Genomic DNA, 115343 nt, shown 5'->3' with positions numbered 1-115343 from the left:
TGCTTTATATCATCTTGACTGGCATCTTTATTTATTTTCAATACTTTATAATAATGCATCACAGTGCCCCCAAGAATTAACAATACTGTCACAAATGTTAAACTAGAAATGATAACAATATTAACTTCTTTCATAACTTTAATTTGTTCAATACCTTTCTAACTACATTATCAACATTAATGCCAAAATAGCTATATAATTTTTTATATGGAGCAGAGCAGCCAAAACTTTCCATGCCAACAAAAATTCCATCATAACCTATATATTTATGCCACCCTATGCTACTCCCTGCTTCAATGGCAACTTTTATGCTACTATTATCTAATATTTCTGATTTATATTCATTGCTTTGTTTATCAAAAAGCTGCCAACATGGCATGGATACTACCCTTGCCCCGATTCCTTTTTGCTGGAGCTTATTCTTTGCCTCTATAGCAATTTCAACTTCCGAACCTGTGGCAAATATAGTAACATCTAAATTACCTTCATATTCAGATAGAATATACCCGCCGCGTTCACAGAGATTTTCCTTTTGATATGGTCTATCTATGTAGTTTAAGTTCTGTCTTGATAGTACAAAAAGGGAAGGTGAATCTCTAGAGCTTAAAGCAATATCCAAACATTCTAAAGTCTCAAGTGCGTCAGCTGGCCGAAAAACAAAGAGATTTGGAATTGCTCTAAGTGATGCAAGATGTTCAATTGGTTGATGAGTTGGCCCATCTTCACCAAGGCCGATTGAATCATGCGTCATTACATATATCACTTGCTGCTTCATCAAAACTGACAGGCGAATTGCAGGGCGGCAGTAATCAGAAAATACTAAAAATGTTCCCCCGTATGGTAATATTCCACCATGAAGCGCCATTCCATTCATGCATGCTGCCATTGCGTGTTCTCGCACCCCAAAGTGAATATACGAACCATTAAAATTGTCCCGGCTTATAATTTGCATATGCGGATATTTTGTACAGTTTGAATCAGTCAAATCAGCAGAACCACCTATAAGCTCTGGCATAATTTTCGTTAATTCCTCCATCACTCTACCAAAGGAGCGCCTAGTTGCTTCATTTAGCTTTAAATTGAAGATCTGTTTTTTTAAGTTTTCCAACGTCTCTTTTACAGCAGAAGGTTTGCTGCCATCTATAATTCTTTTAAGTTCTGCATTAGAATTAAGCTTTTTATTGTATCCTGTGTAACCAGATCTAGCTCTTCCTATTGTCTCTTTCCACATATTTAATATATCTTGTGGTATAATAAATGGCTCATATTCCCAATTTAAATCCTGACGCATTTTAAGCACTGCACTTTCTTTAAATGGACCACTATGTGCGGAAGATTTACCGGCATATTCTACGACAAATTTACCAATAGTAGTTTTGCAGCGAATAAGAGAAGGTTTATCAGAGTTATGTGCATTTTTGATGGCATTTGAAATCTGAGCATAATTGTGGCCATCAATGCTTTCCACATTCCATCCGTATGAAAGAAAACGAGCAGTAATATCATCTGATAGTGCTAAATCTACACTACCGTCTATTGATATATTGTTGTCATCAAAAAGGGCAATGAGTTTGTTTAACCTTAAGTGGCCGGCAAGTGATGCAGCTTCAGAACTTACCCCTTCCATTAAGCAGCCATCACCTAGCATTACGTAAGTGTAGTGATTAACTGAATCACTACCAAAACGTTCTCTTAAAATAGCCTCAGCTATTGCCATACCAACTGAGCAAGCAAAACCTTGCCCTAGTGGACCTGTGGTTACTTCTACTCCTGGTGTCAACCCATGTTCTGGATGACCAGGAGTTTTAGAACCAAGTTGTCTAAAGTTTTTTATTTCATCAATTCCTATATAACCAGTTAAGTATAAAATTGAATACAGCAGCATTGAGCCGTGACCGTTTGATAAGATAAATCTATCTCTATTAAACCAATTTGGATCATCTGGGTTATGACGCAAAAACTCTGCAAATAAAACAGTTGCAACATCTGCCATGCCAAGTGGCATTCCTGGGTGCCCTGATGCAGCTTTCTGTACCGCATCAATGGACAAAAACCTTATGGCCTTTGCCATATCAAAATAATCATTTATCATTTTTTAGTATCATATTGAAATTAATAAATTTTAGAAAAGATGCATAAATCTTGCAAGTAAAGGGTTTTTCTTTGCAATAATTGCTACTCTTTACGCACACAATATTTCTGATATTATGATTTAAGTTTCTTGTAGAGATCAGATGACAGATCATGATTTAATTATTATAGGCAGTGGGCCTGGTGGCTATGTAGCGGCAATAAGAGCAGCACAGCTTGGCCTTAAAACCGCTTTAGTTGAAAAAGAGGAAAACTTAGGTGGTGTGTGTTTAAATTGGGGCTGCATTCCAACAAAGTCATTACTTAAGACTTCTGAGCTGTACCATTCAATAAAAAAAGCAAAAGATTTCGGCATAGAAGTTAAAGATATAAGTTTTAACATAGAAAATGTAGTGAAGCGTTCTAGAGATGTTGTGGCTAAACTAGCAAGTGGTATTAGTTATTTAATGAATAAATATAGCATCACTGTTCATAAAGGGTTTGGTAGGATAGCTAGTAAAAATACAGTAGATATCATAAGTGGTAAGGAAAAAGTTAGTATATCTGCAAAACACATTATTTTGGCAACTGGAGCAAGAGCGCGCAACCTTCCTGGTATAGAAGCAGATAATAACCTAATATGGAATGCGAAAAGCGCTATGGTGCCAAAAGTGTTACCGAAGTCTCTGCTTATAATAGGCTCTGGAGCAATTGGTATAGAATTTGCAAGTTTCTATAATACAATGGGCAGCAAAGTTCTTATTGTAGAAGCGCAAGATCGCATTTTACCACTTGAGGATCAAGATATTTCTAAGTTAGCACAAGATATATTTGTTAAACAAGGAATGGAGATATATACAAACAGTACTGCTAAAATTTTAAATAAAAAAAATGATTCTGTAGAACTAAGTATAATTGATAGTAAAGGCAAATCGGTTCAAACAGAAGTAGATAGGGTTCTTTTGGCTGTTGGAGTGCAACTTAACACTGAAGACATTGGCCTTGAAAATACTAAAGTCATAAAAGATAACTTAGGTTTTATAAAAACAAATCAGTGGTATGAAACAGCAGAGTCTGGAATTTATGCTATTGGTGATGTTGCTGGTAATCCGTGCCTAGCACACAAGGCAAGCCATGAAGGAGTAATATGTGCGGAAAAAATTGCAGGAAAAAGTCCTGTTTGTTTAAAAAAAGAAAATATACCTAGCTGCATATATTCTTATCCACAAATAGCAAGTGTTGGATTTACCGAAAAGCAGGCTATAGAAAATGGATATGAGATAAAAGTAGGTAAATTTTTTTCTAATTATAATGGAAAATCCATTGTAATAGGTGAAAATGAGGGAATGGTAAAAACCATTATCGATAAAAAAACAGGAGAATTACTCGGTGCTCACATGATTGGAGCAGAGGTTACTGAGATGATCAGCACTTACGTTATCAGCAGGCAACTTGAAGCAGTGGATCTTGATATAAAATCATCAATATTTCCTCATCCAACTCTCTCTGAGATGATACATGAGTCGGTGCTATGTGCAGATGATGAGTCATTAAATAGTTAATAGTAATTTAATGACTCCCAATTTATGAACTTATGTAAGTTGCCAACTCATATTACACTTCTATCGTTGACGTTTATTTGAAGGTTCTATTTCTTCCAGTTGAGTGAGTAATAACTCAGGTTTTACCTTATACCTTTTATAACAAGCTCTCGCATTGTTATTAGCCCTTTTACACACTAATCTAAGATTTAGTATATCTTTGTCACTGATGCCATGATCTTTTTCTTCTAGGCTATACTGTAATTTAATATCTTTTTTGTGTTTATCTAATATTACTTCTTCGATTATTCCAGTAAGAGCTCCAGTTTTAAATGCATCTTTCTTGTGTTTTGACAAATATTGCTTACTTAACCCTAAAGGTGTCAGACCACCATTACTTTTAGCATTAACATCTGCTCCCTTCTCTAAAAGCAACTTTATTATTTCTACCCTTATATTTTGACTGTCACCTATGTAACTGTAATATTTTACATTTTCCAATAATCTTAAAAGAGGTGTCAGACCATAATTATCTTTAGCATTAACATCTGCTCCACTCTTTAAAAACAACTCTACAATCTCTGTATAGCCATATTTGGCAGCATAGTGTAAAGGTGTCAAACCATTCTCACTTTTAACATCAACATTTGCTCCCTTCTCTAAAAGCAACTTTATTATTTCTACCCTTATATTTTGACTGTCACCCATGTAACTGTAATATTTTACATTTTCCAATAATCCTAAAAGAGGTGTCAAACCATTCTTACTTTTAACATCAACATCTGCTCCACTCTTTAAAAGCAACTCTACAATCTCTGTACAGTCATATTTGGCAGCATAGTGTAAAGGTGTCAGACCATCATTACTTTTAGCATTAACATCTGCTCCACTCTTTAAAAGCAACTCTACAATCTCTGTACAGTCATAGTTGGCAGCATAGTGTAAAGGTGTCAAACCATTCTTACTTTTAACATCAACATTTGCTCCCTTCTCTAAAAGCAACTTTATTATTTCTACCCTTATATTTTGACTTTCACCTCTGTGACGGTAATATTTTTCATTTTCCAATAATTCTAAAAGAGGTGTCAGACCATAATTATCTTTAGCATCAACATCTGCTCCATACTTTAAAAGCAACCTTGCCATATCTCTATTTCCAGACCAACCAAAAGTACAAGGATAACAAATAGCAGTATGTAGAGGTATCCTAGAACTATTACAAATTCCATTAATATTTGCACCATACCTTATAAGCAATTCTACTATATCTTCACGCAAAGATGAAGCAGCATGATGAATAGGTGTCCAAGTATCGCACTCAACATTAGGATCTTCTCCCTTATCCAATAAAGACTTTACCTCTTTTATATTTTTACTGTTAACAGCTTTAATTAATTCATTATCAAGTGACATAAATTCCCCCAAATTTATGATAATAATTAATATATCAACATGTTGATATATAATGCTATACTTGTCAACTTATAAAGTGATATTTCAAATCCTTATATTTAAATTTAATTTCTTCTGCTTAACTTGAATATAGCCTCTTCATCATTAGCTTGACCTTATGGGTTTTAACGTTTAAATTTAATCTTTAAATAGTTAAGGAAAATGGCTGATAATATCATCACAGTTTCAATAGAGAAAGAATTAGAAGAATCTTACCTCTCTTACGCTATGAGCGTAATTATGGGGCGTGCACTACCTGATATTCGTGATGGCTTAAAACCAGTACATAGAAGAATCTTATATGCAATGCATAAAGCTGGTTTTGATTACGGTAAGCCTTATCGCAAGTCAGCAAGAATTGTAGGTGATGTGATGGGTAAATACCATCCACATGGGGATGCAGCAATTTATGATGCTATGGCTAGAATGGCTCAAGACTTTTCTATTCTGCATCCTTTAGTTGATGGACAAGGTAACTGGGGCTCAATTGATGATGATCCTCCAGCAGCGATGAGATATACTGAAGCTCGTTTTCAAAAGATAACTCACTATTTAGTAAATGATATAAATGAAGATACAGTTGATTTTCGTCCTAATTATGATGGTAATGAATCTGAGCCTATAGTCCTGCCAGCTGAGTTTCCAAATTTACTTGTAAATGGTACAGAAGGTATTGCTGTTGGCATAGCAACCAATATTCCTACCCATAACTTAGGGGAGGTTATCGGTGCCTGCTTGCTATATATAGATAATCCTGAAATTACTGTTGAGAATATACTGGCTGTTATGCCAGGACCAGATTTCCCTACTGGTGGGGTTATTTTGGGCAAAACTGCTATAAGGTCAGCGTTCACCACTGGTAGGGGGATAATTACTGTACAGGGCAAAACTCATATTGAAGACTTGCCTCAGGAAAAACAGGCAATTGTTATCGATGAGATTCCTTATCAAGTAAATAAAGCAAAATTAGTTACGAAAATCGTTGAACTAGTAAAAGAAAAGAAAGTTGAAGATATTGTAGATATTAGAGATGAATCTGATAAATCAGGCATTAGAGTTGTAATAGAGCTAAAAAGAAATGCTTCTACTGAATTTATATTAAACCAAATATTTGTTCTAACTGACTTGCGTAGTAGATTTAGTATAAACATGAATGTACTTCATGGCAATGCACCAATACTGGCGTCAATAAAGGAAATGATAGCAGCTTTTATTGAATTTAGAAAAGAAGTATTGATTAGAAGAACTAAATTTAGACTAAAAAAAACAAGAGAAAAAGCTCATATTTTTATAGGACTTTACGTTGCAGTTTTAAATATCGATGAGGTTATATCAATAATCCGTTGTGCTAAAGATCCAGCAGAGGCGTGTCAGCTGCTGCTAAAAAAGAAATGGAATACCTCTGCTGAGATAAGAGAGATGATAAAACTTATTACTGATTCAGACCCTTTTCAAAAAGATTCATATTACCAATTAACTGAAGCTCAAGCTAAAGCTATTTTAGATATGAAGCTGCAACGTTTAACAGGGCTTGAAAAGGAAAAGCTGGAACATGAACTTAAGCTCATGCTTGATCTTATTAAAGAATATATTGCCTTTTTAGGTTCAGAAGAAAAGTTGATGGAGGCGATAAAATTAAATCTACAAGAGATTAAAACAAAATTTGCTCAGCCAAGAAGGACTGTAATAGAAGAAGGCAATGTTGAATATGAAGCTGAAGACTTAATACCACAAGAAGATATGGTAGTTACTGTTACAATGAACGGCTACATAAAACGAGTAAAGCTTTTACATTATAGAACTCAAAGGCGAGGTGGTAAGGGCAAATTAGGGCAAGCAGTTAAGGAAGAGGATGTCACTACAAAATTGTTTGTTGTGAACACCCATACTAGTGTTCTATTTTTTTCTAATATTGGTAGGGTATATAAGCTCAAGGTTTACAAACTACCATTGGCTGAGCCAACTGCACGTGGTAGATCTCTTGTGAATATATTCCCACTTTCTGAAGGTGAAACTATAACAAACGTTATGCCTTTGCCGCAAGAAACTGATAATCAAAATCTAAACATAATTTTTGCAACCGCTTATGGTAATATAAGACGCAATGCTTTATCTGATTTTGAGTACGTACAAAGTAATGGCAAAATAGCAATACTTTTATCTGAAGGTGATAAATTGATATCTGTAGAAGTGTGTAAAGAAGACGATCATGTTTTCTTATCCACTAAGACTGGTAAAAGTATTAGATTCTCTGCAAGCAATGTGCGTCAATTTAAAAGTAGAACATCTGATGGAGTAAGAGCAATAAAGCTACAACAGGAAGATAGCGTTATTTCAATGTCAGTGCTAAATGGTTATGCTGAAGTATCGGATATGAAAGATAGTAATGATATAGATTTAGGCATAGAAGATAATAGTGATATAGACTCAGATGCAGAAGGTGATATGCAAGATATTACAGAATCTTCAGATAAAGTAGGAATGACATCAGAGATAAGAAACATGTATCTAAAGGTGCCACTGACAAAACGCATAGAAGCAGCAAAAAATATGGAAGCTGCAGGTAGTACAAAAAAGTTAATAGATGAACTGGGTTTAAAACAAGAAACATTTATGAATATGGCAATAAATGAGCAGCTTATTTTAAGCGTAACTGAAAATGGCTTTGGTAAAAGAACTTCCTCTTATGAATATAGAGTTACAAGACGAGGTGGTGTTGGTATTACCAATATACTGACAACTAAAAGAAATGGTAAGGTAGTAGCTAGTTTTTCTGTAGAACATACAGATAATATAATGTTAATTACAGACCGAGGTAAATTAATCCGTATAGAAGTAAATGATATAAGAGTTGCAGGGCGCAGTACTCAGGGAGTTATCTTATTTAAAACTGAACCTAATGAAAAGGTAGTATCAGTTGCTAAGGTTGTTGATGCCGAATCTCCTTCAATTGAAGATTTAGAGTTAAATATTTAAATAAAAAAGAAATTTCAATATTTATAACCCAAAAATTTATTTCATCTCATACTCCTGTAATTAAAAAGAAAAATTTAAATATTAAGTAGAATTTTTACTGAGTTATTGTTTATTTTGGATATATTGTGTTGATTTTTTAATCGACCTATTGTTGATTTAGTGCCAATCTGGAGAAAAAGCACGTGTACAACATCAGAGAGAGGAGCGTTTTTAGCCCTTTTCACGGATTCCCACCATGAAAGGACTACCAATTGATAATTGGAAGCGCTATAGTCGTATGTTTTAAAGCATATGACCACAAAGGTATCAATCTTGTTTTAAGAAAAAATCTTAAAATAGCTAAAACTATTCAGTAGGTCGCCAAAGATCCTATTCAATATATTCAGATCTTCTTTTCCTATACATCTGCCACTTTAAAGGCCGCCTCTACAGCCTCAATCTCTCCAGATTGGCTCTCTCTTTATATCATATACATTTATTACCATGGAAGCAGAAAATTTGCAGAATTTTATTATTTTTTCAAAAATTTTTCAAAAACCACCCATATTTAAAACCTAATAAATTTAGAGGCTCTATACAAAATTTCCCAACTTAAACTCATGCAATATTCTTGCTTTGTACAGAAGCTGCTTCTGGCTGAGGTTCAGCTAATGCAGCACTTGGCACTTCATAAATATTTTTTAATTTGTTTAAAAACACATCTGCTTTTTTACTAAGAGCTAATAATACATTATCAAAATTTAATTCATTTAGATTCAAATATGATGATATTTCTTGTATTATTTCATTAGGTAGTTTTACACACTCATCTTTTGTTTTACCAGTTACTTTACTATCAACTAGTACTGCTTTGGTTACTTTAATACCATCTTTTGATTCTAACAATAGCTTTATAGCCTTTTTATTATTTGTATGAAATTTTAAAAATTTTAGAGTGATATACTCAATAAAACCTAACACACACTCAGGTATAAAAGATAATTGCTCATCAGAGCTATATTTTTCCTTAATTGTTTTGAACTCTTCAATTAATTCTTGTCCATTAGCTTTACTGTTTATGTAACTAGCAATAACTTTTGCATTTTCCTTCTTATCCTGATTTCTATATGTCTTTACCAATCTACTTAAATTAGGCATTGCTTCGATTTCTTCAAATGCTGCTAAACAACTTTTGAGATAGGGTTCTGTGTTTATTTGATTTCTATCACACTCAGATTCTTTATTTACATCAGCACCGAAAAGTAGAAGTAGGAAGAAACTTTCTAGAGGTTTTGTCCATATAGTATAAGATGATATAAGTGTGCTACCACAATTACCTATGGTATTAATATCTGATCCATGTTCTAAAAGCAGCCTTACTGTTTGTGGATCTGCATTAGGATACATTGCTCTATGCAAAGGAGTGTATTTGTGAATGTTTTGGATGTGAACATTCACTCCCTTATCTAAAAGTAATTTTACTAAATTTCCTAGCCCTTCACAAGCAGCAGCATGTAGAGGTGTTGATCCGTGCTGATCCTTAGCATGTATATTTGCACTCTTTTCTATAAGAAATATTGCAGCTTCCTCATGCTTGTTTTCAATAGCTCCATGTAAAGGTGTCGCGGTTGGTTTTCCTTTTTCACCACCATTATTAATATCTGCACCATGCTTTAGAAGTAGTTCTACGACTTCTTTCTTCCCTTGTTCAGCAGCCCAGAGCAAAACTGTTAGTTTATGGAACCAATTATCCACAGCGTTAGCACTTGCTCCTTTCTCTAGTAAAGAACGTACTTCCTCTATGTTTTTCTTGTATTCTTCACCATTTATACAGCATTTTTTAACTGCATTAATTAATTCATCATCAAGTGACATAAATCCCCCAAATTTATGATAGCAGTTAATATACAATGCTATGCTTATCAACTTATAAAGTGATATTTTATTTTCTTGTATTTAGATCTAATTTCTTTTGCTTAATTTGAAGATAGGCTATTCATCCTTAGCACTTTTAATGGTATAGATATTGTTTAATTTTTTGTATTTGTTTTTGCGCATTATCATGTATGTAGAAAAAGCAGACTCAATTTCTTTGTTAAGGGAAAGGAATAAGATCAAAATCCTATATTTTTTGATTATTTTGCTTACAATTTACTGCTTTAGCAGTTAGATGATTATCAAAAAATCTTTTAGTGGTTGTAAAAAGAAGTCGTTGACCATATTTATTGAATGTGTTATTAAGTTATTAACTTAAGAGATGGCGGGTGTAGCTCAGTTGGTAGAGCGTTAGTTTGTGGTACTAAATGTCGCCAGTTCAATCCTGGTCACTCGCCCGCATAGTAAAGAGACAAGTAAAAATTAGACTGTATGAATTGGTTATACTTATTAATTGCTGGAATTATCGAAATAATTTGGACTTTAGGGATAAGATATAGTGATGGGTTCACGCGTCTTTGGCCTACAGTTGGAGTAATGCTTACTACACCCGTTAGTTTGTATCTTCTTGCACTTGCTATGCGTTCTATTCCCCTAGGGACGTGTTATGCAGTTTGGACTGGTATTGGCTCCGTAGGTACAGCAATACTTGGAGTTGTATTGTTCAATGAGCCTAGCAATTTAGCACATGTTTTATGTATTTCCCTAATAATAATAGGGATCATAGGCTTAAAGTTGTTTGCGCATTAGGTAATATTGTAATTTGGGGGTATATGTTTAGAGTAGTTTATGAACAAAGAAGATGTAACTTATACACAAAAGAGCAAATTACGTGTTTTACATAAATATACTGCTATCGTTATTATTCTATTTTCACTTTCATTATTTTTTTCTAATTATCTAGGTAGAATAACTACCTATGTAAACTCTGTAGTTGCTAAGTGCAATAACAAATTATCTGATATATTGGTTAATTGGGGTTTGAGTATCAATACTATATCTTTACAAGGAAATCACTTTGTCAGTAAAGAAGAGGTCTTAGAATTTATAGATAAAAGCAAGCCCATTTTATTTATATCTTTACTAAAGATCAAGCGTAACATTGAATTGTCTAATAGGTGGATAAAGAATGTTGATGTTCAAAGAATATTACCAAACACTATAGCTATTAGTATAGAAGAATATAAGCCATTTGCTATTTGGCATCATGGCAATCAATTTTCGGTTATTGATTCTACAGGTTATGTGATTATTAATGATTATTATGTTGATGGGCTGGTTCTTATTTTTGGTAATAATGCTTTATCAGGATTAGATTTTGTAAAAGCAGTGGTAAACAGTAACACTGAACTTAGCCAACAAATAAGCTCTTTTAATTATATGCGAGATTGGAATATTATTTTTAATAACGGACTTGAAGTCAGATTATCACAAGATAACCCAAACGATGCATGGAATTGTTTAAACAAATTACACGGTGGATTAAACATAATGAAAAACAACTGGAAAGCGATTGACTTGCGTACTCAAAATAAAATTTTTATAAAAAAACAAAAAACATACCATCAGTTACAATCTATTAATTGTGATTTTCCTAAATAAATAATCACTTAGGTGTACAAGAAAAGAAATGATATAAATTTGAGAGGATTAATAGCAAAAGGGAAAAATTTGGAGATATTAATGCTATACAAATAATTATAGCAAATCCCATTAGCAACAGAACTATTAAAAGATACAGCTAAATTTATGAATAGGATAAAATTTTTCTAATTCTATGCTCTGTGAACAGCTATATAAGATAAAATATAAAACGTGAATTAATATGGACCGAATACATACAAGAGACAAAATAGGAACAAATTTTTGCATTCTTAAAAAGCAGGACAATAGTCCGATCTCACGCTTGGATATAACTGAAGATCAAGCCCCTAAAATTTACCCTAACATCAGGACAAAGGAACAAAATCTGATTAAAAATGGTTTCCACTGTATATGATATTTTGTAGCAAGTCTTAAAAACAAGAAATGCAAATTCCTCCAACAGGGAAGTGCAATGATTGTACAAGTAATTCAGAAAAATAAAAAATTTCAGCAGGATTTTTTGTAGATTTGATAAATGGTTTTTATGGGATTTTTGAATTTCATGGTTGTTCACAGAACCTAGTGGGTGGGCTATAAATTATGTGTACATCTTTTTTAAATTTTGATTTTTTCAAAGATTCACATATTGTAGAGCATAAAAGCTTTAGTTGTTATGGAGATGGTTTGTAGAACAAATGTTGAATTGCCTTTTTTTCTTGGAATACATCTATATTCTCAATATGATCCTTTATCAATATCAACTTCATGCATACACTATTAGAGTTTTGCTTATTATCTTAGCAAGTTTCTGCTTTTCCCAATACAGCTTTTAACCAATAGACTGCCAAATTGTATTTCATTTTTACTAGCTTTCCTGTTCCTACCAACATTTGTTTTGTTGCTTTAGTTTTACGCACTTTAGAATATATAAGTTCATTGCAAACGATATAAAAGCAAACACCTGATGCGCTGAGGCAAAAATTATCGGTACTTTTAGCAGCAGAGTTATTACTCCTAAAGTTGCTTGTACAACAAAGCATAGTAGTAGTATAAGCAAAGACTTCATTCTCCTATTTTTTACTGCTACAAATATAGCTATAATTATTATTATAAATGCTAAATTCCTATGTATAAATTGTACTGCCACACTATTTTGAAAAACATTAAGCCATTTTGGCTCCATAAAAAATAGGTCCCGTGGTATAATTTGATTGTCCATCAGTGGAAAAGTATTATAAATAAGCCCTGCATTAAGCCCAGCGACAAAAGCACCGTATATTATCTGTATAAAAGTTAAACTTAAGCTTAATATTAAAAGCACTATACTGCTGGTGCTAACTTCTACTTTATTTTTTTGACCCGTTATGTATCTTACAAATGCTAACCACAGCATAGAAAAAATAATAAGCGTTAAGGCCAAGTGCATAGCCAACCTGTAGTGGCTGACATGCGGCTGACTCACTAGCCCACTTTTTACCATGTACCACCCAGCGCAACCCTGTACAAGTCCTAATGTAAAGATTATGGATAATTTTATAATTAGTGCTTTAGGCAATTTTTTTTTTATAAAAAAATAGATAAACGGTATACAAAAAACAAGACCAGTAATTCTTGCAAGTAATCTATGTATGTATTCTATTAAATAAATTTTTTTAAAATCTTCTATATCAATATTATAATTAAAAATTTTATATTCAGGAGTTTTCTGATATTTTTCTTTTTCCAAAAGCCACTGATTTTCATTAAGTGGTGGCAATATTCCTGTTATTGGCTTCCATTCAGTGATTGATAAACCAGCTTTTGTAAGTCTTGTCACTCCACCAATAAATATCATTACAATGATCATTATGCAGCAAAAAAAAAGCCAAATGGCTACTGGCTCTTTTCTCATAAATGAAACCCATGTTTGGTTTTATTCCAATGCTGAGGAGATTTTATTAATTCCCAAAAAGCAATAACGCTAGCAATTGAATGTAGCAACCAATATATTGGAAAGATTATAGCTAACAAATAAAAGTTTGCTTTCATCTTTTTCTCTTTTATTACGGCAAAAAGAGTAACAGTATTTATGGTGTATGTAAAAATAAAGTAGTATAAAAACACTTGATTGAAGTATTGTATAGATATAAGAGATACGAGTAAAAATGGAGTGGTGAAGAAAGTAAAAGCTGTGCTTCCAACGAAAAAATTCAATAGTAAACTCCCTTTAGTCCAGTTACTTGATATAACTGTTTTAAATTTTTCATATGGACTATATAAGTTTTAATATAGCCCTTTATCCAACGAGCACGCTGTTTAATCCAAGCAAATATACTGATTGGTGATTCTTCCAAAGTTTCCGAGTCGATAACTTTAGTATAATATCCCATCGAAGCAAGTCTTAAACCAAGATCAGCATCCTCAGTAACGTTATATGCATCCCATGAGTGCACTTTTTTTAAAGCCTCCATCCTAAAATGATTACTACTACCGCCCAGGGGTATTGGTATATTAATTTTTTGCATACCAAATAATAGATAATGAAACCAGCTAGTATACTCTAAAGAAAAAAATTTTGTTAAAAGGTTATAATCACAGTTGTAATAACCAAGTCTTGCCTGCACGCATGCCAACTGACTATCTTCTTGCTTAAATTCAGCTAAAGCTTTTTTTAGCTGCAGATGATCTGGCATATCGTCGGCATCGTAGATAACAACGTATTCTCCTTTAGAGAAGCATAAGGCGTAATTACATGCCTTAGATTTTGTTTTAGGAAACGAATTTGGCACTATAATAGTTTTAAAATTTTCTGGTAAATTAAATTCCTTTAAGTTCTCTATAGTTTCTTTATCATCTTCCTCTACTATAAGTTTCACATCTAGTCTAGATTTTGGATAATCAATGTTACTTATGTTGTTAATTAACTGCTTAATAACTTTATTTTCATTCAAAATAGGTAAAAGTATTGTATATATTGGCAACTCATTATCATCTTCATACTTTGAGCTTGCTTTTTTATTGCAAAAACCAAGCAGAATTATTATATACCGAAATAATGTACTAGAAGAGGAAATAAATAATATAATTAGTAATGAAACTGCAGCAAAACCTTTTATTAAAGCCAAGGTAGAGATAAGAAGAGTGAATATTACGTAGATTATAGAACTAAGCTTTATATCTTTAGCTGAAAATCTATCATTTTTATAGTACAAATAGTTTATTGAAAATTCTGTATAGCCAAAGAAAGTGTTCAGGGAATCAATAATTTTATTATAATCTGATTTAAATAAAATGAAGTTATTGCTATATTTTTCTTTTAACCATTTTGTGGCTCGGTGATCAATATCACTTACTATAATAAAAGTAATATTGTTTAGCCTTTGCCAAGGCAATAAGCCAAATTTATAATAGTAAAGCTTATCATTAATACTCCAAATATCGTAATCTAACTTTATTTTGGATATATCAATTTCTCTGCACATTAATGCAATTTTTTACTTAAATTGCGTGATAAAGAAGAAATAACTTCACTATTATTGTTTTCGTCTCTTACATATTCTTGAATTAATTTTTCTGCTGTTTTTGCTGCAACTACTACTGAATCAGATATTAACTTTTGCACTGCTTCTGAAATTTTATTATCTATTTTAGAGATAATAAGATCTTGATAGCTATCAAGCATCTTTTCCATTTGTTTTTCCTTATTTTTTATAATCAAGTCTGCTTCATGGTTAGCATTTTTTATCATCCTTCTTATTTCTTCTTGAATATGCTTATTTTTTAGTAGTACAGAGTTTAGAAAAAATAATGACTCTTTTTCCACATTTAAAGAATCCTCTATTTTTGTATGAACACAGCTACGTTTTTTGCTTAAAAAATTACTGATAAACTTATAACCAGGTTTACATCCAAATATGCAAACCATAATAAATGCAAGAAGAATAATTGACGATGCAGACATTATAATGAACCTTCTTTAAATAACGAATTAGTAATAACTTTTAATTTGTCATAATCTTCAATATGAGAATTAACCAATTTTTCATAATAGATTGCAGCTACAGAAATTGCTATTTCTAAAAGCTGATTATGCACTTTTATCTTATAATTTTCTATTTCTTTATCAACCAAACCTAGCGTTTCAATAGCTTCAACATCTAATAAATTTTTCATGTTACACTCTAAAAGCTCAGCTTTTTTGACCGCATTACTTATAATTTTTGATGCTTCTAATTGTGTCTTTTGTAAGATTTGTGCTCGATTTTCTATCTTATACTCAGCAATAGCACAAAAGGAAGATGCATTACCTATTGCTTTATCAATTGTCTCATATCTTTTCCTTATTACAATTTCAATTTTTGGCAAAACAAGATGATTCAATACCAGATATAGTAAAAAAAAGAAGATAGTAAACCAAAATAATTGTGATAAATAAGTAGAGAAATCCAGTTGTGGCATTACTTAACTACAAATATTAACAATAATGCAATTATAAAAGCAAATAACCCCATTCCTTCAACTAAAGCTGCTCCGACATAAACATATGTTTTTAGCTTGCTTTCAGATTCAGGATTTCTTGCTATACCATTTAACATGGTAGAAAATATATTTGCAATACCAAGGCTAGCACCCAGCATTCCAAATACACTTAAGCCAATTGCTATATATTTTAAAGACTCCATACAAATTCCTTTAAATTAACTCAACTTTAATAAAAGTATATAATAACACACTTAAAGTCAATTAATGTTTGCTTACTGCATCTGAGAGATATACAGATGTAAGCGCCACAAATATATATGCTTGCAGAATGGCTATAAACACTTCAAAACCAATTAGCATCATAATAAACACAAATGGTAAAGGCACAAGAAATACATTTATTTGAGTAACAAAACTAGCTATTACTTTTATTATTGTATGACCTGTTACCATATTTGCTGCCAGACGAATTGCAAGACTTACAGGACGCGCAAGATAAGCAAACAGTTCGATAAAAATCATCACTGGAGCTAGCCATAAGGGAGTACCATGTGGTAGGAATATGCGTAAAAAACTTAGTCCCTGCTGCTTAAATCCAGTGATTGTTACATTAAAAAAAACTATCATTGCAAGAGCGAAAGTGATTATAATATGACTTGTTACAGTAAAACTCATAGGCAAAGGTAACATACCGACAATATTGCATGTTGCGATAAAAACAAATATTGTAAAAACTAGTGGTATATGCTTTAACCCTTCCTTTCCGCTACTACTCTCAAGAAGTGAAACAATAAACTCATAGACAAATTCCACTGCAGTTTGCCAATAATTAGGTATTATGGTAGCTTTTCTTATGCCAAATAAGAAAAAAGAAGCTGCAAGGATAACTGAAATTAACATGTATAGGGATGAATTTGTAAAATCTATATTATACCCAAACACAGTAGGTAATTTTATCACACTGAATATTTTAAACTGATCTAAAGGATTAATTGACAATTTAAATTTCTAAAAAATAAAGTTATTATATGTTAATATTTTGTCTGGCACTAGTCAATTCTCCAAGTAGCAAATTTTATATTTACAGAAGAAATTTAGTATCCATAAAACTTTTTTTTATTATAGAGGCCACCTGCAAGTAAATTTTTTATTTTTCGTGCTTTATTTAAAAACATATTTATTTTCATTAGTGTTCTTGTTATTATAGGAGATATGCAGCATTAAGAGCGTTATTTTCGGTCTGTAAAATCTCTGAAAATTTGCAGCATAAGTGATTAGTTTAGATTAAAAACATTACTATGGACAAGTTACAGGTTAAAAAAGTAATATTTCTCAGTATAATTTGCAATACTCTACTATGGTATGATTACATGCTTTTTGGTAGTTTAATTAGCATAATTAGCAACACTTTTTTTCCTAACAATGACTATTATGTTAGCCTAATTGCAGCCCTTGGTGTGTTTGCCGCTGGATTCTTGATGAGGCCTTTAGGCGCAATAATATTTGGTTATATTGGAGATAAATATGGAAGAAGGATAGCTTTGCTCTTTTCGATAATACTGATGTCAATATCCTCTATAACAATTGCTATAATACCAGGTTATCAAAAGGTAGGAATATTAGCTCCAATATTAGTAACTATACTACGCCTACTTCAAGGAATATCACTTGGAGGCGAAGCTGGCAATGCAACGTTCTTAATAGAACATGCATCTGGTGGAAAACGTGGATTTTTTGGTAGCATTGAAGTATTGAGCGCAATAATTGGCTCAGCTATGAGTTTAGCAGCTATACTTATATGTCAAAAAATATCTAATTTTGATTCTTGGGGTTGGAGATTGCCTTTTGCTTTTGGTTTGTTTATAGGCTTAGTCAGCATCTATCTTAGGTATATACTAAGTGAAAGTCCTGCATACAAGATTAGTAAAAAGCATGATAAATTATCTAAATCTCCCTTTATGGAACTTATCAAATGTTATAAAAAACCTGTTCTTATAGCTGTAGGAATTGACATTGTTGAAAATGCATCGCTCTATATGTTTTTGGTATTTTTTAAAATCTTTATAGAAGGAGTTGCTAAATTAAATAATAATTTTCTCTATACAATTGAAATTATGAGTCAGGTCTCATTAGCAATATTGACACTATTGTTTGCAATGCTGTCTGACGTGGTAGGTAGAAAAAAAGTAATGATTCCAGCGTTCATAACGTTTACTATTATCAGTATACCAACACTGTTTATGCTAAGTAGTAGTAATAACTTAATTGTTACAGTAGCATATTTTATCTTTATGGTACCAATAGCAGCATCTTTAGGGCCAGTGAGTGCTACTATGTGTGAATTATTTCCAACAAGGGTAAGATACTGCGGTATGAGTTTGTCACGCAATATAGCAGCTGGATTTTTCGGAGGATTGGGTCCATTTATATGCACATGGCTTATGAAACAAATAAAAATCGGCCCTAGTTTCTACATGATTTTTTGTGCCCTGATAGGACTTATAGCTATACTGCAAATTAAAGATAAAGATCTTAAGGTTGACTTTTAATTTTTATTACTAAAATGGTAATAATTATCATTAATTTCCCCTTATTTGGCTTTGTCCTAGCTACACTATCTGCCCCATCAGCGTTTCTCTGCTAATATTGTATATTTTTAATACTTGCTGTACTTTTTTACAGATTGTAGTCTCCTATCCTCTCATCTCCCCCTTTACTTCAGCCTTATATACTACAACCATTCCCTTATCGATTGCTTTTTGCTCATCCATCATTTTTAACTTTAAAAAGATTTTTTCTTCTTACTTCCTATTATCCCTTATTTCTCGTAAGACTTGATATTAAATGAAGGAACCTATATTTATAAATAAAAAGTAAAAAAAGCAATACAATATTGGAGTAAATTTTTACATATTTAATATAACTTTTTTGTATTTTAGTTAATTATCAAGCTTGAGCGCTTGTATGAACACATTTTGTGGAATATTAACATTACCAACGGCGTGTAATCTCCTTTTACCCTTCTTTTGTTTATCAAGTAATTTCATTTTTCTATCTTTCCCACTGATCTTACCACCTGTAACATCTTTTCTATACGGATTTATGGTCTCACGGGCAATGATCTTGCTGCCAATTGCTGCTTGAATTGCAATTTTGTACTGTTGTCTTGGTATTAAATCTTTAAGACGAGAGCATATTTCTCTTCCTCTTTGTTCTACTCTACTTTTGTGGATTATACAGGCTAGAGCATCAACTGATTCACCATTGACTAAAAAGTTTAGTTTTTCTATTTGACTTTCGCGGTATTCGCTAAACTCCCAATCAAGGCTTGCATAACCTTTTGAAATCGATTTTAGCTTATCATAAAAATCAAAAATAATTTCAGATAAGGGTAAATTATATTTTACCAGTGCTGTGTTACCTATGTAAGATAAATCTTCTTGTTCTCCTCTTCTCTCGTTACATAACGTCAAAATTGATCCTAAATGTTCATCTGGTACCATAATGGAAGCAATGATCCATGGCTCTTCAACTGATAGTACTTTATTTGGTTCTGGCATATCACTTGGGTTATGTATATCTAGATTTTGTCCACTTTTCATTTTTACCTTATAGATAACGCTTGGTGCTGTCGCTGTAAGATCCAAGTCAAATTCTCTTTCTAGTCTTTCTTGTATGACTTCTAAATGCAGCATCCCCAAAAAACCACAGCGAAACCCATAACCAAGTGCATTTGATGATTCTGTGTCAAAAGTAAAACTTGCATCATTCAAATGCAACTTATTTAGTGCATCACGCAGATATTCAAAATCATCAGATGAATTTGGAAATATACTGCAAAAAACTACAGGGGTCGTTTGTCTAAATCCTGGTAGGGCTTCAGCACATGGTCTTTTTTCTTCAGTAATTGTATCTCCCACCCTGCAGTCAGCAACTTCTTTAATTGATGCCGTAATAAAACCAATTTCTCCAGCTGATAATTTTTCTGTCATGACTTTTTCAGGTGTAAAAATGCCAATGTTATCTATTTGATATGTAGAATTATTTGACATCATAACTATTTTCATGCCTTTAGTAAGTGTACCATTTTTAACTCTAACGAGAATTATCACTCCCAAATAAGCATCATACCAACTGTCAACCAAGATCGCCTGCAAAGGAGCGCCTACGTCACCTTTTGGCAGTGGCAGCTTTTTTACTACTGCATTTAGTACATCTTTTATACCCAAACCAGTTTTAGCCGAAATTAAAACTGCATCACTTGCGTCGATACCAATTATTTCTTCAATTTGTGATTTTACCCTCTCAGGATCAGCAGCAGGTAGATCAATTTTATTGAGCACAACTATAATTTCATGGTTGTTATCAAGAGCTTTATATACATTTGCCAAAGTTTGTGCCTCAACTCCTTGGCTGGCATCAACAACAAGCAGTGAACCCTCACATGCTGCTAAACTTCTGCTTACTTCATAGGAAAAATCAACATGCCCTGGCGTATCCATAAGGTTAAGATAGTATGTATTACCATCATCTACTGCATATTTAAGTCTCACCGTTTGTGCCTTAATTGTAATCCCACGTTCGCGTTCTATATCCATAGAATCAAGGACTTGATCTACCATCTTTCTTGCCTCCAGGCCATTGCAATATTCTATTAAACGGTCAGCTAAAGTAGATTTGCCATGGTCTATATGAGCAATAATGGCAAAATTCCTAATGTTATTCATCTTACGTTATTTCCAATATTTTAAAGTCTTACATCATTATACTGCATAAGTCACTCAAGTTGTTTTATTCCCTCTTTTTATTAGATATAAGGTTATAATTTATACTATTTTAATTATAAATTTTTACTATTAGTTTATTTTTTTAATTAAATTCTTGACAAGAAATCATTAATATATTAATGCCTAAATTATAATAAATAACTCAAATCCTCAATATGTCAGATCATGAATACATTGAGAAAATCATGTTTAATAAGATAACTCCAGAACAACTAAGAGAGAATATAGATAATGGCCAATATGAAATTAAAAATTTGAGTTATGAGGAGATTAGTGAAGTAGATATAGCATTTAATTTCATGAATTTAGGTCATAGTCTAAACATTGCTATTATTGGTAATGATTTGGAGATTATAAAACTCATCCTCGAAAAAAGAGGCAAACCTTTAAATCAAAAAGATGTAAGAGAAAAACATTATTTCGATCTTGATAGCAGCACCATTAGTTTTACGCATACTCTCCATGCTGCTATAGCACGTCTTATACCAAACCAACATTATTGTAACACTGATCAAGAGAGAAAAAAAATATTGAAAAACATAAACTGTAAAATCATTGAATTATTGGTTAAAAACGGCGCTGAAGTTGTAAATGATCCTAAGTATAGTACCTTGCATTACGCAGTTGAAACAAAATGCACTGAACTTATTCAATTAGTTATTGGTTGTGGAGCTGAATATGTGGAGGGTAAGAGAAGGTCAATCCACTCTCCCAAGGAAAAAAGCACTGAAGAATTAGCTGAGGAAACTCAGTGTAAAGACATAATTGAGTTAATTTTTCAGCAAAAAGAAAAAATTGGATCAAAGTGTTCAAAACTTATTCAATCGTTTATTAAGAATGGCACTACATATCCGTTAGACAAGGGAAGGTGTACTAAAAATAAAGTTTTAAATAAATGTACTGTTGAATTAATCTCTGATCATCTGATCAGGTAAATAACAATCTTAAAATACATTAGTGAAATAGAAAAATTGTATCTTTAACTTGATTTTATTGTAATTTATGTTAATTTACTAATTAATTATTTTAGTAAAAGGTAGTAATGTGGGGGGAGGATTAAAAAATCATCTTAGAGAGGAAGGATATAAATATCTAAATGCAGGTCATAGTAAAGAGGGCTTAGGTCAGTACTTATCTAGATGTCGTAGTAATTATCAAAGTAATCAGCATCAACAGCAGAGTCCATCAAATGATGATCAAAACCAACCGCAAGCCTCAAGTAATACCAGTCAAGCTACATCTAATACACCTATAATACAACCAATTATTATTGAACAAAAGTCAGGATTTGATTTTTGGGACATTATGCTTTTATCTTGCCTTTGGGGGCGTGGTGGCAATACAACTAATATATATAATTACAACGTTCCTAATTCTAATCGTAAAAACAATGGATCTAACGATCGAGTGCTTGGATCATGCATTGCTGCTTTTTGTTTAATTTTTGCAGCAGTGATGTCTTACTTTTTACTATCATATGCTGTGTATAAAATAAAAAATGCTAAGCTAGAAAATAATAAGCATTCTGTGCCAGCTGCTATTGGTCTTGGGATATTTTCATTTAGTGTTTCTGCAACTTTAATACTTTTGCTTTCAGGCATGATTGTGCCAAATTTAGAGCGTGCTATGGGGATAAGTAGTGGAGCTTTCACAGGGTTCCAGGTGATAACTGGGTTAAATGCTGTAATATTTGGACTGGGCGCAGTTCTGTTTTTCTATTTAGCTATAAATAAAGCAAACAAAAAAGCACTAGTTGATAGGGAAGTTGATTTAATAATTAGTTGTGGTAGGTGTTCACCAAGTTATGGCACATCGGGTAGTCAGTATGGAGAGCAGCAACCTCCTCAAAATGAACAATATCAAATGGGGCATAATCAACAATATCCATCAGCTCCACCTTCTTATGAAGAATCGACTAGCAATGGTCAGTACTATGATCAACCAGGGACTAGTGGATATAGTCCATATCAAAATCAGCAGCCATATCTCAGTAATTCTGATTCTAAGCAACATAGCTCTAATAAAACTCATTTATTATAACGTTGCTGTAGCGTTTTACTTGCTCATTGTTACTGAAAGGTATATGTTAGTTATGTAAAATTTAAGAAATGAGGCATTATGACATTCAATTTACCAGACCTTCCATATGGTGAAAATGCTCTAGAGCCTTATATATCGGCTAAAACTATGAGTTTTCACTATGGGAAACACCATAAGGGCTATGTAGATAAGCTTAATTTGTTGCTAGAGGAAAGAAAAACGGAATATGAAGGGCGGTTTACGGGCAATGAAGAAGATTTAAAAATCTTAATAAAGGAAACGCATAATAATAGTTCTAAGGCACCTATATTTAATAATGCAGCTCAAGTTTGGAATCACACTTTCTATTGGCAATCGATGAAAAAAGGTGGTGGTTCCGCTCCACAAGATGGAAGTGCAATTGCAAGAAAGATAAGAGATGATTTAGGAGGAATGGATAAATTCACTGAAACTTTCGCTGAATATGGAGCTAATCAATTTGGTAGTGGTTGGGTGTGGTTGGTTTTAGAAAATAATAAATTAAAAATTGTTAAAACCTCAAATGCAGAACAACCGTCACCTGAGCAGGTTCCACTTTTAGTTATGGATGTTTGGGAGCATGCATATTACCTAGATTGCCAAAATCGTCGTGTTGATTATATATCGGTTTTCCTAAAACATTTAGTTAATTGGGATTTTGCTGATAAGAATTTAAGTATTTAATTAATATTTTTTAATAATTTTAGAAAAAGGCCTTGAAATGAAAATGGCTAATATGTATATTAGTCTTGTACTTCAAGTGAAGTAATGTTATTAAAAGTTTGTTAAGGGAGAAATTAGAATGTTGAAAATGTTAGATGATAATGTATTAATTCAACCTCTTGATGAAGAAGAAAAATCTAGTGGTATTGTATTACCAGACTCAGCAAAAAAGAAACCAACAAAGGGTGAAGTTAAAGCTGTTGGTCCTGGGGGGCGTAATGCACAAGGTGAGCGCATGGCTTTAACTGTCAAAGTTGGTGATAAGGTTTTTTATCGTCAATGGGCTGGAACGGAAGTTGAATTGCAGGATGACAAGTTAGTTGTTATGAAAGAGTCTGATGTACTTGCTATTGTAGAAGGGAAGTAATTTTCTTTCCGATATCTTAAAGATATTTATTTTGTTAATTTTTTTATATTAAGGAGTGATAAAGATGGCTAATATTGTAGTGTCGGGAGAACGTTTACAAAAAGCTATACGTGAAGTTGCATCAATTGTTGATACAACAGTTGGTATTACTGGTGGGCCAAAAGGACGTACGGTTGCAGTTGATAAACCATATGGTACACCAGAGATCACAAAAGATGGCTATAAAGTAATGAAAAATATCAAGCCTGAAGACAAAACACAGGCTGCTATCATGTCTATATTTAACCAAAGTTGTTCTCAGTGTAATGAGAAAGTAGGTGATGGTACAACAACATGTTCTATATTAACTGTATTTGCAGTAAAAGAAGCTACGAAATGCATAGTAGCTGGTGCTAATTCTGTTGGGTTAAAAGAAGGAATGCTAAAAGCGAAAGATGCAGTACTTGAAGTGCTAAAAGCTATGTCACGTAATATTTCTTCCTCAGAAAAAGAAATTGCTCAAGTAGCGACAATCTCTGCAAATGGAGATAAAAATATAGGTGATAAAATTGCTGATTGTGTAAAAAGAGTTGGTAAGGAAGGTGTTATTACTGTTGAAGAGAGTAAAGGGTCTGAAGCTTTGGAAATTGAAGAAACTAAGGGCATGCAATTTGATCGTGGATATATTTCTCCTCATTTTACTACAAATAAGGAAAAGATGATCGTTGAATTTGAAAATCCCTATATTTTAGTAGCAGATAAAAAGATAAGCTCAGCACAATCGCTACTACCTATTCTTAATGAAGTAGCACAATCTGGAAGGCCATTATTTATTATTGCAGAAGATGTTGAAGGAGAAGCGTTAAATATGCTTGCTCTTAATGTATATTTACAAAAAGTCAAAGTGGCTGCTATTAAGGCCCCTGGGTTTGGTGATAGAAGGAAAGAGATGCTTGAAGATATAAGAATCCTATCTGGTGCAAAACATGTCATTAGTGACGAGTTAGCAATAAAGATGGAAGATTTAAAATGTGATAATCTAGGAAGCGTTAAAAATATTAAAGTTACTAAAGATAATACTATAATTGTTAGTAAAAAAGATAAAGATGACAAGGATATAAAAGCACGTACTGAACAAATTAAAACACAAATTGCAGCATCTACTTCTGATTATGATAAGGAAAAGTTACAAGAGCGCCTAGCAAAACTTATAGGTGGTGTTGCAGTACTTAAGGTTGGTGGTGCAACTGAAGTAGAAGTAAAAGAGCGTAGAGATAGAGTAGAGGATGCATTGCATGCAACTAGGGCTGCTATTGAAGAAGGAATAGTTGCAGGTGGTGGTGTTGCTCTATTCTATGCTGCTAGTGCACTTGAAACTGTAAAAGGTAAAGATCATGATGAACAAACAGGTATTGAAGTTATAAAGAAGGCTTTAGCTGCTCCAATCAGACGCATAATTAAAAATTCTGGTGAGGAAGGTTCTATAATTTTAGATCACTTATCAAATCAAGGCGATCAAGATCTCATTTATAATGTTGAAACTATGAATTATGCAAATGCTTTCACATCTGGAGTTATTGATCCTGCTAAAGTAGTTAGAGTTGCGTTTGAAACCGCAATATCTGTTGCTAGTACACTCATTACTACACATGCATTTCTTGTTGATGTGCCAAGTAAAGATGAAAATAACAATATGGGTGCTGGCGCAGGTGGTATGGGTATGGACGGAGGGTTCTAAGTCACTGTATCCTAAAAAGAACAAGTACAGCTGTACTTGTTCTTTTTTTCATTTCTACTGATTTTAATTTTCGGTAGTCTTTTAGTAAAATTTGCTTATCAAAGAAAGTTAGCATTATAGAATAAAGTTTTTTATCTTGTACTCTTATTTGGATAATTATAACTTTAAGCTAGAATTTAATTAAACTGTTCTCTTTTTAAGTGAAATTAAAGATTTTTACTTTAAAATAAAGTATCTTTAAGTTTTACAAAAAATGACAATTATTCACAAGTTATCAGAATATATAAAAAGTTTATTTTCTAAAAAATCTAGTATAACTATAGAAATTAATGTACATAAGCTACTAAGCTCTCCTTCACACATTGGAAAGATAAATCATAAAAGTGAAACAGAATTCATAAAGCTACTTGAGGGTATAAGCAAGAATAAGTTTGATAGTTCTTATATAGCTCAAGATTTAGCAGAAATTTTGAATGTAAATAACTACTCTATAAATGTTGAGAAATTAATTAATCTCTTAAAAAGAGAGCATAGTCGAGAAGCTATTTTTAATTTATTAAGGATAGATAATGAATATATTACAACCGAAGAAGGATTTAAACGGCTCATATTAAAAAATATCAAGCAAAGTCCTGAAGTAATAGAAGATTTATTAAGTAACACTGAGGCAAGTAAATTACTCTTTAAGCACATTAATAGTGAACGCTTACTCAATTATGCAATAAAATGTAATGAGGACAAAATAGTAGAACTTTTAATAAAAAACGGCGCTCCTGTTGATATATCAACATTATATTATTCTATAAAATATGGGAAATTTGAAATATTTGATTCCTTGATAAAAGTTGTTAAAAATAAGCTCTTAATAGGTAAAAAGTATCATGAGCTCTTTGATTCTGCAGTAAAATGTAAAAGACATGATATAATTCATATAATGTTATGTGATATTGATATAAACTTAAAGCATAATAAAGATCAGACACTTCTTCATCACGCAGTTGAATTAGAAAATCTTGAAATAGTTAAGCGACTAATAAAAAAGGGTGCAAGATTAAACTGTGTTGATCAGAATGGTTGCACGCCACTAAATTTAGCAATAAAGTCTCGTAATGTTGACATTACTAACTCACTGTTGGATGTGTGCGCTGATATAAGATATACTTATTCTCCTAGTAAGGAAAATACTATACAAGTTTACACTGAAGAAGATTACAAATTTCTTATTCCACTGTTGAACAAGAGAAATGATCCATGGGTGATGCAAAAAAATCCTGATACTACTTTACAACAGGTAAGTAATACTAACTTATTTCAAAGAATATCAGTTGTATGATTCACAATTTTAATATTTATTGAATAAATCTAAATAATAAGTAACCTTTAAGAGTTAAGTATTTTTATAGGCTATGGTTGAAATAAGTGGTCCTGAATTCTGCTTAGATAAGTCAGCGGAAAATTTAGTAATTTTACTACATGGGTGGGGTGCAAGCGGTAACAATTTTATTGAAATTGGCAAAGCAATGAGTAAATTTTTGCCAAACTCTTTTTTTGTTGCACCAAATGCTCCATTTGAGCGTGAAGTTGGTGGCTATCAATGGTTCAGCTTAGAGGATAGAAGTGAGGTCGCTATACTTACTGGCATAAAAAAAGCAGCTGATATCTTAAATGATTTTATTGATATGAAGCTTAAGAGTTTTGGTTTTAGTGAAAAGCAATTATCTTTAGTTGGTTTTTCACAAGGAGCGATGCTTGCTCTTCATACATCTCTTCGTCGCTCTAATCCTTGCTCTTCAGTTGTTGCATATTCAGGAAGACTAGTAGCACCATCAAAACTGCCTAGAGAATTAAAGTCAAAGCCTAATATATGCATAATTCATAGCAGAGATGATGTGGTTGTTCCTTTTACTGCTTTTGAAGCAGCAGTAGAAGCTTTAACTAGCAATAATATAGAAATAGAAAGTCATCGTTTAGATGGGATAGGGCATACTATTGATAATAAAGGAATAAAGCTCGGAGCTGAATTTATTAAACAATACTTTTCAAATCAAACTTAGCACCTCACTTGATGTTGCGATATTATTTTTCAATATGATCTTATTTTCTGCAATCAGTTTTACAGAATGCGGGTAACATATATGCTCCACTTTTAAGATACGTTCAGATAGAATTGCTACATTATCGTTTTGTAACACTGGAACTGCTGCTTGAAAAATTATAGGTCCAGCATCTACTTCAGGAACAACATAATGTACAGTGCATCCAGTAATTTTAACACCTGCATCTAATGCTTGCCTTTGTGCATTTAAACCTTTAAATGCGGGAAGTAAAGAAGGATGAATGTTAATTACTTTACTTTTCCACTTCCTTAAGAAATCAGCACTAAGTAATCTCATAAAACCTGCAAGGCAGACTAAGTTAACATCATAACTATGTAATATTGTGTTAATTCTATATATATCTAAAGGATTATTTTCTACTTCAAAGGTTAAAATATTATGCTTTCTAGCGGACAACATTCCTTGTGCATCAGGGTTATTTGAAATAACGCATTCAACTTGAGCTGGAAAATTATCATCTAAGCAAGCATTTACCAGAGCTTGCATATTAGAACCTCTTCCAGAGATTAGTACCCCTAACTTAATTTTTTTTACGGGCATTTAATTTTCGTAATATTTTGCAACAAGCCTATTTAATAATCTAACACCAAAACCAGTTGCCCCTTTTGGACATATATATGTACCTTCCTTATTCCAAGCTGTACCTGCAATATCCAAGTGAGCCCAAGCAGTATTATATACAAAACGCTGTAAAAACTGAGCAGCTGTAATACTATCTGCACCAGAACCAACTGTGACAATGTTTTGCATATCAGCAACTGGAGAATCAATCATTTTATTATACTCTTCACTCAGAGGAAATTGCCATAGCTTTTCGCCTGATTCATTGCCAGCATTGAGTAAGTTATTTGCTAACTCTTCATTATTTGAAAACAGCCCTGCATACTGATTATTTCCCAAGGCAACTACTATGGCACCAGTTAAAGTTGCTAGATTAATCATAACCTGTGGTGCAAACATCTTTTGCGTATACCAAAGAGCATCTGCAAGTACCAATCTGCCTTCAGCATCGGTATTTAGCACTTCAATTGTTTGTCCAGACATTGAGGTTACTATATCACTCGGTCTTTGGGCATTACCACCTATTGCATTTTCTGCAAGGGCAACTACTCCTATAGCGTTGACCTTGGCTTTACGTCCTGCTAAAGTACGCATAATACCCACCACCGCTGCGGAACCTGCCATATCATATTTCATTTCCCACATTCCACGTGCAGGTTTTAGAGAAATCCCACCAGTATCAAACGTTATACCCTTACCAACAAGGGCAATAGGCTTTTGATTCTTAGGTCCTCCATCCCATTTTATTACTACCAACCTTGACTCTTTTTCACTACCCTGACCAACTCCAAGCAGCGCACCCATCCCTTTCTTGCGCATGTCACTTTCGTTTAAAATTTCAACGTCTAAGTCAAGCTTAGAAAGCTCTTTTTTAATCTCCTGGGCATATGATTCAGGATACAATGTGTTTGGTGGCTCACTAACAAGAGAACGCGCCAAAAAAATACCTTGACCCTCTTCAATTAAATCGTTGTACAAGTTTTGTACATCTTTTAGATGATTTTCACTGACTAAAAGTGTGATTTTTTCTGGATCTATTGTTTCTTCCTTCACTTTAGTAATATATTTATCAAATTTAAAGCTGCGTAAAGATGCCCCATACGCAATATTTGTACTCAAATTTGGTTCATTGCCATCAATAAGAATAGCAGCCTGTTTCAGTTGTAATTCTTTAAGCTTAGAGTATATTATACCTCCACTGCTTAATGCTTTATTTTCATCCCACTCATCCTTTTTACCAAAACCTATAACCAATATTAATTGATCATTGTTGTCTTTGTTTTGCAGCGTTATTGGTAAAAATTCTCCAAATTTTCCAGTAAAATTACCAAAATTTTTAATGTAAGAGAGGACTTGTTCCTCATGCTCTTTCAAGCTACCTATATCACTAAACCCTTCAAATAACCCAATAACAACCACAGCTGCTTTTAAAAAAGAACCAATATTATAAGCTGTAAATACTACTTCAAGCATGTCTTGAATAAATCAATAATAGCTTAAGGATACAATAAGCTAATGCTTAATACAACAAGTTTTATTCGCGATAAATTACTTGACACCACTTTTTCTTACAATAAGCTAAATTTTTTATAGGGTTAGTTTATTTATGTTTTACTCTAAAGCTTTTGCTGCAGAGAATGCGAGTTCTTCAAGTATGATTGCTGGTTTTGTTCCCCTAATTTTAATATTTATTGTGTTTTATTTCCTTATAATTAGGCCGCAACAAAAAAAACTAAAAGAACATAATAAGCTGCTTGATGCAATTAAACGTGGAGACAAAATTGTTACTTCTGGTGGCATTATGGGGGTGGTGAGCAAGATTGATACAGCAAATTCAACTTTTTCAGTTGAAATAGCTCCTAAGGTTGAGATAAAAGTACTAAAGACAGCTATATCAGAAATCCTAGGCAAAGAACCAAACACAAATAGAAATAAGAAGATAAATAAGCAAGATCAATCAAAATCTAATGAAAACAAATTAAAAGATAAAGAAGAAAAAGAAGATAGTGAAGAAAAAAGTATTTAACTAAATTTTTCTTAAAATCCATATTAAAAAATTTCTATAATGTACTATAATTGTTGACCTGAAGCATTAAAATAGTTCTACTTAATTTTAAGTAATCATGGGGGGTGCTTAAATGACGTTATACATTGGTAGTAAATCTTATAATAACTCAAACAACTTAAGTGATTTACTTAATGTCATAAAAAGTTTTCCTTTCCAAAAAGAAGATTATTATTTAGATGATAGTAAATTATGTGCTATATTTTCTCATGATGATATTATTAACCTTGATGATGAAGATAGCTTAATATCACTGCAAAGTGATATTTTTTTAATTGTTAAAAATTTAACACCTCAGAGAATCATTCGTGTCACAAGAGATACAACAAAAGATTTTATTTTAGAGTTTCTATCTGCTCAACAAAATAAAATAGAAGTAATTATAGTAGGGGATAGCTGTATTGAAAATCAGTTTCATTCTGATATGGATGACAATACGCTTAAAGTACTAGATGTTTTAACTAATTATCAACATGGCAATATAGTGATTAATAATTATATTGCTAATCGAAGAAAAAAAATTAAAGTAGATCCAGAATTATATAGCACAGTTAATCTAGATTACAACACTGATGAAGACCATGATGCTGTACAAGTTAACACTTTAATTCGACAACAAGGGCAAACAGATAGTAGAAAAACTACCAATGAAATCAAAAATTCCCTAAACAGAAAGCCATTTATTTGTGGAAGCAGTACGACGCTAGTATTTTTAGCAGTAGCTACAATGCTACATTTTTCTTCTTCTAACTTTATTGCACAAATGGTTGCTCTGGTTTTTACAGCGACATCAATTTTTGCGGGATTAATAGTAGGACTAGTGATGCACTACTGTATAAAGCCAAATCAAAAATTAGAAGATATGAAACTTTCTAAAAGCATTGAGGAAGAGCAAATTATTAAAAATTAAAAGCAACAGCTAACCATTATCTGCTTCATTTATATCTGAAAATCACGGTTATTTTACTTCCACCCACATTGATCTGCTATCATTATAGATTCATTTAAGTATTTATCAAGCTCTTGAAGAGGTAGATCACTCTGTTTATAATGATCCCAAGCTTTTAGTATTTGTGAAACCTCAACATCATCCCTTATAGGATATTCGTGATTCATTTCTGTATATAAATATTGCGCCTTTTTGCTTACTAAAAATTCTAATAGCCTAATAGCATTATCCTTATTTTTTGCATTTTTTATCACCGCACCACCACTTATATTAATCATAGCTCCGTTGCTGTTCTGATTGGGAAAGAAAACTTTTAATCTCTCAGATGCTTTTTTATCATATGCTTTATCAGAGGCAAGTACTCTAGCAAAGTAATAGCTGTTAACAATAGCAATTGCTCCTTCACCTGCTGCTGCTGCATAGATTTGATCTATATCGCCACCACTTGGCTTTCTTGCAAAATTATAAACTAATCCTTTGATCCACTCTTTTGTATACTCTAAGCCGTCAGTTGCAATCATAAATGCAATAAGTGATTGATTATATGGACTGCTAGAGGAACGCGTAAGTATTTTTCCTTTCCATTTTGGATTCGCTAGATCTTCGTAATTACTAAGATTTCCAGCATCAACAAGTTCCTTATTATAAACTAAAATTCTTGTTCTTTTTGTTAAACCAAACCAATAATTATCGCCATCTCTAAAACTCTCTGGAATCGCATCTACAAGTATCTTAGACTCTATTTTAGATAGTAGTCCCCTTCTTTTTGCTGAAATTAAATTTGTTACATCAGCAGTTAAAAATAAATCACCATTGTTCTCATTTTCTATCCTTATAAGCAATTGAGCATAATCATCGTTAATATAATTAATTTTTATACCTGTTTCTTTGGTAAACTCATCAAACAATGAGTGCATTAATTCTTCTTTCCGTGTAGAGTACACATTGACTACTTCATCACTGCTGTTTAGTCTTTGATTTTGAAAATATATTGAAGTCAGGGTAACTAATAGAATTACAGTAGCAATGAAAAATTTTCTCATGTCTTTCTTACAGCTAAATGTTATTATTAAGGATTAAAATAGTAACTGTCAAGCTGACATGACATAAAGATTAAATTTAAAAATATTGCAAATGTATAAATATTTCTATACCATATATTAAAAATACCCATTTGATAAGTTGAGAGGATATATGGCTGAGCTAGATGCAATGAATGAAAGTGTAAAAACTGAAGATTCTTCAGAATCAAATGAAAGTATAGAAAGTAGGGTAAAGGAGATTATATCAAACCAATTTAAAAAAGATATAAGCCAACTTAGTACCTCTTCAACATTTAATGACCTCGGAGCAGATAGTTTAGATACAGTTGAGGTTATTATGGCTGTTGAAGATGCATTCAGCATTAGCATATCAGACGATGATGCACAAAAAATGCAAAATTTAGGTGATATAGTAAAGTATATAGAAAACAAACTAAAAAGCAATTAACACTTATGAACAAGCGAGTAGTAATTACTGGCCTTGGTCTGGTAACTCCCTTGGCAGCAAATATTCAAAATACATGGAAGAGGTTAATTAACGGGGAATCTGGAATCAAACTTATCGATAGATTCTGCATAGAGGATCTTAGTTGTAAAATTGGTGGGCAAGTTCCTTTAAAATCTGAAAGCGGTCAATATGGCCTTGAGCTTACAGATTATATAAATGAAAAAGATATCAGAAAAATGGATGCTTTTATTCATTATGGTCTTGTTGCAGCACAACAAGCAGTTGAAGATGCCGGCCTTGTTTGCAACTCTCAGCTTATAGAAAGTGTTGATCCTGGACGTATTGGAGTTGTTGTAGGTTCTGGAATTGGTGGCTTGCCACGTATAGAAGAAACAGTTGTATGCTTAAGTGAGAAAGGTCCAAGAAGAGTCAGCCCTTTTTTTGTTCCTGCAAGTTTGATCAATTTAATTTCTGGTCATATCTCAATTAAATATGGTATTGAAGGTCCAAATGATTCAGCAGTTACAGCATGTGCAACAGGGGCTCATGCAATTGTAAGTGCTGCACGGATGATAAAATTAGGGGAAGTAGATATTGTAATTGCTGGCAGTGCAGAAGCTACTTTATGCAGGCTAGGAATTGCAGGGTTTGCAGCAGCTAAGGCGCTATCAACTAAATTTAATGACGAACCTGACAAAGCTTCAAGGCCGTGGGACAAAGAGCGTGATGGCTTTGTTATGGGTGAAGGAGCAGGTGTAGTAATACTTGAAGAATATGAATATGCAAAAAGGCGTAATGCTAAAATATATGCAGAATTTTTAGGTTATGGTCTTTCAGGGGATGCACATCATATCACTGCTCCAAGGGAAGATGGTGCTGGTGGAAAAAGAGCTATGCAACTTGCTTTAAGAAGTGCAAATATTGAACCGAATAAGATAGGGTATATAAATGCTCATGGTACCTCAACGCCACTTGGAGATTTGGCAGAAGTTAATGCTATCAAAAGTTTATTTGAGGATCATGCTTATAAAGTGCCAATTTCTTCAACAAAATCATCTATAGGACATTTGCTTGGGGCAGCAGGTAGTGTTGAAGCAATATTTTCTATTCTTGCACTAGAAGATGGCATAATACCACCAACTTTAAATTTATTCAATCCATCTGAAGGTTGTGACTTAAACTTTGTACCTTTTAAAGCACAAGAACATAAAATTGATTTTGTTCTATCAAATTCGTTTGGTTTTGGTGGTACTAATGCATCCTTAATTTTTGGTAAGGTGCGCTGATTACTGCTATAATAATTTATCAATATGTTTTAATTTATAAACAAATCAGTAATACGGTTGATTCTTTTCTAACCTAGCTACTATAGCTTCTTCCCAAATTTTACCGTTAGATAGCAATTTTTCTTTGTTGTACATTAGCTCCTCTCTTGTCTCAGTTGCAAATTCAAAATTTGGGCCTTCAACGATTGCATCAACAGGGCAAGCCTCTTGACAAAGACCACAATATATACATTTTGTCATATCAATATCGTAGCGTGTAGCACGCCTACTTCCGTCTTGACGTTCCTCTGCTTCGATAACAATTGCTTGTGCTGGACATATTACCTCACACAATTTGCATGCTATACAACGTTCCTCACCGTTTGGATATAGACGCAAGGCATGCTCCCCACGAAACCTTGCACTTAAGGGACCTTTTTCCATAGGGTATCTTATAGTCACCTTAGGCTTAAACATATACTTTAAAGTAATGTATAAACCTCTGATAAGTTCTATAAAAAACCAGTATTGAACTTTTTTTAACTTCATATATACCACAAATTACAATATGTATTCTTACAATGTATAATTAAAAAATTTATATCTTATGCAATATCCTATCTAATCTTAATTTTGGAGGTAACCAACTTTTAAAAGACAAAGCAACAATCTCAGCACGACCAACTAAATTTTCCATAGGAATGAACCCTATATATCTACTATCTTGTGAATTATCTCTGTTGTCTCCCAAAACAAAAAAATGATTTTGAGGTACAGTATACACCTGTGTATTATTTACATTATCATTAAAATGCTTATCTAATTTCAGTACTTCATACTTTCTGCCGTTATAGATAATTTCTTCATAACGAGAAACTACAGCTTTATTGTCATTTCGATCTATATCAACAAAATTGGTAGTTCTTTCATGCCTCATTTTCTTATTATTAATGTATAAGTCACCATTAATTAATTGTACCTTATCTTCTGGAAGGCCTATAATCCTTTTTATGTAATTAATGTTTTCTTTGCCTACTGGGCGAAAGACAACGACATCACCTGCCTGCGGTTTGCGATAAAAAACCCGACCTTTAAATATTTTAGGAGCAAAAGGAAAAGAATACCTACTATAACCATAAGCATATTTATTGACAAAAATGTAGTCACCAACAAGTAAAGTACTCTTCATTGAGCCAGATGGTATATGAAATGGTTCAAATAATAAACTACGAAATAAAATAGCAACAAATATTGCTAATAAGAATGGATATACTGTCTTTTTTTTAAGACACTTACAGAGGCTTTTCAATTGGCTAACCTTTTATAATTGTATAGTAAATGGATTAATTATTTTTAAGCCTAAGTATAACACGTTCTCTGCCAATTAAAAGTAAAAGCTTAGCTAAATTTGGACCTCTATCAAATCCGGTAAGAGCTAAACGTAGTTGCATAAACAGATCATTGCGCTTTATTTTAACTTGTGGCATAATTGAGTCTACCCACCTAGTCCAAGTGTTTTCGTCCCATTTTTCTTTTGGAAGCAAGCTAAGTGCCAGATTTATCAATTCCTTATCTGTAATAACAGTTTCAATATTTGCCCGGCATATTTTCCACCACTTTTCAATATCAGAAAATTTCTCTATATTACCCCTAATTGAATACCAAAAGTCTGAAGATTGTATTGAATTTAGGCGCTCTTTAACTAATTCAAAGGGCATACTGGAAAGCATTTTTGCATTTAGCCTATATACGTCAGATAGATCAAATTTTACCGATGCAGCGCTAAACTTTTGAATAGAGAATGATTCTACTAAAGATTTCATATTAGTTTGCGCTTTAATTACATCTGACGTACCAATTTTTGCCAGATAGCTATTAATTGCCATAGACTCAAGGCCATCCTCCTTTAAATATTTTATATTTAAACCACCTTTGCGTTTAGATATCTTGTCTTCACCTATATGCAGTAGAGAAAGATGAGCAAATTTTGGCACCTTAGCTTTAAGTACGTTCATAATATGTATCTGCACAGCAGTGTTAGTGATATGATCTTCTCCACGAATAATATGAGTGATATTATAATCAATATCATCAATTGCAGAAGGAAGCATATATGTATAGCTGCCATCAGTTCTTTTTATGATTGGATCACTTATGTTTTTTACTAAAAATTTTACTTCACCTCGTATCTCATCATTCCAAGAGATAATTGCATTTTCGTCTAACTTAAAGCGAAAATAAGGCTTCCTTTCATATTGCTCTTGCTGCTGAGACAATAGTGTTAAAGAGCTTCTACCATAGATTGGCGGCAATCCTTGCTTTAGTTGCATTTTGCGTTTGATGTCTAATTCCTCTTTGCTTTCATAGCAGGCGTAAATATGTCCTTCTTTCATTAGAGAAGAAAATACTTCATTATAACGATCAAATCTCTCAGATTGTTTAAAGCTTGAATCTATTTCGATACCAAGCCATTTTAAATCTTCTATGATGTTATCTATGTACGTAGCATTTGAGCGCTCAATATCAGTATCATCAAAGCGTAGTAGTAATTTGCCACCACAGCTGTATGCATAAAGGTAACAAACCAAAGCTGTGCGTATATTACCAACATGCAAATAACCAGTTGGGCTAGGTGCAAAACGAGTTAACATCTTTACTTCTCAATAAGTTATAATAACGTAATATAGCTTGTATTTAGATTCTTGTCATACTCTGCAAAGCAGAGAACCTAAGAAAATTTAGAAATGTCGTTTGATCTTTTTTTACTTCTTCCTGTTATCATAGATAATATTAATAAAACGGGGGATTAAATGTCTAATATAGAATTTATTGATGTTGCTGTTGATACATACAACATGGTACCAATTGTACCAATAGGCTGTAATAATATAGGTATTGCTGATCAACATGTCATTATAGGATACAAAAATCAAACATTAGAAATCACAGAATATGATGATCGTACAAATGATAACAATATAAAAGTACAAGCTAAGTTTGATGATGTTAATTTAAAATATTACAAGGAAGAACCAGGTGTTGCAGATACTATAGGGTTGATATTTTCACATGTAGGCAAAGATCAATTCGAACAGCTTCGCAATTCGTTATCTAACCCAGATATGTTTAATATTATAGGTGTTGAAAAAGATAATGAAGATATCAACCTTATAAATATAGATTATAGTCAATTTATCAGCTGTTCTTAATGAATTAAAGATTTTCTTATTTTTTAGTAGTTCACTGATTTTCAGTATAGTAAAGGTAGCATCTTTACTATACTCTGTTTTTGTTTTAGCCATCAATATTAAAGATTAAATTTAATATATAAAATAAGAAAATAAAATTACTAAGGTCAGAGTTTGCTAGTGCTCTTTTGTGGTTGCTGACAACATACTTGTGTTAGCTTGTTCTAGAATTGTATTAGGGATATGTTCCAGCCTATCTCTGTTGTGGTTATTTGAATGTATAGCTAAAGCTGTAGCTATAGCAAGAGATGCAATGCAGAAAGTAAAAAAATCTCTATTTTCTATTCTTTCAAGTGAATAAGTATTTACATTATCTATTACTCTTTTGCTTAAATTAGATATGTATTCCTCTCTTTCAGGTGGTGACATATCTTCTATTCTTGCTCTTTTACATGAACGAAAAATATATCTTTCTATTTCAAATGGTGAGAACTCTTCCCTTATTGCACCATGATTTTTAGCATACTTTTCCAATTCTATTAGTATGGGATTATTCAATCTACTCTGACCTTTACTATCAACTTCTATAATTAGATCTAAAATAGTTTTTCCACAACTATCTTCATTATTAATATGATCAGTTCCTAATTTATCAATATAGTTATATACTTTGCTTTTTAGGTACTGGATTTCATGCTGATCACTTGCTATACAAACCATAGATAAGTCTCTTTTTACTCTTTCTAAAATTTTCAGTACAATAGTACGACTTAGTCTTTTTTTATCCATAAATAACCTTCTATGTATTATAATAAATCACTTCCAAGGTTATATAGCTAATATGCTAATTATGCTATAAAAATTACTCAAAACATGAAATTAAGATTTGCCAATGTAATTGATAGCTTCAAATTAAAGCAAAAATTTGCTATTGCTGTCTCGGGGGGAATAGATAGCACGGTTCTACTCCATCTTGTAGCGCAGTGGGCAGCAGAAAAGCAAAAAGAAACACCGGTAGTACTGACTGTAAATCACAATTTACGTCCAGAAGCAAAGGAAGAAGCTCTGTTTGTTTCAAGGCATGCAGAGCAATTGGGTATTTCATGTCATATATTGAACTGGGAAACAAAGGAAACAGTCAAAAGCAATGTACAATCACGTGCAAGAAAAGCAAGGTACGAACTATTAACGCAGTGGTGCAAACAAAATCAAATAAAACACCTTCTGACTGCTCATAACCTTGATGATCAAGCCGAAACTTTTTTCATTAGACTGGAGCGTGGTAGTGGTATAGATGGTTTATCCACAATGAGCAAAAAGAGCTTTTTTAATGGTATTTACATACTTAGGCCACTACTTATGTTTAGTCGCAAAGTTTTAACAGAGTATGCATTAAGCCACAATATAAAATGGATGGAAGACCCAAGCAATCAGGATAACAAGTATAAGCGCACTATATACCGCAATTTCCTTAAAACTAGTGAAAATCCAGAGGTATTAATTAAGCGAATTTGCTTAACTAGTATGCATATGAGAAGAGCACTTACTGCGCTAATGCATTATACAAAAATTGCATTTGATCAATGCGTGACTGTATCTGCTTTAGGTTACATTGAAATAAAATTAGCTAAACTTTACCAATTACCAGAAGAAATAGCTACAAGAGTGCTTGTTTATTCTTTAATGGCAATAGGGGGCAAGTACTACAAACCACGTTATAGCGGTTTTGGCAATGTATTTAGTCAAATATGGCAAGGGCATTATGAAAAAAGTCATACACTACATGGCTGCACAATAACGAAAAACGAAGATAATATAATAATTATAAGAGAAGTTGCAAAAATTGTGGATAGAGAAATAGAACTGAAGCGAAATAAAACTATTGAATATAAATGGGATAACAGATTTTTATGTAAAATAAGAAATATTTCATGCAATCAGATTGTAACCATAACAACTCTAAAAACACATCCTCAATTACCAGAACATTTAAAAAAATATCATCACAAGATAATACGTTCTTTACCTATTCTTGTAAAAGGTGAAAAAATACTTGCCTACCCACATATAAATCATGACAATGTAGGTTTTTCAATTAGTAGTCATCTAGTTAAAGAAAATATAATGTGTTATATAAACAATATGGATGAGGAGATCTTTACATGAGAAAAATTTTTGAAGGTTTACTGATTTGGCTAGTTATCATCACTATTGTTGCGGTTGTATATTTTCAATTAAATGGGGGAATTCTAAGTAAAAGTAACATCAATTTACCTTTCTCTAGTTTTCTCAATAAGCTTGATGGCAATGAAATTGAAAGTGTCGCAATTAAACAAAACAGTATTGAGGGAAAGTTAAAAGATGGTTCAAGCTTTATCTCAAGTGGCATAATCTATAATGACTTGATAAAAATGCTCCATGATAAACAAGTAAACTTCAGTTTCTCAACTGGTGAATCCTTTTTAGGTTTGATTGGCAGCGTGCTAATATCATGGTTTCCTATGTTTTTACTTATCATAGTATGGTTTGTTTTTTTAAAGCAGATGCAAGCTGGTGGCAATAGGACTATTAGCTTTGGTAAGTCCAGAGCTCGGCTGATGACAGACAATAAAAAAAGAGTTACATTTGATGATGTTGCTGGTATAGATGAAGCAAAAGAGGAGTTAATAGAAATTGTTGACTTCTTAAAACATAGACAAAAGTTCCAATCACTTGGTGGTAAGATACCAAAGGGGTGTTTGCTGGTTGGCCCCCCAGGAACTGGTAAGACTTTGCTTGCACGAGCAATTGCAGGTGAAGCAAAAGTACCGTTTTTTAGTATTTCTGGTTCTGATTTTGTTGAAATGTTTGTTGGAGTTGGGGCTAGTCGTGTTCGTGATATGTTCGACCAAGGAAAAAAAAGTGCGCCTTGCATAATTTTTATTGATGAAATAGACGCAGTAGGTCGGCATCGTGGCATTGGGCTTGGTGGCGGGAATGATGAAAGAGAACAAACTTTAAACCAACTACTTGTTGAGATGGATGGTTTTGAATCTAACGATGGAGTGATAATTATTGCTGCTACTAACCGTCCAGATGTTTTAGATCCAGCACTGCTTAGGCCTGGACGTTTTGATAGACAAGTTACTATATCTGCACCAGATATTAACGGACGTGAGAAAATACTAAATGTACATGCCAAACATATACCTTTGGCACCAAATGTTAATATCAGAATAGTTGCAAGGGGCACTCCTGGATTTTGTGGGGCTGATCTGGCAAATTTAGTAAATGAAGCATCTCTTATAGCTGCCAGAAGAGATCAAAAAGTGGTAACTATGGCAGATTTTGAATATGCACGCGATAAAGTGATGATGGGAGCAGAAAGACGTTCTTTGATAATGACAGATGAAGAAAAACAGTTGACTGCTTACCATGAGGCAGGCCATGCAGTTGTAGCTTTTTATAGTCCAGCCTCTGATCCGATACATAAAGCAACTATTATTCCAAGAGGAAGAAGTTTAGGGCTCGTTATGCGTCTTCCAGAAACAGATAGAGTATCTCATACGAGAGAAAAGATGATCGCTGACATAACTGTTGCCATGGGGGGAAGAGTTGCGGAAGAGCTTATTTTTGGCCCAGATAAAGTTACCAGTGGTGCTTCATCAGATATCAAGCAAGCAACTGCTATATCGCGTGCTATGGTGATAAAATGGGGCATGAGTGATAAGGTTGGACCACTGGATCACAGTAGAGAAAATATCACCAGAGAAAGCAGCAGTGAGGTGATTTCTGATAGTACTGCAGAGCTTATAGATCAAGAAGTAAAAAACATTATCTCTATGTGCTATGATAAAGCTAAAAATATTCTTACGGAACATAAAGATAAGTTGGAACTAATTGCTTCTAATCTATTAAAATTTGAAACTTTAACTGGTGATGATATTAAGGATATCTTCGATGGCAAGGAGATTGTCATAAAAGATGAAGAAACAGGCGAAGAGATAAAAAGGTCTTCACTACCTTTAAAAGGCTGATATACTACTAATTTTGTAATGTTATTATGAGCGTTAATTGTGGTATAGTTGGCCTGCCAAATATAGGAAAATCAACTCTATTTAACGCCCTTACTCAAACTGTACTGGCTGAAGCTGCAAATTATCCATTTTGTACTATAGAGCCAAATGTGGGACGTGTGGCAATAAAAGATAAACGCTTAATAGAGCTTGCAAAAATTGCCGGATCTCAAAAAGTTATATATAATCAACTTGAAGTTGTAGATATTGCAGGCCTGGTTAAAGGTGCAAGTAAGGGTGAGGGCCTGGGCAATAAGTTTTTAAGTCATATTAGAGAAGTTGATGCAATTATTCACCTGCTGCGCTGCTTTGAAGATAGTGACGTTCCTCATGTTCATAATGACATAGATCCTATATCTGATGCTGAAACCATAGAAATGGAGTTAATTTTAGCGGATATTGACAACATAGAACGCAGGCTCCCACAGTTACAAAAAGGAATAAAATCTGGCAATAAAGAATCTAAAAAGACTTTAGATTTAATGCTGGAAATACTTGAAGTGCTCAAAAATGGTAAACCAGCAAGAAATTTAGGATATCTAAACGAAGGAGAAATAAAGCTGCTTCAGCTTTTGACAACTAAGCCCATTATGTATGTTTGCAATGTTGAAGATACTAATATCATTAGTGGAAATGAACTGTCTAGGAGTGTAAAAAAGATGGCAAATGAAACTGGCAGTAGTTACTGCTGCGTTTCAGCAAAGCTAGAAGCAGAAATCGCTAGTCTTGAAAGTGAAGAAGAAAAAGCAGGCTTTTTGTCTGAATTTGGTTTAAAAGAATCAGGTTTAGATTCCATAGTGAAAATTATGTATAACATGCTGAATATGATAACATTTTTTACTATTGGGCCAAAGGAAGCTCGAGCATGGCCAATACAAAATGGTATAATGGCAGAAAAAGCAGCAGGAGTGATTCATAGTGACTTTGAAAGGGGATTTATAAAAGCAGAGACGATCAGTTTTGAAGATTATCTGCAATATGGTGGCGAAGCAGGATGTAAAGATGCTGGAAAATCGAGATTTGAAGGCAAAGAATACATTGTCCAAGATGGAGATATAATACACTTTAGGTTTAATACGTAAAAAATCTTTACTGTAAATAAAGTATGAATAACTGATGTCTATGTTGCCAAAGTATTGACTAAAGTAAAAATATATACTAATATTTTAATTATATTGTAAAAACAGTTAGGGGATAGTTATGTTAGGTTTAGATGGTGGTGCAGAATTACTACAAGCTAGTCGAAATGGAGAGATAGAAAAAGTTCAGTCTCTTTTGAATCAAGGAGAAAATGTTAATGCTACAGATACGTATGGTGATAGTGATATACCTCTACACTATGCTGCTGCAAAGGGACACACGAATGTAATTACGCTTCTTCTTCAACACAAAGCAGATGTTCATGCTCAAAATAAATGTGGTCAGACACCTCTACACTGTGCTGCTGAAAAGGGACACACGAATGTAATTACGCTTCTTCTTCAACACAAAGCAGATGTTCATGCTCAAGATTATTGTGGTCAGACACCTCTATACTGGGCTGCTGAAAAAGGACATGAAGAAGTAGTTAAGCTTCTTATTGAAAAAGGGGCAGATGTTCATGCTCAAGATTATTATGGTGAAATACCTCTACACTATGCTGCTGAAGAAGGACATATAGAAGTAGCTCAGCTTCTTATTGAAAAAGGAGCAGGTGTTCATACTCAAGATAATTATGGTCGGACACCTCTACACTGGGCTGCTAAAGGAGGACATATAGAAGTAGCTCAGCTTCTTCTTAAAAATGGAGCAGATGTTAATACTAAAAGTAAAAATGGTAACACATCTCTACACCTGGCTGCTGAATATGGATATGTAAAAATCCTCTTCCTACTTCTGCTTTATGGCGCTGATATAAGTGCAGAAGATAGATGGGAAATAAATAGAAAACCTAAACTTACTAGCTGTTTAGCAGAATTTAAGCAAATAAAAGGGATGCCTCACTTTGGTAGACTGATAAAAGCACATAAAGATGGAAATATAAAAGAAGCCATTTTACCTTTAATAAATAATAAAGAAGCATTAATTAAGGATCTACAGGAAATTAAAGAACGTTGCAGTTCTAACGAACAATTATCTTTTATACCTAAATACTTGTACGATTTTGAGAAACATATAGCATCAAAGACTAAACAAGCATACAAAATAAAGGAATGTAAAACTGAAGCTGTAAGTAGCTTAATGAATATAGGATATAAAAATATTAAGCTTAGCCCTAAGTTAAGTACAATAAGAAAAATACTTCTATGGATAAAACAATGTTTCTATAAAATAATGCCATTTTTAACCAAAAATATAGATGATGCACTTCCAGAAAAACAATGTCACAACAATAATTTTCATGATGCAGCTGGAAACATAGCTCAATATTTAAGTGCTAAAGACTTACAAAATCTTGCTTTAGTCTGTAAGGATATTAATATTAGTGTTAATAATGAAAAAGAATGTAGCGAAAAAAGAATCAATAGGTCAATGGATAGGTTAATGACCGATATAAGGCAAGTTTTAGATGAATCAACTACAATTGGAATTTATGGTTCATTTATTAAACGCTAAATAAACATTATCTATAGATAGCCTACCATGTTATGCAAGAAGCATTAACCAAAGTAAGAAAGTATGTGAAATAAGTAGAATTACAATGATATCATATCAGAACTAAACAAACTTTCCATGCAATAAAATTGGAGCAGAGATAAATATTGGGGGATATGTACCTACTAGAATACCAAAAAATATAATAGAATTGAAATCTTTAACAGTTCCAGAACATATAAGTATTAGTGATACAGAAGCAAGCAAATCAAGATAAGAAAAAGAGAATTTGTCAATATGTTAAACTTCATTAAGTATCTGATAGATTTAATTTAAATTAATACAACTATACTAAAGTAATGTTATAATTTTTATTTTTATAGTGGATTTACTAGATTTAATAACTAAAAGGTACAGCGGACGTTCTTATGATGGAGCAAAAGTTGTTACTCAAGAGCAAATTGATATGCTAATTGAGGCAGCACGGTGGGCCCCATCATGCTATGGGGATGAACCTTGGAGATATGTAATTTGCAATAAACAAAAAAACCTGAACTCATGGAATGAGTTGTTTGATTGTTTGACCCAGCAAAATCAAAAGTGGGTAAAGGATTGTGCTTTGCTTATAATTTGCTGTAGTGCTAAGAATTTTCGCGACTTAAGTAGAGGAAGTAATAATTGGGGTAGCTATGATACTGGTTCTGCAACTTATGGGATGATGCTTGGAGCAACTAGTATGGGGCTTATGGCTCATCAGATGGCCGGATTTGATAGAGATAGGGTAACTGCAAAGTTTGATATATCGGAAGATTTTGATGTTATGTCTGTTATGGCAATTGGTTACGCAAAAGAAGGTGGGGAGCCATCAGAGAGGAAAAGAAGGCCGATAAAAGAAATATTTTTTTATGATAAATGGCATGAATCTTAGAAAATATGGAAACTAAAATACCATTTATCAAAATGCATGGTACTGGCAATGATTTTGTCATAATTGATGCTCGTTATAATAATTATCCCAATTTAGACTATAAAAAGATAGCTAACCGTAAGATAGGAATTGGTTGTGATCAAGCAATAATCATAAATCACTCAACTAAAGCTGATTGCATGATGAAAGTTTTTAATGCTGATGGCAGTAGTGCAGAAATGTGCGGCAACGCTGCTCGGTGTGTAGTAAAGCTTATAATATCAGAAAAAGATAGTAACTATGCAACTATTGAACTTGTAGGCCATAGAATCATAAGTGGAGAGCGCTTAAATAACGGTCAAGTAAGGGTTAATATGGGTAAGCCTTCGCTGGATTGGAATAAAATTCCACTTTCCACTCCATGTGATACTTTGAATTTACCTATAGAACTTGGCCCTCTTATAAAACCAGTGGGAGTTAGCATGGGCAATCCGCACGCTGTGTTCTTTGCTGATGATATATCAAGTATACCGTTTGAGGAATTAGCATCTAAACTTGAAAAACACAGTTTATTTCCAAATGGTGCAAATATTAGCATTGCCCAAATAACAAAAAAACAAATTAATATGAAGGTTTGGGAAAGAGGTGTTGGCATTACTGATTCATGTGGGAGTGCAGCATGCGCAGCTTTAGTTGCAGCAGTGCGTCGTGGATATATCGATGTTAATAAAGAGGTAATAATTAGATTACCAGGGGGAGATCTATTTGTAGAATTAAATGAAGATTATGAAGTGTTTATGAGTGGTGAGGTTGCTTATGTTTTTTATGGTGAATTAATTCTTAAATGAAGATTATTCAATACAGAGTTGAAATGAATGATATAGAACAAATAGTAGATAATTTAATAAAGGCTATACCTTTTGAAGGAGTGAGTGATAATACTCTGCTGAAAGTGTGCAATGATTTGCAACTGACTGCAAGTTTCTGTAAGTTTCAAAACGGAATATACAGTGCACTGGAGCATATATCAGATAATTTTAATAAAATGATGATAAAAAAACTAAGCAGTATTGATCTAAATGCTCTAAAGGTACGTGAAAAGATTAAACTTGCGATAAAAATATATCTAGAAAATTATGCAGAACTACAAAATTATAGGGAATTTATAAAGAATATTATATCATTCTCTTTGCAAAATCCATGGTTTGCTACAAAGCTGCTTTACAACAGAGTAGATAATACTTGGCGTGGAATCTGTGACACTTCAACTGATTTCAATTATTATACAAAGAGATTGACTTTATCATCAGTATATTTTAGTACAGTACTTTACTTTATTGACGATTATTCACAAGGTTTTGTTGATACTTTATCTTTTTTAGATAGACGCATAAACAATATAATAGCCTTTCACGAATTTAAGAAAAAAATTAAACTACCTATTTTAAAACCCTTTGATATCAAGTTGTAAGTTAAGGATACAAAAAATCGCATTAGATAACTTATACACATTTCTAAAAAAACCTTTTTTTAATACTTATCACATAAATACTTACACGTTAATTTAAAGTGTATTAAAAATTAAATTTTGTCACATAGGGCTGGTCTAGATAAATATTTATGCTAATATTGATCTGTCGTTTTTTCTACTTTAAATGAACATAATTTTATTATGGAGGGATACAAAATATGGTCTTTAATAATAAAGAAGTATTTAATGGACAGAAATATTTAAACCTAGAAGAGCCTAAAGGTAATACATTTATAAGATGCAATCAATACATGGTACAAACACAATTAGAAGCTGCAGTAGTGGGAATAAACAAACTATCTGTGTCAGTGTTTAGTAAAGATGGCAACATTAATCAGCTTACAATGAATGGCCGTACATTACTAGAAGAAGTTTTTATTCTTTGGTTCAATGGCATGTATGGTTTGATAAATAATCTCATTAATTTTATTGAGTATATCAACTTTTTGATTAATCAAAATGCTCGTTTTACTGATGAACTTAATATTCAAGTCCAACAAGATGTCTCTAAAGAGGTTAGTGATTTCGTTGAGCCAATAAATAGTGGCAAATACACTATAATAGCACATAAAAAAGAGAATGTTATTTTTACTAGTATCAGCAATGCTAGGTTGAAAATGGGTAAACTTTTGGAAAGTGATTTTTGTCGTGATAATTGTTTATTTAATAGTCATTTTAATATTAATGGTAACAAAGGATACGCTCAAAAAAATTGTAACACTGGCATGAGAAATTACGTGGTTTATCGTGGTTGTATAGCTATGAGAATAAGTTGGAGTGTCGTGTCATTTGATAAAAATAGCTCTCAAATTGTAAAAAAGGAGAATATAAATATCTATATAAAGGATAATGGAACTGTACATGTAAATGAACAAGATGAGTCAAGGTATAAAAATAGAGAAATAAATTTTGATGGGTGCTGCGTATTAATAGGTGATATTCCATTAAAAGATGCTTTAAACAAAGGACGTTGGCTGTATTCTAATAATCAAACTTTCTGTGATAGTGGGTATTGTGAAACAAGTTCTGAAGGAAAAACCTCTATATTTAATTCAAATAATGATTTAGTAAATTTAGATACTTGCAAAGTTAATCAAGAAAACAATGAAAACTTATTGATGAAAGATACAGATATAGAGCAAAACCAACTACTTGATTCAGAAAGTGATTCATTAACATATATGAGTGAATCAAGTAAAATTGATGTTGCAATAAATGAAATACTTCAAGATTTACAATCAATAGATCTAGATGAAAATAATGTTGCAAAGATAGAAGAGAAAAATAGAAAAGTAGAAGAAGAAAATAAAATATATTTTAGAGAGTTAAATTCTAATAAACTCTATGCACAATTCAGTAAAGAAAAAAGATGTACTCATCAGCAGCAAATGACAATAGCCTGTGGTATAAGTGTTGATAACAGTCAAACAAGTTTTGAACACAGCGATCAAAATAATAATGTAACTGCAAGTAATACAGGTAGTTTTATAGATGATCAATATTACGAGAAGATGAACATAAATAGCAGAGATTTTACTATCTGCGGTACTCCCAATGCTAAAGAGAAAGTTGCTGTATGGTTGGACAATCCGCAGAATGGACATAATCTTACGGGGAGTTTGTGCAATAATAATTCTCATTCAGGAAAAGGTTCATTCAATTCTGCTGTATCTAACACAACATCAAGCCCTAACGAGCCAGATAGAAGTAGTACAAACGATTTAAGTTGGGATAACAACACATTAGATTTAAATGATACAGAATTAGATTGCGGCCCTCCACGTAGGACTCGGTCTTTTAATAGCGAACGCAGAAGTAGTAGTGTTCCTACAAGATTAGGTACATTACGTGAGCTTCTAGATAATAGTCAAAACTGTAATTTTAATGAATCTTTTGCAAGACCTACAATTAGAGTAACATCCCCAAAGGCAGAACGTGATATCTCTTCAGAGTTAGATACACTATGTGAGGTTCCAAACAATAATCCAAGCTATAACCTTAATGAATTCTGCATTTATTCTATAGTACAAGATCCAAATAAAAAGATTACTAAGTTTGGAGTGTTCTTTGATATGAGAAGTTAATGTTAACAACAAGTTGACAATTTTTAAATGCATAAGAAAACTAAAATTGTCTTATATTTTACTACATGAAAATAACACCTTTTAAAATTAAGGAGTTTTTAAAAAATCCAGGTTTAGCTCAAGGAGTTTTAATCCATGGTAATGACCCAGGACAAATAGATTTTTATAGTAGAAACATTATAGATACATTCAATAAAAGTGAGGAGTTTACTATCTATAAAATGGAGTTTTGTGACGTTAATAAATCTCCAGGGCTATTATTTACAGAACTTGTAAATATAACAATATTTAACAAGAAAAAGCTTGTCTTACTTATAAATGTTACTGATAAAATATCTGAAGAGCTAAAGAAAATATTGAATAATCATATTGGAAATAACTATGTTCTAATGATAGCAAAGGCAACGTTAGCTCAACGCAGTTATTTTGAAAATGCCAAAAATCTTGCTGTAATTGGTTGCTATAAAAACAATGATAATAACTCACATGATATAATTTTAGCTTATCTGAAGCAAAATAACATAAGCTATACAGACGAAGCAATAGCTCAGCTACAACGCTATTTAAGCAATAGCTTCTCTTTTTATTTAGAACTTGAAAAATTAACAACATACTTAGGCGATAAAAAACATATTGAGCTAAGTGATGTTGAGAAATGTTTAGGTTCTAAAACTTACGATGTGGCTATAGACGATCTGTGCTCTGCAATAGTTGAAAAAAATATCAATGATTTTATAAAGTATTCTAACATATTTATGGCTTATGGTAATTTTTCATCTATTGCTCTTTTAAGAATTATATCAAGATATTTTATGCGCCTTAGCACTGTACTTAACGCCATAAAAAGTGGCATAAATGAGCAAGAAGCAATTAAGATGCTTGATCCACCTTTGTTTTTTAAGCAGCTACCAGTCTTTAAAAAACATGTGCAAAATATAGATCATTTAAGGGTTAAGACAATACTACAAGGGTTGTTGGAGTTGGAAATAATGTTTAAACAAACTAATGTGGATAGCAAATTAATCTTTCAACATAATATAATGTCAATGTTGCTTGCTTAAAGTTAAAATGGTAACATAACTACGATGTATAGGTTTTGAAGGTTATGACTGATCAGCATTTTACAAAAATCAAGCGCAATGCTATAGCAAGTATTCTAAGAGTTCTAGGAGAAGCCACCGAAACAGTACGCTCATGGGTAGGAAGTATCAACGAAGATTTAACAGGTAATAAGGATATTGAAGCGTTAAAAATGAAAATGAAAGAATGCTTAAATCCTAAAGGTGGGGAAATAACTGCAAGAAGGAATACAGTTTCACTTGGCAACTTATATTTAAATTTATCAGAGACAGGCAAAGTAAGGTTCTTAAAGATATTAGTAGAAGAGTTTAGCGCAAATAAGGAAGAAATTAACGATAAAATAACTGCATACCAAGCAAATTCAGATCCCAAACCTAGTTATAAATTAAAGCAAGAACTTATAACTGCACTTGAATCTCCACGTCTGAAGATATTAAAGCAATTTATTTCTTTAGAAAATGGATTGAAATTCATTGTTGATATGAGGTCTGATACACTTAAATTTAAAAATGAACATAAGATGCTTTCTACACTTGAAAAAGATTTAAAAAACATACTATCTTCTTGGTTTGATGTAGAATTACTTGATTTTTGCCAAATAACCTGGGATTCTCCTGCCTCACTACTTGAGAAATTAATAAAATATGAAGCGGTACATAAAATTACTTCTTGGGATGATTTAAAAAATAGGTTAGGTCTTTGTTTTGCATTCTTTCATTATAAAATACCAAATGAACCGTTAATATTTGTTGAGATTGCTTTAACTGATGAGATTGCAAATAATATTCAGTCTTTACTGGATGAGTCGATACCTGCAACTGATCCTAAAAGTATGAGCACTGCAATGTTTTACTCTATTTCTAATACACAAGCTGGACTATCTGGAATAAATCTTGGAAATTTTTTGATTAAAAGAGTGGTAGAAAGATTATCACAAGAATTTAAAAACATTGAAATGTATGCTACACTATCACCGATACCAAGTTTTACTAAGTGGCTCAGTAATGTACATAAACCTGAGCAGTTAGCTCAAAAGTTAAAAATAGATAAGCCTATATCTGAGGTATTAGAATACATTAATTTACCTCAAATTCAAAATTGCCCAGATGATATAAAACAAATTATACTTAAGTTATGTGCATACTACCTTTTAAAGGTTAAAAATGAAAAGAGTAATAGTGCTTTTGATCCTGTAGCACACTTTCATTTAAGTAATGGTGCGGCTATAAAAAGATTAAATTGGCTAGCAGATACTTCAGAGAAGGGTATAAATCAATCATTTGGCATTATGGTTAATTATCTATATGAATTGTCAAAAATAGACCATAATCATGAAAACTATATGATTAATAAAATTATATCATCCGCAAAAGATGTATCGAGTTTGTTAAGTAAATAATTCAGATTATATTTTTTGTGACTCAAATTATCAATATGAATATATATTCTGTTTCTAAAAACCTTTCCCTTTTCTACCAATCCTACATCTACCTTATTTCCCTATAAAATCTCCTTTAGAAGAAATATAGCAGGGAGATTTTAAGTAAGCTGTAATAGCATTTAAATTATAAAAAACAGGGTTCCGTTAGAGTATTACAAAACACACTCCATTCGCTGGTAATAATTTATCAGTCTACCGCTGATATTTTGTGGTCGTTTCAATATGTGACATTATATTTTGATAGCCCACACCACTTGCTCAGGATCTTTTTTTCGAGTTCAGGATGTAGATTTTTTGCTTGGGGGTTTTCATTTCTGTCTCTTAAGCTCAAATGACCCCAGAATCTGTATTACCATTTCTACGGTTATTTTCTTCTTCTTCAGATAATAAATGATTTTACCTTCTAGCAGCTAAGTGCTCTATTTTTGCCGGTTAGACTTCTCTTATCGGTGATAAAATTCTAACTCTTTATAATCTACTAACCCAACTTCTTTGCCGGTTTGACACAGTTTATTGAATACTTGCTAATTACTGTTAAATAAAATTGCTCTCTCAAATATGTAAAGATGATAGACTTATATTCTTGCTAGATAAATCTAAGAGTGTTTCTAAAGTTTTGAGCTAACGTGCTCATTCATTTGCCTCAAGAGAATGTCTATCACTTCTTTTACAGGCTTTTCTTTATCCACCATACCAACGCTTTGCCCAGCCATAAGAGAACCACTTTCAGTATCTCCATCAATTACAGCCTTTTTTAAAGCCCCAGCCCAGAATTTTTCGATTTCTAATTGCCCATCTTCCTTTGATATTCTGCCTTTTTGATATTGATCAACTACTTCTTTTTGCAGCCTTATAAATTCTTTACTAGCCTTATTGGCAATTGCTCTAACTGGAATTACAGGAAAATCAGAACTTAGTTGTACAGAAGAAACAGCATCTCTTGATGATGCTTTTATAAGCACCTCTTTGAAATTTTTATGTGCTATCGATTCATTGGTACATGCAAACAAAGTGCCTATTTGACAGCCACTTGCTCCCATTTTAAGATAACTAATTATTGCTTCTCCTCTACCTATTCCTCCAGCAATAAATATTGGTATTTTTTCATTTTTAAAATGTGGCAATATCTCTTGCGCAAGAACGGAAGTACTAACCGGACCAACATGCCCTCCAGCCTCCATTCCTTCGATTACGAGTGCATCTGCTCCAATTCTCACTAGCCTTTTAGCAATAATTAAAGCAGGAGCAAAACAGATAACTTTAATATTCTTACTTTTTATTGCCTTTATGCTTTGCTCATTTGGCAAGCCACCTGCTAAAACTATATAATTTACTTTTCTTTCAATGCAAACTTCTATTAATTCATTCAGCTTTGGATGTATTGTGATTAAATTAACACCAAATGGTTTACTAGTTAACTTTTGCGTTGCCTCAATTTCTGAACTTAATTGCTCTGCATTCATGGCCCCACATGCAATAACACCGAACCCTCCTGCATTTGAAATTGCCGAAACTAGATTCCTTTCTGAAACCCAGCTCATCGCTCCGCCCATTATGGCAAATTCACTCCCCAAAAATTCCGTACCCTTCTTCCATAAAGAATCTAACATAATTATACTATGCGCCTTAATATATTCTGTTTGTCTATGATTAAGTGTTTTATGGTGCCAAGAAGATGTAGTGCTATAAAACCTATAAGTAAACATGCTGATATAAAATGTAGTTGACTGCTAAGCTCAGCTATCATTTTGTTTTCTGCAATTACAAGCGGAACATTAAAATTAAAAAAATATTTTATACCCCTGCCTGAGGCTGATGACATGATATAACCAGATGAAGGGATCAATATCATAAGAACATATAAAGCAAAGTGTACTGTTTTTGTTATAAGAACAGTTACTTGAGAAAAATTTTGAGGTAAAGGCGGCACATGTAGGAATAAACGTAAAATAATACGTAGTATTACCAATATAAAAACGCTAACTCCAGTTGCCTTATGGATACCATAGATGGAAAATTTTATTGGATTGTCTACTGGTAGGCTTTTCATATAAAAACCAGAGATAAGCATGGTTAAAATTATAACTGCCATGAGCCAATGCACTACCCTTAAAATCAAATGATACTTTTCATTTTTCATATTATAATAAATTTAGTTTAAACTAAGCTTATATACTTAGAGAACATTTTTCAATTTAAATTAATTCAATAATTTTATGCTACATTTATGTACAGGTATATTTAACTTAAGAAGTTTGGTAATATTTGAAAAAGTGGATTATATATAACTACTTTAAATTGTATATTAGCCTTAATGCATAAGGCATTGAAGATATAATTCAAAAAAGTTAGTACCTATATTTTATTAAAGGGGTGATTAGCTCAGTTGGTTAGAGTGTTTGCTTGACGTGCAAGAGGTCACTGGTTCGAGCCCAGTATCACCCACCATATAAACGTAACGAACTTCTCTCTGCTCAACTTCATGTCATTCTAAAAATCGCAACAATAGCTAATCTTATCCAGCATACATGTCTACCTTTATATCAAATTATACCTCAGATAACTCCCTATTTCATTTTCCATAAGTCACATTATTAACCATTTTTCTCCAAAACATAGGGACTTTTCACAGTTTTGGGAGAGTAAAGTGAAAGTCAATATTTGAATTTTGGTTGGTGCTAATTTCATGTTCCATTTTCATAAATTTGTTAATGTGAAACGCTACCTATCCCATATCATAAGATATGGCTCTTTTAAAAAACATCAGAACATTTTTTAGGAGTAAAGCTTACCCCAAAGCCAAAAAAAGTAATAATGATGATAAGAAATCATTATTAAACAAAACAGAAAACGTTTCACCAGCAAATAAAGAAATTAAAACAAAGAAAAAATCTTATACTTTACAAGCCACCCAACCTTTTTCTGAAAAACAAGAAGTTTCTGTTGGGGAATCTGTTTATTCTGAAGATAAAACTCAACAAAAAAATTCTGCAAACCTTATCAATCTTGGAATTGAAATTAAAGAAAGCAAAAAGATTGTAAGTGAAGTATCAGAAGAAAGAAAAGAAGAGATACGAAAGAAAATTCAAGAAAGAATGATAAAGCAAGGAGGAAAGGCTTCCGTCAAAGGAAACTGTTAGATAAATGGAAGTATGCAGCTAGAGAATTTGGCAAAGCTAGTACAAAATCAAATGATATAATTGCTAAAGAACAGCAAGTTTCTATAGACTTAGATAACAAAATATTATTCAATCATCAAAGTAATAGACTTATCAAAAATCCACCTATAAATGAAACCCCTGCTTATATTAGGGAAGTTGGCACTAAAGAAAGGAAAGGATATAAAGACTTTGGATATGAAACTATTGCAAAACGCTTTTCTCCTGAAGAACAAGAAGAGCATACTAGAATTCCAAAATTAGATTCCAAAATTAGATAGTGGTAAATTTAGACTGTATGATCAAAGTGGTAAGTTGTATGATACAAGCAATGAAGAAAGCAAAGGTATAAAAGGATTAGTAGCATATGCTGTAACGCTTAGTGGTGATTTAGTGACTTCTCCGCATATTCAGCCAGGTAAAGGGATTGATTTTGGTTATTATCATTCAACCTTGCTTGGAGGGAAACCTGGTTTATGTTTTGGTATGGTGGAAGTTAGAGATGGTGAAATTACTTACATTGATAATAATAGTGGACATTATAAACCAACTCAGGAAAATTTATATAATGCTGTTAAAAAATTACGTAACTTATTTGCAACTGATGCTATAGTATCTTCATATTCACTACATACCCCTTATGTAAACACAGAAGAAATTAGATATTCTAAAGATACAGAAAAAATAGAACATTTTTGACTATCATTGAATTTTCAATTATAATGTATAGAGGATTATTTTTACATATAGAGATATATGCTTAATAACAATGAAATAGCAAAAGGACCTATATACCGAAAAAGGAAAAATTATGATGTAAAATATGTTGCTTGTTGTTCAATAATGCTACTAGGCACTACATTAGTCATAGGACTTTTTACAACTGGTGTAATTAAGCCTAAGGTGCCATATATAATCTACGCAATAGGTGTAGTACCAATAGTTACAGTAGTAGTTTTTATAGCTATACGTAGGCTCTTAAAACCAAGTAATAAGGTAGAGATAAAAACACATCAAGTTGACGTTAATGATAGCTATATGGGTGAGTTGAAAGGAAGGTTTAATGATATAAACTTTAAATATCTTAAAAAAAGTAAAGGTATGTACGTCACTAATCATAAGAATAGAAGTACATGGAATGATGGAAGAATTTTTATATAGACACAGTGCAAAAGAACATTAAGAAGTCTGCTCAGTCCACTAGTACAACAAACTGTAAAGAAGAAATTATCCTATTTTTCTCAAGAAGAAGATAAAGATATAGGTAAAATTTATAAATTTGACAAAATTCAAAGTTTACAATCAGAAGAAGTATATGCTATTCAAAATATAGGTCATGCAACTTTGTTAATTCAAACTCCTGGTTTTAATATTTTAACAGATCCAGTATTCCATGAATTAAATAAATTACTCTATCCAGCAAAAACAAAATCTCACATAAGCATTCAGAAACTACCCAAAATTGATGTTATCGTAATTTCACATAATCATCGTGATCATATGGATAAAGGTTCATTACAAGAAATATTAAGGTATCATCAAAAAGAAGGTTGGCCTGAACCAAAGGTATTTGTACCTATGGGAGATAAGAAATCACTTGAGAGCTTTGGATTTAGTCAAGTAACAAAAGTAGAATGGTATACGAAAATTTCTGTTACCAATGAAGCAAAAAAAACAGTAAACTTTATCAGTATTCCAGCAGATCACCGTTCTGGTAGATTTGGAATTGATCACCATAAATCTTTGGTTATTGGCTGGATAATAAATCCTCAGCAAGAAGACGTAATATTCAAATTTTCAGGAGATACAAGACCTTTAACTGATAAAAACCAAAAAGCAACTGATGCAGTGTTATGGAATGAAGTAGAGAATAAAAAAACTAATAGTAAAAAAAGCAATAAAGATGTAAAATTACCAGATATTATTTGCTTTGAACCAAGTGGTCCAAACTATACGCGTTGCGATATGGACATCACTCATCAATCTACTTCATATAGTGCTCTTTTGAAGTTTACAGAAGCTAAAAATCTTAGTGAATTTAGTGAGAAGCACCATAGCGAGTTTTTAGAGAAGATGCAAACAGTAATGATTCATCACAACAAATTTGAACTTGGACCTGATAGATTGAATGAAGGTCTATTTGTATTGAAAAAATTACTTAAATATTTGGACCTAAATAAAGAAGAGTTAGATGAAGAACTTGTAAAACAGAAAAGAAAGTTAGAACAGGATCTTGATAAGGAAAAATTGAAGGAAGGTACTTCTTTTGCATTAAGACCTATTATTGCTATTTTATGTAAACAAACATCACTATTAATTCATGCAAAAGACTTTATAATTAACGAAATCAAAAAAGTAACTGAAAAACTGGAAAGCATAGATAAAGAACAAGTTAAAGAGTGTATAATAAAGAATACCATATTTCCCAAAATTGGAGAAAGGTTAAATGATAAACAAGTTATACATTCAACATTCAACGTAGAAAATGTACAAAAGTATAATGGCAAAAATAAGCCATCTACTCATGATGTACAAAACAATATTCAGTTGTAATTTATTTTAATACACTCTCTTTTCGGGAGGAAAATAATCAACCTCATCACTTAAAGTTTTTCCAGATACTTCTTTGTAATCGATCTTTATATTATAATTATCATCAATCCAAGCTAGGCTATGCTTCATCCAATCTTTGTCGTTACGCTCTGGAAAATCCTCACGTGCATGAGCACCTCTACTTTCTTTGCGGTTTGCTGCACATTCCATAGTGATAACTGCTTGTGGTATCATATTAGCTAATTCTATTGCTTCAACTAAATCACTATTCCAAATCATACTACGATCACTTATGGTTACATCAGACATAGCAGTTGCAACTTCTCCTATTTTCTTTTTGCCTTCCTCTAAAGACTCAGCTATGCGAAAAACTGATGCATACTCTTGCATAGTTTCTTGCATTTTGCTGCGAATGCTAGATACACGGGTTTTGCCACTGGCAAAACGCATCTTATCAAATCTATCTATAATCTGTTCTTCACTTTCTTGATTTAAGGGTTTATGTGCACTGCTAGATTTTAGTAATTCTTTTGCTCTCATTGCTGCACTGCGACCAAACACAACCAAATCAAGTAGTGAATTAGAACCAAGCCTGTTAGCACCATGAACTGAAACACATGCAGCTTCACCAATTGCAAACAAACCAGGTACAACTGTGGTCTTGCCTTTTTTCACCGTTAACACTTCACCATGATAGTTAGTTGGAACTCCACCCATGTTATAATGTACTGTTGGAAGAACTGGTATTGGATCACGTGTTACATCAACACCAGCAAAAGTTTTTGCAGTTTCACTGATTCCAGGCAATCTAAGATTTATCACTTCAGGATTAAGGTGTGCTATAGTTAAATATATATGATCTTTTTTGGGCCCAACGCCTCTACCTTCCCTTATCTCCATTGTCATAGCTCTGCTTACAACGTCACGCGAAGCTAAATCTTTTGCCTTTGGAGCATAACGCTCCATAAATCTCTCACCATTAGCATTAATTAAGTATCCACCTTCTCCTCGGCATCCTTCGGTCATAAGGCAACCAGAGCCGTAAATACCGGTTGGATGAAATTGCACAAACTCCATGTCTTCAAGCGGTAGTTTCGCTCTAAGAGCCATACCATTGCCATCACCAGTGCAAGTGTGTGCACTAGTTGCAGAAAAGTAAACACGCCCGTAACCACCTGTTGCCAGCACTACAATGTGAGCACGAAATCTATGAAGCGTGCCATCGCATAAAGACCAAGCAAGAACGCCAAGGCATTTTCCATCCTCGTCCATAAGCAAATCAATGGCAAAATATTCAACAAAAAACTCCGCTCCAAAGCGTAAAGATTGTTGATATAGAGTGTGAAGAATTGCATGACCGGTTTTATCTGCAGCAGCGCAAGTGCGGACCGCAGGCTTTCCCTTCCCGAATTCAGTTGTCATGCCACCAAATGGCCTTTGATATATTCTGCCATCGTCTGTGCGTGAAAATGGCACTCCATAATGCTCAAGCTCAATTACTGCTTGCATAGCGTTTTTACACATATGCTCTATAGCATCTTGATCACCAAGCCAATCTGATCCTTTCACTGTATCATACATATGCCAGCGCCAATCGTCCTCTGACATATTACCAAGTGCAGCGCTAATTCCGCCTTGAGCAGCAACAGTATGACTACGTGTTGGAAATATCTTAGATATACAAGCAACTGAAAGACCTTCAGCAGTCATGCCTAAAGTTGCACGCAGCCCTGCACCACCAGCTCCAACAACTATTACGTCATATTTATGTTCTGTGATTTTATATACAGTACCGCTCATAAATTTCTTAACTAAAAGAATATAATGTAGTTAACAATTAGCAAAAAATCAATTTTAAATCGGGAATATTATGACTTAGCTTTACTTTCTGATTCCTTAGCAGTAATTCCTGTACTAGACAAATCCTGATCTGGTTCAGCACACCAATATGGCATCAGTCCCGCTATTAGTCCTGCAAAAATCGATGCTGCTGCAAAGATTAGAGAAGCTATTTGCATAGACTGCTTAGAAGAAGAAAAATACAATGTAGCTGCTATGCCTAAGAAAGCTAGTGCTGTTAATGCACCATAAAGAAGTGATTTTTTATTAAGAGTTAGTTCTTTTGATTGTGGGAACTTGTCATTGGCTATTTTATTACTTCCTACTGTATTATTAAGAGTCCTAGCATATTCAACGTGGATTTTATGAGAATTATTCATATTATTATTTTGTACTGTTATATATAAGCTTTATTATTGTTATATATAAAAGTATATATTTTTTTATGCTTAAAGTCAATTTTTTAACAAGCTTGTAAAATTAATTACACTCCTTTATTTTTGCTTGATTCCTGTTCTGGATAATCAATGTTTTTTAAGCTTTTATTCACCTTTTTAAGATCTAATACAGCACCATAAACCATAAAAGCGCAGAAAATAGTAACTGCTGAAAGTATGAAACTAGATATAACAAAGCCAACAGCACCAGTGATGAAACTAGCCTTGCTAGGTTTAGCAAAAAAAACAACTCCCATCATAGCAGCAGAAGATAAAACAATGATACTTGCAGTGCTAAAAAGTACTAGTCCAATGCTGTTCGTTTTTTTATCTTCTAGTAGCTCTTCCTTATACAACCCCATACATTTTTTCCTTTAAAAATTAAATTTAAAGGTTAATTATACATATAATTAGCATATGAAACAAGAAACATTTTATTCTATTTCATTTTAAACTATATAATTAAATTATTTTAAAGCTCAAAACAACAGCAGAATGGCTACAAAAAATATGCAACACAATCTGAAGGTTGTGCTTAGCAAAATTGATACCATTTCATTCGTATCAATGTTTCTTATTACCATACTGTTACCACTCAACTTCAGTAGCCAAAATAAAGTCAGATTTTGGATAGCACTGTTTTGTCTTAAATTAATCAGCAATTTTGTGTGGCTAAAGTTTTCAACAGATAGTTTAAGAGAGCTAAAACATAGAAAAAACTGTTCGGAAGATATAAAAAAATTAAAGAAAGTGCGTTACTCTGTTGCCATCACGTGTTACTCTGTTGATGCAATCAGGCAATTTATAGGTCTAATTGATATCCTAGATATTGGCCTTAAACTTGTTGATTATGTAAATCCGCTCAATGGATATGTTATCGTCAGCTTTACAACAAAGTTTCTCAAATTATTTATGTCTTCTTCCATAGAAAGGTATTGTAAATGTAAAGATTATCAAAGTAGCAAAAGAGGCAAAAAAGAAAAATTCTTACTTGCTATTTCATTTATAATGCCATCCCTTACGGCGATTGATATTATAGGTAAGATGATTAATGTCACAGAAAAATATGGCTATTTTATTGTAGAGGATAAAATAATAGATTGCGGCAATAGCATTACATATACATTTAACTTCAGTAACATGATAAGATTGGTATGCATGTTGATGATGATAGCTGGATATACCCTACAGTTAACTATTGAAAAGAAAAGCTCCACCCAAGTTGAAAGTCCAGATGTAGATTGCTGTTTTATAGATAATCCAATAGTTGAATAACTTTTTCAAACTTTTAATTCAGTTTTTACAGGGGTTGCATTAATAGTATTTACCTCAGATAATTCAGATCTTCCTTTCTGTTTCATATCCTGCTCATTTTCTTGCACTTCCAAAGCATCAAAAAATTCATCTTCTTGGATAAGATCACGGTGCTCATCTTCTTTTGCTATACTGTTTTGAACTTGTAGATCATTAATAATTTTACCACATATTAAAACATCCTTAATGCAAAAGCTTGTCTTTTCTACTTTACTTGTTATTTTGTCTATTATATTACCAATTATCCCCGTAACCACTGATGACATACCTGGAATTGCTAATATTGTATTAATAGTAGGTTTTTCATCTTTTAAATCTTTCACACTTTGTGGAATAGCGTCTTTATTGACTGAAAAATTTATATTTTGTTTTTCTAACTCCACTGTAAAGGTAGGAAATAAAGCCTTAGGTATTTCAGTTGATTTTTTTGTTTCACCATCTTTTATGATTTTCCAAACTCTGTTGTACAACAGAGAACGCCCAATAAAATAATAATTTTCAAAACTTGGATTGAGATTCATGCTATCTGGTCTTTCTAAAAGAATTACTATACTTGGCGTGCTTGTAGCACCATTCTTTTCATATTGAAAAAGTTTATCAATTGACGTTTGTTTTTTACCTGCAAGAAAGAACGGCATATATAGCCGTAGGTGATCAGAACTAAGTTTAATACTTGATTGTTTGCCCTAAAAATTCAATGTACAAGCTTTACTATTCTCATCAGCTTTTAACTCAAGCCTTGTTAACCGATAACCATCATTATTGTTTCTAGATTGCTCATCTACTGAACATTCAAACATAGCAGCCGCAAAAGTGTTTTCGTAGTCAGCAAATTTAGTTACTTCTTGTAAACCGTTTACACTATAAAACTTATCATTTTTATATGTCTCAGCGTCATAAAATTCATCATTCTCTTCACTAATGCCAACAGTGATTTGTAACTTTTTATGTTCATCTTGAGATTTACTATCTTCTGTTTCATTTTCATTAGCATTAAAGGTATTAGAGTCGACTATATTACTCCTTCTGCTTGCATTAGAATTAGCATTCTTTTTAAATGAGAACAAATGAATTAGGTTAAATATAAATTTTTTAAATCTTTTCCACATAAGAAATATTATACTAAAATATTAAATAAAAGTCAAGCTTAAATATTAATATCTTAGTTAATAATATAAATTTAGTTAATTTAAAAACAGCAGTACTTATTATTTAAGAATTTTGACACTTACTACAATAAAAAGTGCTTCTACCACTTTGTCTTACTGATAAAATAGTATTTTTACATATTACACAAGGTTTACCAGCTCTGCCATAAACTTTAAAATAATGTTGAAAGTATCCAGGTAAACCTGAAGGTTTAGCATAATCTTTAAGTGTTGACCCGCCTGCATTTATTGCATTAGTTAAAGTGTTTTTTATCGCTATCACAAGTTTATCACATTCTTCTTGACTTAAATCCTTGGCTAATCTAAATGGTAAAATTCCAGCAAGGAATAAGCTTTCAGCAGCATATATATTACCTATGCCAACTATTATCTTGCTGTTCATTAACACCGACTTAATACTTGCCGTTTTACCAGCAAGCAGTTTTCTAAGCGTACTACCGCTGAAATCATCGGTTAACGGTTCTATCCCTAAATACCGAAAAAACTGCTCTTCTTCTTTGGCGTTTATTACCACAATTAAACCAAATCTTCTAGGGTCATTATAAACTATACTGCTGCTATCTTCTAAAAAAAATATAACGTGATCATGCTTGCCTATTGGCGTTTGTCCATCAAAGTATAATAATTTACCACTCATGCCAAGATGGATTATAACCAATGCAGAGTTACTCATCTCCCAAATTATATATTTCCCCCTGCGTCTGACATTAGTTACAATGCCATCTTTTAACACCTCATTGATGTTTTGCGTTACAGGCGCACGTAAATTTGCTTGATTAACTTTAATGTCAATCATTTTCTTTTCTAAAAGCTTAGCGTGCAGAAATCTACAAACTGTTTCAACTTCGGGCAACTCTGGCATATGTTGTTTTTTTCTTATTATATGTTTTAAAATAGATATTTTTTATTACCAATCAATGGATAAAAGATTTGATTTTTAAATAAAATATGTTACAATAGATACTAATAGAGAGAGACATCATATGAAGTGGTTCGAGTTTATCTTGGAATAGAAGACGTTAGTCAACTCAACCGAAAAATGAATCACCAAATAATACTTCTGCAAACTAAACAGAGGTAAAGATATGTACGGAAAATCTCCCATTCATCAAGCAATAGCACAAAACGATTATGAAAACGCTTTAGAACCTGTACGCGATCTTAAAGATATGATAAAATCAGAATAATTTTATATGAAAAATATATGCGTAATTCATACCCAAGCGATATAAGTCAAGTAAAATAATTGCACCAGATCTAGAGTCCTGTCGGAAAAAGCTCAATTTATATGATGTATTGTGTGGAGTATTGTACGTTTTGAAGTCAGTGGCCCTAAAGAGTTTCCAAAATAGCGCATGATTATTTTAAGAAGTGGAGTGAAAAGGCAGGTATAGATCAATTACAACCAGCTAAAGCTGGTGGTATGAGTTAAAGCTTATAAAGTAAGTTTTAAAACTCAGAGATGTTAAATATGAACTTCTTGCTCTTCAATATATTGCTGTACATCTGTAGAATTTACATTACCAACAGTAACAGCCCAAATATCTTTTTTTTAATTGTTCAAATTCTTGGAATAGCTTTTTAATATATTGTTGGATAGTGGGTGGCATAGAATATGTAGATGGTCAGTTACAATATCTACGTAATTTGTAGCACATTTCTCTACTGCTATTTCACCTGTAAATATCTGTATTTAGTACAAAATACTACATGAAATCAAACGTACTGTGAGAGCTGTGTTTATAAATAAACTAAAGTAGATCTAATACTAAAGCTGAAGCTAACTACATAAAAAAATAGCTAATCGTTACAGAAACCGAAGGAAACGTTTTGCTCTGAGATTCAATTCGATAGCTGGTATTTACAACTGGGAACTTTCTATATGAGTTCCGAAAGAGGTCTATTAATTCAGAGCAGAAAGAGCATAACAGAAATTGTTTAGAATGAGAGTAGAAAATTAGGTTCAAAAATATTTAAGATTACGTCACATGTTTATCGTATAGCATTTCCCACAGAAGAATTCATAAGAAAGCAAAATATGACTTGAACAGAGGGATGTTCTTCCTGGCTCTGTTTTTAACCAATGAGTTTATTAAAGTCAGGGTGGAAGATTTCAGTGCCTTAGCAAATTCACTGATTTTTTTAGATTTATGGAAATGTCAATGTTTGACCAGGCTAGTGTTAAAAATTGTTAAAGTTAAAAACCTCTGTATCACTTCGAAGGTCATAGGAGCAATTATTTTCCCATTATTCAGAACATACTAATACTCTGACTCTTTTTTCCAGATTTTAAAGCATTTCTGGCAATATCCATAAGTTCTGTATTATTGATTCATACCAGACTTTTAGGTTGCTATAATTTCTTTAAATTTCATCTCTTTCTTCGTATCCGTAGGTCTTTTGTTACGCACAAATCCAATCTTTTTAAGTGCTCTATGTATTGTTCGAAAATTAATATTACCCTAAAACTTAGCCATTTCCGATAGTACCTTCACAAATTCAGCCGGTAATTTTATGATTATAGTTCCAATGACTAAAAATCCCCTGTTTCCTTACGTCTTTGCTGCCATTCATACAGAGTTCTATCTTAAACCTCTGACCAACCTACTTTCTCCTTCATCCAATTGCCTTTTTCCTTAAATCATAACTCTGGCATCAACCATCCTAAATCTTTATCTTACCTCTTCCGGATCTTTAAAGGAAGGGCTATACTTCTACAAACCTTCTTATTTGGATTTCATCTTTCTTATTTTTATGGCTTTTTAAGAATGCAAAAATTTGTTCCTATTTTGTCTCTTGTATGTATTCGGTCCATATTAATTCACGTTTTATATTTTATCTTATCCTTTCATAGCTGTTCATAGAGCTTAAAGGGTTTTATCACTTTTATAAATTTAACAGGAAATGTTTAGGTATTGTAAAAGGTTTAAATAATTGATCTAAAAGTGAATTATAAAGAAGAAGCAACACAAACAACCAAAAGCAATTTAAACTTTAAGGGTACCCTAGAAAGATGGAAGTAATCAATTGATATTTTAAAATTCTAGAAAAGCAAAATAACCCTAATATGACGTTTTTTTCCAACAGATAATTTAATAAACCCACTTGCATCAAAGTCTTTCAAAGTAACTAGCTGGTTTAGATTACTTATGATCTTATCGTTTATCCTGCATCCACCACCTTCAATGAAGCGTTTTGCTGCTCCCTTTGAATCTACAAGATCAGTAATATGCAATAATTCTACTGCTGATATACCAACATCTCCTATCTTTTGCTTTTCTATGTAGACACTTGGTAACAGAGAACTGTCTTTATTTTCAAAATTAGCAACTGCAGCTCTTTCTGCATCTTTAGCAGCATCTTCTCCATGACATATTTTTGTTGCTCCTGTTGCAAGAGCTTTTTTTGCTTCATTGATTTCTTGGCCTATTAGAGATTCCAGTTTTTTTATTTTATCAAGCGATAATTCTGTAAACAGTCGTAAAAAATAACCTAAATTATTATCCTCTATGTTGCGAAAATATTGCCAATAATCATATGGACTGCACATTTCACTATCAAGCCATATAGTTTTACCTTCCGCAGTTTTCCCCATTTTTTTTCCTGCAGTAGTTGTAATTAGTGGTGTAGTTAGACCGAAAAGCTCAGGCATATTTAGTTTATTCCCAAGTTCAATGCCATTTACTATATTACCCCATTGATCAGACCCACCAATTTGCAGACGACACCCATAATTTCTACTTAGTTCAACAAAATCATAGGCTTGTAGTAACATGTAATTAAACTCTAAAAAACTTAAGCTTTGTTCCCTTTCTAAGCGAGTTTTAACGCTTTCAAAATTAAGCATTCTGTTTATGGAAAAGTGTATACCTACATCACGTAGAAAATCTATATATTTTAAACTGTTTAACCAGTCTGCATTGTTAACTAAAATAGCACCTTCCAAAGATATAAACTTCTCTAATGTTTTTTTTATTCGACTAATGTTGCTACTAATTGTGTTTTTATCAAGGATTTCCCGTGCTTTATCTTTACCAGTTGGGTCACCGATTTTTGTTGTACCACCACCAAGTAGAATGATTGCTTTATGCCCAAATTGCTGCAAGTGTCTTAGCATCATAATCTGTATTAGACTGCCGATATGCAAACTTGGTGCTGTGCAATCAAAACCAATATAGGCCACTACAGTAGAGCTAGACATAAGCTTATCTAGTCCTTCAAGATTAGTACACTGATAAAGATATCCTCTATCTTTAATAAAATTTAAAAATCCTGATCTCATAAAGCCACATCATTCCACAGCTCATCAATTTGATAATATTCTCTCGCGTCCGATCTTAAGATATGAATAATTACATCACGAAAACCAACAGCTACCCAATTACCTTCCTCCATCCCCTCAACATTTATTTTTCCGTATTGTTTAAGGGCTTTTATAGTATATTCTGCTAAAGATTTAACATGCCTGTTTGAATCACCAGATGCTATAATCATATATTTTGCGAAAGCAGTTTTTTTACCTACATCAAAAACAGCTATATTACTGCCTTTATTTTTCTCTAATATATCTTTTAAAAAATCTTTGAGCTCTTCTGCATTTATCATATCATTATTTTACATCACCATCATGAGTATCTGCAAATGCTTCTTCCCAAGTTCCTTCAGTAGCTGCACGACTATACTCTGTCACTTTATTTTCAAAAAAGTTAGTATGCTCAACACCATTTAATATCTCATCCAACCATGGTAGTGGGTTTTGCTCTATTTTATATATTTGCTCTAGCCCAAGCTGCAAAAGCCTTCTATCTGCTATATATCTTATGTACTGCATAATTTCCTCTTTAGACAAACCTTCAACATCACCTAAAGTAAAAGCCAGTTTAATAAACTCATCTTCTAAACCAACGATAGCGCGACAAGCAGAATAGAGTTCCTCTTTAAACTCATCATTCCATATCTCGCTATTCTCCCTAATAAATGTATTAAATAACATAATTATTGAGTTGGTATGCAGAGTTTCATCACGGGCTGACCAGGCAATTATTTGTCCCATCCCTTTCATTTTACCAAAGCGTTGAAAGTTAAGTAATATTGCAAATGATGCAAATAACTGCAGCCCTTCGGTAAAAGCACCAAATACGGCAAGAGTTTTAGCTACATGCTTTTTATTGCCCTTTTGGCTTTCTTCAAATTCTAGCATGTATTCGTATTTTTTTCTCATTGCATCATATTTTAGAAATGCCTCATATTCACTTTCTGGCATACCAATAGTGTCGAGAAGATAGGAATAAGCTGCTATATGTATAGTTTCTATATTAGAAAAACTAGCAAGCATCATACATACTTCTGTTGGTTTAAATATATTTGCATAATGTTTCATATAGCAATTGTTGACTTCTATATCTGCTTGAGTAAAAAACCTAAAAATCTGTGTAAGTAGATTCTTTTCTACTTTTGACAGTTTAGTTTTCCAATCCTTTACATCATCAGCAAGCGGCACTTCTTCTGGAAGCCAGTGTATCCTCTGTTGCTGAAGCCATGCATCATATGCCCATGGATAATTAAAGGGCTTATATATTGGTGCAGCATTAAGCAATGACATATCTGTGTATAAAAATATAATTTTGATTTTATATGATTTATTGTCAATTAAATTAAAATCTCTTATAATCAAAGTTCAAATTTTTCAATATCTTTATCTTTTTTCTACTCTTACAATATAAATATTTGTAACTTTAATCTACGCTTTTGAACTTATATTAGGTTCATTACTTTCTTGCTGAAGATCATGAATACAACCTATGGCTTGACTAATATTGCTTAATCCATCCCTTTCTAACAGTTCCGCAAGTTCTAAGTTGATTTTATTTACTATCTTAAATCCATGATACACAATAGCAGTGTATAGTTGTACAAGCGATGCCCCTGATTTTATTTTCTCATAAGCATCCATGCCACTACTTACCCCTCCGCAACCTATTAGCAACACCTTACCTTTTGTTAATTTATACATATCACTTAAAACCTGTGTTGAAAGTTTAAACAAAGGTTTTCCACTTAGCCCTCCCTTTTTATTGAAGCCTAGTAAATTATCTCTACATCCAACTGTTGTATTGCCAATAATTAAACCATCAATTTTGTACTGTAGTACCAATCCAGCTATATTTTCTTTTGTTTCCTGATTTATATCCGGGGAAATTTTTAACATTATTGGTATAGATTGTGCATAATCAAGAGATTTACGTGTGCTAGTAACAGCTTTCAGTAAATTAGATAATTGTTCCTTATCATGTAAATCTCGTAAGTTAGGAGTATTGGGAGAGGAGATGTTTAGTGTAATATAGTCACTAAATCCATATATAATTTTTATTAAATCTACATAGTCACTTATTTGGTCTTTTGTATTACTATTTCTACCTATGTTAATACCAAAAATACAAGAGTTTACTTCTTTTGTATCTATTTGTTTTATCAGGTAATTAACACCTTTGTTATTGAAACCAAGGCTGTTAATTACTGCCTCATCTTCTGTTAGACGAAAAATCCTTGGCCTTATATTACCACATTGTGGTTTTTTAGTAACTGTACCAACTTCAGTAAACCCAAACCCAAACCCAAAAGATAACATAGGCTTAATTACTTCTGCATTTTTATCAAAACCGGCAGCAAGCCCTAAAGGAGTTCTAACAGTATTATTAAAAAATTTAGTATTTAAAATTTTTGGTAACTCTACATTTTCATCTAAGACGTTAGTTCTTAATGTGAAAATTGTTAAAGTATGTGCAACTTCAGGAGGTATAATGAACATAGGGTTTTTAAAAATTTTTTTTATTTTCAATAATAGATTATTTAGATAATCTTTAATCATTACCACCTTCTAAATATAGCTTAGCTTTTTTAATCATATCAAGCACCTGAACTGGGGAGGTACCACCATAGCTGGTTTTGCTTGAAACAGAGTTGCAAACAGATATCACAGAGAAAATATCACCTGTAATTCTTGACTCTACCCTTTGCAATTCTGTTAAATCAAGTTCAGATAACTTACACTTTTTTTCTTCTGCAAATTTTACTATTTTTCCAGTGATTTCATGAGAATCACGGAACGGTATACCTAAATTCTTAACTAACCAATCAGCTATATCTGTAGCTGTTGAGAAATCTAGCTCTGCTGCTTTTTTCATAACATCTTTATTAATTTTAACACTGCTTAACATCTCATTCATTGCATCTATACACAAACTTAGATCCTTCGTTGCAGAAAAAACAGGTTCTTTATCTTCCTGCATATCTTTGCTGTAAGAGAGTGGCAATCCTTTCATTACTACCAGTAGAGTGCTCAGTGCAGAAAAAATACGTCCTGTTTTAGCTCTTATAAGTTCTGCAACGTCAGGATTGCGTTTTTGTGGCATAATAGAACTGCCAGTTGTTATTTTGTCTGCAAGTTCTATAAATTTAAAACCACAACTGCACCATAAAATTATCTCTTCAGCCAAACGTGACAAGTGCATAATACAGATTGAGGCATCAGATAGAAACTCTATAGCATAGTCTCGATCTGCAACTGAATCCAAAGAGTTATCTGTAGGCTTATCGAACTCTAGCTCTGTTGCTACAAAATGACGATCTATAGGAAATGAGGTGCCAGCTAGTGCTGCAGATCCAAGCGGACATTCATTTAATCTTTTTCTTGCATCTTGAAATCTTAAGCAATCACGCTTTAGCATTTCAAAATATGCCATCATATGGTGGCCAAAGGTAACTGGCTGAGCAATTTGCAAGTGAGTAAAACCTGGCATTATTGTATTATAATTTTCCTCTGCAAGACTAATTATCGTTAGTTGCAGATTTCTTAGTTTTTTATCTAATTGATCTATAGTGTCACGTACCCATAATTTAAAATCTGTTGCAACCTGATCGTTTCTTGACCTTGCTGTATGTAATTTGCCTGCAGTTTTACCTATCAGCTTTTGCAAACCATTTTCAATATTCATATGAATATCTTCAAGATTAACATTAAATACAAACTCTCCATTAGTAATCTGCTCTAATATTGTACTTAATCCATAAATAATCCTCTCTTCCTCCTCATTGCTGATAATGTTTTGCTTAGCAAGCATTCTGCAATGAACGGTTGAGGCTTTAATGTCTTGCGCATATAAATTTTTATCAAAATCTATGGAAGAGTTAATTTTCTTTAATATTTTACTTGGACTAGAAGAAAACCTTGCACCCCACATTAAGTTTTTCATCTTAATAAATTTATTAATATAGCCCATAGAGGTTAATTATTTTTTCATAGATTGCAATAATAAATAGACCTAATACTTTAAACTCATTACTATCTGAATTAATTCAAAAAATTTATAAGGGTGTTATCTTGCTGTAGTTCTTGCTAGAGTTAAAACCCTAACCTCAGCTGCTCCGCAGCTTTTTAATGCTTGTGCACAATATTTAACAGTTGCGCCTGTTGTAACAACATCGTCTATAAGTAATAAAATTTTATCTCTTACAACGTCCCTGTCTGTTACAACAAATGCTCTTTTTACATTTGCTTCACGTTGTTTAGTTGAGAGTCCTGTTTGCGTGTGAGTATTAATTGAACGTTTAACAGCAAATATCTGACATGGAATATTTGATAAACAGCTTACTGCTTTTGCTAGTAGTGCTGCTTGATTGTATTTACGCTGAAATAAGCGCCACCTATGAAGAGGAACTGGAACAATAGAATCTACACCGACAAATATATCCCCATTCTTTTCATACATCCATTTAGCATAAGTCTTCACATAATTTATGTTATCAAAAAATTTAAGGCTTATAATCATGTTTTTACTATCCGCATTATAAGCAAAAGCTGACCTTAACCTTGAAAAAGATGGAGGGTCTGCTATACACTTTCCACATAGGTTGGTGTTATTTGTGATTATGCAGCCACATAAATTGCAATAATTTTGGTTTAAAAAATCGATCTTTTGATAACACTCATCGCATAAATCTTCATTTTCTGGAATAATGTAACTGCAATTCAAACAAACTTGAGGAAAGAGTAAATTAATTACTCTTGTGACTATGTGCATGTAGTTTTTGCATGTAGAAAAAATTGATATTTTAAATTAATATTTTAATTATAAAGTAAAAAATTTTTAATGTATCAATTTTCCAATGTAGTAGAATTTAGTTCAACTTTATTGTAAATAGTTACATAAACTTTCTATATTAAAGTTTGATATAATTACATCATTTAATAATGTTCATTCATCTGCGCACCCATAGTGTTTACTCTTTACTTAAGGGATCGATTAAAATTGAGGAGTTAGTTAGTCTATGTGTACAGAATAATATGCCAGCAGTGGCAATTACAGATCTAGGTAACTTGTTTGGTTCACTAGAGTTTGCAGAATATGCTGCAGCAAAAGGTGTGCAACCAATTATAGGATGCATCCTTATGGTTAAGTATTTAGATAATACTAAAACTGCCCCTGCATTACTCCTTGCAAAGAATAAGCAAGGTTATATTCACTTGGTGAATTTAGTGAGCGAATCATTCAAAAAGTGTAAGCATCAAAATGACAATCCGTATATAGACATTGATCATTTATTTTCTCTGAGAGATGGTATTATAGTTTTAACTGGTGGCAATGATGGTATATTGTCTCAGCTTATACTTGAAGGAAGTAAAGATAGCATCAACATAATCAACAAATTACTGTCTCTTTTTGAAGGTAATATATATGTTGAACTGCAGCGCCATGATTTTAAAGAAGAGATAGAAGAAAAGCTTATAGATTTTGCTTATAGTAACAACGTTCCTTTAGTTGCTACAAATGGTGTTTTCTTTGCCAGTCGAGATGATTATGAAGCATATGATGTACTTACCTGCATTGCTGCAGGTGGTTATGTGCTTGATGAGAACAGAAATAAACTCACATCAGAATACTACTTTAAATCCAGTAGCGAAATGCAAAAGTTATTCTCTGATATACCAGAGGCAATAAACAATACCATGCTGATAGCACAAAGATGTGCTTTTATGCCTAGGGTAAGGGACCCTATTTTACCTAAATTTCCTTGCTCTAGTGGTAAAACTGAAGCTGATGAATTAAAAGAGCAGGCTATCTTAGGTTTGCAGTTGTGTCTTGTAAGCTATAATTTAGACAGTGAAGCAGAGAAAAAATATTATGATCGCTTGAATTACGAATTAGATGTAATTATTTCCATGAATTATCCTGGCTATTTTCTTATTGTTTCTGATTTTATCTGTTGGAGCAAGAAAAATGGAATACCAGTTGGACCTGGTAGGGGATCTGGTGCTGGTTCACTTGTTGCTTGGGCACTCAAAATTACAGAACTAGATCCACTAAAATTTGGACTAATATTTGAGAGATTTCTAAACCCGGGACGTGTTTCTATGCCAGATTTTGATATCGATTTTTGTCAAGAAGGCAGGGACAGCGTTATTAGTTATGTTAAGGAAAAATATGGTTACGTTGCCCAGATAATAACTTTTGGAAAATTGCAAGCAAAAGCCGTACTGCGCGATGTCGGTAGGGTAATGCAGATGCCTTACTCACAAGTTGACAAAATATGCAAAATGATCCCTTTCAATCCGGTAAATCCTGTTACTTTATCACAAGCAATCGCTATGGATAAAAATCTACAAAGAGAACGTGATAGTGACAAGACTATCTCTAGACTACTTGATATATCTTTAAAGCTTGAAGGCATTTGTCGGCATGTTTCAACCCATGCAGCAGGTATTGTAATTTGCGATAGAAAATTAGAAGATCTAATACCCATATATTACGATCCTAACTCTGACCTACCAATTACTCAATATAGCATGAAATATGTTGAAAAAGCAGGGCTAGTAAAATTCGATTTTTTGGGCTTAAGCACACTTACCCTTATCAAACACACCTGCAACTTAATAAATAGAGATGAAGAAAAGTTTAACATATCATCCATATCTTTAAGTGATAGGAAAACCTACGAATTACTATCAAGTGGTGATTCAATTGGTATATTCCAACTTGAAAGTTCAGGAATGAGGGAAACTCTAATAAAGTTAAAGCCAGACTGTATTGAAGATATTATTGCCTTAATTTCCCTCTATCGTCCAGGACCTATGAATAATATTCCAACTTACATTGCACGTAAGCATAGGTTGGAAAAAGTGGATTATCTTCATCCAATGCTAGAGAGTGTACTGAAAGAGACATTTGGTGTTATCATTTATCAAGAGCAGGTTATGGAAATGGCACGCATAATGTCTGGATACAGTTTAGTGGAGGCGGATTTATTAAGACGCGCTATGGGTAAGAAGATAAAGGAAGAAATGGATCAGCAGCGCAAGACTTTTATAAATGGTGCAGTAAAAAACGGTATCGATACAGAAAGAGCAAGCTATATTTTCGACTTGATAGCAAAATTTGCTGGGTATGGCTTTAACAAATCTCATGCTGCTGCTTATGCACTGATAGCGTATCAAACTGCTTATCTTAAGGCTAATTATCCTCTTGAATTTTTTACAGCTTTGATGAATTTAAATATCAATGATAGAGATAAGCTCAGCTTGTTTTGTAACGCAGCAAAACTTAGTGGGGTTAAAGTTTTACCTCCTAATATTAGCTATTCCCAAGCTGAATTTTCAATAGAAAATGGAGCAATACGTTACGGACTTGGTGCTTTAAGAAATGTTGGAGTTTCAGCTGCACAAGAGATAACAAACAAGCGCACAAAACCTTATAGTGATATATGGGATTTTTTAAATAGTACAGGTTGCAACCTATTAAATAAGAGAATGCTAGAGAGTGTCATAAAATCTGGAGCTTGTGATGATGTTCATAAAAATAGAAAGCAGCTTCATGATTCAGTTGGAACCTTACTAGATTTTGCTAATCAAAACAAAGAAGGTTTTAATCAATCAAGTTTATTTAGTAATTTGGAGAAGCCAAATTTAATATCTACCGAAGATTGGCAACAAGAGGAAAAATTAGAACAAGAATTTTTTGCTTTAGGTTTTTATTTGCAAAACCATCCCTTAGAGCAATATCAAAAATTGTTAGAAAAATTAAAGATAAATTTTATTGGTAGTACTAAAAATAATAAAGGTAGTATAATCGCAGGGATAATATCAAATGTTCGCATGAGAACATCAGAAAGAGGAAGATTTGCTATTGTCACAATCTCAAACCCTTATAACATATCTGAAGTAGCTTTTTACGACGATAAAATTATAGAAGAAAAAAGAGAGTTATTTTTAGTTGGATTAGCTATTATAATAGATTTAGGTATGGTAAGTGATAATGCAAGGCTTATAGGTAGAAATATATATGATTTTTCGGGTAAAATTGCCTCTATGATAAACCGATTAATGATAGAAATTGAAGACACAAGTAATATTGCTGAGTTATCTTTGATACTTAACTCTAAGGGTAGAAGCAAAGTAACAATTATAGTAATTGTACAAGATTATAATGTTGAGATTGAACTTCAAGATGGTTACCTTATCACTCAAGATGTAGTAAAACAGATATCTGATTTAAAATGGATTAAAAAAATAGAATTTCCTTGATCATGTTAAATGTTTTTATATAATTAGCCATTATATTACTTGTAGATAAGAAATAATGAGTCAAATGTTAGCGGCAGATAAAGTAACAAAGAAGCGTCTGTATGAATTTACCTTTATTGCTAATCAGAATTTAGTTCAAAACGAAGTTGATAACGAAGTTGATGATTTAATACAAGAATTAGGGTCTGTTTTAGTAGAAAATGAAGCAGAATTAGTGAAGTATAAGTACTCAGAGCTTTTAGACTTTACTTACCTTATTGATAGGGTAACAAGAGGTTATTACTGCATATTAAATATACTTGCCCCTCCTAGTGCAATGAATAAATTTGAACGCAAAGTAAAGCTTTGTGAGGACATTTTACGTTATTTTTATGTTAAGGTTGACGAGTTTCACGAAGGTAATTCATTTATAGTTCAACCAAGTACTGGTGGTAGAGAAAATGAATAGAATGAACAGGGATAGAAAAAAAACCAATGTAAGAAATAGTTCTAATGCCTTCTTACAAGCTGCTTACTCTAATTCAAAGCGCTCTAATAAATGTGCTTTAGATGGCTTTTTAGAGCATGAAATAGATTATAAAAATAGGGATTTATTGTCCAAGTTCACTTCTGAATATGGTAGAATATTGCCAAGAAGAATAACAGGTGTTTCTGCAAAAAAGCAAAGAATGCTTGCTCGTGCTATAAAGAGAGCACGTTTTTTAGCTCTTCTTCCTTATTGTGATAAGTAATTCAGTATGTCTCGTAGTATATCAGTAATTTTAAAAGAAAGTGTGAGAAAATTAGGTAAGGTTGGTGAATCTGTTAAAGTTAAGGTAGGTCATGCTCGCAACTTCCTTATACCTTATAATAAGGCAGTGTTTGCCACAAAGCAAAACTTAGCATCTTTAGAACAGCAACTTTTATCCCTTAAAGAAGAAAATGATAAAAAATTAAAAGAGGCTAAAGATATTGCATCGTCTTTAGATGGTAAATTTATAATACTAGTTAGGCAAGCTGCTTCAGAGGGTGGTAGATTATTTGGTTCGGTAACTGTTCGTGATGTTGCAGAAGCTTTAATGCAGATAGGATTTAGTATACATCATCGTAGTTTATCTTTTACAGACAACGTGATTAAAAGTTTAGGGGAATATACAATAAAAGTAGAATTACATGCAGAAGTTATTGTTCCAATCACCTTATACGTTGTTAAATCCAATGCAGAAGCAGATGAATTGCGCCAAGTAAAGTCTCAGATTGAAAAAACTGATAGTCAAATGTCTAATAACAATTAATCTATCTATAGGTATGATTCCTCGTTATAGTAGAAAAGAAATATCTTCTATATGGGAAGATGATTATAAATTTAAGGTGTGGCTTGAAATTGAAAGATTGGCTTGTGAAGCACAGGAAAGACAGGGAGTTATACCTAAAAGTGTTGCTGAAAAATTGAATCTAAAAGACTTTGATGTTACGCGTATTCAGGAAATTGAAGCTGATACCAAACATGATGTAATAGCATTTTTAACCTATGTTGCTGAGAAGGTAGGTGTAGATGTTCGTTATATGCACCATGGCATGACAAGCTCTGATGTTCTAGATACTTGCTTAGCTGTGCAGCTAAAACGCTCATCTGATATTTTGCTCGCGCATTTGAAAAATCTACTAAACGTTTTAAAGAAAAAAGCTGAAGATACAAAAGATATTATATGTGTTGGCCGCAGCCACGGTGTGCATGCAGAACCAATGATATTTGGTCTAAAATTTGCTAGATTTTATGCTGAATTTAAGCGTAACTATGAAAGACTTAAAAATGCACAAAAGGAAATCTCAACTTGTAAAATATCCGGTGCTGTTGGTAATTTTACTCACATAGATCCTTACGTTGAAAGATATGTAGCAAAAGCTCTTGGACTTAATCCTGAATCTATAGCTTCACAAGTTATTCCACGTGATCGCCACGCAATGTTTTTTTCAACTTTAGCTATTATAGCTGGTTCAATTGAAAACGTTGCTGTTGAAATTCGAAATCTACAGAAAACGGAAGTAATGGAAGTTTCTGAAAATTTTAGTATAAAGCAAAAGGGTAGTTCAGCGATGCCACATAAGCGCAATCCTATACTTAGTGAAAACCTCACTGGACTGTCACGTTTAATACGTAGTTATGTTATGCCTGCTTTAGAGGATATTGCTTTATGGCATGAGCGTGACATTTCCCACTCTGCTGTTGAAAGATGTATTGCTCCTGATGCTTGTGTAGCAATGGATTTTGCACTTGTTCGTTTAATAGATTTAATAGATAATCTAGTTATATATCCTGAGAATATAAAAAGAAATTTAAATTCTTTAAATGGCCTTGTATTCTCACAGCGTATTTTGCTTGAACTGATAAATATTGGTCTCGGTAGAGAAGAAGCATATAAGATTGTACAGCAAAGTGCAATGAAGGTTTGGGAAAGTAAAGGTCATTTTTTTGAAATGTTAAAAAAGGACAATGAGCTGCTAAAAATTATTACACCAGAAAGGCTTGAGTCTTTGTTTGATTTTACTTATTATACAAAACATACTGATTATATCTACAATCAGGTTTTTACTGAAAACTAAGGCTGAGTAGCTCAGTTGGTAGAGCGGGAGGATCATAATCTCTAGGTCGTGGGTTCAAGTCCCTCCTCAGCCACTATTAAACCTTATATTAACTTTAGGGCTATAGTCATATCTTCCTTTGTTGGTATAAGCATAGAATAGTATTTTTTGACATTTGCTAGCCTTGTATTAAAGTCCTTCATATTATACCATGACTTTTCTGATAACCACTTAGGCGGTGATTCAAGGTATATAGTATCAAAAAGCAAGGTGTTGTCCGCAATAATTAATCCCCTTTGACGTATATGTAGTTCTGCCCAATCCAGATAATCAGTATAACTTGCTTTATCTGCATCGATGAAAATCATGTCAAGGGGAGAATTGGCCTCAAGTTTTTTTAACTGATCTAGCCCATTACCCCGCATTAAAGTTATTTTATCATCGACTTTAAAGTCAGCAAAATTTTGAGCTGCTATGTCTGCATATTCGTTACTTTTTTCTATAGTGTATATATGTCCATCAGATGGAAGTGCTTTTGCCATTAAAATTGATGAATACCCGTATAAGGTGCCGATTTCCACTATGGTTTTTATGTTGTTCATCTTTATAAATAAACCTAGCAATCTACCTTCTTCTGCACTAATTTGTATTAAATATTTCTCCTTGTTAATAAAAGCTTCACCTAGTTCTGCATACTCTTTAGTAAATGTTTGTCTAATATATAATGACTTATCGTCTAAGTTTTTATCACGCATAATATAGCAGCAGTATCTTTTATTTATAATTATAATATAAAATGTTTATATGCTAAACATAAGTATGTAGCTGTTTATATTTTAAAATCTATTTATTCCATAGTCTTAAAACTTAAAGATCACTCCACTCCAAGATTATCTATTGATTTTATACTTATTTAGGCATATTATGCAATTAACTTAGGATCAAAAATTGTTATTCAGTAGTTGTATGTGTAGGTTGTATGCAATTTTAAATTATTGGTATTGTGGTCCGAGTGATACTAAAGCTGGTCAAGTTGCAAGAGTGACATGTTTGATCTCCACTATATTAATAATAATGGGCTGTGTGTTTTACTTTCCGTATTATGTTGCTACTGTTTATATAGATCATAGTAGAATCAAGCATAATACATACCCTTCTCTTTTTGTTAAGTTTTCTACTATATCATTCTACCTTGCATTATTAGGTTATATTGTAGCACCTATAGTAGGTCATGGATTGTGTGGTATGGTTAATGCAATATGTAGGGATCAAACTGTTAATATTGAACAAGAAGAAGGTTATGAACTACCTAGCAGTATTATAATATTACCTTCTTATCAAGAGCTCTTTTTTAGTGATGAACCACCTTCTTACGAAGAGATCTCAATAGTGTAATTAGGCAGTTGTATTAACACAAATTACGTAATAAATATTCATTTTACTGCTGAGTCTGTATGAGGCTTTCTTGAAGGCTTAAGTAGGATATATTGTAGTGGTGAATATTCAGACTTGGAGAGCTGCATATCAAGATGTGCTTACGTAACATTCAAGAGTAGTATAACTTCAAACATTGATCATTGGATTTATAAGTAAGTTAAAAACTATAATCGAAGAAAAAAATAAATATCAAGAAGAAAGTAGGAAATTAGATTTACAGAATGAAGTAGACCCTTTAAGAGATCTGCTGTTACAAGGTACCTTCTCCACCTTATCTAACGAACTTCCGTTATTTTATGGTGTACATGAATTGGTATAATTTTAAATAATAAGCTACTGCATGCAGTAGCTTATTATTACGAAGAGACTTCCAAAACACAGTTAAAGTTTATTTGGTAGCAGATGGACTCCCTTTATAGAATCCATTCATACTATTTTATGCTCTTATAGATTTATCTTAAGCACCTAATTTTAGCATTCTATTTTATAATTTTCCTAAAAAATCCCTATAAAATTGCAGTGCCAAGTCATAATGATCTATTGACAGATGGACATATATTAATTAAAGTTAAGCTCTAGAAGTTATTATAGATTTATCAATGTTTGCCGTTATAGAAACTGGTGGAAAGCAATATACTGTTAAAGAAGGTGATGTAATTAAAGTAGAAAAATTAAAAGCTGACCAGGGTGCTGAGGTATTGATCAATAATGTTCATTTTGTGAATGATCAATCTAGTCCAGTATTTAGTTCAATTAATGCTGTAGTTAAAGCTCAAGTTCTTGAACAGTGTAGAGGAGAAAAAGTTATAATTTTTAAAAAAAGAAGACGTAAACATTATAGAAGAAAAAAAGGTCACAGGCAATATCTTACTGTTCTGCGTATTACAGGCATTGATATAAAAGAATAATCAAAATGTATGGAGAAATATAACATATGGCAACGAAGAAATCAGGTGGTAGTTCTTGTAACGGTAGAGATTCGGCAGGAAGAAGGCTAGGTATAAAAAAAAATGGTAAAGTAATTCCAGGAAATATAATAGTAAGACAAAGGGGTACAAAATATCATCCTGGTAATAACGTTGGCATAGGTAAGGATCATACAATCTTTTCTAAGGTAGCTGGTTATGTTAAGTTTAGAAGGGGAAGAAACAAAAGAGTTTTTATTGATATAGTAGCTGCTTGAGGTAAATATAAAGGGGCCTGTAGCTCAGGTGGTTAGAGTGCACGCCTGATAAGCGTGAGGTCGGAGGTTCAACTCTTCCCAGGCCCACCAATTAATCATAAATTAATTTGAATGTAACCACAATTTACAATAATAGCTTCTTTTTTACTATATATAGTCCAATTCTAAAACTTTTATTCTTTCCTACTTGGTAAAGTTTTTGTTAATCCTCTCTAAAGGTAGTTTCCACTTTAAAAAAAGTGAAGGGTAGACCAATTTACAACCAGCTAAAGCAGTTGTAAAGTAGATTATGAGCTTTAAAACTTAGAGGTGTAAAAATCATTATTGTTATGATGAATTTCTTGTACTTCGATATATTTCTGTACATCCAAAGCATCTACGTTGCTAACTGTAACGGCAAATTGCCCAAATACCTTTTTCTTAGTTGCCTAAATTCCTGAAATGGCTACTTTAATATATTGTTGGATATTTGGAGACATAGAATATGTATATGATCACACTGACAATATCTACATAGTTTGCATTACTGCATCAACACATTCCGTACCACTATGTACCGAACTTGAATTAATATGGCTACTTGGTAGAGTTGACAAATCTACAGTAGATGACTGTTTTTTGATATCTTTCCCCTTACTTAAATAGTTTATTATTTGCTCAATTAAATTTTTGATTTTTAAAACTAGCTCTTCCATCATTTTTAGTATTGATTGTTCATCATTACACAATATCCTTTTAATCTTTTTCGAATTCTTTATGGCTTTTTGTATATCTTCATTTTCCAATACTTTATCAAACACGTCTCTTATATCTATAGACTGAACATTAAAGTTATCAGACAAGTTCTTAATCAAGCCATAGTCTTTTTTATCTACTGCGGTTTGAAGCGTACTTATTACACCATTTTTCAATCCATTAAGTGACAAGTAAGTAGCTTCTATTTTTTCTTTAAAATCTTCAGGATTTTTGCAAGAATCTATTCGTTCTAACTTATCTATATTATCCTTGGCTGTTTGAAGCTTCAGTTGAATACACTCTATATACCATTCTTTCATTAGCTTAATTACTTTTACTGAATTAGGACGTTCAGTTTGTTGTTTCTCATATTCTTTTTTTACCTCATCATGTTCTAATGCAATAATGAACGCCTCTTTAATCTCTATAGAATCAGTTTTGTTAAACTTATCATATAGATAATTAACAGTCTCATATGCTTCCATTGATATTGCAGTCGACAAAACGTTTACTAGATTAGTTGTTAATCCTTCTAACACTTTTTGCTTAGTAAAAATATCAGATGGTAAATTAGGTTTATCTGGATTTGTACTTAACTTATTTATAGAGTTATCAGTTGAATCCACATCTGACTCATTATCAGAACTAATACCTGAGTCGCTTTCTAAACTATTTAAAGACCCTTGCGATCTTGTCAGTTGTTTAGTTTGTTCAACCTTATTTTGTATATCCTGCTCTACTCTATTTAAGAATACGTCTATAAACTCAACATTATTATATATGGCAGCAGTTTCTAGTAATCCAAACATTGGGTGGCTATAATCACCTCGTAAGCATTTCACATAAATTTGCTCTACATCTTGTGATGTTAAAATTTTATCTAGTAGTCTTTTTTCTTTCACTACACCTGCAACTACAGTGAAAAAATCAATCTTTTCCACTTTTAATTCTGCTTCTAAACCTTTTAATTGATCGAGCAAACCTTTATTTTTCAGTATTGCTTCTATGCATTCTTCATTTAAAAATGATGCTAATAAGATACTTAAATTTTTTTGTATCGAAGTATCACTCTCAGGAAGACGAAAATTATAAAGGCCACGGCGAAAATCATTACGATTATCTATTTTTTGAATACCTTGCTCTATTATTAAATCTAGACTACTATGATCGTCCCCAGCTATTGCTTGCTTTAATACATCAACTAGCATCTCTCCCCCAATCTACGATACCTTGAACGGTAATACAAAATGTTTAATGTACTATTAAATAGTCTACGCTTTTTTTCACATATGTCATCTAAAATATAAAACTTATTTTATAATATTTAGATAAAAATACTTTGACAATTAGTATATAATATTAATATATTAAGCCAGTTTAAGAAATAAATGTTGTGCGTATGGTAAAAAAATTAGAGAAGAAGTTTAGCTTATATAACAATATGCAAACTACTGTTAGGACAGCTTTTAAAAGCATTAAGGATATATTTACTCTTAACTTTGGCAATGCATTCAAAAGGTGGTTTGTAGATAAAAAGTTAAACACACTAACTGCAGAAAAAAAGAATTTCTTATTAACACAGGAAGTAAGAAAGATAATTGTATCACAAGAATATCAAGATAAAAATATCACCGATACCCATAATGATTTAAAGAGGTTTGTTAATCACTTAGATGAGTTTCTAAGTGAGAAATTAGAGAAAAAAGTTGGAAAAAGTGTAGCAGAATTATTCTTTAATACTGAATTAAAATTAGAGGAATCGACAGAATTCGGTAAGTTTGTAGAAATTGCTACTAGCTTGCTAGAGAAAAACGAAGAGAAGAAAAAAGAAATAACAGAAGGTGCAAAAGCGCTAGAAAATATATCATACCCACTCACTGAAAAATACTTTCTATATCGTTACCTAGCAAAAGCAATAATTCATAAATCAGAGAAAGAAAACACTGTACAAGAAAATGGACCTTTACTGGAAGGCTCAAAAAAAGAACAAGAAAGTTATGAAGATGAAAAAAGTCTTTGTTTAAGCTTTTCAAAAGAAATTGATACACTTAAATCTTGTCAGAAGGAATCTAATGAAATAATACAGAAAGCAGAAGAGAAATTTAGCTCTAAGCATAAATATGTCAATGCTTTATTAAAAATATCAAATGCCGTGAACAGGCACTCAGGAAAAATAGCGGCAGCATATGTTGCTTATGTAGCTGCAATAACTGGAATCAGGTATGGACTTGAAGATGAGAAAGATAAGTGGTGGTATGAATACATTTCTGCACCTAGTACTGCTCTTGCTACTCTACAAATTTTTTCTTCTTTTCCACCAATACTATTTTCAAACACAAAAGCAGGCAAGATTGATGATTATATATCAAAAGACTTCCAAATTAATGATCTACAGTTTATAGAGAAAAATATTCCAGCATTTTCACATAATGTACCTTATAAAATAGCAAGCGTACTTAGATGGTTAAGCAATATGATGCTGCAACCTATTGACTTAATTCAAAATGATACTAAGGACTTAGTCCTTGGTTTGACTTCGCTGCGCTTGCTCACTCCTGCCGGCATTATAGAAGAACAAGGCAAAGTTGCGCATTTTGTAAAATGTGAACTGAGAAATTTTATAGCAGAAGCCTTAGTAGACAGTAATAAGGAATATATCAATCGTTTCTTTTATTTGTTACATGAACAAATGGGAGAGGGTACAAAGGACAAACTTAAGGAAGTATATAAAAAACTAACTGGAAAGCAAGATGTAGATCTTAGCAAGATTGTCTCCGATAAAGAAAAAAAACAAATATCAAGTTATAATTGGTGGCTAAAAGCAACTTATGTTGCTGCAACTATTGAATTCATTCTTGAGTACACATGTTTTGCTACCAGGAAATACGTCACTCAAGATTATGTTGATTGGTATGAAGATCCAATGTTTTATGCCCATACTGCAGTAAAGCTTATGCGCTTTGGTTCTTTAGTGCTATCTAGTAAATACGCTAATAAAATTGTAAAGTATTCTACAGGCAATGAGCTGACTAATGACACATATTTTAATGATTTTTTCTATAACAACGCAGCAAGAATGGTGTTAGCTATAGCTCCTTTAATAGTGTATGAATCCACTGGTGACGTAAAAATATTAAGCATAGCAACAGCAATTGATGTATTAACTACTGTAAGATCTGATATGAAGTGTGGAGATGCAATAAGTATGGCTAACGATTTTAGCACGAAAAAAGCAACAAATGAGAAATTGAAACTTAGAGGTCCACAGAATTCTAAGCTACAAGGAGTTGTTGTAGAGAGTCACAATTCATCACAACGAGTCAATGAGCGCAAATAGAAACATCATCAAACTATAGTTTAGAAGAAGGACTATTGACTTTACCTCTTTTTTTATATAAATCTAGAATTTATGCCGGCTTAGCTCAATTGGTAGAGCAACTGACTTGTAATCAGTAGGTTGTCAGTTCAAGTCCGACAGCCGGCACTTTTATTTTCTTCAAGTATAAGGATGTCTTTTTTAATAGTTGCCAATTGGAAAATGAACGGTTCACGTTCATCACTCACAAGTTTTACACATAGTTTAAACGAGTGTTTCCAAAGCGAAAAAATTAAGCTAGTTGTATGTCCACCATTTACTGCATTGCCAGATAAAATTGAGCTAACGCCTCATATCAAAATAGGTGCACAAAACTGTCACTATGAAGAAAAAGGAGCTTATACAGGAGAGATAAGTGCCAAAATGCTATCTGATCTAGGTTGTAGCTATGTAATACTTGGTCATTCTGAAAGAAAGTTGCAGTGTGGAGAAACAGACGACAAAATAAAATCTAAAGCCTATGCATCTTTAGCAGCGGGACTCCATCCGATTATTTGCATAGGAGAGACGCTACTTGAGAGAGAAAAAGAAAAAACTGAAGAAGTCCTATTGAAACAATGCAGAGATTGCCTTCCACATGAAGAAGAATACAAAAGCAGATATACAGTAGCTTATGAGCCAGTCTGGGCAATAGGACAAAAGTCCATACCTGACATTTCTTTAATTACTGAAACCATAGAGATAATACAGCCTCATGTTAGGTCACAAATTATATATGGTGGCTCTGTCAATTTAACAAATGTTGAAGAATTAGTCCATACAAATAAACTATCAGGATTCTTAATTGGCAGTGCTAGCTTGAATTTTTACGAATTTTTCGATATTATAAAGAAAGTTGAAAGTCTTTTATAATGTTGAACAGAAGTGGAATTTAGAAAGTACATAAAATATTCTATACTACTATTTGTTCTTATAGCTTTAACATATGTACATGCGAAAGAAAGTAAAAAAATCCTTAAATATAGGTACTGGTTCAATTATAGGTATTTATTACCCAATTGGTAGCACAATATGCAGGCTTCTTGCGCAAGATAGTGATAAAGGAAAAGTAATGTGCTCAGTTGCCTCTACTACGGGGGGCGCATATAATATAAACTCAATGCGTAATGATGATTTTGACATCGGTATTGCTCAGTCAGATTGGGAATACATTGTTTATCATGGCGGTGAAGTTTTAAAACTAAAGCCAATGCATGATTTAAGGCTTCTTTTTTCAATGCATAAAGCATATCTTACTCTTGTAGCTAGGAAAGGTTCTAATATTAATACAATCAACGGTATAAAGGGTAGAAGGATAAATATAGGTGCACAGGAACTGGAGCCAGAAGCATGATGATAGCACTTATGGACGTAAATAACTGGACAAAAAAAGACTTTGCTGTAACTTCAGAGCTTAAAACATCTGAACAAGCACAGGCATTGTGTGACAGATGTAATTGGGCATCCAAATGGCACTATGCAAGAAATAGGATTACTTAAATAGATGGATAAAATCGTTTTAGCCATAGAAACAAGCTGTGATGAAACTGCGGTAGCTGTTATAAAAAGTAATAAGCAAATTTTATCACATGAAATTCTATCACAACAAGAACATAAAACATACGGCGGTGTTTTTCCAGAAGTGGCATCGAGAGCTCACATGGATAATCTTGAGCATTTAGTAAAACAAGCAATGAAAGGTATAAAATTTCGTGATTTAGATGCTGTAGCAGCTACCGCAGGTCCAGGACTCATAGGCGGATTAATAGTTGGGCTTATGATGGCTAAAGGAATAGCAAGTGCTGCAGGTAAACCTTTTATTGCTATTAACCATCTGGAAGCTCATGCACTTGTCGTCCGACTACTGCATACAGTGGAATTCCCTTTCTTACTTTTAATAGTATCGGGAGGGCATTGTCAATTTTTAGTTGCTCAAGATGTTGGAAAATATACTCAACTTGGTACAACTCTTGATGATTCACTTGGAGAGACGTTTGATAAAGTGGCAAGAGTTTTAGGTCTTCAGTACCCTGGAGGACCTATAGTTGAAAACAAAGCTCTCAAAGGAGACAAAAAAAAGTTTAATTTTCCCAGAGCACTCATAAAACGCCCAGGTTGTGATTTTTCATTCTCTGGAATCAAAACATCAGTGAGAAATTTAGTGCAGAAAATTGAAATAAATGAGGAAAATATATGTGATATATGTGCTTCTTTTCAAGAATGTATAAGTGACATATTAATAGATAGAATTAATAATGCTTGTAGTATGCTAAAATCACTTAAGATACAAAATTTCGTTGTAACTGGCGGGGTTGCAGCTAATAATTTCCTTAGAAGCAGAATAGAAGAGTGTGCCTTGCAGAATAATTTAAACATATTTTTTCCTCCAAATAATTTATGCACTGACAACGCCGTTATGGTTGGATGGGCTGGGATTGAACGTTTGCAAAAGAATCTTATAAATTCACTTGATTTTCCGCCAAAAGCAAAATGGCCACTGGAGAGCTTGCAGGATGCATGAGGAGATAAGAATTATTAAATCATTTGCAAGAAGATCAACTCTAAAAAGAGGCGATAAAGAGCTGCTGGATAAATATATGGTTAACAACAATAAAGAATGGATAGAAAAAACAATTTCCCAAAAGAGGGTTTGGTTAGATATTGGTTTTGGTGGTGGTGAAAATATCACTGTCCAAGCAATAAGCAATCAAGATGTTATAATAATAGGTTGTGAACCTTACCTTAAGGGAGTATCTTCTTTATTAAAAAAAATAGAGCAAAACAATATAAAAAATATTCTTATATGGCCAGATGATGTTAAAAAAATAATAGTCAATATTACAGACTGCATCTTAGAGAAAATATTCATACTCTTTCCTGACCCATGGCAAAAGAGACCACATAATAAAAGAAGATTGGTTAGCTCTGAGTTCTTAAAGCTTTTAACGAAAAAAATGATATTAAAAGGTGAAGTAATAATATCTACTGACTACCCTGAATATGCAAAGTGGATGCAAGAAGAAATTGAGAAAAGCAATACGTTTACTTACACCAAAATCAGTGAAAATGAAATTGAAAACTACACTAAAACAAAATACCATAAAAAAGCAATAAAAGAGCAAGTAATATTTTTTAAGTTAATCTATGATTGTCAAATATAGAGGCCCAAAAAAGCTCAGATCAATTGTAGAAAGTTGTGCTTCTAAGTGCATAAAAAAGGAAGTAAGCAAAATTGAAATTCGCCTTCTGCTAAACTGGAGAAATATTGTTGGCAGCGAAATATCTAGAGTTAGTGAACCAGAGAAAGTTGTATTTTACCAAAATACAAACTCTGGTATACTTCATTTACTTGTAACAAATAGTAGCATGGCTTTGCAAATTCAACATCTTAGTTTGCTTATAATAGAAAAAATTACTGTTTTTTTTGGCTATAAAGCAGTTTATGATATCAAAATCAAACAAAGACCAAATTATGATAAACTCTAAAGCCAGATTAACATCCTATTCTTCTAAATTTGTTATCCTATAACTATAAACTAATGTCCCCCTGTAAAAACTATTGATTATAATAAATAAGTATATGATTTCTAATTTTAACTACACATTATAACCCATTCACTAGAGGTGATAGGATAAGGATTTAAAATGCCAGCAGTTAAGGAAAAAAGCAATGTAAACATTGGATGTACAAAAGATTTAAGGTTACGAATGGCAGAAAAAACTCGGAGTACAAAATTAAATTTGCGCAAAACTCTATCGGAAATGGCTAAATTTTAGGGTAATATTAATTTTCGAACAATACATAGAGGATGAAAAAAAGACCTGCGGATATAAAGAAAGAGATGAAATTTAAAGGAATTGTGAAGATGAAGGGAGTATTCCCCAAACCATAGGGGTGAAGATAAGAAGCAAATGTTAGAAGATTCAATGAACTTAAGGTTTTTTCTACACCTGTCTTTCACAGAAAATTGTGTCCAGTCTGTGATAAGTTTTTTTAGAAAAATTCTCAAATTAACGCTAACTCTAATCCTTCTTTTTAGTTCAATGAACGCCTTTGTTAAACTCAGCTCTTTCAGTTTTGTACAACCCATGAAATATACCTAACCCAATTTCCTAATTCTTGAACACAAAATTGATAGCAGCGTTAATATCAGGCCAAAAGGTTGGTAGTGTTTTTCTCACAGCGTGTTTAATGGTAAACCAAATATGGGTTCAGATCCGGCGAATATGGAGGTAAAAACAGCGCTCTACATCCAGCTTCTTCAATTTTGTTTTTATGGATTTATCAAGTACTATAATTTGTCCGGGTTTTAATACTGGAACTAGAATATTTTCGATATAAGCCTCAAAAATTTCACTGCCTGCAAAAACCATTAGCTTGGTTTAAAGCTCCCCGATTCTTTTAAACGCTGGTCAAACAATCTCTTGCAGCCCATCCATATGCATAAAATTCATCAATGCCAGATTCATCTATGAATATCAAATTTTCTTCTTAGCTATACTTTCTACAAAATCATCTCTTTCCTGATACAGAAATTTATATGTATAACCAACTTTTTTGCAATACTGTGCTTTTTACCAAATTTTTCGATTATTTGGTCAACTGTAATATCCTGATTTTTATATAAAAATTTGTTAAAATCATCTATATTTTTGATTGTATGACTATCTCCTTTTTAAAAGCTGGTTTTACATTATCTCCTCATCTTACGCCATCGGTATATTGTCGATATTGAACATCTCTTTTCATGCTCATCTTTCTTTCATCTACCACTTTTTAAACTCGTTCTCTCAAATCTTCACTATATGGTTTTAACTCCTCTTTTACCTAATATACCTTTTTATCACACAACCTTACTTGGGGCAATCTATCATGTGTGAGCTATAGAAGCTTGGTGAGCAGAACTTTCAACTTGCGTTTCTCCAAGTGATGGACTTACTCCCTCATTTGAAGATGGTAGTCTCTTCTCTACTTTAGGTCTAAGTTCTGCATATGTTGTATCTGCACACTTCCCTTGCGCATCATACCAGTCTTGTCCACTTGCAACTTCATCACTTAAGCCATTGTCAAGTGTTTGCTTTCTTTCTCTTCTTGAGGTCCATCAACTCCTGAACACTGAGGATTCTGTAATCCATCATTTTGCACTGCTAACGTATCTGCGCTTGTGTTTGTTTTTTTAAAGGTAGAGGTGGTGATGGTGTTTTGTTTGATCCACATGAAAAATTTTCTTTCACTGCATTTGCTACCTTACTCGCATCTTCATCAGAGAGTCCTATTCCTCCACTGGTAGAATCATTTTGTTGGTTATTGTTTGGTAATAGCGGTTGCGTGTCTTCTGTTACAGCAGATATATCTCTTTTTGCCACCGTACCTTGCTCATTTTCTAGTACCTCTTCTTCTTGCCCTTCCTCTATTATTGGCAAAGTAGCGCACTTGTTGTTAATATTATCATCGCACTGTTCATATTTAACAAACATGGGTTCCGTATGCTTCTTATTAGAAGTTCTCCTGTTTACATAGCAGCAAATTGCGCATACAACACCAATACCAAAAATTAGTAATGCAAATCCCACTATCACTGCAATATGGCTCTTATCAATATTATCATCTTGCTCAGGTTTACTGGTAGTGGTGCTATGATTAGCACTGATAATGGATGTATTAGTACTATTATTATAGCCTATTGCTGGGGTGGTGTTTGTAAGCAATAAAATACTTGAAACTATTGTTGTAAGTGCGGCGGCAGCTTCAATAGGCTTAGAATTACAGTTAAAAGGAGATGAGATTTTACTTACAGGCCTTTTGTGACTTAATCCATCTGTAAAGTAATATCTATATCCTTTAGTGTTGGGAATTTTTTTAAGCGATGTTAAGAAATCTGTTTTGTTAAAAGGTTTACAATTCTCTAATTTAACTCTAGTACTATTTCCGTTTTCTTTAAGATAAACGTTGTAATATACGTATTGTGTTATTACCTCAAAAGCTCTTGATTGAGGTTGATCACACTTAAATGTCAAATTTTCGTCATTAACTTTTAAATTCCATCTCTTATTCTCTCCAAGATATGAAACTTTCATTGTATTACCAGCAATGTCAGTTATTTCAAATCTACTAAAGCCGACGTATACATTACTATCTGTATAAAGTTCGTCCGCCTTAAAACTTAATTCATTTTCAAATTTTTCTAATTTTTTTCCAAAGAGATTATCAATAATACTAATATATTCTTTGCTACTAAAGTATGGTCGTTTAGGATAACATACCTCTTGGTCAGGCATTAAACCACTACCTGGACTTACCGTACCATTTTCTTCTAGTGCATCAGTGATGTTTTGAATTTCACTTTTTGCTGAGTCAAACCATGCATCTACTGCCTCTGAGTTGTTAAATTTATCTAATGTTACTTTTCCTGCAGTTGTGAATAGACGGCAGTATTCTGTAGGATTGTTCTCTGTCATGTTAGTTATATCTATCTTATAGAAGGCAGATCTATGTTGACACATTTTAAACTTTTGTACTAATTGTTCTACTGTAAACAGCTCATTTGCTTCATAATTAGTGCTGTTATATGGAATGACTGGATTAGTTTTATCAAAAAATTGTTGTATTACAAACCTTAAAAATTTATCCTCGATGCTACCAGAATGAAGCTGAGTTATGCAATTTTTATGTACTTCTTTATGTGCTTCATGATAGATAATACAACTTAAATTACCAATTTCTTGATCACGTGCACTACAATACTGATTATTATTTGATAACTCAAATACTGTTGCAGTATTTGAAGATACAAATGCAACTGATTGATCTTGTTCTTTATTTTTTTTGTAGAACATTCTGATTTTGCCATCATTTTCAGCGAGAGACTCAAATTTTGGTTTAATATAGTTATCAATGAAATCATCATATTGTTCACTTAATGTGTTACTTTTTGGCATATAGTGCACCCCAATCAATCTATTAAAAATAGTATTACTAGAAATTATTCTATAACTTCTACTTATACTAGAAAACGGTAATAGCAAAACAACTATCAATTGTCAACTTTAAATTGAAAAATTTATTTAAAATTCTAGTAAAAAGAATTATTCTTCGATTGTGCAGGCGTAATTTGGGGCCTCTTGAGTGACAATTACATCGTGAGTATGGCTTTCCCTAAGCCCTGCTGACGTTATAACAGCAAATTTGCAATTTCCCTTCATCTTCTCTATGTTTCCATTTCCGGTATAACCCATAGCAGATTTAAGCCCACCAATTAGTTGATGGATAATGCCTGCTACCTGTCCTTTAAGTGGCACCCTACCTTCTATTCCTTCTGGAATAAGCTTCTCTTGCAGATTTTTATCTTGAAAATAACGACCTGCTGATCCTTTCTTCATAGCACTAATTGAACCCATACCACGATATGCTTTGTATGCTCTTCCCTTATATATTATAACTTCACCGGGGCTTTCCTCAGTGCCAGCAAATATAGAACCTATCATAACAACATCCGCACCAGCAGCTATGGCTTTTGCTATATCTCCTGAATATTTTATTCCTCCATCAGCAATAACTCTAACATTAGTACCCTTACAACTTTTTGCTACATTCATAATTGCGGAAAACTGCGGCATGCCAACTCCAGTGACAATTCGTGTTGTACATATTGAACCAGGTCCTATACCGACCTTGACTGCATTAACCCCTGCGTCAATTAATGCTTGTGCTGCTTCTGCTGTTGCTATATTACCACCTATAATTTGCACCTCTGGATATCTTTCTCTAATATCCCTTATAGTATCTATAACTTTTTTGGAGTGTCCATGAGCTGTATCAACAATAAGTACATCAACTTCTTCATTAATCAGCGCTTCACATCTTTCTATATCTTGGGTGCCAACTGCTGCTGCAACCCTTAGACGACCATCATCATCTTTGCAAGAATTGGGATATTTATCATATTTTTCGATATCTTTAACTGTAATTAAGCCTATACATCTAAAATCATCATCAACAACTAAAAGTTTTTCTATCTTATATTGATTTAAAAGCTTCATAGCCTCGCTGCGCTTTATCCCTCTTTGTACTGTGACTAACTTGTCTTTTTTTGTCATGACTTCGTAGACTTTTCGCTCTTTGTCTTCGATGAATCTCACATCTCTGTTTGTTAAAATACCAATTAGCTCATTACTGAGACCAGTAACAACTGGCATGCCAGAATAATTATATTTATTCATTATCGATAAAGCTTTAGATATAGTGATATCTGGAGATATGGTAATTGGGTTATATACTATCCAACTTTCATATTTCTTGACTTTTTTAACTTCAGCTATTTGTTTTTCTATAGATAAATTTTTATGGATGCACCCAATACCCCCATGCTGAGCAATTGCTATCGCAAGCTTTGCTTCAGTTACAGTATCCATTGCAGCTGAGATAAGAGGAATGTTCAGCTTTATATTGTCTGTTAAATATGTTGTAACATCTGCAGACACAGGTAGAACACAAGACTTAGCTGGTATAAGTAAAACATCATCAAATGCGTAATAGACTTCCATTTTTATTCTTTAACCTTATCTCTAATGCTATAATTTTTAATAGATAGTGCAATTATATTTTATCTGATTACATTTAATTTTGATGCTTTTTTCGATAGAACTGAGATGGATGAATCTGTTAATTCGGAATTAACAGACTGCTCCTTCTTAGATTGTTTACCAATTTGACAAAATATTTGATGTATCATCTCATGACATGAGTTTTGGAAAGTATTTTGTGTTAAGAAGAGGTCACCACTGTATTGTTTAATATCCTTTATCACTTCTGCTCTTACTTCATTGTTACTCTCTAAATCACAATAGAGCTTAATTATCATTTTAAAGTCCTCATCTGTAAACCTCTGTACCGTTTCCTCGTTTATGTTTACAGACAACAAAAGATTGTTTAGTGACTTTTGGTAGCACTCAATTGCATGCTCTACTTTTTCTACGTCATCAAAAGCTCCATCAACGGACCCCATATGTCCTAAGTACCGTAAACAGCTGTAAGGAGAAGACTTTACCACACTCTCTGACAAGGCGTTCAAAAAACCTAGTGCGTTATTATTCTCTTTTAATTTTGTTGCCATTTCTTCTCCACATAAATCTATTGCAAAATCTTCAATCTTCTTATAAAGGATGATAAATTTATTTAGAGAAGCCATAATAACTGTGGCCTTGCTCTTTAATGACAAGCAATATCCTGCTTTTAAATGATCAGGTTTAGTACTGAAGCTAGAGACAATCTTTACATAAGGTAAAATTTGATTATAATAAAACAATACCCCTATTGTCCTTATATCTAAACCACTACTAGGAAACACCACCTTTAAAACTTTAGAAAACATACTAATTAAACCTCTCCTACTAATAAAAAAACCGTTACCACTTTCAATGAATTGTTTTGCCAGCGCCTTTTGCCGCTTACAATATTCCTGGTTACTCAAATCTATTGATTGCAAATAGAGATTAGGTAAGGGCTCAATATAAGGAACAAATAAGCCATTATACATCAGTAGCTCTATTTTTTCTTTGCCTAAGCATGGTACTTCTTGATACTCATACATTTTATGTTTATATTTAATTAGCTCTTTATTACCTACATATATCTTTTTTCCTCTCTCTATTATTTCATCTGCATTTATTGAGACCTCTTCTATGTTAGGTAGTGCTCTATAATTTACCCAACCTTCAGAAAAACTATATATCTGTTCCTTATACATTCTAATGCTACTAACTAACGGCAAAAACAGGTTGAGAAGGTCATGGAGGTCTATTTTATAAGTATTACTAGCAACTAATGAATGTACATTTCTTAGAACATCTAAATCTTCTTCAAGTGTTAAAGTACTATAGAATATACAATCCAAAATTCGTGCAATATCAAGTTTTGACTTAACATCAGCCATACTATTTGTTTTAAAGGTTGCCGCTGCTTTTCTGTCTGTAGCAGAATTCAAAAGGAATTTAGCATCGTTTATGAACTGCGGCGCGTTATACCTATGCACTCCTTTAGGCAATTTTTTCGTGGAAACCAACATTGTGAAGTGATCAGATGATTCAGTCTGATAAAAAGTATATCCATACTCTTTTTCCATTCTTATAAGCTCAAAACATTTTGATTTTGAAACTGCATATAAAGAATCAATCTCTAATTTGTTATAGTTTAATATTGTGGGCAATAAACCTTTTGATGAGATAAAACCCTCGTAATCTTCCAAAGTGGTTTGACATAACTCCTCTCCTTTTTTTGTCTGCATCACAAAGATTCTTAATAAGCAACTGTTGTTACATAGCTCAGCATGTGGAAAAGAATAATCTTCACCCGGCTGCATATGAATGCAAAGTTGCTCAAGCATCTGTTTTTTAAATTTATCTGCTGTGTATAATCGTGTATCATTACTCAGTTCGCTTGTTTTTGGAATAGCTTTTACCACCAATATCAAATTATCTGTACTCCTATTGCAAACTTTTATGCATTTAAATTGAGCCAAGATCAAGTTAAAAAACTGACTGTTTGATAATTTTTCTACAAGAGCATCTACTACATCCTTGCTGATTTTTGTTCCGCTTTTATATTCTAACATGATGTTCTTTAAGGGTATAGAGGGTATAAAATGATCTGAAGGTTTTACAGTTAAAAGGGTATACAGCTGATCCGATGACATCTTTTTTATTAAGAGTAGCACCATTTCTAAGTTAAATAATGCAGCAACCTGAAAGGCGTATAGCTATTTGCTTTCTGTTCTTGTAAGAGCTCAAACAATGTTCTTTGAGGCACTTTTTTTATAAGAATTGATAATATATCGAGATTGTTACCAGACATTGCTATTAAATGCAAAATGCCCTTAGACTTATCAGTTTCTAGTTCTAACAACTTAAATAAGTGTTTCTGTAAAAGTGCTTCTATTAGGTATCTGAATGACTTTTTTCTAGGGGATTCTCCCATTAGTACTTTCAATATTCTAGTTTGATAATTCCAACTAAACAGTATTAATATTTTAAAATAAAGGATTTTTATCCTCCTAATTAAATGAGCTAGCAAATTCTCTCCCTCTGTAAAATGATTCTATATATGCTGTTTTTAGAATAAAATAAACACTTTTTTAATTAATTTAAGAGAATTGACATTACGCATCTATATTGTTAACTATAACTTTTATATTAAGACGCTAGATGACAAAACACATAACAGTTGTTGGTATGCAATGGGGCGATGAAGGGAAAGGAAAAATAGTTGACTGGCTCTGCAATAAAGCAGATGTTGCCCTACGTTTCCAAGGGGGAAATAATGCTGGGCACACCATAGTAATTGACGACACTGCTTATAAACTTAACCTCCTCCCTTCTTCAATACTTAGGAATGATAAATTATCTATTATAGGTAATGGTGTAGCGTTAGATGCTAGTGCACTGATGATGGAGATAGAAAATCTTAAAAGCGTAAATATAGATGTTGGACCACATAATTTACTGATATCTGAAAACTGTCCTTTAATATTGAATTTACACAAACAAAAGGAAGAATTATTTGAAAATTTGCGTGAGCAGCAAAGAATTGATACAACAAATAAGGGCATAGGGCCGTGCTATGAAGATAAGGTAGGCCGCAGAGCTATTCGTCTGTGTGACCTGCAGGATCATAATACGCTTAGAGAAAAAGTCAGTATTTTACTTCAGTATCATAATACTTTAAGGAAGGGAGCGGGGCTTCAACCCCTAGCACAGGAAGAGGTCATAAACGAACTGGAAAATATCTCTCAAAAGATATTGCCATATTTACAAGCAACTTGGCAAATATTGGATAAATTAAAGCCAGATAAAAGAATTATCTTTGAAGGTGCGCAGGGAATACTGTTAGATATCGATCATGGTACATATCCTTTTGTTACCTCTAGCAATACCATTGCTCCTTATGCAGCAGTAGGCTCTGGCATATATTGCAAAGATTTACATGTGCTTGGAGTTATGAAAGCTTATATAACAAGAGTAGGAAATGGTCCATTTCCAACGGAACAAAAGAATGAAACAGGAAAGTTATTATTTAATATAGGTAAAGAAGTAGGTACAGTAAGTGGCAGGGAAAGGCGTTGTGGCTGGTTTGATGCAGTTTTAGCCAAGCAAGCTATCTCGCTCGCTAAAATATCAAGTATTGCCTTAACTAAACTAGATATTCTTGATAGCTTTGACGTAGTTAAGATTTGCACTGGCTATAAATTTGACAATAAGATTTATGATTATTTGCCTGCATTGTCTTCAGTGCAGCAAAGACTAGAACCAGTGTACGAAGAATTACCAGGATGGAAGAAGAAAACGAGCGATCAATCTACTTTAACAGGCTTACCAACTAATGCTAGGAAGTATATTGAAAGGATAGAAGAACTCCTAGAAAAAAGAATAAGTTTGATCTCAACAAGTCCAAAAAGAGATAATATGATTGTTACTGATAGTCATTTTATCAATTAATACAATTAAACAAAAGTCTTATTATTTAATTATTTTGTTTGATAAGATCAACATTTTAATATACATCAAAAATTGCTTAGATTCTATTAGAGATAAAAATAGGTTTTTGAGATAAATCAGGAGTCACCAAATAAAAAACTACTGAGGAAATACAATGAGATGAAGAAATAAAAATGATAGACATAATTAAATATCTATATTACCCTCAAAAAGGGTTAATGAATTTTCTATTTAATATGGGAGGGAGTTATTATGTGTTCTTACTTTAGTAACATTATAGAAAAAGTATCATCTAATAAAAGTGATGGAGCCGATATTTTACGTAATCCTGCTTATCGTGAGAAGTATATAGAAAGAGTTGTTGAAGCGCAAAAGAATAGTGCGGATTTAGTTCAGTATTATGATGGTAATATTGTTATTATTAAAGATAAACCTACTTTATATACCTATTCTTGGGATCCAAATAAAATGGATTTCGAACGTGCTAAAAAAAGTAAAGAATAATATTATTATTCTTTTTAGCAATATAGGGTGATCATTTTATTATACTATCGAATAAAGCAGTAAAATATTTTAGGTTATGTACACTTTCATGTCTTTTACCGTTTATAAAAAATACAGGTGTTCCTGTGATTTTAAGTTTTTCAGCAGTTAAAAGTGTTTGATTTATTATTGTATTGAGTATATTTGAGTCATTTATACATTGATCAAATCTTTCCTTACTGATATTACTTAACTTTGCTATATTTTCTAGAGCACTAAGGCTACTTAATTTATTATTCCAAAAATTTGTCAAGCTAAACACCGCTTTACTAAAAGCAAAGTAATCAGCTGTATTGTAGTAACAATGCCCAAGCATTGATGCTTTTAAAGATTTATAATCTAGTGGGAAGCTGCGAAATATAAAAAGCACTTTACCAGTTTTAATATATTTTTCCTCTATTACTGGAAGAATGTTTATATGGAAAAGAGCACAGTGATAACAGGAAAACGAAGCATATTCTATCATAGTAACAAGAGCATTCTTATTACCAATTACTCGATCATCTGGTAATACCTTTAAAAGATCATCTGCTGCTAAATCGGAAACATCAGTTAATAATTTAAAATTACTATCAAAATACTGCCCCTTAGCTCCACTTAAGCAAGTAAAAATTAATACTAAAAATAACAAAACCTTGCTGTACATTAACCACAAAATTTTAAGTACCTTAATTATACAATTAAAATTCACGTTATGTCAATAAGTGTATCCTTTTTTTAAAAGCAGAAATAATTTTTTTTTGTGCGTGTTTATAAGCCATACTAAATGGCTTTTGCAAAAAAGAAGATTTGAATTCAAATTCAATATAAAATTTAACTATAGTTCTATTCTCATCTTGAGGTATAAGCTCCCACACATTATGTAAATACTTGAATAAACCTTGTATAGCTCTAACCTTTATTAAACAACTTTGTTGCATACTTGGCAAATTAAAAATTATTTCACAAGTATACCTTCCCTTGATACCTTTAAAACTTGCAACCACATCAGCAACAACCTTACAATGGCTTTTTTTGATAACATTTACTGCTACACACCACGGTATAAATTCAGGATATTTTTCTATACCAATTATCAACTCAAACAACTTGTAAATAGTAAAATTTAAGATACTCTCATCTTCATATTTATAGATCACTTTTATTCTAGTTTATTCTAACCTACAAACAACTTAAAAGGTCCGTGCTTGCCGTTAGCCTGAGTGGTTTCTTATGCCTCAAAATTAAGGTGGGCACTATATACTAAACTTATGAAGATATCAGCAGTGACAGCTCCCCATTTAAGACGTTATAGCTCAAGAAACATTACTTTACCTCACGTGCAATACAGACCTATTATTTTCTACATTGAATATGAGGATATGTCTACCGATTCTTTTGTGTATTTTTAACCTCAATCTGTATTTTAAGCAAAATAAAAATAGCTCTATTGCAAAAATAAGTGTGAAACTTTATACTATAATGCTAACTTATCTATAAGGTACAGAATTTATAGAAAAAATTGATACCGGCTTATTATGATAAATAGCTTTCCTATCCTTTGACCTCACTCTAATAAAAATAAATGTTGTTATAAATATAAGGTTGGAAAGAACTTATGCAGTTAATGATTGTATTTAATCGGGAGGTTCTATGTCTTAAAATGGAATCTTATAAGAAGATAAAGTAATTGAATTTATAGAAAATAAGCTTATTAAAAAGCTAAGCTAGATTAGAACTATGTTTACTGCTCTTTTACTCAAAGTATTTCCACTATATATTACAATGCTGATTGGTTACATAGCAGGAAAATATCTAAAAGCTGATAGAAACAGCATATCTCACATACTTTTTTATATAATGAGTCCACTTGTTGTATTAAATGGTATCTCAACAACCGAATTAAATATTCAAGTTATCTCTTTGCCGATTTTGATATGGTCTATAGGCAGCACTATATCACTAATAATTTACTGCAGCTCTGCCCTACTTTATAAAGATAATACAAGAAATATATTAGCTTTTAGTTCTGGAAGCACAAGTATGGGGTATTTTGGACTACCTGTAGCTATTGCTTTATTTGATGAGGAAACAATAGCAATATATATAGTATGTTACGTTGGCATGTTGCTTTTTGAAAATAGTCTAGGTTTTTATATAGCAGCAAATGGTATATATACTGCTAAAGAATGCTTAATAAAACTTATAAAAATACCGTCATCACATGCTATGATTGCTGGCCTTGTTATGCATTATTTCAGCTTCTCTATGCCGGATTTTTTATTTGACTTTATGACAAACATTAGAAGCACATTTATGATACTGGGAACAATGTTGCTTGGTATATGTGTGTCAAATGTAAAAAGTTTTAACATAGATTGGAAGCTTGTTTTTGTCACTGTAATTACAAAATACGTATTTTGGCCTTTGGTTGTACTTGGCTTAATCCTTTTAGATAAAGCAACTCTAAAGTTATATGGCAATAACATATACAAAGCATTGATACTACTCGCAGTGGTACCAATATCAGGGTCAGGAATAATTATAGCCAATGTTTTAAATTATCAACCTGATAGAATCACTATTGTGCTCCTTATTAGTAGTATAATAGGTTTATTCTATGTACCACTTATGATTTCCCTGCTTCTCTATTAGGTTAAAAATTTTCTCTTAAATTATATACTAATTAACACTAATGCTAAATAATTGTAATATGGTTGCTGTAGCTAGTATAAAGTAGGGGGATACGATTTGTTTGCTAGCTACAGCTCCTTTAAATATACAGCTTGTTAATCGTTTGGCTAGAACTTTTTTTATATTTTATCTTAAAAGTTGTAAAATAAATTACTTATTCACTAATTTAGGTTAACAATTTATATTAAGAAGTAATTTATATAGGAATTACTTATGTTCAGTAAAAAAGTACAACCGGTCTTTTTTTTATCTAGCTTGCTTGCATTGGCTTCCGTTTATTCACTTCAGTTCGTGTTTGGTGCCATACCTTGCAAGCTCTGTTTATATGAACGTATACCGTATTTTACAGTTATGATGTTATCACTGTTTTCCTTGCTTAGAACATATAAAATTGTAATTTACATAATGTTTTTCTCCTATTCTGTAGGTGCTATAATTTCTTTTTATCACGTAGGGCTAGAATTACATTGGTTTTCTGATATTTTAAATTGCACAAGAAAATTTGATACGCTAAGCTTTGATACTATTAAAGATAGCCTTCTAGACTCTAGTTACGTTGCCACTTGTGATAGGCCTTATATTCTTTTAGGGTTATCTATTGCACAGTGGAATTTGACTTATTCTGTATTTTGGCTAATTATCAACTTATTTCTATATAACATTTATGAAAATCAGTAACTTAAAAATTAGTTATGAAAAATTTCTAGAGCAAGCAATACGAGTTAACCATGCTGGTGAGTATGGTGCTGTTTGCATCTACTCTGGTCAGGAATTCATTCTCTCAAAATCTCCTTCTTTACATAAAATTACTTCTATGAAGGAGCAAGAAGAGAAACATTTTTACTATTTTAACAATGAAATGAAAAAAAAGAATATTAGACCCACTGTGTTTTTGCCGTTTTGGCATATTGCTGGTGTAGGGCTTGGCATGGTAACTGCCCTTATGGGTGAGAAGGCTGCCATGGCTTGCACTTCTGCAGTTGAAGAAGTAATTGGTGAGCATTATAAAGAGCAAGTGCTACGTTTAGAAGATAGCGAATTTAAACAGTCTGTTAGTAAATTCCGTGATGAAGAATTAGAACATCACGATATTGCTATCGAACATGGTGCTGAGTATGCCCCTTGCTATGATGTGTTATCTGCTTTTATTAAAAAAACATGTAAGATTGCAATTTTTTTATCTAAATTAATGTAAGTTTTTGGTTATTTTTATACTGAATTTAAAACTTCATTTTAAAAGTAAGTTTATTGTGATTTCCCGCTAAAATTAAAGCTCATCTTTACTAAAATATCATCTTTAATTATCGTAAAAACAGTTAGATACTATTTGCCACAATTTTTACCTCTTGTTATAATATTATATATTTAAGGGACCTTAATTAGATATATACGATTTTATGTACAAATAATAAATTCATTGACAAAAAATCAAATACAAAAGAAATTAACTATAAGTAATTATATTAAGCATAAGAGATGGTACAGCAAGAGATAGCAGTAATAAATGCTCAAACAAGGGATGACTCCTTAAAAGGAAAGCAAAAAATAAGACGTTTACGTACGCAGGGTAAAATACCATCAGTGATATATGGCAAAGGGCGAGACTCTATAAGTTTAGTTCTATCTATGGATGAATTTGTGAAAAAGTATAGGTCTGGATCTCTTTCTGGCCATCTAATAAAAGTGAGTATAGATGGTAAAGATGAGTACGCTTTAATACGTGAAATTCAACGGCATGTTGTAAAAGATACAGTCCAGCATGTCGACTTCCAATTTGTTGATACAGAAAAAGAAATTAAGGTGAACACACCTCTACATTTTATTAATGAAAGTAAATGTCCTGGTATTAAATTAGGAGGAGCACTGAACATACTGCATCGCACAATTACAGTTAAATGCTTTCTTCAAGATATACCAGAGTTTATAGAAGTAGATTTATCAGGAAAGATGATAGGTCAATCAATTCATGCAAGTGAGATAAAGCTTCCTAAAAACATAAAGTTGGCATTAAAGGAAGATGATGCTACAATTTTAACAATTTCTGCTACTGATACTGATGCTAGCAAAGCAGAGGTAACACAGCAGCCATAATGCATTTGCTTGTTGGGCTTGGTAATCCTGGTAGAGAGTATCAACATACTTATCATAATATGGGCTTCACTATTATTGATATTATTGCTAGAGCCTGGTCTTTTCCCGCATTTTTAAAAAAATTTGATTCCCTATTATCAATTAGAATAATCAACTCAGATAAAATTATGTTACTTAAGCCTTACTCTTTTATGAATGATTCAGGTAAGCCTTTACTGCAAATCCTAAACTTTTATAAAATACCATTGGATAACATAGTTGTTATCCATGATGATGCTGATTTAAAACCAAACAGTGTAAAAATTAAAAGGGGTGGAAGTTCAGCAGGGCATAACGGAATTAAATCCTTAGATAATTTTATCGGTCTAAATTACTGGCGCTTAAGAATTGGTATTGGCAAACCAGAAAATAAAGATGATCTTACTAATTATGTGCTGTCAAAGTGCTCAAAGATTGAAGATATTAATTCACTTGCAAGTAAAATAGCTATAAATATAAAACTACTGTTAGATGATAAGTTGTCATTCATTAAATCTCTTGCATAGCCCCTTCTGTAAAAAGCAGAAAAATGAGAAACATTGGTAAGCCTATCATTGTAGAAACACTATATATGTATAGGAAGTTTTTTCAGAAGACTAATTTTGATTTAAAATATCAGTAAAATAAAAAGCTATAAACTGTCAACAATTATTGTACCAATACCATGTTCAGTAAATAATTCTAAAAGTAAGACGTGGGGTATTCTGCCATCTAGTATATGAGCCATCTCACACCCCTCTTTTACCGTTTTAATACAAGATAAAAGTTTAGGTATCATCCCTTCTTTTGCAGTTCCTAATTTAATTAGGTTATCTGCTTCTTCTGTTGACATTTCACTAATTATATTACCATCACTATCTGCAACTCCACTAACGTTAGTAAGCATAATTAATTTTGATGCGGAAATGGCAGTTGCAATTACACTTGCAACACTATCTGCATTTACATTATATGTAATGCCGTCTTCACCTCCACATACCGGCGCGATTACTGGTATGAAATCCGATTCTTCTATAAAAAATAGAATGTCGGGATTAACATTACTTGGTTCACCAACAAAACCCATATCTATGATCTTTTCAACGTTATTTAATTCACTTTGTTTATGAGTGATAGGCATTTTTTTTGCTTCAATTAGATTACAGTCTTTTCCACTAAGACCGATGGCAGAACCACCAGCTGAATTGATCAATTGAGTAATCTTTTTGTTTACATGTCCGCATAATACCATCTCTACTATTTCAATGGTAAATTTATCTGTTACTCTGAGGCCATTGATAAACTTACTATCAATCTTCAGTGTCTTTAGTACTTCACTGATTTTTTTTCCACCACCGTGAACAATCACAGGATTAATACCAATCTGTTTAAGCAAAACAACATTGTGTGCAAAAGTAGCAGACAATTTCTCATCTGTCATTGCTGCACCACCATATTTTATTACAAAAGTCTCTCCAGCAAAACGTTGCATGTATGGTAGAGCTTCCGATAAGATGTTTGCTTTTTTTAGCCAGTCATTATTTCCATCAAATTGCTCTAGAGTTATATCTTTTGCATATTTATTCTCCTGAAAGTTTTGCAATTTCATTACGTAACTCCTTTATTCCAGATTTTTGATAAACGCTAAAAGCAATTGTCGGATAGGTGAGCAACCCTTTACTATTCATCCATTTTTTAATATTTTCTAGCGAGAGTGTGAGACTATCTAAGCCAATTTTGTCAATTTTCGTTAATATTAATTGAAATGATATCTGATTTTGTATTAACCAAAAAACAAAATCTTCATCTATTTCCTTTAAGCCTCTTCTTGCATCTATTAATAAAAAAACCCTTTGTAGATTATTCCTGTTTATTAGATAATGTTCTATTAATTTTAAATATTGAGCAATATCTTGCTTGCTAGCAATAGAGTAACCATATCCTGGTAGATCAACTATTCTGATCTTACTGTTGTGTATTGTGTAAAAATTTATTTGTCTTGTACATCCAGGTTTGGATGATACTCTTGCGGCCTTATTGTAAATTAGCTTATTTATCAAACTGGATTTACCTACATTTGATCTTCCAGCAAATGCAACTTCAGGAATAGCAGTATTGAGATTTAGAAATGATTTGACATCTGATATACTAAACAAAAAACAGTTTTTCTGATCACTTTTCATGAAAAAAAATAAAATAGTCTTTTAAATAATACCAGAATTATTGTAAATTTATATAATTAAAGTTATTAATAAAAGCTATGGATCTAGAAAGTAATTTAAAGGAGCTAAAGAAAAAGTTTAGCTCTCTTAATCAGAAGTTAGCAGACCCAGGTGGTTTAACTTCCTCAGAATTTATAGCTCTTTCGAAAGAGCACTCAGAGCTATTGCCCATTATTACAACAGTAAACGAGTATGACTCTCTGCTAGAAGAAGTAGCCGATTTAGAAGCGCTAATAAAGGAGATTAAAGACGAACCTGAAGTTAAGGAGATTGCAAAAAAAGAATTATTCTCAAAGCAAAAAATCATACCAGAGATAAAAAATAAGTTAAAGCTTGCATTATTACCAAAAGATATTGATGATACCAGAAATGCAATACTTGAGGTTAGAGCTGGTACTGGAGGCGAAGAAGCGGCGCTTTTTGCTGCCAATTTATATCGTATGTATCAACGGTACGCGGAAAAAAAAGGCTGGAGGTTTGAACCTATGAGTATTTCGCATACTGGCTTAGGCGGGTATAAAGAAGCAAGCGCTTCTATTTCTGGCACAGAAGTTTTTGCAAAGTTAAAATTTGAATCGGGGGTTCATAGAGTACAAAGAGTACCAGAAACTGAGTCTTCAGGAAGGCTTCATACATCGGCTGCAACAGTTGCGGTTCTACCTGAAGTTGAGGAGATTGATTTTAAGATAGAAGAAAAAGATTTAAGAATAGATGTGTATCGTTCTAGTGGTCCTGGGGGACAATCAGTTAATACAACAGATAGCGCTGTACGCATTACACATTTGCCTACGGGTACAGTAGTTATTCAACAAGATGAGAAATCACAACATAAAAACAAAGCCAAGGCGCTTAAGGTACTTAGAACTCGATTATACGAGCTTGAAAGACAGAAGCGAGAAAGTGAAGAATCTAAGATGCGAAAAAGTCTTATAGGTTCTGGAGATCGTTCTGAACGTATTAGAACTTATAATTTTCCTCAATCAAGAATAACAGATCATAGAATAAATATGACGTTATATAAACTAGAGCATATATTAAAAGAAGGTGATTTAGATGAGTTTATTTCAGCTTTAATTACAGCATACGAGACTGAAAGACTAGAAGAATACTAGAATCCCCCTTAAAAAAAGGAGAAGAAATGAGTAATAAAATTGAAAAAAAGCAAGAAACATAAACGAATAGTTAAGAGAAGTGAAATTTTCAATAGGATGATAGAAACTTTGGATGAAGAAGGAAAAAGTGGGCATAGAACTACATAGAGGATAGGCTACTTATGGTATATAAATTTTCATATGTTTAAGTAAAATGGATTGAAACCAGAAATCCTTAAAGGTGATATGATACAATTGCAACAGCAGTAAAAAAGCCAGAAGAAACCTTCTAAAAAAGAAAAAATACATACTAAAGACCCTATCAACTAAATTATGTATACATCTTTTTCACATTTTGGTTTTTAAAGATTCACATATTATAGAGCATAAAAGTTTTAGTTGTTACAGAGGTTTGTAGAACAAATGTTGAATTGCCATATAGAAGGGCGAGAAATAACCTATTAGATAAAGGAGAGAAAATAAAAACGTGATTTTGAAATTAAAATAGACGTTTTGATTATAGAACACTCAAATTTAAGGTGGGGTTTGATTTATGATTGGGACAAGAGAAAAGGATTTAGAATAAGATTTTAAATATGCTAATTTTAGAAAATCTACTAACTAATATCAGAGAACCAAATAGCAATATTGTATAGTTATTCAATTGTGGAGTAGCCACCTATCAATAGGATTAAGGTCAGATAAAAGTGTATTAATTGAACTAACACTGTAAAGAAGTAAGTTTAGGCTTATCTAAGTGTTATAATTTTGGATTATGTATCTCTAAAAATAATTTTTACTGATTTTTTTGCTTAAAAATAAATGCGGTTTCTCTAATTACAAGAGGGATTTTACTTAGCTTTATAAACCAAAAGTTATGTAGTTTGATGATTTTTCTTTCGGTTAATCTGCATAATTTTTTCCCTTTATTTTAACATAAAGATTTTTAGCAAAGATGCGAATTTTTACTTGCAATATTGGCATAAAATATATTTTATTATTTGTCTATCATGCTAGATAGGATATATTATATTAGTAATAGTTGCGCTCTTTAAATTAAGTAGAAAGGTAGTATGAGTCACAGTAGAACTTCTTCCATAAGTAGTATATATAGTGCTAATACAGAAACTAGTAGTAATTGGGATTCAGAAGAGGGTTCAAATGATGGTCTCAACATTAGTAATGATTTTATTTTAGGTAACCCATTGCCAATAGGGCCAAGTTTATTATTAACTAAAGATGAAGAGAAGCTGATTGACGAGTTTCATCAAAAGATGAGAGATGTAGAAGCTCAAAATGACAAGGAACGACAGGAAAACTGAAACCAAACTTAAAAACATGGCGTACAAAAGTGTTATAAATAAAAGCAAACGAAAGGATAATTTTGGAGTAGCAATAGATAATGGCTATTTTTTTATACAATATGAAAAGAGCAGCATGGTTAAAACCGACAAAGATTACAAATAATTGGATCATAGAAAGCTTAAACTCAGAATATAAGTTAAACTTAAGAGTTGGCATACTACAGATTGGAAGCAGTGTAATTAGAGTTGAAAGATTAGAAGAGAAAAGAAATTATATAGATGTTCCACAAGGTGTAATTAAGATGTCTTTTTCCATAAAAATAGAAGGTAAAAAAGAAAAGATCAGCATTCATCTATATCCTGATACAACAGATAATAACAAAATAAAAGTAAAACTTGATGAAGAGAATCAAGAAAAGTTTAACAAACTAAAAGACAAATCAAGTTTGGGTAAAAACTGTCTTTTAGGGGGAAAAAGTGTTATAAAAGCTATCGAAGATAAAGAATTTACTAAACCTTGTAAGCCAAAAGCTCTATCTACTTTTGTGGAACAAGCCTCAATCAGTAATATTTTTGGCAGCCTAAGAAGTAAACTTAGCAAGTTAATAAAGTAAAAACGCAATAAACTGAATCAAACCAAAAAGTATGATTAGTACAAAAAATGGAGGTTTTAGACATGGATCAAAAAAACAAAACATTGGTAGATTATAAGGAATGAGAAGAAAGTATACTGTCATCTATAAAGGAAATTGACAGGAAGGGATGGTGCGATTAATAAAAAGGTTGCTGGAATAGAAATCTATCAAATGAAGAAAAAATAGTAAAAAACTTTACGTACAATCATTTGAGCTACTACAGTATTTCCTAAACTGAATCACTGTTGACCAATAAGAAGTTTTGAGCCAACTTTTGATCATATGCCAAATAGGGTTCAGATCCGAAAAATATGATATAGCATTTTTTATCATAGATAATCAATAAAAATATTATATTCTAAGTAAGTCAAACTTATTGCTTCTTCTGCTTTTTACTTTCAATCATCTCCATGGCTTTTTCTAGAGTTACCTGATCTGTGTTAAAATCCTTGCCGAGAGCGACGTTTACCTTACCGCATTTTATATAAGGTCCATATCTTCCAGAGCGTACTGAGATCTCCTCTCCATCTTGATTACACCCCAAAGATTTTACTTCTCCACTACTGCCAGAAGTGATGATTGATAAGGCTTCATCAACTGTAACACTAAAGATATCTTTTCTCTTAAGCGAAGAATATTTACCATCATAAAAAATATAAGGACCAAAACGACCAAGCCCTATTTTTATTTCCTTCTTTGTTTCTGGATGATGGCCAATAACCATTGGTAAAGATAGCATTTTGAGAGCAAAGTCTAAATCAACTAAATTTGGATCCACATCTTTGAGCAAAGACACTTTTTTTCCTTTATTTTCACTACCTAATTGTACGTAAAACCCATATGGACCTTTTTTTATAAACACTTCTTTTTGCGAGCTTAGATCTAACCCAAGCAATTTTGGATATTCTAACTGACTTACACCTTGACTATCATTATTATTATCATCTTTAATTTCTCTTGTATATTTGCATTCAGGGTAACCGGAGCAACCTAAAAATACCCCGGTGCATCCAACATTAAGCCTTAAATTTCCATCCTCACATTTTGGACATTTTGTGTCTATATCATCAGGAAAAAGATAGCCAGCAGCTAAATTACGCACTGTATCTAATATTTTATCGTTCTCCATTTCTTTTATAGAATTAACATTCTGTATAAATGGAGACCAAAACTTGCCAAGTACTTCCTTCCAAAAGATATCTCCATTTGATATTGAATCTAATGCCTCTTCCATGGTAGCAGTAAAATTATATTCAACGTAACGACTAAAAAAACTCGTTAAAAATATTGTCACAATCTGACCACGATCACTAGGAATAAAACGTTTGTTTTCTAAAGCAGCATACCCACGATCCTGCAGCACTGATATGATGGTTGCATAAGTTGATGGTCGCCCTATTCCTATCTCTTCCATTTTTTTAACTAAACTTGCCTCATTAAAACGAGGTGGTGGTTGCGTAAAATGCTGCTCAGGAATAACTTCTTTTAATTCACACAATTCATCCTCTTTAAGGCTAGGTAATTTGGCACTTTCATCTTCTCTACTATCTTGATATACCTTGTGAAAACCATCAAATGCAACAGTAGAGCCAGTAGCATGAAAGATAATCTGCCTATCCTGCGACTCTACGTCAACTGCCACTTGGTCAATAAGTGCGGATTCCATCTGCCCAGCTACAGTTCTCTTCCATATTAACTCGTAAAGCTTAAGTTGTTCTGCAGTTAAAAATTTCGCAATACTATCCGGAGTTTTAGCGATATCTGTTGGCCTTACAGCTTCATGAGCTTCCTGTGCATTTTTTACTTTTTTTGTGTATTTTCTTGCAGATTTTGGTAAATATCTTTCTCCAAACATTGAACCAACTATTTGTCTTATTGCATTTATAGCCTCATTAGCAACGTAAAAACCATCCGTACGCATGTAGGTAATGAGGCCCACACTTTCTCCATCGATATCAACACCTTCATATAAATTTTGTGCTATACGCATAGTGTTTTTTACGGCAAAGCCTAGCTTATTTGAAGCTTCCTGCTGCAGGCTTGAGGTAATGAATGGTAATGGCGGATTTCTTTTAATTTGCTTATTTTCTACTTTTGCAATGGCATATTGTTTAGTTTTTATGATATCAACTAGGTCATTAGCTTCTTGTTGATTTTTTATATCAAGCTTATCTAATTTTTTATTATCATAGTGGCTAAGTAGGGCAAAAAATACCTCATCTTTCTCACCTAAAAACTCAGCTTTAATACTCCAATATTCTTGCGATATAAATTTACTTATCTCGTTTTCACGTTCACAGATGAGCCTTAAAGCTACAGATTGTACTCGTCCTGCTGACTTGCTGCCTGGCAATTTCCTCCAGAGAAGAGGTGATAAAGTAAAGCCAACTAGATAATCCAAAGCTCTACGTGCCTGCTGTGCATTAACTAAATCCATATTAATTGTGCGTGGATTTTTAATTGCTTCTGTTACTGCATTTTTGGTAATTTCATTAAATATTACCCTATATATTTGTACTTTATCAGTTATTGCTTTCTTCTCTTTTAGTACTTCTATTACATGCCAAGCAATTGCTTCACCCTCTCTATCTGGATCTGTTGCTAAGTAAACCGCTGATGTTTTTGCAGCTGCTTTAACTAACTCTTTTATATATTTTTCTGCTTTATCTATAATTTCATATTTTATAGCAAAGTCATCATTTGGATCTACAGATCCATTTTTTGCTGGTAAGTCCCTAACATGGCCAAAAGAAGCAACCACCCTGAATTTTCTATCTAAGTATTTACTGATAGTCTTAGCTTTTGCTGGAGACTCTACTACCAATACGCTCATATGCCTTAAAATTTGTGTGTTATAGCATAAGAAAAATATATTGCAAATAGTAGATCTAATTTTCGTTACAATTGACTTATATTATTAGTATATTAACTTGACGGTTAAGAGAGGAGTATATATGTCGAAGCATAGAAAACAAGAGGGTAGTAAGAAAGGAAAAAAGTGTCAGAACAAATAATCAATGTACTTTTGAAAGTACCTGACCACACAAAATGTTTCGAGCTGAAGGAGAAGTTAAAGCAAATTTCAAATAGTATTTAACACGAATGTGCTGCTAAATGTATAGAAAAGACATAAGTACATTGCTACAATATAATATTGATCAACAGCCAATAAAGTTAAAATGGGGAAATCGAGTCAATCAACGGCAAAATAAAGAAAATTAACACTATACGAATGGCCGCAAAGACAAAAAACTCGGAGCACAAAATTAAATTTGCGCAAAACTCTACCGGAAATGGCTAAATTTTAGAACCTGTCTTGAAAGGAGTAAAATTTAGTAAGCATGGAAGTAATAATATTAAAAAGACATTGTTTTTTGAAGTAAGGCTATTTCGCCTAAAAGCCAACTTTCAACAATCCAGCGTTTAGGAATAACCTAAAATCCTGTATCGGGAGTGTTCAATAAACTTGTAATTTACCTGTATATCCTTTCTGTAACTTTTTCTTTAGCTTGAAATAAAGAGGTGTAATTTTAACAGCAATTACTAGAACTTTATTTTCTTGCCAGCCTCTATTTCTGAATGGTTTTCACTGATTAATTACTTCTACTGTATCAATTACTCCTACTTAAGGTATTTCATTCTTACCAACCTTACCTCTTTTATTAATTTCCAATTTGCCATTACCTGAGAAAGTAGTCGTCTTCCATGGTTTTTGGCAGCATGCCCCTCATCTTGTCTCGCATTGTTCTAATGTTTATGTTTCCTTCTATTGCCCCTTGTACAACATCAAAATTTCCCATTCCTTGTCACTTATTCTCCTATCTTTTATTTATCTCATCATATTCTTTTCCTCATTCCTTTTTAAGATAGGTTCTAAGTCAAACTCACCTCCGCTCAAACAATTTTTCAATGTCAGAGAGCTTCATTTCTATATAGGTTGGTCTTCCATGGTTACATTGAGCAGAATAGATAAGATAAATATAAAGTATTTCGTATTATGTTTATTCTTTCACTATAATATTATAAAAGACTAAAGGTGCTATTTTAATTTTACTTTAAATAGGGTATAATTATTAAGGTTTTATTCCCTTTCTATATATGACTATTTCTAAATTTCTCGATGCTCGCAATGATGTTGCCTTCAAGAGAATATTCGGTTCTGAAAAGAATAAAGATATCCTCATTCACTTTCTTAATGATATTCTTGGTTTTACTGGTTTAGGTGCAATTTTGGAAGTTGAGTTTTTAACCACTGTTTTAGATCCTGAGATTGCCTCTAAAAAACAGAGCATAGTTGATATTTTATGTAAGGACTCTCAAAACATCAAATATATTGTCGAGATGCAATTCACTAAAACCAAAGGCTTTGAAAAACGTGCTCAATACTATGCCGCTAAAGCCTATTCAGGTCAAGCAGATCAAGGGGATAAATATCATAATCTTAAGGAAATAATCTTTGTTGCTGTTGCTGATTGCATTATTTTTCCTGACAAAATAGGCTATAAGTCAGATCATGTTATTTTAGATAGAGATAGCTTTGAGCATGATTTAAAAGACATCTACTTTACATTTATTGAACTACCCAAGTTTTCTAAGACTAAAGAAGATCAATTAGAAAATATTGTTGAAAAATGGTGTTATTTCTTTAAATATGCCGCAGAAACAAGGGAAGAGGACTTAGATAAAATAGTTGGTAGTGATTTAATTATTAAACGTGCCTATGAGGAAATGAATAAATTTAACTGGTCAGAACAAGAATTATCAGCCTATGAGCAAGGAAAAAAACGTCTTAGAGATGAAATCGCTGCTTTAGCTCAAAAATTCGATGAAGGGAAAATTGAAGGCAAAATTGAAGTGGTAAAGGCTATGCTAGCTAATGATGTTGATGTAAACACCATTGTCAAGTTTACCGGCTTACCTTTAGATGAGATCAAAAAATTACAAAAAGATTAAACTGTTTTATACATTTCAGTAGCATAATGTATTGGTATAAGTCAAAAAAAGAAACTACATTCAATCAAACATTCTAAATAACTTCATTATCAATAATACTTGTTCTTCTCAACTATTTGATAATATCGCAACCTAGCTTTTTATCCATCATTTATAACCTGATTTGTTCATAAGGAAACTGCTCATTTTTATCTCTTGCAGCATTATAATATCAATTTCATCTTTGGTAATAAAGCTGCATAATCCGTTTGCGTATAGAATTCAGGTGGCAATTTTTAACATAAACTTAATACAATTATATCACTATCTATCTTTTTCTTTAAAACTAAAATATCTTTTATGGGTTATTATATAGAAATGCATCATTTCTACACTCTTTAAATCATAAATTAAAGATTTTATTATCCATTAATCTGTATATCTAACATTTCCCTATACAATATAAGCTCCATGACTTCACTATTTTCTACTACTTGCTACTAAAAACTTTGAATTGTTGTCTTTCATTCAGGGCTCTATTTTGGGTAGTATTTGCATCATTGTTCATTTTTTCTCCATATTAAGATATTAATATCTATTAAGAATAAATAAATTAATTTATCATATAATTTCAATAACAATCTACAATTTCTTGGGTAAAAAAGTATCTAAAATATCAGTGTTTAAATAATAAGGATAAGACTCTTTTTGCCATATATCTCAAGAAATGCTCATAGATTATGATTTAGAACAAGTATTGCTTGATCATTTTCAGTTGTCTTACATATACTCAATGACTAGTTCTCTTTTATTATATAAGACGTAAGATCGACAATAAACTGATAGATAATAAGTGTTTAAATTACGAAAATAATAATTTTAAAAATATCATATGCTTACTTGTTTTATCTAATGATGTAGAAGAAAATCTGCGTATGCAACTCATTCATTTTAATCAAGATCAACTAACTGGGGCATTTCAAAGTAATGGCTTTATCCAAAGAAGTGAACCATTCGAAGTTTTCAAAGACTATTATTATAATTGTGTGCATTCTACCGAGTATTTAGCTAATCCAAAATTAACACTAATTATCCCTTATTTTCTTTGCCAACTAGTTGAAGAGGAGAATCTCAGTAATGAAGACATTGATCAGTTTTAAAAACGAGTTCTTTAAACAGAAGCTCTGATAATAAACCTTAAAGTTTTTGAGTAGTAGCTTAGATAATAGGGAATTGAGAGATGAAATTTTACAAATTTTGACTATACATACTAATAATTTTCTCCTTAAAACTTCTGATCGTACATTGGCAACAAATGTAAAATATAGTTTACATCCCTCTCTCACAACTGCTTTCTCTTTTTGTTTCTAACATATTTTGCCAGATATTTTTTGTATTTACTTTATTATTTCCTTGAGCTATACAATCCATCCTCTCCTCAGTATCTTGAGATATATCCTGTATTATTTCAGAATTTTCTGGTCTTGTAAAATATCCTTTCTTAATAGCATCGCAAACAGTTAATCCTCCTAATAAGCAATTCTTTCCTATCTCTTCCTGACTGCTGACTAATTGCTCAAATTTTTCTCGATCACATACTTTTATTTCGATCACATCTTCATTTTGCACATTATGACATAACTTAACTTTTAACTCTCCTAGGCTAGTACAAAAAGTGAGCATAATGTTACTATTGTTTGAAAGGTTTGTGTAATTCCTTACTTTATCCCTTATCTCAATTTCTACTTCACTACTGCCTATTTTAATTATATTACCACCAAGCATTATATTCCCTTGGTTTAACCCTAAATTCTTTGTTCCATCTATAATTTTAGCAGTATCTATTATACTGTTTGGTAAATATTCCAGATAAAAAGTAGTATTGTCTATCTCTACGTGGCTTACTTCACCTTTGTATGTCGCTTTTGTTGCTACATCATATAAATCTCTAGTCAGGCTAGAAAATTCAGAGTAAGCCTTTTGCATTTTAACCTTGTGATTTCTTAATAATACTTCCAACTCTTCATTCATTTTCTGATATTTACTAATATCTGCTCCTTTTGATATCAGCTTACAAATTATATCACTTGCAATTTTAGGGTTTTCCTTTACTCCATTCAATTGTTCAACTTCTGCCATAACTGAATCGACAAAACCATGTTTTATTTTTATTCCCAACTCTAACGCTTCATTTACAGCTTTATTTAGTTCTACGATATCCTTAGCCATTCTATCTAAAAACTTATCTGATTTGCTATCAGGTATTTCTTCTATATTTTTTTGTTCAGAAGGCCATGTAATATCTACATTAGTGTTTTCTTCTAGTGCTTGATCAAATTCCTGTACAAAATCGGGATAAAGATCAGGTATTTCTTCAACATAAGATCCTAACTTATCATAAAAACTATCATCAAGTGGAGCACTAGGCGCATATTCATCTATTGGAGCAGTTGATGGTTGGTTGTTTTCTCTGCTTTTTAAAGCACTTTCTATTATATCTCTAATTCTTCTATCTTCATTTGCCATTTGTATAATGTTTGGTAGCCCTTTGGTCCCACCAGTCAATACCTCTTTTGTTTTTGCAATCATTTTATTAATGAGATCCTTTGGTCTAAAATATTCAATATTAGAAAATACTGCTAGCTTTTCTATAATTTGATATGCTTTTTCTCTTTCTTCTTCTTCACAATTCTTATCAAATGCTTTTCTAATCGCTATATGTATAGGTGTCCAACCCTTATCATTACCAATACTTGGCTTTGCTCCTTGCAACAATAACTTTTTCACAGCATCTTTATGACTATTGCTAGTGGCTATTGACATGGGTGTTGCTTTTTTGTACTTAGCATCATTTTTAATATATATAACACTGCTTTCATCAGCACTGCCATCTTGCATGTTAATAAACTTTTCTTTTGCAGATTCAATTTCCGATTCTACAAAATTTCCACATTGAACATTAATATCTGCTTTGTTTTCTATAAAAAAATCCATAAGATGCTCATGCCCATATTTAGCAGCTATATGAATTGGTGCTACTCCATTTTTATTTTTTTCATTAATATCTATCCCATTCTTTACAAGAAAGTTAAGCATTTCCCTACTACATCCTAGTTTAACTGCGTGATGCAAAAGTGTATTTCCTTTTTTATCCACAGCCTCAGAAAGCAGAATTTTAGCTTTTTCACCATCTATCTCTTCATCACTCTCAATTCCATCACTATCTACCTGATGAGGAAGCAGTATTTTTAACATTCTTAAACTTCTTATTTTTACTGCATAATGAAGTGCTGTATAGCCATATCTATCCCCTGCTTCTACATTTGCTCCTTGCCGTAAAAGCTGTTTGACCACTTCAGGCTTTATATCTTCAACAGCAAAAAACAACGATGTGTTACCATTTTTATTACAAATATTAACATCTATACCTGCAGCGATAAGCTCATTTACATTTTTCACCGCTGTATCTTCAGAATAATCATTACTGTTGCTATTTAACGGATCATTATCTGGCGAAAGTAAATCACATTTTGTAGTTTTTAGATTATCTCCTGTATGGCTATTACATGCAGCATAATGTAGAGCGCTATTACCTTCGCTATCTGTATATTTTATATTTGCTCCTCTTTCTAATATTTTACGAGTTACTGGCGTAGAATTTAGTAGAGCAGCAAGTAACAGTGGTGTCCATCCCTTTCTATTGCTTATATTTACTTCTACATCTCTATATTTTTCATCTAAAATACATTCTGAAATCCGCACATCTTTATTATAGAGAGCAAGATGTAATGCTGTATTTTTATCCTTATTTATAAGATTAATTCCTTGATTTTTTTCTATAAGTAACTCTATTCCATCAACATATCCACGATCAGCTGCGTAATGTAGTGGTGTATTGCCATAATTATCTTGAATATCAACTCTTGCTCCTTGCTCCAAAAGACAACTTATACTCTCATCACATTCATGGGAGCCGCTATTATCGGCAACATAATGCAGTGGTGTTTTTCCGTACTGATCTTGTACATTGACATCAATATTCTCTTTATCTAAAAGAGTTCTTAGAGC

103 protein-coding genes, 5 tRNA genes, 1 other RNA gene and 6 pseudogenes (2 of these 115 running past the window's edge) are annotated in these 115343 nt (G+C 32.5%); 66 read left to right on the top strand and 49 right to left on the bottom strand.

Features of this window, described 5'->3' with window-relative positions:
• Together AACL19_RS01125 and tkt are read right to left on the bottom strand one after the other, a co-directional pair.
• Positions 1-134, bottom strand: the 5' portion of a protein-coding gene (locus AACL19_RS01125; RefSeq protein WP_339045998.1) for a J domain-containing protein. 67 nt of this gene lie to the left of the window's left edge; 134 of the gene's 201 nt are visible here — the first part of the coding sequence; the start codon lies at positions 132-134; its stop codon lies off the left edge, out of view.
• Positions 131-2092 (bottom strand): transketolase, encoded by a 1962-nt coding sequence (tkt, locus tag AACL19_RS01120; RefSeq protein ID WP_339045996.1) that lies wholly within the window; start codon positions 2090-2092, stop codon positions 131-133. The genes AACL19_RS01125 and tkt overlap by 4 nt, the downstream gene beginning before the upstream one ends.
• A gap of 142 nt (positions 2093-2234) precedes the next feature.
• Between tkt and lpdA the strand changes: the two genes are divergently transcribed.
• A complete protein-coding gene (gene lpdA, locus AACL19_RS01115) occupies positions 2235-3632 on the top strand; it encodes a dihydrolipoyl dehydrogenase (RefSeq protein WP_339045994.1) in 1398 nt (465 codons plus the stop codon).
• Between the two features lie 60 nt (positions 3633-3692).
• Here lpdA and AACL19_RS01110 read toward each other — a convergent pair whose 3' ends face one another.
• Positions 3693-5024: an ankyrin repeat domain-containing protein gene (locus tag AACL19_RS01110; RefSeq protein WP_339045992.1), complete on the bottom strand. Its 1332-nt coding sequence runs from the start codon at positions 5022-5024 to the stop codon at positions 3693-3695.
• Between the two features lie 201 nt (positions 5025-5225).
• On the opposite strand from AACL19_RS01110, the gene gyrA reads away from it, so the two are divergent.
• The gene (gene gyrA, locus AACL19_RS01105) at positions 5226-8039 is read left to right on the top strand and encodes a DNA topoisomerase (ATP-hydrolyzing) subunit A (protein ID WP_339045990.1); all 2814 of its coding nucleotides are present in this window, start codon (positions 5226-5228) and stop codon (positions 8037-8039) included.
• Between the two features lie 74 nt (positions 8040-8113).
• Here the strand turns inward: gyrA and AACL19_RS01100 are convergent, their stop codons facing one another.
• Both AACL19_RS01100 and AACL19_RS01095 read right to left on the bottom strand, forming a co-directional pair.
• Complete coding sequence (locus AACL19_RS01100; protein WP_339045988.1) at positions 8114-8263, bottom strand: hypothetical protein; 150 nt, start codon at positions 8261-8263, stop codon at positions 8114-8116.
• Between the two features lie 373 nt (positions 8264-8636).
• Entirely contained in the window at positions 8637-9893 is a 1257-nt protein-coding gene (locus tag AACL19_RS01095) for an ankyrin repeat domain-containing protein (protein ID WP_339045986.1), read from the bottom strand.
• A gap of 385 nt (positions 9894-10278) precedes the next feature.
• Between AACL19_RS01095 and AACL19_RS01090 the strand changes: the two genes are divergently transcribed.
• The 3 genes from AACL19_RS01090 to AACL19_RS01080 all read left to right on the top strand — a co-directional run bounded on the left by AACL19_RS01090 (position 10279) and on the right by AACL19_RS01080 (position 11555).
• Positions 10279-10351, top strand: a tRNA-His gene (locus tag AACL19_RS01090).
• A 34-nt stretch (positions 10352-10385) separates the two neighbouring features.
• Positions 10386-10703: a multidrug efflux SMR transporter gene (locus AACL19_RS01085; RefSeq protein WP_339045984.1), complete on the top strand. Its 318-nt coding sequence runs from the start codon at positions 10386-10388 to the stop codon at positions 10701-10703.
• Between the two features lie 39 nt (positions 10704-10742).
• Positions 10743-11555, top strand: coding sequence for a cell division protein FtsQ/DivIB (locus AACL19_RS01080; protein WP_339045982.1), 813 nt, complete (start codon positions 10743-10745; stop codon positions 11553-11555).
• An 862-nt stretch (positions 11556-12417) separates the two neighbouring features.
• Here AACL19_RS01080 and AACL19_RS01075 read toward each other — a convergent pair.
• The 6 genes from AACL19_RS01075 to AACL19_RS01050 all read right to left on the bottom strand — a co-directional run bounded on the left by AACL19_RS01075 (position 12418) and on the right by AACL19_RS01050 (position 16997).
• Positions 12418-13428: a COX15/CtaA family protein gene (locus AACL19_RS01075; protein ID WP_339045980.1), complete on the bottom strand. Its 1011-nt coding sequence runs from the start codon at positions 13426-13428 to the stop codon at positions 12418-12420.
• Positions 13429-13726: 298 nt separating this feature from the next.
• On the bottom strand, positions 13727-14998 hold the full coding sequence (locus AACL19_RS01070; protein WP_339045978.1) for a glycosyltransferase family 2 protein: 1272 nt from the start codon (positions 14996-14998) through the stop codon (positions 13727-13729).
• Positions 14998-15477, bottom strand: coding sequence for a hypothetical protein (locus AACL19_RS01065; protein ID WP_339045976.1), 480 nt, complete (start codon positions 15475-15477; stop codon positions 14998-15000). The genes AACL19_RS01070 and AACL19_RS01065 overlap by 1 nt, the downstream gene beginning before the upstream one ends.
• Entirely contained in the window at positions 15477-15974 is a 498-nt protein-coding gene (locus tag AACL19_RS01060; RefSeq protein ID WP_339045974.1) for a hypothetical protein, read from the bottom strand. Before AACL19_RS01060 ends, AACL19_RS01065 begins: the two co-directional genes overlap by 1 nt.
• Positions 15974-16198: a F0F1 ATP synthase subunit C gene (locus AACL19_RS01055; RefSeq protein ID WP_410519861.1), complete on the bottom strand. Its 225-nt coding sequence runs from the start codon at positions 16196-16198 to the stop codon at positions 15974-15976. Before AACL19_RS01055 ends, AACL19_RS01060 begins: the two co-directional genes overlap by 1 nt.
• Positions 16199-16259: 61 nt before the next feature.
• The gene (locus tag AACL19_RS01050) at positions 16260-16997 is read right to left on the bottom strand and encodes a F0F1 ATP synthase subunit A (RefSeq protein ID WP_339045972.1); all 738 of its coding nucleotides are present in this window, start codon (positions 16995-16997) and stop codon (positions 16260-16262) included.
• A 299-nt stretch (positions 16998-17296) separates the two neighbouring features.
• Between AACL19_RS01050 and AACL19_RS01045 the strand changes: the two genes are divergently transcribed.
• A complete protein-coding gene (locus AACL19_RS01045) occupies positions 17297-18547 on the top strand; it encodes an MFS transporter (RefSeq protein WP_339045970.1) in 1251 nt (416 codons plus the stop codon).
• A gap of 390 nt (positions 18548-18937) precedes the next feature.
• Here AACL19_RS01045 and lepA read toward each other — a convergent pair whose 3' ends face one another.
• Positions 18938-20725, bottom strand: coding sequence for a translation elongation factor 4 (gene lepA / locus AACL19_RS01040; RefSeq protein ID WP_339045968.1), 1788 nt, complete (start codon positions 20723-20725; stop codon positions 18938-18940).
• Between the two features lie 215 nt (positions 20726-20940).
• On the opposite strand from lepA, the gene AACL19_RS01035 reads away from it, so the two are divergent.
• The 7 genes from AACL19_RS01035 (at position 20941) to AACL19_RS01005 (ending at position 27704) form a co-directional block, all read left to right on the top strand.
• A complete protein-coding gene (locus AACL19_RS01035) occupies positions 20941-21720 on the top strand; it encodes a hypothetical protein (protein WP_339045966.1) in 780 nt (259 codons plus the stop codon).
• A gap of 109 nt (positions 21721-21829) precedes the next feature.
• On the top strand, positions 21830-22825 hold the full coding sequence (locus AACL19_RS01030; RefSeq protein ID WP_339045965.1) for a DUF1761 domain-containing protein: 996 nt from the start codon (positions 21830-21832) through the stop codon (positions 22823-22825).
• Between the two features lie 78 nt (positions 22826-22903).
• Positions 22904-23527, top strand: a complete 624-nt coding sequence (locus tag AACL19_RS01025) for a superoxide dismutase (RefSeq protein ID WP_339045963.1) — start codon at positions 22904-22906, stop codon at positions 23525-23527.
• 118 nt (positions 23528-23645) lie between these two features.
• A complete protein-coding gene (locus AACL19_RS01020) occupies positions 23646-23933 on the top strand; it encodes a co-chaperone GroES (RefSeq protein ID WP_339045961.1) in 288 nt (95 codons plus the stop codon).
• 64 nt (positions 23934-23997) lie between these two features.
• Positions 23998-25650: a chaperonin GroEL gene (groL, locus tag AACL19_RS01015; protein ID WP_339045959.1), complete on the top strand. Its 1653-nt coding sequence runs from the start codon at positions 23998-24000 to the stop codon at positions 25648-25650.
• Positions 25651-25903: 253 nt separating this feature from the next.
• The gene (locus AACL19_RS01010) at positions 25904-26983 is read left to right on the top strand and encodes an ankyrin repeat domain-containing protein (RefSeq protein ID WP_339045957.1); all 1080 of its coding nucleotides are present in this window, start codon (positions 25904-25906) and stop codon (positions 26981-26983) included.
• 73 nt (positions 26984-27056) lie between these two features.
• A complete protein-coding gene (locus AACL19_RS01005; protein WP_339045956.1) occupies positions 27057-27704 on the top strand; it encodes an alpha/beta hydrolase in 648 nt (215 codons plus the stop codon).
• On the opposite strand, the gene purN is transcribed toward AACL19_RS01005, so the two are convergent.
• Positions 27690-28307 carry a phosphoribosylglycinamide formyltransferase gene (purN, locus tag AACL19_RS01000; RefSeq protein WP_339045954.1) on the bottom strand — a complete coding sequence of 206 codons (618 nt, stop codon included), beginning with the start codon at positions 28305-28307 and terminating at the stop codon, positions 27690-27692. The two genes, AACL19_RS01005 and purN, sit on opposite strands and share 15 nt — an antisense overlap.
• Positions 28308-29801 carry a leucyl aminopeptidase gene (locus AACL19_RS00995; RefSeq protein WP_339045952.1) on the bottom strand — a complete coding sequence of 498 codons (1494 nt, stop codon included), beginning with the start codon at positions 29799-29801 and terminating at the stop codon, positions 28308-28310.
• Positions 29802-29934: 133 nt separating this feature from the next.
• Between AACL19_RS00995 and yajC the strand changes: the two genes are divergently transcribed.
• Entirely contained in the window at positions 29935-30354 is a 420-nt protein-coding gene (gene yajC / locus AACL19_RS00990) for a preprotein translocase subunit YajC (RefSeq protein ID WP_339045951.1), read from the top strand.
• Positions 30355-30466: 112 nt separating this feature from the next.
• A complete protein-coding gene (locus AACL19_RS00985) occupies positions 30467-31303 on the top strand; it encodes a hypothetical protein (protein ID WP_339045949.1) in 837 nt (278 codons plus the stop codon).
• Between the two features lie 53 nt (positions 31304-31356).
• Here the strand turns inward: AACL19_RS00985 and AACL19_RS00980 are convergent, their stop codons facing one another.
• Complete coding sequence (locus tag AACL19_RS00980) at positions 31357-32385, bottom strand: extracellular solute-binding protein (RefSeq protein ID WP_339045947.1); 1029 nt, start codon at positions 32383-32385, stop codon at positions 31357-31359.
• A gap of 151 nt (positions 32386-32536) precedes the next feature.
• On the opposite strand from AACL19_RS00980, the gene acpP reads away from it, so the two are divergent.
• Both acpP and fabF read left to right on the top strand, forming a co-directional pair.
• Positions 32537-32833 carry an acyl carrier protein gene (acpP, locus tag AACL19_RS00975; protein WP_339045945.1) on the top strand — a complete coding sequence of 99 codons (297 nt, stop codon included), beginning with the start codon at positions 32537-32539 and terminating at the stop codon, positions 32831-32833.
• A 5-nt stretch (positions 32834-32838) separates the two neighbouring features.
• Complete coding sequence (fabF, locus tag AACL19_RS00970) at positions 32839-34119, top strand: beta-ketoacyl-ACP synthase II (RefSeq protein ID WP_339045943.1); 1281 nt, start codon at positions 32839-32841, stop codon at positions 34117-34119.
• 45 nt (positions 34120-34164) lie between these two features.
• On the opposite strand, the gene nuoI is transcribed toward fabF, so the two are convergent.
• Genes nuoI through gltX form a run of 3 tightly spaced genes read right to left on the bottom strand, consistent with a single transcriptional unit; the run spans position 34165 to position 36749 of the window.
• Positions 34165-34647: an NADH-quinone oxidoreductase subunit NuoI gene (nuoI, locus tag AACL19_RS00965; protein ID WP_339045941.1), complete on the bottom strand. Its 483-nt coding sequence runs from the start codon at positions 34645-34647 to the stop codon at positions 34165-34167.
• A 49-nt stretch (positions 34648-34696) separates the two neighbouring features.
• The gene (gene lepB, locus AACL19_RS00960; RefSeq protein ID WP_339045939.1) at positions 34697-35407 is read right to left on the bottom strand and encodes a signal peptidase I; all 711 of its coding nucleotides are present in this window, start codon (positions 35405-35407) and stop codon (positions 34697-34699) included.
• 34 nt (positions 35408-35441) lie between these two features.
• Positions 35442-36749, bottom strand: coding sequence for a glutamate--tRNA ligase (gene gltX, locus AACL19_RS00955; protein ID WP_339045937.1), 1308 nt, complete (start codon positions 36747-36749; stop codon positions 35442-35444).
• A gap of 159 nt (positions 36750-36908) precedes the next feature.
• Between gltX and AACL19_RS00950 the strand changes: the two genes are divergently transcribed.
• On the top strand, positions 36909-37307 hold the full coding sequence (locus tag AACL19_RS00950; protein WP_339045935.1) for a hypothetical protein: 399 nt from the start codon (positions 36909-36911) through the stop codon (positions 37305-37307).
• A 156-nt stretch (positions 37308-37463) separates the two neighbouring features.
• On the opposite strand, the gene AACL19_RS00945 is transcribed toward AACL19_RS00950, so the two are convergent.
• Positions 37464-38075: a hypothetical protein gene (locus AACL19_RS00945; protein ID WP_339045933.1), complete on the bottom strand. Its 612-nt coding sequence runs from the start codon at positions 38073-38075 to the stop codon at positions 37464-37466.
• An 84-nt stretch (positions 38076-38159) separates the two neighbouring features.
• On the opposite strand from AACL19_RS00945, the gene tilS reads away from it, so the two are divergent.
• The 4 genes from tilS (at position 38160) to AACL19_RS00925 (ending at position 43936) form a co-directional block, all read left to right on the top strand.
• Positions 38160-39452, top strand: coding sequence for a tRNA lysidine(34) synthetase TilS (tilS, locus tag AACL19_RS00940; RefSeq protein WP_339045931.1), 1293 nt, complete (start codon positions 38160-38162; stop codon positions 39450-39452).
• A complete protein-coding gene (gene ftsH, locus AACL19_RS00935; RefSeq protein WP_339045929.1) occupies positions 39449-41302 on the top strand; it encodes an ATP-dependent zinc metalloprotease FtsH in 1854 nt (617 codons plus the stop codon). Before tilS ends, ftsH begins: the two co-directional genes overlap by 4 nt.
• A 26-nt stretch (positions 41303-41328) precedes the next feature.
• Positions 41329-42423 (top strand): redox-regulated ATPase YchF, encoded by a 1095-nt coding sequence (gene ychF, locus AACL19_RS00930; protein WP_339045927.1) that lies wholly within the window; start codon positions 41329-41331, stop codon positions 42421-42423.
• A gap of 118 nt (positions 42424-42541) precedes the next feature.
• Complete coding sequence (locus tag AACL19_RS00925) at positions 42542-43936, top strand: ankyrin repeat domain-containing protein (protein ID WP_339045925.1); 1395 nt, start codon at positions 42542-42544, stop codon at positions 43934-43936.
• A 102-nt stretch (positions 43937-44038) separates the two neighbouring features.
• Here the strand turns inward: AACL19_RS00925 and AACL19_RS00920 are convergent.
• A pseudogene (locus tag AACL19_RS00920) lies at positions 44039-44182 on the bottom strand (protein translocase subunit SecF); the annotation flags it as partial.
• A gap of 115 nt (positions 44183-44297) precedes the next feature.
• Between AACL19_RS00920 and AACL19_RS00915 the strand changes: the two are divergent.
• From AACL19_RS00915 to AACL19_RS00890, 6 genes are all read left to right on the top strand, one after another.
• A complete protein-coding gene (locus AACL19_RS00915; protein WP_339045923.1) occupies positions 44298-44843 on the top strand; it encodes a nitroreductase family protein in 546 nt (181 codons plus the stop codon).
• A 5-nt stretch (positions 44844-44848) separates the two neighbouring features.
• Entirely contained in the window at positions 44849-45670 is an 822-nt protein-coding gene (gene dapF / locus AACL19_RS00910) for a diaminopimelate epimerase (protein ID WP_339045921.1), read from the top strand.
• Positions 45667-46293, top strand: coding sequence for a COQ9 family protein (locus AACL19_RS00905; RefSeq protein ID WP_339045919.1), 627 nt, complete (start codon positions 45667-45669; stop codon positions 46291-46293). The genes dapF and AACL19_RS00905 overlap by 4 nt, the downstream gene beginning before the upstream one ends.
• Before the next feature lie 218 nt (positions 46294-46511).
• Positions 46512-48437, top strand: coding sequence for a hypothetical protein (locus AACL19_RS00900; protein WP_339045917.1), 1926 nt, complete (start codon positions 46512-46514; stop codon positions 48435-48437).
• Positions 48438-48502: 65 nt separating this feature from the next.
• Complete coding sequence (gene holA, locus AACL19_RS00895) at positions 48503-49498, top strand: DNA polymerase III subunit delta (protein WP_339045915.1); 996 nt, start codon at positions 48503-48505, stop codon at positions 49496-49498.
• Between the two features lie 44 nt (positions 49499-49542).
• Positions 49543-50916 (top strand): malonyl-CoA decarboxylase, encoded by a 1374-nt coding sequence (locus AACL19_RS00890; RefSeq protein ID WP_339045913.1) that lies wholly within the window; start codon positions 49543-49545, stop codon positions 50914-50916.
• 650 nt (positions 50917-51566) lie between these two features.
• Here the strand turns inward: AACL19_RS00890 and AACL19_RS00885 are convergent.
• Entirely contained in the window at positions 51567-52568 is a 1002-nt protein-coding gene (locus tag AACL19_RS00885; RefSeq protein ID WP_339045911.1) for a nitronate monooxygenase, read from the bottom strand.
• Positions 52569-52570: 2 nt separating this feature from the next.
• Complete coding sequence (locus AACL19_RS00880; RefSeq protein ID WP_339045909.1) at positions 52571-53098, bottom strand: cytochrome b; 528 nt, start codon at positions 53096-53098, stop codon at positions 52571-52573.
• 231 nt (positions 53099-53329) lie between these two features.
• On the opposite strand from AACL19_RS00880, the gene AACL19_RS00875 reads away from it, so the two are divergent.
• The 5 genes from AACL19_RS00875 (at position 53330) to AACL19_RS00855 (ending at position 56669) form a co-directional block, all read left to right on the top strand.
• Positions 53330-53406, top strand: a tRNA-Val gene (locus AACL19_RS00875).
• A 296-nt stretch (positions 53407-53702) separates the two neighbouring features.
• Positions 53703-54098: a hypothetical protein gene (locus tag AACL19_RS00870; RefSeq protein WP_339045907.1), complete on the top strand. Its 396-nt coding sequence runs from the start codon at positions 53703-53705 to the stop codon at positions 54096-54098.
• A gap of 333 nt (positions 54099-54431) precedes the next feature.
• Positions 54432-54815 (top strand): hypothetical protein, encoded by a 384-nt coding sequence (locus AACL19_RS00865; protein WP_339045905.1) that lies wholly within the window; start codon positions 54432-54434, stop codon positions 54813-54815.
• 57 nt (positions 54816-54872) lie between these two features.
• The gene (locus tag AACL19_RS00860; protein ID WP_339045903.1) at positions 54873-55277 is read left to right on the top strand and encodes a hypothetical protein; all 405 of its coding nucleotides are present in this window, start codon (positions 54873-54875) and stop codon (positions 55275-55277) included.
• Between the two features lie 27 nt (positions 55278-55304).
• The gene (locus AACL19_RS00855; RefSeq protein WP_339046617.1) at positions 55305-56669 is read left to right on the top strand and encodes an MBL fold metallo-hydrolase; all 1365 of its coding nucleotides are present in this window, start codon (positions 55305-55307) and stop codon (positions 56667-56669) included.
• Between the two features lie 6 nt (positions 56670-56675).
• Here the strand turns inward: AACL19_RS00855 and sdhA are convergent, their stop codons facing one another.
• From sdhA to AACL19_RS00840, 3 genes are all read right to left on the bottom strand, one after another.
• The gene (gene sdhA, locus AACL19_RS00850) at positions 56676-58469 is read right to left on the bottom strand and encodes a succinate dehydrogenase flavoprotein subunit (protein ID WP_339045901.1); all 1794 of its coding nucleotides are present in this window, start codon (positions 58467-58469) and stop codon (positions 56676-56678) included.
• 68 nt (positions 58470-58537) lie between these two features.
• Entirely contained in the window at positions 58538-58888 is a 351-nt protein-coding gene (locus AACL19_RS00845; protein ID WP_339045899.1) for a hypothetical protein, read from the bottom strand.
• A gap of 104 nt (positions 58889-58992) precedes the next feature.
• Positions 58993-59307, bottom strand: a complete 315-nt coding sequence (locus AACL19_RS00840) for a hypothetical protein (protein ID WP_339045897.1) — start codon at positions 59305-59307, stop codon at positions 58993-58995.
• Positions 59308-59440: 133 nt separating this feature from the next.
• Here AACL19_RS00840 and AACL19_RS00835 point away from each other — a divergent pair, with 133 nt between their 5' ends.
• Positions 59441-60220, top strand: coding sequence for a hypothetical protein (locus AACL19_RS00835; RefSeq protein WP_339045895.1), 780 nt, complete (start codon positions 59441-59443; stop codon positions 60218-60220).
• 5 nt (positions 60221-60225) lie between these two features.
• Here the strand turns inward: AACL19_RS00835 and AACL19_RS00830 are convergent, their stop codons facing one another.
• From AACL19_RS00830 to mutM, 3 genes are all read right to left on the bottom strand, one after another.
• Positions 60226-60897 carry a hypothetical protein gene (locus AACL19_RS00830; RefSeq protein ID WP_339045893.1) on the bottom strand — a complete coding sequence of 224 codons (672 nt, stop codon included), beginning with the start codon at positions 60895-60897 and terminating at the stop codon, positions 60226-60228.
• 48 nt (positions 60898-60945) lie between these two features.
• The gene (locus AACL19_RS00825) at positions 60946-61326 is read right to left on the bottom strand and encodes a hypothetical protein (RefSeq protein WP_339045891.1); all 381 of its coding nucleotides are present in this window, start codon (positions 61324-61326) and stop codon (positions 60946-60948) included.
• Positions 61327-61471: 145 nt separating this feature from the next.
• Positions 61472-62290: a bifunctional DNA-formamidopyrimidine glycosylase/DNA-(apurinic or apyrimidinic site) lyase gene (mutM, locus tag AACL19_RS00820; protein ID WP_339045889.1), complete on the bottom strand. Its 819-nt coding sequence runs from the start codon at positions 62288-62290 to the stop codon at positions 61472-61474.
• A 928-nt stretch (positions 62291-63218) separates the two neighbouring features.
• Between mutM and AACL19_RS00815 the strand changes: the two are divergent.
• Positions 63219-63314 (top strand): annotated as a pseudogene (locus tag AACL19_RS00815) (IS5/IS1182 family transposase); the annotation flags it as partial.
• Between the two features lie 484 nt (positions 63315-63798).
• Here the strand turns inward: AACL19_RS00815 and AACL19_RS06975 are convergent.
• The 7 genes and pseudogenes from AACL19_RS06975 to AACL19_RS00780 all read right to left on the bottom strand — a co-directional run.
• A pseudogene (locus tag AACL19_RS06975) lies at positions 63799-64009 on the bottom strand (IS630 family transposase); the annotation flags it as partial.
• 462 nt (positions 64010-64471) lie between these two features.
• The gene (gene tyrS, locus AACL19_RS00805) at positions 64472-65710 is read right to left on the bottom strand and encodes a tyrosine--tRNA ligase (protein ID WP_339045887.1); all 1239 of its coding nucleotides are present in this window, start codon (positions 65708-65710) and stop codon (positions 64472-64474) included.
• Positions 65707-66033: a ribosome silencing factor gene (rsfS, locus tag AACL19_RS00800; protein WP_339045886.1), complete on the bottom strand. Its 327-nt coding sequence runs from the start codon at positions 66031-66033 to the stop codon at positions 65707-65709. Before rsfS ends, tyrS begins: the two co-directional genes overlap by 4 nt.
• Before the next feature lie 4 nt (positions 66034-66037).
• Positions 66038-67030 carry a ribonucleotide-diphosphate reductase subunit beta gene (locus AACL19_RS00795; protein ID WP_339045884.1) on the bottom strand — a complete coding sequence of 331 codons (993 nt, stop codon included), beginning with the start codon at positions 67028-67030 and terminating at the stop codon, positions 66038-66040.
• A 138-nt stretch (positions 67031-67168) separates the two neighbouring features.
• Positions 67169-68296 (bottom strand): quinone-dependent dihydroorotate dehydrogenase, encoded by a 1128-nt coding sequence (locus AACL19_RS00790; protein ID WP_339045882.1) that lies wholly within the window; start codon positions 68294-68296, stop codon positions 67169-67171.
• Positions 68289-69680 (bottom strand): argininosuccinate lyase, encoded by a 1392-nt coding sequence (gene argH / locus AACL19_RS00785; RefSeq protein WP_339045880.1) that lies wholly within the window; start codon positions 69678-69680, stop codon positions 68289-68291. Before argH ends, AACL19_RS00790 begins: the two co-directional genes overlap by 8 nt.
• A gap of 123 nt (positions 69681-69803) precedes the next feature.
• Positions 69804-70508, bottom strand: a complete 705-nt coding sequence (locus tag AACL19_RS00780) for a ComF family protein (RefSeq protein WP_339045878.1) — start codon at positions 70506-70508, stop codon at positions 69804-69806.
• Positions 70509-70678: 170 nt separating this feature from the next.
• Between AACL19_RS00780 and dnaE the strand changes: the two genes are divergently transcribed.
• The 6 genes and pseudogenes from dnaE to AACL19_RS00750 all read left to right on the top strand — a co-directional run bounded on the left by dnaE (position 70679) and on the right by AACL19_RS00750 (position 76661).
• Entirely contained in the window at positions 70679-74005 is a 3327-nt protein-coding gene (dnaE, locus tag AACL19_RS00775; RefSeq protein WP_339045876.1) for a DNA polymerase III subunit alpha, read from the top strand.
• 55 nt (positions 74006-74060) lie between these two features.
• The gene (locus AACL19_RS00770; protein WP_339045875.1) at positions 74061-74453 is read left to right on the top strand and encodes a 30S ribosomal protein S6; all 393 of its coding nucleotides are present in this window, start codon (positions 74061-74063) and stop codon (positions 74451-74453) included.
• A 76-nt stretch (positions 74454-74529) separates the two neighbouring features.
• Positions 74530-74736: pseudogene (gene rpsR / locus AACL19_RS00765) on the top strand (30S ribosomal protein S18); the annotation flags it as partial.
• An 18-nt stretch (positions 74737-74754) separates the two neighbouring features.
• Positions 74755-75279, top strand: coding sequence for a 50S ribosomal protein L9 (gene rplI, locus AACL19_RS00760; protein ID WP_410519872.1), 525 nt, complete (start codon positions 74755-74757; stop codon positions 75277-75279).
• A gap of 13 nt (positions 75280-75292) precedes the next feature.
• Complete coding sequence (purB, locus tag AACL19_RS00755; RefSeq protein ID WP_339045871.1) at positions 75293-76588, top strand: adenylosuccinate lyase; 1296 nt, start codon at positions 75293-75295, stop codon at positions 76586-76588.
• Positions 76589-76661 (top strand) — tRNA-Met (locus AACL19_RS00750). It begins immediately after the preceding gene.
• A 10-nt stretch (positions 76662-76671) separates the two neighbouring features.
• Here AACL19_RS00750 and AACL19_RS00745 read toward each other — a convergent pair.
• A complete protein-coding gene (locus tag AACL19_RS00745; RefSeq protein WP_339045870.1) occupies positions 76672-77322 on the bottom strand; it encodes an O-methyltransferase in 651 nt (216 codons plus the stop codon).
• Between the two features lie 193 nt (positions 77323-77515).
• On the opposite strand from AACL19_RS00745, the gene AACL19_RS00740 reads away from it, so the two are divergent.
• The 4 genes from AACL19_RS00740 (at position 77516) to AACL19_RS00725 (ending at position 79277) form a co-directional block, all read left to right on the top strand.
• Positions 77516-77962, top strand: coding sequence for a hypothetical protein (locus tag AACL19_RS00740; protein ID WP_339045869.1), 447 nt, complete (start codon positions 77516-77518; stop codon positions 77960-77962).
• Positions 77963-78603: 641 nt separating this feature from the next.
• The gene (rplU, locus tag AACL19_RS00735; protein ID WP_339045868.1) at positions 78604-78912 is read left to right on the top strand and encodes a 50S ribosomal protein L21; all 309 of its coding nucleotides are present in this window, start codon (positions 78604-78606) and stop codon (positions 78910-78912) included.
• Positions 78913-78938: 26 nt separating this feature from the next.
• A complete protein-coding gene (rpmA, locus tag AACL19_RS00730; protein WP_339045867.1) occupies positions 78939-79187 on the top strand; it encodes a 50S ribosomal protein L27 in 249 nt (82 codons plus the stop codon).
• A gap of 13 nt (positions 79188-79200) precedes the next feature.
• Positions 79201-79277: transfer RNA gene (locus tag AACL19_RS00725), tRNA-Ile, on the top strand.
• Between the two features lie 419 nt (positions 79278-79696).
• Here the strand turns inward: AACL19_RS00725 and AACL19_RS00720 are convergent.
• Positions 79697-81130 (bottom strand): hypothetical protein, encoded by a 1434-nt coding sequence (locus AACL19_RS00720; RefSeq protein ID WP_339045866.1) that lies wholly within the window; start codon positions 81128-81130, stop codon positions 79697-79699.
• Positions 81131-81321: 191 nt separating this feature from the next.
• Between AACL19_RS00720 and AACL19_RS00715 the strand changes: the two genes are divergently transcribed.
• From AACL19_RS00715 to AACL19_RS00675, 9 genes are all read left to right on the top strand, one after another.
• Entirely contained in the window at positions 81322-83259 is a 1938-nt protein-coding gene (locus AACL19_RS00715; RefSeq protein WP_339045865.1) for a hypothetical protein, read from the top strand.
• A 74-nt stretch (positions 83260-83333) separates the two neighbouring features.
• A tRNA-Thr gene (locus tag AACL19_RS00710) sits at positions 83334-83406 on the top strand.
• 24 nt (positions 83407-83430) lie between these two features.
• The gene (locus AACL19_RS00705) at positions 83431-84150 is read left to right on the top strand and encodes a triosephosphate isomerase (RefSeq protein ID WP_339045864.1); all 720 of its coding nucleotides are present in this window, start codon (positions 83431-83433) and stop codon (positions 84148-84150) included.
• A gap of 73 nt (positions 84151-84223) precedes the next feature.
• Positions 84224-84631, top strand: coding sequence for a TAXI family TRAP transporter solute-binding subunit (locus AACL19_RS00700; RefSeq protein ID WP_339045863.1), 408 nt, complete (start codon positions 84224-84226; stop codon positions 84629-84631).
• Entirely contained in the window at positions 84631-84777 is a 147-nt protein-coding gene (locus AACL19_RS00695) for a hypothetical protein (RefSeq protein WP_339045862.1), read from the top strand. The genes AACL19_RS00700 and AACL19_RS00695 overlap by 1 nt, the downstream gene beginning before the upstream one ends.
• A gap of 4 nt (positions 84778-84781) precedes the next feature.
• Positions 84782-85798: a tRNA (adenosine(37)-N6)-threonylcarbamoyltransferase complex transferase subunit TsaD gene (gene tsaD / locus AACL19_RS00690; RefSeq protein WP_339045861.1), complete on the top strand. Its 1017-nt coding sequence runs from the start codon at positions 84782-84784 to the stop codon at positions 85796-85798.
• A complete protein-coding gene (trmB, locus tag AACL19_RS00685) occupies positions 85791-86438 on the top strand; it encodes a tRNA (guanosine(46)-N7)-methyltransferase TrmB (RefSeq protein ID WP_339045860.1) in 648 nt (215 codons plus the stop codon). Before tsaD ends, trmB begins: the two co-directional genes overlap by 8 nt.
• Positions 86425-86763 carry a DUF721 domain-containing protein gene (locus AACL19_RS00680; RefSeq protein ID WP_339046615.1) on the top strand — a complete coding sequence of 113 codons (339 nt, stop codon included), beginning with the start codon at positions 86425-86427 and terminating at the stop codon, positions 86761-86763. The genes trmB and AACL19_RS00680 overlap by 14 nt, the downstream gene beginning before the upstream one ends.
• A 159-nt stretch (positions 86764-86922) precedes the next feature.
• Positions 86923-87054: a hypothetical protein gene (locus tag AACL19_RS00675; RefSeq protein ID WP_339045859.1), complete on the top strand. Its 132-nt coding sequence runs from the start codon at positions 86923-86925 to the stop codon at positions 87052-87054.
• Positions 87055-87184: 130 nt separating this feature from the next.
• Here AACL19_RS00675 and AACL19_RS00670 read toward each other — a convergent pair.
• From AACL19_RS00670 to AACL19_RS00650, 5 genes and pseudogenes are all read right to left on the bottom strand, one after another.
• Positions 87185-87368: pseudogene (locus tag AACL19_RS00670) on the bottom strand (IS4 family transposase); the annotation flags it as partial.
• Positions 87369-87487: 119 nt separating this feature from the next.
• Positions 87488-87630: pseudogene (locus AACL19_RS00665) on the bottom strand (transposase); the annotation flags it as partial.
• Positions 87631-88425: 795 nt separating this feature from the next.
• Positions 88426-90216, bottom strand: a complete 1791-nt coding sequence (locus AACL19_RS00660; protein WP_339045858.1) for a hypothetical protein — start codon at positions 90214-90216, stop codon at positions 88426-88428.
• 147 nt (positions 90217-90363) lie between these two features.
• Complete coding sequence (guaB, locus tag AACL19_RS00655; protein ID WP_339045857.1) at positions 90364-91821, bottom strand: IMP dehydrogenase; 1458 nt, start codon at positions 91819-91821, stop codon at positions 90364-90366.
• A 59-nt stretch (positions 91822-91880) separates the two neighbouring features.
• Positions 91881-93887 (bottom strand): hypothetical protein, encoded by a 2007-nt coding sequence (locus AACL19_RS00650; RefSeq protein WP_339045856.1) that lies wholly within the window; start codon positions 93885-93887, stop codon positions 91881-91883.
• A gap of 589 nt (positions 93888-94476) precedes the next feature.
• On the opposite strand from AACL19_RS00650, the gene AACL19_RS00645 reads away from it, so the two are divergent.
• Both AACL19_RS00645 and AACL19_RS00640 read left to right on the top strand, forming a co-directional pair.
• Positions 94477-95766 (top strand): adenylosuccinate synthase, encoded by a 1290-nt coding sequence (locus AACL19_RS00645; RefSeq protein ID WP_339045855.1) that lies wholly within the window; start codon positions 94477-94479, stop codon positions 95764-95766.
• Positions 95767-96018: 252 nt separating this feature from the next.
• Positions 96019-96270 carry a hypothetical protein gene (locus AACL19_RS00640; protein ID WP_339045854.1) on the top strand — a complete coding sequence of 84 codons (252 nt, stop codon included), beginning with the start codon at positions 96019-96021 and terminating at the stop codon, positions 96268-96270.
• Between the two features lie 31 nt (positions 96271-96301).
• Here AACL19_RS00640 and AACL19_RS00635 read toward each other — a convergent pair whose 3' ends face one another.
• The 3 genes from AACL19_RS00635 to ssrS all read right to left on the bottom strand — a co-directional run bounded on the left by AACL19_RS00635 (position 96302) and on the right by ssrS (position 97645).
• Positions 96302-96955, bottom strand: coding sequence for a DsbA family protein (locus tag AACL19_RS00635; protein WP_339045853.1), 654 nt, complete (start codon positions 96953-96955; stop codon positions 96302-96304).
• Positions 96956-97001: 46 nt separating this feature from the next.
• Positions 97002-97448 carry a type II toxin-antitoxin system RatA family toxin gene (locus AACL19_RS00630; RefSeq protein WP_339045852.1) on the bottom strand — a complete coding sequence of 149 codons (447 nt, stop codon included), beginning with the start codon at positions 97446-97448 and terminating at the stop codon, positions 97002-97004.
• Between the two features lie 35 nt (positions 97449-97483).
• Positions 97484-97645: non-coding RNA, 6S RNA (gene ssrS / locus AACL19_RS00625), on the bottom strand.
• Between the two features lie 383 nt (positions 97646-98028).
• Between ssrS and AACL19_RS00620 the strand changes: the two genes are divergently transcribed.
• From AACL19_RS00620 to pth, 5 genes are all read left to right on the top strand, one after another.
• Positions 98029-98943, top strand: a complete 915-nt coding sequence (locus AACL19_RS00620; RefSeq protein WP_339045851.1) for an AEC family transporter — start codon at positions 98029-98031, stop codon at positions 98941-98943.
• Between the two features lie 252 nt (positions 98944-99195).
• Complete coding sequence (locus AACL19_RS00615; RefSeq protein ID WP_339045850.1) at positions 99196-99660, top strand: disulfide bond formation protein B; 465 nt, start codon at positions 99196-99198, stop codon at positions 99658-99660.
• Positions 99647-100177, top strand: coding sequence for a demethoxyubiquinone hydroxylase family protein (locus AACL19_RS00610; protein WP_339045849.1), 531 nt, complete (start codon positions 99647-99649; stop codon positions 100175-100177). Before AACL19_RS00615 ends, AACL19_RS00610 begins: the two co-directional genes overlap by 14 nt.
• A 281-nt stretch (positions 100178-100458) precedes the next feature.
• Positions 100459-101073, top strand: a complete 615-nt coding sequence (locus AACL19_RS00605; protein ID WP_339045848.1) for a 50S ribosomal protein L25/general stress protein Ctc — start codon at positions 100459-100461, stop codon at positions 101071-101073.
• The gene (pth, locus tag AACL19_RS00600; RefSeq protein WP_339045847.1) at positions 101073-101618 is read left to right on the top strand and encodes an aminoacyl-tRNA hydrolase; all 546 of its coding nucleotides are present in this window, start codon (positions 101073-101075) and stop codon (positions 101616-101618) included. Before AACL19_RS00605 ends, pth begins: the two co-directional genes overlap by 1 nt.
• Positions 101619-101743: 125 nt before the next feature.
• Here pth and argB read toward each other — a convergent pair whose 3' ends face one another.
• Both argB and yihA read right to left on the bottom strand, forming a co-directional pair.
• Positions 101744-102700, bottom strand: a complete 957-nt coding sequence (argB, locus tag AACL19_RS00595; RefSeq protein ID WP_339045846.1) for an acetylglutamate kinase — start codon at positions 102698-102700, stop codon at positions 101744-101746.
• Complete coding sequence (gene yihA / locus AACL19_RS00590) at positions 102672-103274, bottom strand: ribosome biogenesis GTP-binding protein YihA/YsxC (protein WP_339045845.1); 603 nt, start codon at positions 103272-103274, stop codon at positions 102672-102674. The genes argB and yihA overlap by 29 nt, the downstream gene beginning before the upstream one ends.
• 77 nt (positions 103275-103351) lie before the next feature.
• Between yihA and prfA the strand changes: the two genes are divergently transcribed.
• From prfA to AACL19_RS00575, 3 genes are all read left to right on the top strand, one after another.
• Entirely contained in the window at positions 103352-104425 is a 1074-nt protein-coding gene (gene prfA / locus AACL19_RS00585) for a peptide chain release factor 1 (RefSeq protein ID WP_339045844.1), read from the top strand.
• Positions 104426-105477: 1052 nt separating this feature from the next.
• A complete protein-coding gene (locus AACL19_RS00580; RefSeq protein ID WP_339045843.1) occupies positions 105478-105726 on the top strand; it encodes a hypothetical protein in 249 nt (82 codons plus the stop codon).
• An 80-nt stretch (positions 105727-105806) separates the two neighbouring features.
• Positions 105807-106322, top strand: a complete 516-nt coding sequence (locus AACL19_RS00575; protein ID WP_339045842.1) for a hypothetical protein — start codon at positions 105807-105809, stop codon at positions 106320-106322.
• A 394-nt stretch (positions 106323-106716) separates the two neighbouring features.
• Here the strand turns inward: AACL19_RS00575 and topA are convergent, their stop codons facing one another.
• A complete protein-coding gene (gene topA / locus AACL19_RS00570; protein ID WP_339045841.1) occupies positions 106717-109176 on the bottom strand; it encodes a type I DNA topoisomerase in 2460 nt (819 codons plus the stop codon).
• A gap of 1265 nt (positions 109177-110441) precedes the next feature.
• On the opposite strand from topA, the gene AACL19_RS00565 reads away from it, so the two are divergent.
• Together AACL19_RS00565 and AACL19_RS00560 are read left to right on the top strand one after the other, a co-directional pair.
• On the top strand, positions 110442-111296 hold the full coding sequence (locus tag AACL19_RS00565; RefSeq protein WP_339045471.1) for an Rpn family recombination-promoting nuclease/putative transposase: 855 nt from the start codon (positions 110442-110444) through the stop codon (positions 111294-111296).
• A 914-nt stretch (positions 111297-112210) separates the two neighbouring features.
• Entirely contained in the window at positions 112211-112435 is a 225-nt protein-coding gene (locus AACL19_RS00560) for a hypothetical protein (protein WP_339045840.1), read from the top strand.
• A gap of 169 nt (positions 112436-112604) precedes the next feature.
• Here AACL19_RS00560 and AACL19_RS00555 read toward each other — a convergent pair whose 3' ends face one another.
• Positions 112605-115343: the 3' portion of an ankyrin repeat domain-containing protein gene (locus tag AACL19_RS00555; protein WP_339045364.1), read on the bottom strand. The gene runs 432 nt beyond the window's last position; 2739 of the gene's 3171 nt are visible here — the last part of the coding sequence; its start codon lies beyond the right edge, outside the window — the gene reads right to left on this strand; the stop codon is at positions 112605-112607.

The organism is Candidatus Mesenet endosymbiont of Agriotes lineatus, from assembly GCF_964019585.1.
Lineage (GTDB): Bacteria > Pseudomonadota > Alphaproteobacteria > Rickettsiales > Anaplasmataceae > Mesenet.
The sequence above is the reverse complement of the archived record's forward strand: the minus strand, read 5'-3'. Positions and strand labels throughout refer to the sequence as shown.

Coding starts and splice junctions, on each gene's coding strand:
- holA (WP_339045915.1), top strand. CDS start 48,503: ATGAAAATAACACCTTTTAAAATTAAGGAGTTTTTAAAAAATCCAGGT.
- dapF (WP_339045921.1), top strand. CDS start 44,849: ATGGAAACTAAAATACCATTTATCAAAATGCATGGTACTGGCAATGAT.
- gyrA (WP_339045990.1), top strand. CDS start 5,226: ATGGCTGATAATATCATCACAGTTTCAATAGAGAAAGAATTAGAAGAA.
- AACL19_RS01055 (WP_410519861.1), bottom strand. CDS start 16,198: ATGGAGTCTTTAAAATATATAGCAATTGGCTTAAGTGTATTTGGAATG.
- AACL19_RS00610 (WP_339045849.1), top strand. CDS start 99,647: ATGAAAATCAGTAACTTAAAAATTAGTTATGAAAAATTTCTAGAGCAA.
- AACL19_RS00840 (WP_339045897.1), bottom strand. CDS start 59,307: ATGGGGTTGTATAAGGAAGAGCTACTAGAAGATAAAAAAACGAACAGC.
- AACL19_RS01080 (WP_339045982.1), top strand. CDS start 10,743: ATGAACAAAGAAGATGTAACTTATACACAAAAGAGCAAATTACGTGTT.
- AACL19_RS01020 (WP_339045961.1), top strand. CDS start 23,646: ATGTTGAAAATGTTAGATGATAATGTATTAATTCAACCTCTTGATGAA.
- ychF (WP_339045927.1), top strand. CDS start 41,329: ATGAGCGTTAATTGTGGTATAGTTGGCCTGCCAAATATAGGAAAATCA.
- AACL19_RS01010 (WP_339045957.1), top strand. CDS start 25,904: ATGACAATTATTCACAAGTTATCAGAATATATAAAAAGTTTATTTTCT.
- trmB (WP_339045860.1), top strand. CDS start 85,791: ATGCATGAGGAGATAAGAATTATTAAATCATTTGCAAGAAGATCAACT.
- AACL19_RS00650 (WP_339045856.1), bottom strand. CDS start 93,887: ATGTTAGAATATAAAAGCGGAACAAAAATCAGCAAGGATGTAGTAGAT.
- purN (WP_339045954.1), bottom strand. CDS start 28,307: ATGCCCGTAAAAAAAATTAAGTTAGGGGTACTAATCTCTGGAAGAGGT.
- AACL19_RS00860 (WP_339045903.1), top strand. CDS start 54,873: ATGCTTAATAACAATGAAATAGCAAAAGGACCTATATACCGAAAAAGG.
- rplU (WP_339045868.1), top strand. CDS start 78,604: ATGTTTGCCGTTATAGAAACTGGTGGAAAGCAATATACTGTTAAAGAA.
- AACL19_RS01060 (WP_339045974.1), bottom strand. CDS start 15,974: ATGCCACAACTGGATTTCTCTACTTATTTATCACAATTATTTTGGTTT.
- yihA (WP_339045845.1), bottom strand. CDS start 103,274: ATGAAAAGTGATCAGAAAAACTGTTTTTTGTTTAGTATATCAGATGTC.
- AACL19_RS00565 (WP_339045471.1), top strand. CDS start 110,442: ATGACTATTTCTAAATTTCTCGATGCTCGCAATGATGTTGCCTTCAAG.
- AACL19_RS00720 (WP_339045866.1), bottom strand. CDS start 81,130: ATGCTAGTTGATGTATTAAAGCAAGCAATAGCTGGGGACGATCATAGT.
- pth (WP_339045847.1), top strand. CDS start 101,073: ATGCATTTGCTTGTTGGGCTTGGTAATCCTGGTAGAGAGTATCAACAT.
- AACL19_RS01085 (WP_339045984.1), top strand. CDS start 10,386: ATGAATTGGTTATACTTATTAATTGCTGGAATTATCGAAATAATTTGG.
- AACL19_RS00695 (WP_339045862.1), top strand. CDS start 84,631: ATGATAGCACTTATGGACGTAAATAACTGGACAAAAAAAGACTTTGCT.
- lepA (WP_339045968.1), bottom strand. CDS start 20,725: ATGAATAACATTAGGAATTTTGCCATTATTGCTCATATAGACCATGGC.
- topA (WP_339045841.1), bottom strand. CDS start 109,176: ATGAGCGTATTGGTAGTAGAGTCTCCAGCAAAAGCTAAGACTATCAGT.
- mutM (WP_339045889.1), bottom strand. CDS start 62,290: ATGCCAGAGTTGCCCGAAGTTGAAACAGTTTGTAGATTTCTGCACGCT.
- AACL19_RS00870 (WP_339045907.1), top strand. CDS start 53,703: ATGGCTCTTTTAAAAAACATCAGAACATTTTTTAGGAGTAAAGCTTAC.
- AACL19_RS00640 (WP_339045854.1), top strand. CDS start 96,019: ATGTGTTCTTACTTTAGTAACATTATAGAAAAAGTATCATCTAATAAA.
- tsaD (WP_339045861.1), top strand. CDS start 84,782: ATGGATAAAATCGTTTTAGCCATAGAAACAAGCTGTGATGAAACTGCG.
- rsfS (WP_339045886.1), bottom strand. CDS start 66,033: ATGATAAATGCAGAAGAGCTCAAAGATTTTTTAAAAGATATATTAGAG.
- argB (WP_339045846.1), bottom strand. CDS start 102,700: ATGAAATTGCAAAACTTTCAGGAGAATAAATATGCAAAAGATATAACT.
- AACL19_RS00575 (WP_339045842.1), top strand. CDS start 105,807: ATGGCTATTTTTTTATACAATATGAAAAGAGCAGCATGGTTAAAACCG.
- AACL19_RS00745 (WP_339045870.1), bottom strand. CDS start 77,322: ATGCGTGATAAAAACTTAGACGATAAGTCATTATATATTAGACAAACA.
- groL (WP_339045959.1), top strand. CDS start 23,998: ATGGCTAATATTGTAGTGTCGGGAGAACGTTTACAAAAAGCTATACGT.
- AACL19_RS00705 (WP_339045864.1), top strand. CDS start 83,431: ATGTCTTTTTTAATAGTTGCCAATTGGAAAATGAACGGTTCACGTTCA.
- AACL19_RS00830 (WP_339045893.1), bottom strand. CDS start 60,897: ATGCCGTTCTTTCTTGCAGGTAAAAAACAAACGTCAATTGATAAACTT.
- sdhA (WP_339045901.1), bottom strand. CDS start 58,469: ATGAGCGGTACTGTATATAAAATCACAGAACATAAATATGACGTAATA.
- AACL19_RS00770 (WP_339045875.1), top strand. CDS start 74,061: ATGAGTCAAATGTTAGCGGCAGATAAAGTAACAAAGAAGCGTCTGTAT.
- AACL19_RS00890 (WP_339045913.1), top strand. CDS start 49,543: ATGACTGATCAGCATTTTACAAAAATCAAGCGCAATGCTATAGCAAGT.
- tkt (WP_339045996.1), bottom strand. CDS start 2,092: ATGATAAATGATTATTTTGATATGGCAAAGGCCATAAGGTTTTTGTCC.
- AACL19_RS00905 (WP_339045919.1), top strand. CDS start 45,667: ATGAAGATTATTCAATACAGAGTTGAAATGAATGATATAGAACAAATA.
- AACL19_RS01035 (WP_339045966.1), top strand. CDS start 20,941: ATGTCAGATCATGAATACATTGAGAAAATCATGTTTAATAAGATAACT.
- AACL19_RS00605 (WP_339045848.1), top strand. CDS start 100,459: ATGGTACAGCAAGAGATAGCAGTAATAAATGCTCAAACAAGGGATGAC.
- AACL19_RS01110 (WP_339045992.1), bottom strand. CDS start 5,024: ATGTCACTTGATAATGAATTAATTAAAGCTGTTAACAGTAAAAATATA.
- AACL19_RS00950 (WP_339045935.1), top strand. CDS start 36,909: ATGTCTAATATAGAATTTATTGATGTTGCTGTTGATACATACAACATG.
- acpP (WP_339045945.1), top strand. CDS start 32,537: ATGGCTGAGCTAGATGCAATGAATGAAAGTGTAAAAACTGAAGATTCT.
- tilS (WP_339045931.1), top strand. CDS start 38,160: ATGAAATTAAGATTTGCCAATGTAATTGATAGCTTCAAATTAAAGCAA.
- AACL19_RS00995 (WP_339045952.1), bottom strand. CDS start 29,801: ATGCTTGAAGTAGTATTTACAGCTTATAATATTGGTTCTTTTTTAAAA.
- AACL19_RS01070 (WP_339045978.1), bottom strand. CDS start 14,998: ATGTGCAGAGAAATTGATATATCCAAAATAAAGTTAGATTACGATATT.
- AACL19_RS00945 (WP_339045933.1), bottom strand. CDS start 38,075: ATGGATAAAAAAAGACTAAGTCGTACTATTGTACTGAAAATTTTAGAA.
- AACL19_RS00795 (WP_339045884.1), bottom strand. CDS start 67,030: ATGTCATTGCTTAATGCTGCACCAATATATAAGCCCTTTAATTATCCA.
- AACL19_RS01005 (WP_339045956.1), top strand. CDS start 27,057: ATGGTTGAAATAAGTGGTCCTGAATTCTGCTTAGATAAGTCAGCGGAA.
- gltX (WP_339045937.1), bottom strand. CDS start 36,749: ATGTTAACTCGTTTTGCACCTAGCCCAACTGGTTATTTGCATGTTGGT.
- AACL19_RS00980 (WP_339045947.1), bottom strand. CDS start 32,385: ATGAGAAAATTTTTCATTGCTACTGTAATTCTATTAGTTACCCTGACT.
- AACL19_RS00845 (WP_339045899.1), bottom strand. CDS start 58,888: ATGAATAATTCTCATAAAATCCACGTTGAATATGCTAGGACTCTTAAT.
- tyrS (WP_339045887.1), bottom strand. CDS start 65,710: ATGAGATCAGGATTTTTAAATTTTATTAAAGATAGAGGATATCTTTAT.
- AACL19_RS00880 (WP_339045909.1), bottom strand. CDS start 53,098: ATGAAAAATGAAAAGTATCATTTGATTTTAAGGGTAGTGCATTGGCTC.
- AACL19_RS00580 (WP_339045843.1), top strand. CDS start 105,478: ATGAGTCACAGTAGAACTTCTTCCATAAGTAGTATATATAGTGCTAAT.
- AACL19_RS01025 (WP_339045963.1), top strand. CDS start 22,904: ATGACATTCAATTTACCAGACCTTCCATATGGTGAAAATGCTCTAGAG.
- AACL19_RS00790 (WP_339045882.1), bottom strand. CDS start 68,296: ATGATTAAAGATTATCTAAATAATCTATTATTGAAAATAAAAAAAATT.
- AACL19_RS00615 (WP_339045850.1), top strand. CDS start 99,196: ATGTTCAGTAAAAAAGTACAACCGGTCTTTTTTTTATCTAGCTTGCTT.
- lpdA (WP_339045994.1), top strand. CDS start 2,235: ATGACAGATCATGATTTAATTATTATAGGCAGTGGGCCTGGTGGCTAT.
- purB (WP_339045871.1), top strand. CDS start 75,293: ATGATTCCTCGTTATAGTAGAAAAGAAATATCTTCTATATGGGAAGAT.
- yajC (WP_339045951.1), top strand. CDS start 29,935: ATGTTTTACTCTAAAGCTTTTGCTGCAGAGAATGCGAGTTCTTCAAGT.
- guaB (WP_339045857.1), bottom strand. CDS start 91,821: ATGGAAGTCTATTACGCATTTGATGATGTTTTACTTATACCAGCTAAG.
- AACL19_RS00925 (WP_339045925.1), top strand. CDS start 42,542: ATGTTAGGTTTAGATGGTGGTGCAGAATTACTACAAGCTAGTCGAAAT.
- AACL19_RS00700 (WP_339045863.1), top strand. CDS start 84,224: ATGTACATGCGAAAGAAAGTAAAAAAATCCTTAAATATAGGTACTGGT.
- AACL19_RS00620 (WP_339045851.1), top strand. CDS start 98,029: ATGTTTACTGCTCTTTTACTCAAAGTATTTCCACTATATATTACAATG.
- AACL19_RS00635 (WP_339045853.1), bottom strand. CDS start 96,955: ATGTACAGCAAGGTTTTGTTATTTTTAGTATTAATTTTTACTTGCTTA.
- AACL19_RS01045 (WP_339045970.1), top strand. CDS start 17,297: ATGGACAAGTTACAGGTTAAAAAAGTAATATTTCTCAGTATAATTTGC.
- AACL19_RS01095 (WP_339045986.1), bottom strand. CDS start 9,893: ATGTCACTTGATGATGAATTAATTAATGCAGTTAAAAAATGCTGTATA.
- AACL19_RS00835 (WP_339045895.1), top strand. CDS start 59,441: ATGGCTACAAAAAATATGCAACACAATCTGAAGGTTGTGCTTAGCAAA.
- fabF (WP_339045943.1), top strand. CDS start 32,839: ATGAACAAGCGAGTAGTAATTACTGGCCTTGGTCTGGTAACTCCCTTG.
- dnaE (WP_339045876.1), top strand. CDS start 70,679: ATGTTCATTCATCTGCGCACCCATAGTGTTTACTCTTTACTTAAGGGA.
- argH (WP_339045880.1), bottom strand. CDS start 69,680: ATGAAAAACTTAATGTGGGGTGCAAGGTTTTCTTCTAGTCCAAGTAAA.
- AACL19_RS01065 (WP_339045976.1), bottom strand. CDS start 15,477: ATGTCTGCATCGTCAATTATTCTTCTTGCATTTATTATGGTTTGCATA.
- AACL19_RS00900 (WP_339045917.1), top strand. CDS start 46,512: ATGGTCTTTAATAATAAAGAAGTATTTAATGGACAGAAATATTTAAAC.
- AACL19_RS01075 (WP_339045980.1), bottom strand. CDS start 13,428: ATGAGAAAAGAGCCAGTAGCCATTTGGCTTTTTTTTTGCTGCATAATG.
- AACL19_RS00645 (WP_339045855.1), top strand. CDS start 94,477: ATGACAAAACACATAACAGTTGTTGGTATGCAATGGGGCGATGAAGGG.
- AACL19_RS00715 (WP_339045865.1), top strand. CDS start 81,322: ATGGTAAAAAAATTAGAGAAGAAGTTTAGCTTATATAACAATATGCAA.
- AACL19_RS00985 (WP_339045949.1), top strand. CDS start 30,467: ATGACGTTATACATTGGTAGTAAATCTTATAATAACTCAAACAACTTA.
- prfA (WP_339045844.1), top strand. CDS start 103,352: ATGGATCTAGAAAGTAATTTAAAGGAGCTAAAGAAAAAGTTTAGCTCT.
- AACL19_RS00780 (WP_339045878.1), bottom strand. CDS start 70,508: ATGCACATAGTCACAAGAGTAATTAATTTACTCTTTCCTCAAGTTTGT.
- rpmA (WP_339045867.1), top strand. CDS start 78,939: ATGGCAACGAAGAAATCAGGTGGTAGTTCTTGTAACGGTAGAGATTCG.
- AACL19_RS00560 (WP_339045840.1), top strand. CDS start 112,211: ATGCAACTCATTCATTTTAATCAAGATCAACTAACTGGGGCATTTCAA.
- ftsH (WP_339045929.1), top strand. CDS start 39,449: ATGAGAAAAATTTTTGAAGGTTTACTGATTTGGCTAGTTATCATCACT.
- nuoI (WP_339045941.1), bottom strand. CDS start 34,647: ATGAAGTTAAAAAAAGTTCAATACTGGTTTTTTATAGAACTTATCAGA.
- AACL19_RS00675 (WP_339045859.1), top strand. CDS start 86,923: ATGCCAGCAGTTAAGGAAAAAAGCAATGTAAACATTGGATGTACAAAA.
- AACL19_RS00885 (WP_339045911.1), bottom strand. CDS start 52,568: ATGTTAGATTCTTTATGGAAGAAGGGTACGGAATTTTTGGGGAGTGAA.
- AACL19_RS00660 (WP_339045858.1), bottom strand. CDS start 90,216: ATGCCAAAAAGTAACACATTAAGTGAACAATATGATGATTTCATTGAT.